Source organism: Oceanobacter antarcticus (assembly GCF_044962685.1).
GTDB classification, from domain to species: Bacteria; Pseudomonadota; Gammaproteobacteria; order Pseudomonadales; family Oceanobacteraceae; genus Oceanobacter; species Oceanobacter antarcticus.
Window position 1 is genome coordinate 57,672 of the sequence record NZ_JBBKTX010000012.1, and the last position, 83,226, is coordinate 140,897.

At 54.4% G+C, this 83,226-nt stretch carries 74 protein-coding genes (1 of these 74 cut by a window edge); 46 read left to right on the forward strand and 28 right to left on the reverse strand.

Annotated elements, in window-relative coordinates; translation table 11 throughout:
- The 10 genes from WG929_RS10985 to WG929_RS11030 all read left to right on the forward strand — a co-directional run.
- Positions 1 to 1,461: the 3' portion of an efflux RND transporter permease subunit gene (locus WG929_RS10985; protein WP_416206052.1), read on the forward strand. Its footprint begins 1,650 nt before the window's first position; 1,461 of the gene's 3,111 nt are visible here — the last part of the coding sequence; its start codon lies off the left edge, out of view; it ends in the stop codon at positions 1,459 to 1,461.
- Between the two features lie 160 nt (positions 1,462 to 1,621).
- Positions 1,622 to 2,128 carry a TIGR03546 family protein gene (locus tag WG929_RS10990; protein ID WP_369855526.1) on the forward strand — a complete coding sequence of 169 codons (507 nt, stop codon included), beginning with the start codon at positions 1,622 to 1,624 and terminating at the stop codon, positions 2,126 to 2,128.
- Between the two features lie 5 nt (positions 2,129 to 2,133).
- Positions 2,134 to 3,969 (forward strand): TIGR03545 family protein, encoded by a 1,836-nt coding sequence (locus WG929_RS10995; protein WP_416206053.1) that lies wholly within the window; start codon positions 2,134 to 2,136, stop codon positions 3,967 to 3,969.
- Positions 3,969 to 4,532: an AraC family transcriptional regulator gene (locus tag WG929_RS11000; protein WP_416206054.1), complete on the forward strand. Its 564-nt coding sequence runs from the start codon at positions 3,969 to 3,971 to the stop codon at positions 4,530 to 4,532. Before WG929_RS10995 ends, WG929_RS11000 begins: the two co-directional genes overlap by 1 nt.
- Positions 4,533 to 4,861: 329 nt before the next feature.
- On the forward strand, positions 4,862 to 5,791 hold the full coding sequence (locus WG929_RS11005; protein WP_416206055.1) for a LysR substrate-binding domain-containing protein: 930 nt from the start codon (positions 4,862 to 4,864) through the stop codon (positions 5,789 to 5,791).
- Positions 5,792 to 5,996: 205 nt separating this feature from the next.
- A complete protein-coding gene (locus WG929_RS11010) occupies positions 5,997 to 6,851 on the forward strand; it encodes a VOC family protein (protein WP_369855522.1) in 855 nt (284 codons plus the stop codon).
- Between the two features lie 38 nt (positions 6,852 to 6,889).
- Entirely contained in the window at positions 6,890 to 7,591 is a 702-nt protein-coding gene (locus WG929_RS11015) for a class II aldolase/adducin family protein (protein WP_416206056.1), read from the forward strand.
- Complete coding sequence (locus WG929_RS11020) at positions 7,588 to 8,304, forward strand: TRAP transporter small permease (RefSeq protein WP_416206057.1); 717 nt, start codon at positions 7,588 to 7,590, stop codon at positions 8,302 to 8,304. Before WG929_RS11015 ends, WG929_RS11020 begins: the two co-directional genes overlap by 4 nt.
- Entirely contained in the window at positions 8,298 to 9,557 is a 1,260-nt protein-coding gene (locus WG929_RS11025) for a TRAP transporter large permease (protein WP_416206058.1), read from the forward strand. The genes WG929_RS11020 and WG929_RS11025 overlap by 7 nt, the downstream gene beginning before the upstream one ends.
- Before the next feature lie 109 nt (positions 9,558 to 9,666).
- Positions 9,667 to 10,635 (forward strand): TRAP transporter substrate-binding protein, encoded by a 969-nt coding sequence (locus tag WG929_RS11030; RefSeq protein WP_416206059.1) that lies wholly within the window; start codon positions 9,667 to 9,669, stop codon positions 10,633 to 10,635.
- 52 nt (positions 10,636 to 10,687) lie between these two features.
- Here the strand turns inward: WG929_RS11030 and WG929_RS11035 are convergent, their stop codons facing one another.
- From WG929_RS11035 to rsxA, 7 genes are all read right to left on the reverse strand, one after another.
- A complete protein-coding gene (locus WG929_RS11035) occupies positions 10,688 to 10,948 on the reverse strand; it encodes an RnfH family protein (protein ID WP_416206060.1) in 261 nt (86 codons plus the stop codon).
- A 55-nt stretch (positions 10,949 to 11,003) separates the two neighbouring features.
- Positions 11,004 to 11,681, reverse strand: a complete 678-nt coding sequence (locus WG929_RS11040; RefSeq protein WP_369855516.1) for an electron transport complex subunit E — start codon at positions 11,679 to 11,681, stop codon at positions 11,004 to 11,006.
- Positions 11,682 to 11,705: 24 nt separating this feature from the next.
- Complete coding sequence (rsxG, locus tag WG929_RS11045) at positions 11,706 to 12,350, reverse strand: electron transport complex subunit RsxG (protein ID WP_416206061.1); 645 nt, start codon at positions 12,348 to 12,350, stop codon at positions 11,706 to 11,708.
- A 1-nt stretch (position 12,351) separates the two neighbouring features.
- Complete coding sequence (locus tag WG929_RS11050) at positions 12,352 to 13,458, reverse strand: RnfABCDGE type electron transport complex subunit D (RefSeq protein ID WP_416206062.1); 1,107 nt, start codon at positions 13,456 to 13,458, stop codon at positions 12,352 to 12,354.
- A 2-nt stretch (positions 13,459 to 13,460) separates the two neighbouring features.
- The gene (gene rsxC, locus WG929_RS11055) at positions 13,461 to 14,981 is read right to left on the reverse strand and encodes an electron transport complex subunit RsxC (protein ID WP_416206063.1); all 1,521 of its coding nucleotides are present in this window, start codon (positions 14,979 to 14,981) and stop codon (positions 13,461 to 13,463) included.
- Between the two features lies 1 nt (position 14,982).
- Positions 14,983 to 15,510, reverse strand: a complete 528-nt coding sequence (locus tag WG929_RS11060; RefSeq protein ID WP_369855512.1) for an RnfABCDGE type electron transport complex subunit B — start codon at positions 15,508 to 15,510, stop codon at positions 14,983 to 14,985.
- A gap of 82 nt (positions 15,511 to 15,592) precedes the next feature.
- Positions 15,593 to 16,165 carry an electron transport complex subunit RsxA gene (rsxA, locus tag WG929_RS11065; protein WP_369855511.1) on the reverse strand — a complete coding sequence of 191 codons (573 nt, stop codon included), beginning with the start codon at positions 16,163 to 16,165 and terminating at the stop codon, positions 15,593 to 15,595.
- Positions 16,166 to 16,515: 350 nt separating this feature from the next.
- Here rsxA and nifL point away from each other — a divergent pair, with 350 nt between their 5' ends.
- The 11 genes from nifL to WG929_RS11120 all read left to right on the forward strand — a co-directional run bounded on the left by nifL (position 16,516) and on the right by WG929_RS11120 (position 26,578).
- Positions 16,516 to 18,114: a nitrogen fixation negative regulator NifL gene (nifL, locus tag WG929_RS11070; protein WP_416206064.1), complete on the forward strand. Its 1,599-nt coding sequence runs from the start codon at positions 16,516 to 16,518 to the stop codon at positions 18,112 to 18,114.
- A 12-nt stretch (positions 18,115 to 18,126) separates the two neighbouring features.
- Complete coding sequence (nifA, locus tag WG929_RS11075; RefSeq protein WP_416206106.1) at positions 18,127 to 19,734, forward strand: nif-specific transcriptional activator NifA; 1,608 nt, start codon at positions 18,127 to 18,129, stop codon at positions 19,732 to 19,734.
- Between the two features lie 319 nt (positions 19,735 to 20,053).
- Positions 20,054 to 21,586: a nitrogenase cofactor biosynthesis protein NifB gene (gene nifB / locus WG929_RS11080; RefSeq protein WP_416206065.1), complete on the forward strand. Its 1,533-nt coding sequence runs from the start codon at positions 20,054 to 20,056 to the stop codon at positions 21,584 to 21,586.
- A 55-nt stretch (positions 21,587 to 21,641) separates the two neighbouring features.
- The gene (locus WG929_RS11085; protein ID WP_369855507.1) at positions 21,642 to 21,920 is read left to right on the forward strand and encodes a 4Fe-4S binding protein; all 279 of its coding nucleotides are present in this window, start codon (positions 21,642 to 21,644) and stop codon (positions 21,918 to 21,920) included.
- A 36-nt stretch (positions 21,921 to 21,956) separates the two neighbouring features.
- Entirely contained in the window at positions 21,957 to 22,433 is a 477-nt protein-coding gene (locus tag WG929_RS11090; RefSeq protein WP_416206066.1) for an ArsC/Spx/MgsR family protein, read from the forward strand.
- The gene (locus WG929_RS11095; protein ID WP_369855505.1) at positions 22,430 to 23,071 is read left to right on the forward strand and encodes a nitrogen fixation protein NifQ; all 642 of its coding nucleotides are present in this window, start codon (positions 22,430 to 22,432) and stop codon (positions 23,069 to 23,071) included. Before WG929_RS11090 ends, WG929_RS11095 begins: the two co-directional genes overlap by 4 nt.
- 55 nt (positions 23,072 to 23,126) lie before the next feature.
- Positions 23,127 to 23,918: an ankyrin repeat domain-containing protein gene (locus tag WG929_RS11100; protein ID WP_369855504.1), complete on the forward strand. Its 792-nt coding sequence runs from the start codon at positions 23,127 to 23,129 to the stop codon at positions 23,916 to 23,918.
- An 11-nt stretch (positions 23,919 to 23,929) separates the two neighbouring features.
- Positions 23,930 to 24,268, forward strand: coding sequence for a Grx4 family monothiol glutaredoxin (gene grxD / locus WG929_RS11105; protein WP_369855503.1), 339 nt, complete (start codon positions 23,930 to 23,932; stop codon positions 24,266 to 24,268).
- Positions 24,269 to 24,280: 12 nt separating this feature from the next.
- On the forward strand, positions 24,281 to 24,550 hold the full coding sequence (locus tag WG929_RS11110) for a BolA family protein (protein ID WP_416206067.1): 270 nt from the start codon (positions 24,281 to 24,283) through the stop codon (positions 24,548 to 24,550).
- Positions 24,551 to 24,724: 174 nt separating this feature from the next.
- Complete coding sequence (locus tag WG929_RS11115; protein ID WP_416206068.1) at positions 24,725 to 25,438, forward strand: dinitrogenase iron-molybdenum cofactor biosynthesis protein; 714 nt, start codon at positions 24,725 to 24,727, stop codon at positions 25,436 to 25,438.
- A 576-nt stretch (positions 25,439 to 26,014) separates the two neighbouring features.
- The gene (locus WG929_RS11120; RefSeq protein ID WP_416206069.1) at positions 26,015 to 26,578 is read left to right on the forward strand and encodes a hypothetical protein; all 564 of its coding nucleotides are present in this window, start codon (positions 26,015 to 26,017) and stop codon (positions 26,576 to 26,578) included.
- A gap of 196 nt (positions 26,579 to 26,774) precedes the next feature.
- Here the strand turns inward: WG929_RS11120 and WG929_RS11125 are convergent, their stop codons facing one another.
- The 7 genes from WG929_RS11125 to WG929_RS11155 all read right to left on the reverse strand — a co-directional run bounded on the left by WG929_RS11125 (position 26,775) and on the right by WG929_RS11155 (position 39,026).
- Entirely contained in the window at positions 26,775 to 29,297 is a 2,523-nt protein-coding gene (locus WG929_RS11125) for a glycogen/starch/alpha-glucan phosphorylase (protein WP_416206070.1), read from the reverse strand.
- Positions 29,298 to 29,317: 20 nt separating this feature from the next.
- Positions 29,318 to 30,784: a glycogen synthase GlgA gene (gene glgA, locus WG929_RS11130; protein WP_416206071.1), complete on the reverse strand. Its 1,467-nt coding sequence runs from the start codon at positions 30,782 to 30,784 to the stop codon at positions 29,318 to 29,320.
- 17 nt (positions 30,785 to 30,801) lie between these two features.
- Complete coding sequence (gene glgB, locus WG929_RS11135) at positions 30,802 to 32,979, reverse strand: 1,4-alpha-glucan branching protein GlgB (RefSeq protein WP_416206072.1); 2,178 nt, start codon at positions 32,977 to 32,979, stop codon at positions 30,802 to 30,804.
- A 14-nt stretch (positions 32,980 to 32,993) separates the two neighbouring features.
- Positions 32,994 to 34,385 (reverse strand): 4-alpha-glucanotransferase, encoded by a 1,392-nt coding sequence (malQ, locus tag WG929_RS11140; RefSeq protein ID WP_416206073.1) that lies wholly within the window; start codon positions 34,383 to 34,385, stop codon positions 32,994 to 32,996.
- Between the two features lie 12 nt (positions 34,386 to 34,397).
- Entirely contained in the window at positions 34,398 to 36,125 is a 1,728-nt protein-coding gene (locus WG929_RS11145) for a glycoside hydrolase family 57 protein (protein ID WP_416206074.1), read from the reverse strand.
- Between the two features lie 199 nt (positions 36,126 to 36,324).
- Positions 36,325 to 37,599 carry a glucose-1-phosphate adenylyltransferase gene (glgC, locus tag WG929_RS11150; protein ID WP_416206075.1) on the reverse strand — a complete coding sequence of 425 codons (1,275 nt, stop codon included), beginning with the start codon at positions 37,597 to 37,599 and terminating at the stop codon, positions 36,325 to 36,327.
- 575 nt (positions 37,600 to 38,174) lie between these two features.
- Positions 38,175 to 39,026 (reverse strand): SIR2 family protein, encoded by an 852-nt coding sequence (locus tag WG929_RS11155; protein WP_369855493.1) that lies wholly within the window; start codon positions 39,024 to 39,026, stop codon positions 38,175 to 38,177.
- A gap of 588 nt (positions 39,027 to 39,614) precedes the next feature.
- Here WG929_RS11155 and nifH point away from each other — a divergent pair.
- The 13 genes from nifH to WG929_RS11220 all read left to right on the forward strand — a co-directional run bounded on the left by nifH (position 39,615) and on the right by WG929_RS11220 (position 48,330).
- A complete protein-coding gene (gene nifH / locus WG929_RS11160; RefSeq protein ID WP_416206076.1) occupies positions 39,615 to 40,499 on the forward strand; it encodes a nitrogenase iron protein in 885 nt (294 codons plus the stop codon).
- A 146-nt stretch (positions 40,500 to 40,645) separates the two neighbouring features.
- Positions 40,646 to 42,124 carry a nitrogenase molybdenum-iron protein alpha chain gene (gene nifD, locus WG929_RS11165; RefSeq protein WP_369855491.1) on the forward strand — a complete coding sequence of 493 codons (1,479 nt, stop codon included), beginning with the start codon at positions 40,646 to 40,648 and terminating at the stop codon, positions 42,122 to 42,124.
- Positions 42,125 to 42,224: 100 nt separating this feature from the next.
- Positions 42,225 to 43,796: a nitrogenase molybdenum-iron protein subunit beta gene (gene nifK, locus WG929_RS11170; RefSeq protein ID WP_416206077.1), complete on the forward strand. Its 1,572-nt coding sequence runs from the start codon at positions 42,225 to 42,227 to the stop codon at positions 43,794 to 43,796.
- Between the two features lie 205 nt (positions 43,797 to 44,001).
- Complete coding sequence (nifT, locus tag WG929_RS11175; protein ID WP_416206078.1) at positions 44,002 to 44,223, forward strand: putative nitrogen fixation protein NifT; 222 nt, start codon at positions 44,002 to 44,004, stop codon at positions 44,221 to 44,223.
- A gap of 1 nt (position 44,224) precedes the next feature.
- The gene (locus WG929_RS11180) at positions 44,225 to 44,947 is read left to right on the forward strand and encodes a NifB/NifX family molybdenum-iron cluster-binding protein (RefSeq protein WP_416206079.1); all 723 of its coding nucleotides are present in this window, start codon (positions 44,225 to 44,227) and stop codon (positions 44,945 to 44,947) included.
- The gene (locus tag WG929_RS11185; protein ID WP_369855487.1) at positions 44,944 to 45,210 is read left to right on the forward strand and encodes a DUF6129 family protein; all 267 of its coding nucleotides are present in this window, start codon (positions 44,944 to 44,946) and stop codon (positions 45,208 to 45,210) included. Before WG929_RS11180 ends, WG929_RS11185 begins: the two co-directional genes overlap by 4 nt.
- 10 nt (positions 45,211 to 45,220) lie before the next feature.
- Positions 45,221 to 45,961, forward strand: coding sequence for a 4Fe4S-binding leucine-rich repeat protein (locus WG929_RS11190; RefSeq protein WP_369855486.1), 741 nt, complete (start codon positions 45,221 to 45,223; stop codon positions 45,959 to 45,961).
- Positions 45,954 to 46,364 carry a NifB/NifX family molybdenum-iron cluster-binding protein gene (locus WG929_RS11195; protein ID WP_416206080.1) on the forward strand — a complete coding sequence of 137 codons (411 nt, stop codon included), beginning with the start codon at positions 45,954 to 45,956 and terminating at the stop codon, positions 46,362 to 46,364. The genes WG929_RS11190 and WG929_RS11195 overlap by 8 nt, the downstream gene beginning before the upstream one ends.
- Complete coding sequence (locus WG929_RS11200; protein ID WP_416206081.1) at positions 46,348 to 46,830, forward strand: hypothetical protein; 483 nt, start codon at positions 46,348 to 46,350, stop codon at positions 46,828 to 46,830. Before WG929_RS11195 ends, WG929_RS11200 begins: the two co-directional genes overlap by 17 nt.
- A 12-nt stretch (positions 46,831 to 46,842) precedes the next feature.
- On the forward strand, positions 46,843 to 47,367 hold the full coding sequence (locus WG929_RS11205) for a hypothetical protein (protein ID WP_416206082.1): 525 nt from the start codon (positions 46,843 to 46,845) through the stop codon (positions 47,365 to 47,367).
- Positions 47,367 to 47,759 carry a hemerythrin domain-containing protein gene (locus tag WG929_RS11210; protein ID WP_416206083.1) on the forward strand — a complete coding sequence of 131 codons (393 nt, stop codon included), beginning with the start codon at positions 47,367 to 47,369 and terminating at the stop codon, positions 47,757 to 47,759. Before WG929_RS11205 ends, WG929_RS11210 begins: the two co-directional genes overlap by 1 nt.
- Positions 47,756 to 48,046: a hypothetical protein gene (locus tag WG929_RS11215; RefSeq protein WP_369855481.1), complete on the forward strand. Its 291-nt coding sequence runs from the start codon at positions 47,756 to 47,758 to the stop codon at positions 48,044 to 48,046. Before WG929_RS11210 ends, WG929_RS11215 begins: the two co-directional genes overlap by 4 nt.
- A 137-nt stretch (positions 48,047 to 48,183) precedes the next feature.
- Entirely contained in the window at positions 48,184 to 48,330 is a 147-nt protein-coding gene (locus tag WG929_RS11220) for a hypothetical protein (RefSeq protein WP_416206084.1), read from the forward strand.
- Positions 48,331 to 48,388: 58 nt separating this feature from the next.
- Here the strand turns inward: WG929_RS11220 and modC are convergent, their stop codons facing one another.
- Genes modC through WG929_RS11235 form a run of 3 tightly spaced genes read right to left on the reverse strand, consistent with a single transcriptional unit; the run spans position 48,389 to position 50,818 of the window.
- Positions 48,389 to 49,582, reverse strand: coding sequence for a molybdenum ABC transporter ATP-binding protein (gene modC, locus WG929_RS11225; RefSeq protein ID WP_416206085.1), 1,194 nt, complete (start codon positions 49,580 to 49,582; stop codon positions 48,389 to 48,391).
- Positions 49,579 to 50,265, reverse strand: a complete 687-nt coding sequence (gene modB, locus WG929_RS11230; RefSeq protein WP_416206086.1) for a molybdate ABC transporter permease subunit — start codon at positions 50,263 to 50,265, stop codon at positions 49,579 to 49,581. The genes modC and modB overlap by 4 nt, the downstream gene beginning before the upstream one ends.
- Positions 50,266 to 50,320: 55 nt before the next feature.
- A complete protein-coding gene (locus tag WG929_RS11235) occupies positions 50,321 to 50,818 on the reverse strand; it encodes an ankyrin repeat domain-containing protein (protein ID WP_416206087.1) in 498 nt (165 codons plus the stop codon).
- A 252-nt stretch (positions 50,819 to 51,070) separates the two neighbouring features.
- Here WG929_RS11235 and WG929_RS11240 point away from each other — a divergent pair, with 252 nt between their 5' ends.
- Together WG929_RS11240 and WG929_RS11245 are read left to right on the forward strand one after the other, a co-directional pair.
- The gene (locus tag WG929_RS11240) at positions 51,071 to 51,328 is read left to right on the forward strand and encodes a nitrogen fixation protein NifZ (protein ID WP_369855477.1); all 258 of its coding nucleotides are present in this window, start codon (positions 51,071 to 51,073) and stop codon (positions 51,326 to 51,328) included.
- Positions 51,329 to 51,338: 10 nt separating this feature from the next.
- Positions 51,339 to 53,021: a SagB/ThcOx family dehydrogenase gene (locus WG929_RS11245; protein WP_416206088.1), complete on the forward strand. Its 1,683-nt coding sequence runs from the start codon at positions 51,339 to 51,341 to the stop codon at positions 53,019 to 53,021.
- A 31-nt stretch (positions 53,022 to 53,052) separates the two neighbouring features.
- Here WG929_RS11245 and WG929_RS11250 read toward each other — a convergent pair whose 3' ends face one another.
- The 7 genes from WG929_RS11250 to WG929_RS11280 form a co-directional block, all read right to left on the reverse strand.
- Complete coding sequence (locus WG929_RS11250) at positions 53,053 to 54,051, reverse strand: hypothetical protein (protein WP_416206089.1); 999 nt, start codon at positions 54,049 to 54,051, stop codon at positions 53,053 to 53,055.
- Between the two features lie 129 nt (positions 54,052 to 54,180).
- The gene (locus tag WG929_RS11255) at positions 54,181 to 59,991 is read right to left on the reverse strand and encodes an OmpA family protein (RefSeq protein ID WP_416206090.1); all 5,811 of its coding nucleotides are present in this window, start codon (positions 59,989 to 59,991) and stop codon (positions 54,181 to 54,183) included.
- 66 nt (positions 59,992 to 60,057) lie between these two features.
- The gene (locus WG929_RS11260) at positions 60,058 to 61,275 is read right to left on the reverse strand and encodes a hypothetical protein (RefSeq protein ID WP_416206091.1); all 1,218 of its coding nucleotides are present in this window, start codon (positions 61,273 to 61,275) and stop codon (positions 60,058 to 60,060) included.
- Between the two features lie 18 nt (positions 61,276 to 61,293).
- Complete coding sequence (locus WG929_RS11265) at positions 61,294 to 61,761, reverse strand: hypothetical protein (RefSeq protein ID WP_369855472.1); 468 nt, start codon at positions 61,759 to 61,761, stop codon at positions 61,294 to 61,296.
- A 15-nt stretch (positions 61,762 to 61,776) separates the two neighbouring features.
- The gene (locus tag WG929_RS11270; protein WP_416206092.1) at positions 61,777 to 62,826 is read right to left on the reverse strand and encodes a hypothetical protein; all 1,050 of its coding nucleotides are present in this window, start codon (positions 62,824 to 62,826) and stop codon (positions 61,777 to 61,779) included.
- Between the two features lie 16 nt (positions 62,827 to 62,842).
- The gene (locus WG929_RS11275; protein ID WP_416206093.1) at positions 62,843 to 65,830 is read right to left on the reverse strand and encodes a hypothetical protein; all 2,988 of its coding nucleotides are present in this window, start codon (positions 65,828 to 65,830) and stop codon (positions 62,843 to 62,845) included.
- A 745-nt stretch (positions 65,831 to 66,575) separates the two neighbouring features.
- Complete coding sequence (locus WG929_RS11280; protein WP_369855469.1) at positions 66,576 to 67,694, reverse strand: DcaP family trimeric outer membrane transporter; 1,119 nt, start codon at positions 67,692 to 67,694, stop codon at positions 66,576 to 66,578.
- Between the two features lie 554 nt (positions 67,695 to 68,248).
- Here WG929_RS11280 and acs point away from each other — a divergent pair.
- Together acs and WG929_RS11290 are read left to right on the forward strand one after the other, a co-directional pair.
- Positions 68,249 to 70,198, forward strand: coding sequence for an acetate--CoA ligase (gene acs, locus WG929_RS11285; RefSeq protein WP_416206094.1), 1,950 nt, complete (start codon positions 68,249 to 68,251; stop codon positions 70,196 to 70,198).
- Between the two features lie 173 nt (positions 70,199 to 70,371).
- The gene (locus WG929_RS11290) at positions 70,372 to 71,055 is read left to right on the forward strand and encodes a response regulator (RefSeq protein WP_416206095.1); all 684 of its coding nucleotides are present in this window, start codon (positions 70,372 to 70,374) and stop codon (positions 71,053 to 71,055) included.
- A 77-nt stretch (positions 71,056 to 71,132) separates the two neighbouring features.
- Here WG929_RS11290 and WG929_RS11295 read toward each other — a convergent pair whose 3' ends face one another.
- Complete coding sequence (locus tag WG929_RS11295; RefSeq protein ID WP_416206096.1) at positions 71,133 to 74,564, reverse strand: PAS domain-containing hybrid sensor histidine kinase/response regulator; 3,432 nt, start codon at positions 74,562 to 74,564, stop codon at positions 71,133 to 71,135.
- 266 nt (positions 74,565 to 74,830) lie between these two features.
- Here WG929_RS11295 and WG929_RS11300 point away from each other — a divergent pair, with 266 nt between their 5' ends.
- Together WG929_RS11300 and WG929_RS11305 are read left to right on the forward strand one after the other, a co-directional pair.
- Positions 74,831 to 76,630, forward strand: coding sequence for a DUF294 nucleotidyltransferase-like domain-containing protein (locus WG929_RS11300; protein ID WP_416206097.1), 1,800 nt, complete (start codon positions 74,831 to 74,833; stop codon positions 76,628 to 76,630).
- Positions 76,630 to 77,250 (forward strand): 3'-5' exonuclease, encoded by a 621-nt coding sequence (locus tag WG929_RS11305; protein ID WP_416206098.1) that lies wholly within the window; start codon positions 76,630 to 76,632, stop codon positions 77,248 to 77,250. The genes WG929_RS11300 and WG929_RS11305 overlap by 1 nt, the downstream gene beginning before the upstream one ends.
- Here the strand turns inward: WG929_RS11305 and WG929_RS11310 are convergent.
- A complete protein-coding gene (locus WG929_RS11310; RefSeq protein ID WP_416206099.1) occupies positions 77,225 to 78,157 on the reverse strand; it encodes an NAD(P)-dependent oxidoreductase in 933 nt (310 codons plus the stop codon). The two genes, WG929_RS11305 and WG929_RS11310, sit on opposite strands and share 26 nt — an antisense overlap.
- A 60-nt stretch (positions 78,158 to 78,217) precedes the next feature.
- Positions 78,218 to 78,949: a TrmH family RNA methyltransferase gene (locus WG929_RS11315; RefSeq protein ID WP_416206100.1), complete on the reverse strand. Its 732-nt coding sequence runs from the start codon at positions 78,947 to 78,949 to the stop codon at positions 78,218 to 78,220.
- Between the two features lie 203 nt (positions 78,950 to 79,152).
- Here WG929_RS11315 and gtfA point away from each other — a divergent pair, with 203 nt between their 5' ends.
- From gtfA to WG929_RS11345, 6 genes are all read left to right on the forward strand, one after another.
- Positions 79,153 to 80,595: a sucrose phosphorylase gene (gene gtfA / locus WG929_RS11320; protein WP_416206101.1), complete on the forward strand. Its 1,443-nt coding sequence runs from the start codon at positions 79,153 to 79,155 to the stop codon at positions 80,593 to 80,595.
- 212 nt (positions 80,596 to 80,807) lie between these two features.
- Positions 80,808 to 81,110 (forward strand): integrase core domain-containing protein, encoded by a 303-nt coding sequence (locus WG929_RS11325; RefSeq protein ID WP_416206102.1) that lies wholly within the window; start codon positions 80,808 to 80,810, stop codon positions 81,108 to 81,110.
- Between the two features lie 27 nt (positions 81,111 to 81,137).
- Positions 81,138 to 81,434, forward strand: a complete 297-nt coding sequence (locus tag WG929_RS11330) for a group II intron maturase-specific domain-containing protein (protein ID WP_416206107.1) — start codon at positions 81,138 to 81,140, stop codon at positions 81,432 to 81,434.
- A 30-nt stretch (positions 81,435 to 81,464) separates the two neighbouring features.
- On the forward strand, positions 81,465 to 81,857 hold the full coding sequence (locus tag WG929_RS11335; protein ID WP_416206103.1) for a transposase: 393 nt from the start codon (positions 81,465 to 81,467) through the stop codon (positions 81,855 to 81,857).
- Positions 81,854 to 82,291 (forward strand): hypothetical protein, encoded by a 438-nt coding sequence (locus WG929_RS11340; RefSeq protein ID WP_416206104.1) that lies wholly within the window; start codon positions 81,854 to 81,856, stop codon positions 82,289 to 82,291. Before WG929_RS11335 ends, WG929_RS11340 begins: the two co-directional genes overlap by 4 nt.
- 262 nt (positions 82,292 to 82,553) lie before the next feature.
- Positions 82,554 to 82,712: a transposase gene (locus WG929_RS11345; protein ID WP_416206108.1), complete on the forward strand. Its 159-nt coding sequence runs from the start codon at positions 82,554 to 82,556 to the stop codon at positions 82,710 to 82,712.
- Positions 82,713 to 82,770: 58 nt separating this feature from the next.
- Here the strand turns inward: WG929_RS11345 and WG929_RS11350 are convergent, their stop codons facing one another.
- Positions 82,771 to 82,917, reverse strand: a complete 147-nt coding sequence (locus WG929_RS11350; RefSeq protein WP_416206105.1) for a hypothetical protein — start codon at positions 82,915 to 82,917, stop codon at positions 82,771 to 82,773.
- Positions 82,918 to 83,226 lie beyond the last annotated feature (309 nt).

The window sequence follows — 83,226 nt, forward strand, 5'->3', positions numbered from 1 at the left end:
GTACTGTATGTGCGTTTGCCAGCGTCGTTCCTGCCGGAAGAAGATCAGGGCGTGTTGCTGAACCTGGCGATGCTACCGGCTGGTGCCACGATGGAACGCAACTATGAAGTGATGGATAAGCTTACCGAGCACTACATGAACGAACCCTCGGTTGCTTCCGTGTTTACCGTCTCCGGCTTCAGCTTCACCGGCCAGGGCCAGAACCAGGGCTTGGCGTTTGTTAGCCTGAAACCATGGGGTGAGCGTCAATCACCTGATCAGTCGGTTGGTGCCATTATTGGTCGCGCCTGGGGTGCCTTGAGTCAGGTGAAAGATGCGGTGATTTATCCCATTAACCTGCCGCCGATCATCGAATTGGGTACGGCAACCGGTTTCAACGTCATGCTGCAGGATCGTGGCAATATTGGCCATGACAAGCTGGTTCAAGCCCGCAATATGTTGCTGGGGATGGCGGCGCAAGATCCGCGTTTGGTACGTGTACGGCCGAATGGCATGGAAGATGTGCCGGTGTTCCGTATTGATATCGACTATGAAAAAGTTAAAACCCTGGGGCTGAGCGTCAGTGATGTGAACAGTACGCTCAGCACCGCTTGGGGGTCGGCGTATGTTAACGACTTCCTGGATCGGGGCCGGGTGAAAAAGGTTTACATCCAGGCGGATGCTCCGGCACGTATGTTACCGGGCGACCTGAACAAGTGGTACGTCCGTAATAACGCAGGTGAAATGGTACCCTTCAGCTCATTCGCAACCACTCACTGGGAGTACGGCTCGCCGCGTCTGGAACGTTACAACGGCGTGCCTGCCGTCAATATTCAGGGTGAGTCGGCACCGGGTATGAGTACCGGTGATGCGATGATAGCGATTGAAGAGATTGTCGCCAAGTTGCCTCCGGGTGTGGGTATTGAGTGGACCGGCATGTCCTATCAGGAGCGTATGGCAGGGTCGCAGGCTCCGATGCTGTATGCGCTGTCACTGCTGGTGGTGTTCCTCTGCCTGGCGGCTCTGTACGAAAGCTGGTCTGTTCCCTTTGCGGTCATTCTGGTCGTCCCTCTGGGGGTGTTGGGTGCATTGCTGGCAACGTACAGCCGGGATCTGGCCAATGACGTGTACTTCCAGGTCGGCTTGCTGACGACCATTGGCCTGTCGGCCAAGAATGCCATTCTGATTGTGGAGTTTGCCAAGGCGCTGCATGAAGAAGGAAAACCGCTGGTTGCCGCAGCGATAGAAGCAGCACGCTTGCGTTTACGTCCGATTATTATGACCTCAATGGCATTCATACTGGGGGTATTGCCACTGGCAATCAGTACGGGTGCCGGAGCGGCGAGCCGTCAGGCAATTGGTACCGGCGTGATTGGTGGCATGCTCAGTGCCACCTTCCTGGCGATCTTCTTTGTACCGGTCTTTTACGTACTGGTGATCAAGTTGACCGAATGGCTGGGTGGTAACAAGAAAACCACCTGATCCTGTGCTGTAACATGTCTTATAGCCTGTAACTACCTGTCAACAGGCAACCCCGGAACCGGGCGGTGGATTTATCCTCCGCCCGGTTTTATATTGGCGCAGCAATACGCGCACCTCTCTTTCCTGTATCTGTACCCGCACATGCTGCAAGGAACTGCTTATGTTGAGTATGTTGGCCAATCTGCTGAAAGCTCTGAATTCAGAAACCGCCCCCTGGCAAATTTCTCTGGCGCTTTGTCTGTCATTACCTGTAGCGCTGACCCCCTTCTGGGGACTGCATAATTTGCTGATTTTATTACTGGTGTTACTGATTCGTACCAATATCGCCAGTTTCCTGTTTGGCCTGGCGCTGTTCTCTTTATTGGCCATGCTGATCGATCCGCTGTCGGTGCGGCTGGGTGAGAGTTTGCTGGCCAATCCGGCGCTGATTGACACCTGGACGTCACTCTACCAGAGCGACTTCTGGCGTCTGATGGGCTTTAACCATACCCTCACCCTGGGCGGATTTGTTATTGCACTGGTGAGCATGGCCCCGCTGTTTGCGGTGATGCAGGTATTGATCAAACAGTACCGCAGCAAGGTGATGGCCTGGGTTAACAAACTCAAAATCGTGCAGGCGCTGAAAGCGTCGAAGTTTTATTCCATCTACCAGTCAGTGGCGGGGTAACGGACATGTTGAAATGGATTCGCTGGTCTGGACTGATAGGCTTTGCTGCTGTCGTGGCGCTGTTGGCCGCATTTTTTTTACTGGCAGCCGGGCCGCTGGTCAAAATGGCCATCGAAAGCGTCGGCAGCAAGGCGGCCGGTGCCAAGGTAAGTGTTGACCATGTATCTCTGACCTTGTCGCCGCTGGGCTTCGAGCTGCAGCATCTGATGGTTGCCAACGCCGACAAGCCGATGGAAAACCTGCTGGAATTTGACTCCGCTGTTGCAACCGTCGACCTCGGTCCGTTATTGATGGGAAAAGGGATTATTGATGATCTGAGCGTCAACACCCTGCGTTTTAATACCGCCCGGACGACATCCGGGGCATTGGAAAAAAAGGCCGATTCCGGCACCAGTGGCAGCGGCCAGGATCAGGATAAAGAACCCGGTATTACTGAAGCGCTGGTGAGCCAGCTGCCATCGGCAGAAGAAATACTGGCACGGGAATCACTCAAGACCGAAGCCGCAGGCAAGGCGTTTACAGAAACCTTCGATCGTCGTCAGCAACAGCTGGATACTGTTCTGGCAGACGTACCGGACGAAGCTGCCCTGAAGCAATATGAAGTGGAGGTCAAAGCCATCACCACGGAAAAAATCACCTCACTGGATGATTTTAACCAGCGTAAAAAACGCCTGGAAGCGCTGCGCGACCAGTTCAAGGCCGATAAAAAAGCCGCCAATAGCGCCAAGGATCTGATTGGTGAAACACGGGTTGAAATCACCCAGCGACTCAAAGACCTGAAAGCCGCACCGGGTGAAGATCTTGCCAGCATTCGGGATAAATATCAGCTCAACGCCCAGGGTGCCGCCAATCTTAGTGGTTTGCTGTTTGGTAATCAGGCGGGTGAGTGGGCGACCGAGGCGCTGTATTGGTACGAAAAAATCAAACCCTATCTCGCCTCCGGTGACGACGAAGACTCGGAGCCGGAATATCAGCGCCCTGACGGCCGTTATATCCATTTTCCGACCAATAACCCGTGGCCAGAATTTCTGGTTCGCCACAGTGGCATCAGTGCCGAGACCAGTGCCGGTAACCTGGCCATTACCGGCACCGACCTGACCCACCAGCAAGCGGTACTGGGACGCCCGGCGCGGATCGATATTGACGGTGCCGGCCTCAACAAGGTCAAGGGCCTCAAACTTAATATGATTCTGGATCATCGTCAGGCCATCGGCCGCGATACGCTGACTCTGGATGTGACTGACTGGCAGCTGGACAGCGTCAACCTGGGGTTGGGTGATACCCAGCTGGAATCAGCCATGGGTCAATTGCAGGGGATGGCGCAGATCACCAGCGGCAAGGGCAAGGATGAATTATCTTCCCGACTGCAAGGTCAGTTTGGGCAAGCGGCGTTCAGTGGTGCCGGACATACCGTGTTTGCCCAAGAGCTGACACGGGCACTGGCCAGCATCAAGCAATTTACCATCGATGCTCGCGCCAGCGGAGCGCTGACCAGTCCGAAACTTGAGTTTGGTTCGGATATCGACAAACAGCTGAATAGCGCCTTTAACCAGCGTCTGCGCGAACAACAAGACAAGCTGGAAGCCAAGCTGCAAAGTAAATTAAACGACAAAATCAGCGAATACGCTGGCCCCTATGCCGACGACCTGCAGGCTCTGAACACCGCAGATGGCAGCCTGACCGACAAGCTGGCCCAGCTGGAAGACATGGCCCGTGCCGAACTGGACGACTACGTTGCCGAGCAGAAGCAGGAAGCCAAAGACAAGGCACAAGCCAAAGCAGATGACGAAGCCGACAAGCTGAAATCAAAAGCCAAAGACAAGCTCAAGAGCCTGTTTTAATGACGCTGGCGACTGCACTACCTGTTGTCATCAGCCAGTCCTCGGACTGGCTTGACCCCAATTATATCCGCCCCGACAGGCTGGTGGATCTGCTGGTACTGCCATCACTCAGCCTGCTGGTGGTGGATTACCGTGGCCCATTGGAATTAATGCCGGGCACGATCCGCCAATTGATTGGACAGCGTCGGCTCTTGCATCTGCACCCGGACATCAGTCGCACATTTAACCTGATGTATTACCCTGCGCCAGGTGTTGAAGGTGACTGGCATATTGGTATTGCCGCCAGCATTCCGGAGTCGCATAAGGCTGAGTTGTACGCCACGACCTTGCCGGATGGATTCCGATTACATTTGCTGGGTTCAGGTGAGTACGCTCGTGTGCGGATTCAGGGTGGGGAAGCCGGATTGGGGGTGGCGTTGAACTGGCTGATCAACGACTGGCTACCGGCGTCCGGTTATGAACCGGGCGAAGGGATTTGTCTGTTTGAGCGGGTCCAGTTCCCGCCGTTTGTGGAGCCGGAAAACGCGCTGGTGGACATTCTTGTACCGGTTGAGCCGCGTTGAAATAACGCGGTTGTATTCATCTCGCTAGCTCCTGGGCTGGCTGTGGCCAGCTGCTTACTGGCCATAATAGCTCTGATTTCCCTCGTTTTATCTCCTTGTTTACCTTCGCCTGGTTATTGCCTGGTTATTTTATTGCTGCATGCCCGTTGAAGATGGTTCTTCTGGTCACGCTATGGAATATGGGATCGAAACCCAGAACCGCACCCCAGAACCGCAACCCAGAACCGCAACATGGAAACGAACCGTTATCCTGAATTGTCTTGCTTGGGTTGCCTTGTTTGGGCACTTTGTTGAGGACAGATTACAGCCGGGAGAGATGGGGAAATATCATGCAGAATTTCAGTTGGATACGTCGGGTCAAACTGCAGCAGCTGCGCGCCGTGCTGGCACTGGCGGAAAGTCCCAGTCTGGTGCGAGCGTCGGAAAGCCTGAATCTTAGTCAGCCAGCCGTCAGCAAAATACTGCGCGAGCTGGAAACCGACCTGGGTGTGGAGCTGTTTACCCGCACCAGCCGTGGCAGTCACACGACCCCGATGGGCGATATGCTGGTCGAACGTGTACGGGTTATTTTTTCCCAGCTGGAGCGTGTGGCTCAGGAAATTCATGATCTTAATGCGGGACTGAGTGGCCATGTGGTGGTGGGGGTGCTGCCAGCGGGCGGCGCGGATTTTTTACCTCGGGCGCTGGCGAGCCTCTACCGCGCCTATCCCGGCATCCGGGTGACAGTAATTGAAGGCACCTACGACCACCTGATTCCCCAACTTCAGCAAGGTGCTATCGAAATGATCGTCGGGCGTATTCCTGCCTACCGCTTTCGTGACGGTCTCGAAGTGGAGCCCTTGTACGAGGAGAATATTACCTTTGCCGTCTGTCCGCAGCACCCGCTGTTGTCCCGACCTGCCGTGGCTCTGAGTGATTTGTTGGAATGGCCCTGGATCATGCCGCTGGCTGATACCACCTTGCGACAAATGGTCGAAAGTGCTTTCCACGATGCCGGACTGGATTTGCCTGCCGCGCCGTGTGAGTCCATCTCGGTGATTACCAACCGGCGTCTGATTATGGAAACCGATTACATTGCTGCGTTTCCGACCCAGGTGATCCAAACCGATCTGGATACTGGCCTGTTGGCTGCTATTCCGATTAGTCCGGCGAGATCCTTTGGGGCGGTGGGTATCAGCCAGGTAAAAGAGCGACCACTGTCGCATGCGGCCTTGCGTCTGGTCGATCAGCTGCGGGCAACGGCCCGGCGTTATGAATAACACCGCAGGATGGAGATGACGATAAGCAGGCAGGCGTTACTGGTTGAATTCAGGGAGATAGTTACTCTGGTTATGGCGGGGAGCCTATTATTCATTACCAGCAATAGGGAGGGTGTAATACATTAAATCCATAACGTGAACACAGGTTCTGCCCAGCGCTGAAACCCGTGCACGACACACAATAAAAATAAGCAGGAGTTTGACGATGTCTGATATTACCGACGTTCGTTACGTCCGTTTTGGTACCCGTAATTTGCCCGCTGCAATCGATTTTGCCACCCGTATTGTCGGTCTCGAACTGGTGCGTCAGGAACATGGCAGTGCTTACTTTCGCTCCGATGATCGTGATCATACGCTGTGTTATTTCGAAGGCGACCCCGGCGATCATACGCTCGGTTTTGAAGTCAGCGACGTCAGCCAACTGGATTGTGCCGCTGCGGAACTGGAGCAGGATGGCTTGCTGGTGCGGTTTGGAACGCAAGACGAGTGTGAGCAGCGTTATGTCCATTCCTTTCTGACCTTTCATGATCATACCGGCAATAAAATCGAGCTGGTTTGGCGTCCTCATGCCAGTGGCCGCCGTTATTTCCCTTCACGGGATGCCGGGATTACCGGCTTTAGTCATGTCGGTTTGTGTTCGAAAGATCCGGCCCGTGATGAACAGTTCTGGACCAAGGTTTTTAATGCTCGAGTGAGTGACTGGATCGGGCCATCGGCACTGTTACGGCTGGATGCCATTCACCATCGGTTGGCCTTGTTTCCGACCAATCGATCCGGTGTTCAGCATATTAACCATCAGGTTGATAGTATCGATGACATCATGCGCTCCTGGTACTTCTTGCAAGAGCAGGGTGTAAAAGTAGTGTTTGGGCCAGGCCGTCACCCGACATCGGGTGCCCGCTTCCTCTACTTTGAGGGGCCGGAAGGCATGGTCTATGAGTATTCCTGCGGGGTATCCGAGGTTGATGAAGCGACCCATCGGCCTCGTCAGTTCCCACTGGAACCATCCGGGTTCTGCATGTGGGGTTCAAAGCCGGATATTCCTGAGTTCAAGAGTTAAGCCGGGCACACACAGCCCCCGATCACGAGATCTGATTTATGACGACACATCCTCACCCTCTGGAGGAGAGCATTCTTGTGCCTGCTGCCAGCCAAATCCTGGTTCGCCGTGCGGCGCGTGCACTGGATCGCCATGGTCTGGTGCACGCCTATGGCCATTGCAGTACTCGCCTCAGTACCACACATTTTCTGGTGTGCGCACCCAAGCCGCTGGGCACTATCGGGCCACAGGATACTGGCACTGTGGTGTCTATCGACGGTGATTTGCCTGAGCATGTGTTAGGTGAAGTCCGTATCCACCGTGAAATTTATCGCCGCCGCCCGGAAGTGAATGGCGTGGTTCGCAGTATGCCGCCATCAGCGATGTCGCTGTCGGCATTGGGGCGAACGCCTCGAGCCTTGCACGGTATGGGCAGTTACTTTGCCCCTTGTCCGGAACTCTGGGATGACCCACAACTGATTCGGTCTGACGAGGCGGCCACTGCCCTGGCAGATCAGCTTGGTGACGGCAGTGCCATTGTGATGCGTGGCAACGGCGTGGTCACGGCCGCCATCTCGCTCGAAGAGGCTGTTTCATTAACCTGGTATCTCAATGATGCCGCCCGGGTAGAGCTGGATTGTTTGTCGATGGCGCAGGCGGTGCGGGAGTTGAGCCTGGCGGAAGCACACCAGCGAGCGACCCGAAGCGGGCGTATTTTTGAACGTATGTGGGATTACCTGACCTGGGGAGACCCGGAATGAATCCGCTGGCATCGAGCCTGGCTGCCACTGCTGTTGTCGAAACCGCCACAGCGACACGTGGCGTTAGCCCTGACCCAACAGGAGTACTGATCATGTTGTCAAAATGGAGTGCCCGGCTGGCTCAGCTAGAGCTGGCGGCAGCCGGTGTGATGCTCACTCTGGTGCTGGGTTTGTTATTGCTCAATATTGTTACGCGGGCGCTTGGTCAGGCGTTGTTCTGGGTGGATGAAGCTGCAGTACTGGCGATGGTATGGATGGCTTTTCTGGCCAGTGCCGCCAGTTTGCATAATGGCACCAATATCGCCATGACCTTGCTGGTTGAGCGTTTGCCAGCACCCCTGGCACGGCTGATGGACGTCCTGGTGACTTGCATCCTGCTGGTGTTTATCGGCCTGTTGCTGCTGATGCTATGGCGCTGGTTCGACCCTCTGACCCTGTGGCAAATGGATGGCGATTTGGCTGCCTATTCTGCGACGACGTTCAATTTTATCTATGAAGAACCGACGATGACGCTGGGGCTTCGCAAGGTCTGGTTCTGGCTGGTTCTGCCTCTGTTTGCGATGGGTTCCGCATTGCACCTTGGGGTTCGACTGGTCACCAGTCTGCAGGCTTTGAGGTCGACCGGCAATACGCAAGGTACGACCGCTGCTGCGTTCACAGGTACTCCTGATACAACCGGTGATACGACAGTAAAAGGAGAAAAATCATGGTGATTTCCGGCTTTTTTATATTGTTGGTTATTGGTGTACCGATTGCCTTTCTGTTGGCGATGACAGCACTGATCTATATCTATAGCAGCGGTAACCTGGTACTGCTCAGCTCCTATCCCCAGCAGTTTTTTGGCGGCCTGGAAAACTACGGCTTGCTGGCGTTGCCGCTGTTTATTCTGGTCGGTGAGTGTATGAACGAAGGCGGGATCGCCCGGCGTTTGATGGCGATGGCGATGGCACTGATTGGTTCGGTACGTGGCGGCCTCGCTTATGTGAACCTGCTGTCCAATATGATGATGGCATCCATTCTGGGGTCAACCGTGGCGCAGATCACCATTATGACTCGTGTTGCGGTGCCGGAAATGGAAAGGGCTGGCTATCCCAAAGACATGGCGGTGGCTTTAACCGCAGCGGGTGGGCTGTTGGCGCCGATTATTCCGCCATCCATGCTGTTCGTGATTTTCGGGGTCATTGCCCAGATTTCCATCGGCGACCTGTTTATCGCCGGCATCATACCGGGACTGTTGCTGGGGCTGGCATTTTTTGCCCTGCTTGGATGGATGGCTCGTCGCCACGATTTTCCCGCCAATCAGCGTATGAGCTGGCGTCAGCGTCTGGCATCGTTCCGTAACGGACTTGCCGCCGGGCTGGTGCCACTGGCGATTATTGGCGGTATTTTATCCGGCCTGGCGACACCGACAGAATCCGCTGCGCTGGCGGTTGTAGTCGCGGTGCTGGTGGGTCGTTATGTGTACGGCGAGTTTGAACTGGCCAACCTTTGGCCAGCACTGCTACGCACTGCCCAAAGTTCCGCCATTGTGTTGCTGTTGATTGCTGCCGCACAGGTGTTCAGTTGGGTGATTACCTTTGAAAATTTGCCCGGTCTTACAGCAGCATGGTTGCAGGATGTGTCTTCGTCACCACTGGTCTTTTTGTTGCTGGTGACCGGTTTGCTGTTGCTCATCGGTATGATACTTGACCCGATTCCAGCGCTGATTCTGGTTGTGCCGGTATTGCTGCCGGTTGCGACCTCAGTGTATGGCATTAGCCCGTTTCATTTTGGTGTCGTGGTTTGCCTGACGCTGGTGCTGGGTTTACTGACACCACCGGTTGGATCAGCGCTGTTTACCGCTTCTGCCTTGTCCGGTGTCAAAGCCGAGCGTATTGCCTGGCTATTGGGGCCTTATCTGGGTGCCATGTTGCTGGTTGTACTGCTGCTGGTGTTTTTCCCTTTCCTCGTTACGGCGCTGATCTAAGCCAAATAATGTATGAGTAGCGGGTCATCCCTGTTGCTCACCGCTGGCCATGGTTTGGTCAAACCTCTCAAATAATAACAATGGCAGCTTGTCTGCCCAGGAGATACAGATGAAAACAATCACGGGTTATCTATCCATGTTGCTGGTGGTGCTACTGCTACCGACAATGGCTTGTGCCGACACTTTGCGGCTGGGGTTGATTACTCCGCCCAGCCATCAGTGGACGCTGGCGGCCAAGGCGTTTGCTGACGATCTGGAAAAGAGCAGTGACGGCAAGCTCAAGGTACTGATTTTCCCATCAGGTCAACTTGGCAACGAAGCCCAAATGCTGCAGCAATTACAGACCGGTGCTCTGGATATGGCCTTTTTGACCGCCGGTGAAATGGCGAATCGTCGACCAGACTTCGCGGCCTTGTTTGCGCCGTACCTGGTGAATACACCGGAAGATGCCATGTTCCTGCTGCATGGGGAAACGGCAACCGGGATGCTGACCGAGCTGAAAACCCTGGGGCTGGTCGGGCTTGGTTATGGTATGGCCGGATTCCGCCAGATTGTGATGCGTAATGAAGTCCACAGCGTGGATGATCTGAAAGGTAAAAAAGTCCGTACGATTCCAATTGAGCCTGAACGTGATTTCTGGACAAAAATTGGTGCGGCACCCACACCTATTCCACTGCCAGGACTGTACGATGCTTTTGCCAATGGCCAGGTTGATGGCATGCAAATCGATTTTGAAGGCACCTGGAATGCCCGTTACCTGGATTATGCCGGTAGCGTCATTTACTCCTCGCACATGTTATTACCTATGGTTGGGGTGGCATCAGGCAAACGCTGGAACGGTTTGTCCGGCGCCGATCGGCAGCTGATCAAGTCTCTTGTTGGCAAGCATCTGGACAAGGTGTTTTCGATCTACTCCGATCTTGACCAAAGCTATCTGGACAAGATCAAAACGTCGAAGGTCCCGGTCACCAAGGTAGGACGTGAGTTTTTTGGTGACGCGGTGGATCGCTGGTATCAGGAGTGGCGTGTCAAAGCTCCCGCGCTGAAGGCACTCGAAGCAGAAGCGGCAGCACTGTAGGGTGCTGCTGGATGCAAGGACGCTGTATTAACACAAACGCCCGCCTGGGCGTTTAGTCATCATCCTCATCGTCGTCATCCAGATTACGGGTAATCGGACGATACACTTCAACGCGATCACCGTGTTTTAACGGAGTATCGGGTTTGGCAAGCTTGCCAAAAATGCCGACGCGCTGCTGGTCGAGATCGATGTCGGGGTAGTGGTTCAGCAAGCCGGATTGGGCGACCGCTTCGGCCAGCAGGCAGGGCTCTTCGACGTCGAGTTCAATCCAGGGCTGGTCGTTGCCAATGGCGTAAATAACGCTGATGTGCATGGCGTGTTCCTTCAATATTTAATCCGGCTTTTGGCGTTACGTTGGTTTGGGTAACTCAGCAGTGGCTCTGGATCGTGACCAGTCCATTGTTTGTGGAGGCTGGCAGGCGACGGTCTATCATGCGTTTGATCACGATCAGAAACCCCAGCGCCATAAAGGCACCCGGTGGCAATATCGCCAGCAGGATACCGGAGTAGTGGGGAATAACTTCTGTCTCCAGCCAGGCAAAATGGCTGCCGAGCAACAGTGAGGCATTGGCGAACAGGGTGCCGGTGCCGAGTATTTCGCGCATGGCACCAACCGCAACCAGTACCCAGGTAAAGCCCAGTCCCATGGAGAGGGCATCGGCCGCTGCCAGAGCCACCGGCTGTTTGCTGGCGAAACTTTCGGCGCGACCGAAGATGGCGCAGTTGGTCACAATCAGGGCGATAAATAACCCGAGCACCTTGTACAGATCGTGGAGAAAGGCGTTGATGGCCATATCCACCATGGTCACAACGGTGGCGATCAATACAATTAATACCGGTATCCGTACTTGCGGGCTGATCACGCCGCGTACCGCTGAAATCATGATGTTAGTCAGCAGCAGCACGGCGAGGGAAGCGATCCCCATACCGAGGCCGTTGGTAGCGCTGGTAGTGACGGCCAGTAGCGGGCAGAGGGCAAGCATCTGCCCCATGGCAACGTTGTTGTCCCACATGCCTTCACGAAAAATCTGCCGGTAATGGTTCATATCATGCTCTCCTGTTCATTGCCGTCATGACGCTGGCTGTTGTTGACGCCACTGGTTGAGTAGCAGCAAGCCCTGATGCACGCCTTTAACCACGGCTCTGGGGGTAATGGTGGCACCGGTAAACTGGTCGAAGTGGCCACCGTCCTTTTGTACGGCCCATTGCTGTTCCGAGGTATTGGCGAGAGATTTGCCGTCAAAGCCGGTGATCCAGTCGCTTTTGGGGCGTTCGATCTTGTCGGCCAGCCCCGGAGTTTCCTTATGGCTGATGATACGGACGCCCAACAGCTCGCCCTCCGGTGTGGTGGCCAGAATCATGTCGATGATACCGCCCCAGCCAGCAATGCTGAGCTGCAGTGCCAGAGCCGTGATTTCGCCGTTCCGCCGCGCCAGCATCAGTGTGGCCGGGCCGCCCAGCGCCGGGCTGGAAAGCTGCGCGGTATCACTGAGCGGGTCATTGTCGTAATAACTCTGTGGCAGCACCTGCGCCAGCATGGCGAGTTTGTCCGCTATCTGGTGGTCTGCGATCGACTGCTGGGTGCCCAGGTTACCGACCACCAGCAGCAGGCTGACGATGGCGCAGGCTCCACCCAGTAACAGTGCCTGATACAGTGGCTGGTCGCGCCAGGACGGCTGCGGTTGTTTTATCGGCTGCTCGAGTGGTTGTTCCATGTCATACCACCTTGCGCTGTGCCGGTACGTGTTTGATGGCGTCGCCAGAGCGGCGGCGGCCATAAGCTCGGGGTTTGGTCACGCGGTCGATCAGTGGCGCTAACGCGTTCATCAGCAGAATGGAAAAGGCAACGGCTTCCGGGAAGCCACCCCAACTGCGAATAGCAAACAGCAGGACGCCGCAACCGGCTCCGAAGATCAGCTTGCCGACGGGTGTTGAAGGTGAGGTAACGTAGTCCGTAGCGTAGAAAAAAGCCCCGATCATGACGCCGCCAGAAGTGAGGTGGAACAGCGCTCCGGCGTAGGCTTGCGGGTTACTGAGCTGTCCGAGCCAGGCCAAAAAAGCCAGCGAACCCAGCATGGATACCGGAATATGCCAGCTGATGGTTCGGGTAATCAACAACCACAGGCCGCCCAATAGCACCAGCAGTTCAGAGGTTTCCCCCAGGCTGCCACGGGTAAAGCCAAAAAAGGCATCATAGAGGGAAAAGTTTTGGCTGAGCATGGCTTCCAGGTCGGCACCTCCGGCAGCAGCAGCCTTGCTGGCCCCCAGCCAGGTGGCACCTGTGATACCGTCTGCAGCATCACTCATCCAGGGTTGACCAGCAAAGATAATACCAAACGCATCGGCCAGCCCCGGCGCATTAGCACTGTCGATAGGCATCACGTTCACCCAAGTGGTGAGCTGTACCGGGAAGGAAATCAGCAAGGCGATACGTGCCAGCAGGGCCGGGTTAAAGACGTTCTGGCCAATACCACCATAAATCTGTTTGCCGATGGTAATGGCAAAAAAAGCACCACCGACACCAATCCACCAGGGTGCCCAGGGTGGCAGAGTCAGCGCCAGCAACCAGCCAGTGAGCAGGGCCGAGCCATCCCCGAGTCGACTTAACGGCTGTTGTTGCAAATACAGACAGGCCAGCTCGGTCAGGATGGCAGCCAGACAAGTGGTGACAAATAGCACCAACGCTGGCCAGCCAAAGCAGTAAAATCCCCATAAGCTAACGGGCGTCAGTGCCAGGCACACGCGCAGCATGATGCGATCAATACTGGAGCGGTCATGGGCATGAGGTGAAGCAGTGGGGTTGTACTGGACGTCGGCTGTCATGGTTATGCTCCCGCGTTGTCGGTAGTGGAAGCCGGTTCGGCTGTGTCAGCAGCGGGTTCGGCTGTTTTGCGCGGTTTTTTGACTTTGTTTTTGGCTTTTTTAGCCTGCTTCGCTGCTTCCTTGGCGGCGGCTTCTGCTTCCAGTCGCTCCTTGCGGGCGGCCATCAAATCCTGGGTATAGGTCAGCTTTTGCTGGCCGGCACGGCTTTCGGCCAGTTCGCCCTTGGCGTATTCAAAGTACTGCACCAGTGGAATATGAGAAGGGCAAACATAGGCGCAGGAACCACACAGAATGCAGTCACGCAGTCCGGCATCCTGGGCACTGTCGAAGTCGTCCTGCTTTGAGCTGCGTGCCATCTCCAGCGGCAACAATCCCATTGGGCAGGCATCAACGCAGCGGCCACAACGAATACACGGCGATGGCATGTGTTCATTGACTTCGGCCCGGGTCAGAGCCAATACCCCGGAGCTGCCCTTGATCAGGGGGACGTCGGTGGTTGGCAGTACCTGGCCCATCATCGGGCCACCCATCAGTAGCCGTGCCGGGGTGGCGATCAGTCCGCCACAATGCTCAAACAGATGCCTGATGGGGGTACCCAACAGAGCTTCAACGTTACGGGGTTCGCCGACACAACCGCCAGCAACCGTGGTGATTCGGGAAATCAGCGGTTTGCCATAAATCAATGCTTGCTGAATGGCATATACCGTGGCGACGTTGTGCACCAATACACCGATGTCGTTGCTGCGTTTGCCTGCTGGGACTTCCAGTCCGGTCACTGCCTGAATCAGCTGTTTGGCAGATCCCATGGGATAGCGGGCAGGCACTACCACGATCTCAATCGCACCGACATTGGCGGCGGCTTCTTGCAAGGCCGCAATCGCTTGGGGTTTGTTGTCTTCAATCGCGATGATTGTGCGATAGGCTTCAATGATATAGCGCACCAGGCGGGCACCCTCGACAATCTCGACGGCGCGTTCACGCATCAGCCGGTCGTCGGTGGTCAGGTAAGGTTCGCATTCACTGCCATTCACAATCAGGGTCTTGATTTCGAAACGGCGGCCCTGACGCAGTTTGATCGCAGCGGGGAAAATCGCGCCGCCCATGCCGACAATACCAGCCTGTTCCACCAGTGTGGCCAGCTCTTCCTGAGGCATGGCAAACGGATCCGGTGGCGGTGTCAGCGCTATCCATTCTTCCTGGCCATCCGGTTGCAGGATAATAGCTTTGGCCGGTAAACCTGACGGGTGGGGCATGGTGATCGTGTCGATAGCCGTAACCGTACCGGACGTCGGGGCGTGAATATTGGCAGAAAAACGCCCTGCTGCTGCGGCAATCCGCTGGCCCTTGAGTACTCGCTCACCGACTTGCACCAGCGCTTTTGCATCTTCACCAGAATGCTGGCACAGCGGCAGCCAAAGCGTGTCGGGCAAGGGCAAATGGCTGTTGATTTCAAAGCGGGCACTGTCAGCCTTGTGGCCGTCAGGGTGCACGCCGCCGCGAATGCGGCCGAGTCCGAATAACATATCAGGCGGCCTCTGGTTTCGACCAGTGCCAACGCTCCAGCGTCACAGGTTGTGTGGTCAGGCTGATGCAGTCTTCAGGGCAGGCTTCCATGCATTGGCTGCAACCGGTGCAGGCCTTGGAGACGACGACGTGGATCTGTTTGCTGGCCCCGACAATGGCATCGGTAGGGCAGGCTTTGTAACAGCGGGTGCAGCCGGTACACAGGGTTTCATTAATGGTGGCCAGTTGTGGCTCCGGAGAATCCCCTAGAGTGGAAAGGTCGATATCCAACAAGCGGGCGAGGTTTTCAGCCAGTGCCCGGCCACCAGGAGGACAGCAAGTGACATCGGCATTGCCGCTGGCGATGGCCTCTGCTGCGGGTGTACAGCCAGGAAATCCGCATTGGCCGCACTGGCTGCCAGGCAACATTTGTTCGATTTCTTTCATCATCGGATCGTCTTCGCCAGTGGCAAAGTATTTGGCTGCCAGACCAAGCAGGCCTCCGAGAACCAGGCCTAATAGGGTGAGTACCAGAGTTGCGATCAACATAATGCCTCCGAAGATCCTGTTTGCCGGTCTGTCCCGGCGTTTGGGTGGTAGGTGAAAAACAGCTGCCGTTCGTGAAGCAGGCTCAGATCATTCCGCTAAAGCCCATAAATACCAGCGATAACGAGCCAGCCGTAACCAGACTGATCGGTGTACCGCTGAACAGCTCGGGCACATTGGCCAGTGCCAGTCGTTCCCGTAGTCCGGCAAACATCACCATGACAATCACAAACCCGAGTGCCGAACCGAGACCAAACATCAGGCTTTCGACCAGATTGTGTTGTTCGGTGATATTCAGCAAAGCAACGCCCAGCACTGCGCAGTTGGTGGTAATCAACGGCAGGTAAATGCCCAATGCCTTGTGCAGCAGCGGGCTGGCCCGGCGAATCAGTACTTCGGTGAACTGCACCACGGCAGCAATAATCAGGATGAAGGACAGAATGCGCAGGAATTCAATGCCCAGTGGTTGCAACAGCCAGTGTTCAATCATCCAGCTGCACAGCGCCGACAGCGTCAGTACAAAGGTCGTCGCCAGACTCATGCCCCAGGCGGCTGATACATTGCTGGATACCCCCATCAGTGGGCACAGACCAAGGAACTTCACCAGTACGATGTTGTTGACCAGCGACGTGCTGACCAGAATCAACAGATATTCCATAAGGCCTCCTGAATCTCGGGCGGGTCTGTCGTATCAGCTCAAAATTGCATTTCCTGTGCCACGGGATTGGCCGTAGCTGCTGTTGTATCGAAGCGACAAAGGAATGACTGCAAATGGTGCGCAAAGGCTTGAAAACAGGGCATTTGATTGAAAAACGACAAAGATATTGTTTGTCGTACTTGCGACAAACAGTAAAAAACCGGGAAAAGCCATTGTTGCATTACTGACAAATGTTCGCGGCATTGTCGGGCAATTGACAGAGAACATGGGCGTTACGGTTAATTATTGTAGCGGCATGCTCCTTGCTCCTACCTGAGGGTGTACCAACACGTCACCGACCAGGAGCTGTTATGAGTAACGTCAGACTCTCGCCAGAACAGGCCGCCGCCGCCAGACTCGAAAAAAAGGGGTTGGCAGAAAAAGGCATCAGCGACATTCACCCGGAAGGTGTGCTGTTGCCCGAGGAGGTATTTTTTCAGGCGGTCGAACATTCGCCTGTGGCCATTTCCATTACTGATCTGAAGGCCAATATTCTTTACGTTAATCGTGCGTTTACTCAAGTGACGGGGTACGGCGAAGACGAAGTGTTGGGGCATAACGAATCCATCCTCTCCAACCACACCACGCCTCGTATTGTCTATCAGGCGTTATGGGGCCGGTTGGCGCAGCAAAAATCCTGGACCGGCATGATGCTGAACCGGCGCAAGGACAAGCGCCTGTACCTGGCCGAGCTGACGGTCGCGCCGGTTATCAATGAAAACAACGACACCATCTATTACCTCGGCATGCATCGTGACGGTTCCGACATGCACGAGCTGGAACAGCGGGTGATGAACCAGAAGTTGATGATGGAAGCGGTGCTCAACTCGGTGCCTGCCTCGGTGCTGGTGCTGGATGAACACCATCGTATTGTATCGGCCAACCCCAGTTTCCGCGCACTGGCGGCGGATTTACTGCGCGATGAGCCACTGGAAACCGTCGTCAATGTGATCGGCACCAAACTGGGCAGTGCCTATCATCAACTGCTGGAAGATCGCCGCAGTTTTGACGACAAGGAATTCTCGCTGGATTACGGCCGTAGCCGGGGACGCTGGTACTCCTGTTTTGGCACCACCATTGACGTGAAGTGTGAGGAAGCCGACGGCTTCTTTGAACAAACCGTGCGTCACTATGTGTTGTTAATGATCAACGACATTACCGATATACGGCGTCGCCAGGAGGAAGTGCATCTGAATGCGCTCAAGGCGCTGATGGCGGAAGAGGATCTGGTGCAAGGCATGCGGGAAACCGTCAATGGCGCGATTCACCAGATGCAGGGTCCCGTTAATCTGCTCGGCACCGCCGTCAGTATGTTGCAGCGGCGCACAGGTGCTAACCGGGATGACGCCTTGCTGGGGGCGCTGGAAGAAGCGCTGGCCGCCGGGAACGGTGCTATGGACAGTATGCGGGATGCCATGCCTGCTGCGCTGGAAGAGAGCAAGAAACCGGTCAATATTAACGAGCTGCTGCGGGAGTCGCTGGCATTGTCTACTGAACGACTATTAGCACAAGGAATTACCGTTGACTGGCAACCGGCGTTGCAATTGCCCGCAGTGATCGGGCGGGAACGGCGCTTGCGCAGCATGTTCAAGCAACTGCTCGACAACGCCGTGGACGCCATGAGTGAACGCACGGTGCGCCATCGCGAGCTGACCATTATTACCCGTGGCGAAACCAATGGTGTGTGCTGTGAAATTATCGATACCGGGCCAGGTATCGCCCCGGCCTTGCAACTGAAGGTCTTTGAACCCTTCTTCAGTACCAAAACCTCCGGCAACGGCTGCCGTGGTATGGGACTGCCCATGGTGCACGATATCGTCACTGATCATTCAGGTACGGTGCACATCGATCTGTCCCACCGAACAGGATGTCGCGTTGTTGTGCGACTCCCGTTTATCTCGTCGCATTAGGAGGCCAACGTGATGACAACCTCCCGATTAGCGGCTGGTGGCAAGCGTGTTAACAGTAAGGCTGAGTTGATGGAGCGGCAATTCCGCTGCCTGGCGGAAGTCGCCGGAGTGCTGTCGGAAGCTCGCACCATTGAGGAAACGCTTACCGGAATTCTGGGCATCCTGCATAATCATTGTGGCTTGCAGCATGGTGTGGTCAACCTGTATGACCCCGAGAACAGCACACTGCAGGTCGGTGCCGTGTACCGTGAAAATGACGGTGGCGGCAAGACACCATCGGTCAAGTATCAGCCTGGCGAAGGGATTGTGGGGCGGGTGCTGTCGAGCAATCAGTCGATCGTACTGGGGCGTATCTCCAGTGAACCGAGATTTTTAGATCGACTGGAACTCTACGATCTGGAACTGCCATTTATTGGTGTGCCGATCCGGGATGGCAAAGGCAAGGCGATCGGCGTACTGGCCGCCCAGCCTGATGTTCCCGCCGATGACTACTTGGCTGAACGCACCGAGTTTATGACGGCGGCAGCCAATTTGCTGTCGCAAACCGTGCGCTTGCTGGTGAACCAGGAAGAAGGCCAGACCATTGCTCGTGAGCGCGACGAGCTGCGTCGGGAAGTACGGGTGAAATACGGCTTTGACAACATGGTTGTCGGCCACTCTGATGGTATGCGGCGGGTGTTTGATCAGGTGCGTCGGGTGGCCAAATGGGACAGCACCGTGCTGATTCTGGGGGAATCCGGTACTGGCAAGGAGCTGATCGCCAACGCCATCCACTACAACTCGCCGCGGTCACACAATCATTTTGTCTGCCTGAACTGCGCCTCCTTGCCAGAAAATTTGCTCGAATCGGAATTATTTGGCCATGAAAAAGGCGCGTTTACCAATGCCATCAAGCAGCGCAAGGGCCGTTTTGAACAAGCCGATGGGGGCACCTTGTTCCTGGATGAAATTGGTGAAATCTCCGCCCTGTTTCAGGCCAAACTGTTACGGGTGTTGCAAGAAGGCGAACTGGAGCGGGTCGGGGGTGGCCAGACCATCAAGGTCAACGTGCGTATCGTTGCCGCGACCAACCGTAATCTCGAAGAAGAAGTTGAAAAAGGCCGCTTCCGCGAAGATCTCTATTACCGTCTTAATGTAATGGCGATCCAGCTGCCACCACTGCGAGAACGGCTGGTGGATGTGCCGGAATTGGCCACCTTCCTGCTCGACAAGGTATCCCGCCAGCAAGGTCGCCCCTTGCGCTTGACTGACAACGCCATTCGCATATTGATGAGCCATGACTGGCCCGGCAATGTGCGACAGTTGGAAAACTGCCTCGAACGGGCAGCAGTGATGAGTGAAGAAGGGGTGATCGACAGCGACGTGATTGCGCTGCCAGATCATCAGCGCCAGGGTAGTGTCAGTACCGGCAATGGCAGTACGGGCTACAGCAGTCCTGCACCGGCAACAGCCTCCAGCGTTGATCTCGACAATCCTGAAATGGATGAACGCGAACGCCTGATCGCAGCTCTTGAACAAACCGGCTGGGTGCAAGCCAAGGCTGCTCGTTTGCTCAATATGACCCCGCGTCAGATTGCCTACCGGATCCAAACCATGAAAATCAATGTGCGCAAACTGTAGGGCCAAGGTTCCGTGCTCTGCCGTTGCGTCGAATGCGCGGCTGATGTGTCGGATTCTCATCGGTATGGCGGGAAAGGATGCTGATGAGGAAGAACTCCTACGTCATTGAGCATTCTTGCCTTTGTTCCCTACACCACAAAAATTCCCCCTGATGTGTTGTATGTGACACGACAAATTGCCAGTTGAAAACGTAAAAAATCAATGAAAACAATGGCTTGTATTTAGGCATTGGCATTGCATCGATCTGTTAGCAACCGGCCCACCCGGATTATCAGAGATTCACCTGCCGCAGGCAGGTCACAATGAAGGAGCTGAGACCATGCAACTGACAGTGCTTGGACAAGACGAAAGCAACGAGGCGGCAGCAGCAGAAAGCAGCAGCTGCGCCTCTGGCTCGTGCGGCAGCGATAACGACCAAATGTCGCAGCTGCCTGATGCAATTCGTGACAAGGTAAAAAATCATCCATGTTACTCCGAAGAGGCACACCACTACTTTGCTCGTATGCACGTAGCGGTCGCCCCCGCCTGTAACATCCAGTGTCATTACTGTAATCGCAAGTATGACTGCTCCAATGAATCTCGTCCCGGAGTGGTATCTGAGGTATTGACCCCAGAAGAAGCCGTGATGAAAACCAAGGCCGTGGCGGCCAATATCCCGCAAATGACCGTACTCGGCATTGCTGGCCCTGGTGACCCGCTGGCCAATCCCGAACGCACGTTCGAAACATTTCGTATGCTGAGTGAGCAGGCTCCAGATATCAAACTGTGTGTCTCCACCAATGGTCTGTCGCTGCCAGATTCAGTTGAAGAACTGGCGAAGCACAATATCGATCACGTTACCATTACCATCAACTGTGTCGACCCGGCTGTTGGTGCCAAGATCTATCCCTGGATCTACTGGAACAACAAGCGTATCTACGGCGAAAAAGCCGCCAAAATCCTGATTGCCCAACAGCAAAAAGGTCTGGAGATGCTGGTTGAGCGCGGCATCCTGGTAAAGGTTAACTCAGTGATGATTCCTGGTGTGAACGACGAACACCTGAAAGAAGTTTCCCGCACGGTCAAATCCAAGGGTGCTTTCCTGCACAACGTCATGCCGCTGATTTCTGAATCTGAACACGGCACCTTCTTTGGCATCATGGGCCAGCGTGGGCCAGAGCCGGAAGAGCTGCAAGACCTGCAGGATGCCTGTTCCGGTGACATGAACATGATGCGTCACTGCCGTCAGTGTCGTGCTGATGCGGTTGGTCTGTTGGGTGAAGACCGGGGTGAAGAGTTCACACTCGACAAGATTGCCGCGATGGACATCGACTACAACGCGGCGATGAAAACCCGAGCCGTTGTACACGCCGGTATCCTTGAAGAACTGGACGAAAAAGAAGCCAAGCGTAGTCGTCTGGCAGCAGTTTCCATCCCCTCTGCAGAGAGTGCGATCTCCAGCAGTCTGCGTCCGGTATTGATGGCCGTAGCCACCAGTGGCGGTGGTTTGATCAACCAGCACTTTGGCCATGCGACCGAATTCCTGATCTATGAAGCCTCACCCAAAGGCGTGCGTTTTATCAGTCACCGCAAGGTTGATCAGTACTGTGTTGGTGATGACGCTTGTGGTGAAAAAGAAAGTGCCCTGGCCGGTTCCATTCGCGCCCTCAGCGGTTGTGAAGCGGTGCTTTGTTCCAAGATTGGCTACGAGCCATGGTCCTTGCTGGAAGACGCGGGAATCGTGCCTAACGGTGAACATGCCATGGAGCCTATCGAAGAAGCCGTGCTGGAGGTCTACAAGGAAATGGCCGCCAACGGTCAACTTGATGACGCGGCTGAATCGGCACCGGCAGCAGAACGGGTCTCTGCCTGAGTCATAACCCGGCCGGGGAATACCCCGGCCATCCACTGCACCCTCGGAGGTTAGCATGGCGTTATCTATTGTTGATTCCTGCGTGAACTGCTGGGCCTGTTACGACGTATGCCCCAGCGATGCCATTTACGAAAGCAAGCCGCATTTCAAAATCAATGCCCGCAAGTGTACCGAGTGTGAGGACGACTACGCCCAGCCTCAGTGCGCCAGCATTTGCCCGATTGAAGAAGCGATTCTTGATGCCAGCGGCATGGCGATTAACCCGCCAGGTTCGTTGACCGGTATTCCGCCAGAAAAAATGGCTGAAGCCCTGAAAGAAATCCAGGCCCGCTAACGGTCGTAAGAAATCGTCGCAACAGGAGATTGTATCGTGCTGCATTTTTATGAAAAACCAGGCTGCATCAATAATACCCGCCAGAAAAAGATTCTGCGCGAAGCCGGTGTTGACGTGATTGAGCATAACCTGCTCACCACTCCTTGGCAGGCACAGCAGTTGCGACGTTTTTTTGATTCCTTGCCGGTGAGCGAGTGGTTCAACCGCTCGGCACCCGCCGTTAAAAACGGTCAGATCGACCCTGAACACTGTACGGCAGAGCAAGCAATGGCAGCGATGATTGCCGAACCGCTATTGATCCGACGGCCGTTAATTCAGCTGGAAGGTTGGTATCACTGCGGTTTTGACTGGCCCCGTTTACAGCAGCAGCTGGGGCTGGGCGCTCGCAGCCGCGAAGAACTGGATGTCCCTGATGATATTGAAGGCTGTGCCAGTCACCACGCTTCGGGGAAGAGCTGCACGGTTCCCGGCAGCATAACAAACAGTCGTACCCAGACAGGAGAATACGCATGAACCTGGCGGTGACTTTACGTCCAACACTCTGGCGACAGATTGTCATCCAGCTGTTGCCAATGGCCAATAGTGAGCGGCAACCCCTGCGTGCCAATACCAGTCGCTGGTTAGGACAAATGCTGCGTGGTCAGCGTCAGGGACGTACCTGTCTGCCGTACTACCTGGGTCTGAAACCGGTCGATTTTCGCTGGTTTATGCATCGCTACCTGCATGGCCAAAACCGTTATCAAAGCCTGCCGTCGCCACGCCAGCAAGACCGTGACAATCTGCGTCATGATACCGACTTGCGCCAGCAACTGCTGGAAATGCGTGAGGACGAATGGCAGGAAATACGCCAGTTGCTGCTGCAATACCGGGCTGGCAAGGACGATAGCGAATTGCTGATGGCTGATATCGTCGCTGCGGGTTGTCTTGGTGGCGAACATCTCTGGCGTGACCTCGGCTTGCTCAATCGCAGCGAGTTGAGTGCCTTGTTGTCGCAGAATTTTCCGCAGCTGGTAGCCGCCAACGATCGCGACATGAAGTGGAAACGATTCTTTTACAAGCAGTTGTGTGAAGCCGGTGGCGGTTATGTTTGTCGCGCTCCCAGCTGTGATGAATGCACTGCGTATGCCGACTGTTTTGGCCCTGAAGACTGATTTCGAATGACCCATTAATCCATCAATGACCATTTTTCTGGAAGAGGAGATCACCATGACTCAATGGCAAACCCTGTCCGTTACCGAAGCTGAAGCGATGTTATATGACGGCCCTATGTTGCTGCTTGACATGCGTGATTTCCGTTCTTATCTGTCGGGTCATCATCCTGCTGCGCTGCATCTGAATGACAGTAATTTGCGCGCCTTGATCAAACATACCGCGCGCTCCGTGCCGGTGTTGATCTACTGCTATCACGGCCACGCCAGTCAGGATATGGCACAGCTGTTCAGTGACTTCGGCTTTACCAGCTGTTACAGCCTTGATGGTGGCTATGAAGCTTGGTATCCGAGCATCAGCCGTCCGCTTGATGCTATCAGCCACGAACTGTGTGGCTGGCTGGTCGACAACGAATTTGATCCGACCAATCTTGACCAGCGTGGTGACAACCAGAACACGGCGCTGATGCAGGCTTGTCGGGAAGGTAATTTTGCCATCGCCCACGAGCTGGTGATGGCCGGGGCGGGTATCGATCTGGTTAACAAGGATGGTAATAACGCCCTCTGGATGGCGTGCCACAGTAAAAACGCTCGTATCGTCAAACTATTGCTCGATAACGATATTGATATGGACCAGCAAAATGACCACGGTGCGACGGCGCTGATTTACGCCGTTTCTATTGGTCATAACCCACTGGTTGCACAACTGCTGGAGGCCGGTGCTGATACCTCACCGACCACGCTGGATGACTTCTCGGTACTCGACGTTGCCGCCAGTACCAGTACCTTACGCCTGCTGCAACACCACATTCTGCCGGATAACCACCCGGTTAATCGCTTTGTCGCCTGAGGGAAACCACCATGAGCACCACCGATATTATCCAAACCATCAATAAGCAAATCACCAGCAATCCGGTACTGATCTATATGAAAGGCACACCGGAAGCGCCGGAATGCGGTTTTTCTGCGGCGGCAGTCAAGTCACTGCAAGCAACCGGTGCCGACTTTGCCTATGTCAATATCCTGCAAGCACCATCGATTCGGGAGCGCCTGCCGAAGGTTTCCAACTGGCCAACCTTTCCCCAGTTGTTCGTTAATGGCGAACTGGTTGGCGGTAGTGACATTGTGTGCAGTATGGCAGCGGATGGCTCGCTGAAAACACTGCTGCAAGAAGCCAACGTCAGTGCCAGCGCTGAATAACAGGACGTCATTATGGAAACCAGTGAAGTTCGTCAGCGTATCCTGCAGGCTCTGGAAGACCCGGATGCAAGCATCGAGATAGACGGGGCGGACTGCAATTTCACCGCCCGTGTGGTCAGTCAGGTCTTTGATGGCCTGCGACCGGTGCAACGGCAGCAACGTATCCTGGCGGCTTTCAGTGAATCGCTGGCCACGGGCGAGTTACATGCCCTGACGGTGGAAGCGTTTACCACGACGGAGTGGCAAGCCCGCGCACCGGGTGGTCTGACCCGATTGATGTAATGGCGGCCCACGGTATGCCGTGGGCTTGCAGCCTGGCTACGATAAGCCAGGTAATGCACCTGCGTTGTAGCACCACGGCATGCCGTGGTAAGCGTGGTGAGGTGCCCGGTTATGATGAGATGACATGCCGTTTGGCCGACTCGTCGGCACCCAATAATGAGATGGAGACTAGCGATGAGTGAATTACCGCCTATCAGCCGCGAAGCGGCTCTTCGAATAGCCATGGCTGCCCGCATTCTGCCGGATATCAGCATTGGCCAGTTGCTGGATATTCTTACCCGCCGAATAGATGGCGATCTGTCGGAAGAATCTCTGGCGACGATCACGGTCACGGATTTGAAAACCGGCTTTGGCAGTGCCGATGGTGAGGAGGATGGCGAAGACATCAGTCTTGGCCTGCCGGCTATCAAGGAAGCCGTACGGATTCTTTGGGGTGAAAATGAAGAGGAAGATTTGCCACAACCCGTAGCGGGAGCCGGTGATATGCCCAATTCCATCCGGGTGGCTGTGGCTTCCAATAGTGGTGAGTTGCTCAACGGCCATTTTGGTTCCTGCCTGCGTTTTCTGGTGTATCAGTTGAGTGCCAGCGAATTTCAGCTGGTGGACGTACGTTCGGCGCTGGAAGCTGACTTGTCGGATGATCGCAATGCCTTTCGCGCTAGTCTGATCAATGACTGTCAAGTGGCGTATGTGCAATCGATTGGCGGCCCGGCTGCGGCCAAGGTGGTGCGTGCGGGCGTATATCCGATCAAGCAAAAAGACGTCTGCGAGGCCAGTGAGGTACTTCTGCGTTTGCAGGGTGTGATGGAAAACTCTCCTCCGCCCTGGCTGGCCAAAATTCTGGGCGTATCAGCCGAAGATCGGGTACGGTTCGCTAAAGAAGCCTGAAGGAGATATCTATTTAATCCTGCACAGCTTCTGAACGAGTGTTGCCGGTGATCAGGGCAGGGCGGCGAATGCCGCGAAATGACGAGTCTTTTCTCTTTTGGCAGCCCGCGCTCTACAGGAGCGGCCCAGATGATTCCGACTCGGTGTCGCCGGTTTTGACGTGACTCGTCAGGCCTGCAAACCGGCTTCGTGATACGACACCATCCGAAATCCCAGAGCGGGCACCGGATTAAATAGATGTTCTTTGAATACCAGTCCTCTCGATTCCAGCCAACCTGCTGTTCCGGCAGGTTGGTCGGGCCTTCTTTGTCAGTGCCTTTCCGTGGCGGTGTTTCTGATATTGGTGACCTGCCTGGCTCCGCTGTTGTCGCAAATCCGACAGCTCTGGGTTGTGTCCGCTTTGTCGGATAGCGTCGGCAGCGTTGTGTCGTAAATACGACATAATTACCATGTGCTTTTTTGTTGGATTATAAAGCTATGATTTTAAAGGGTTTTTAAAGAAGTCCTTGCGCCGCAAGGCGGCAGGATTCTTGAAAGCAAAGAGCAGGTAATCATCACTTTCAACAGGAAACTACCATGCTGCTTACTACCTATAAAGAAACCGGGCGTCTGTTCTACTCCAACTTTCTGGAGGCAACCAGTGAATCCGGCCTGCTGGCTTATCGCGGCGATCTGGTGATCGTTGCCGGTGAAATAGGGGACGACAAAGGCCATACTCTGCCACCCAAGGAAATTATGCGGGAAGCCGTGATCCTGGCAGATGACAAGATTCATATGTTTGTTGGTGCACTCGACAAAATGGCGTCCATTCCTGGACTGGTCGACTTCTACGAGGGGGATTTTGCACCGGATATGAAGGCTGTGCTGTTTGTTGTCAACCTGAAAAGCCCGGTGCAAGTCGACATCAATGGCATCAACTTTGTGCTGATTCCTATGGTTCAGGGTGTCCCCTGGAACGAATTGATGGAAGAGCTGGCACTGGAAAAAAGCGATTTTAAGGGCCAGAAGCCAGCCGCCAAGCTGGAAACCATGTACGCCGAACTGAAAGGCTACAAGCCGCAGAAGTACCCGCTGACATCACTGGAAGAAGCAATGACCATGACCAACTCTGCCGTTCGTGAGATTCACGGCGCCTTGTAATTGTCCGGTTGTTTTATTCCTTGAATTGACCACTGCATGGATGATTCATGCAGCGGTCAATATAGTGGACAGGGCTCAGCCGCTGTCCGTTTACTGGTTGCTTTCTGCTTTCTGCTTTCTGCTTTCTGCTTTCTGCTTTCTGCTTTCTGCTTTCTGCTTTCTGCTTTCTGCTTTCTGCTTTCCGGTTATTGCCGCTTCAGTCTCCGTCACCTACCGGTGTCAATTTCCAGATCTCCTCATTGTACTGACTGATGGTGCGGTCGGTGGAGAACACACCACTACGGGCAGAGTTGATAATGCTCATGCTGGTCCAGCGTTCGACGTTGCGGAAAGCCGTGGCGGCTTGCTGCTGGGCATCAACAAAACTGCGGAAATCGGCCAGTGTCACCCAAGGGTCGCCAGGTGATTTCATGCCATTGATCAGGTCGTCAAACAGGCCGGGTTCAAAGTGGTTGAAGTGACCGGATTCCAACAGGTTGAAGACGCTTTGCAGGTCATGATCACTGTCGATATAGCTTTGAGGATGATACTGGTGCCGTAGCTCAGCCACTTCGTCGGTTTTCAGGCCAAACAGGAAGAAGTTGTCTTCGCCCGCAGCTTCGAGGATTTCCACGTTGGCGCCATCAAGGGTGCCAATGGTCACGGCACCGTTCATCATGAACTTCATATTACCAGTGCCGGAGGCTTCTTTACCGGCGGTGGATATCTGCTCCGACAGATCGGTGCCAGGGGCGATGATTTCCATGACCGATACCCGGTAGTTGGGAATAAACGCCAGTTTCAGCTTGTCGCCGACTTCCGGGTCGTTGTTGATGATGTCGGCCACGTTGTTAACCAGCTTGATGATGGTTTTGGCCATAAAGTAACCCGGTGCGGCCTTGCCACCAATCAGCACACAACGGTTGGTCCAGTTGGCGGTGTCACCCCGTTTGATACGGGTGTACAGGTGGATCACGTGTAATACGTTCAGTAATTGGCGCTTGTACTCGTGAATGCGTTTGACCTGGACGTCGAACATGGAATCCGGGTTAAAAACAACGCCGGTATCTTGTTGTACCAGTTGTGCGAGACGTTTTTTGTTGTTGCGTTTGACTTCAATCCAGGCTTGACGGAATGAGTGGTTGTCGATCTGTTGTTCGATGGCGGTCAGTTCGTCCAGATGGGTAATCCAGCCTTCACCGATGGTGTCGGCCAGCAGTTTGCGTAATCCGGGGTTGGAGCTGGCAATCCAGCGGCGCTGGGTCACACCGTTGGTCTTGTTGTTGAATTTCCATGGCCACAGTTGGTAAAAATCGTTGAACAGACCATCTTTCAGCAGTTGTGAGTGCAGCGCCGCGACGCCATTCACCGAGAAGCTGCCAACAATGGCGAGGTAGGCCATACGCACGTTCTGGTGTTCGTCGATCACCGACATCTGCCGCAGACGATCATTGTCGCCAGGCCATTTCATCGCTACCTGCTTGAGGAAACGGGTATTGATTTCATAAATAATGTCGAGCAAGCGTGGCAGCAGTTTCTGGAACAACGAGACTTGCCAGCGTTCCAGTGCTTCCGGCAGCAGGGTGTGGTTGGTATAGGCCATGCAGTTGCTGGTGATTTTCCAGGCCTTGTCCCACTCCAGCCCCAGGTCGTCAATCAGGATTCGCATCAGCTCGACGACCGCCAGACTCGGGTGGGTATCATTGAGCTGGAAGACGTTGTGGGTATCGAAGTCGTCGACGTTGTGACCGTGTTGTTCAATCCATTGGGCCACCACATCTTGCAGCGAGGCTGAGACCAGGAAGTACTGCTGTTTCAGGCGCAGTTCCTTGCCGTTTTCACTGGCGTCGTTGGGGTACAACACCATGGTGATATTTTCGGCTTCGGCCTTGGAAGATACTGCTTCGAAGTAGGAGCCCCGGTTAAATTCGGAGAAGTTGAATATTTCGGTGGCCTGGGCTGACCATAACCGCAGGGTATTGACGGTGTTGTTTTTGTAGCCAGGAATCGGTACGTCGTACGGCACCGCCAGTACTTCTTCGGTGTCTTCCCAGCGTACGGTCAGACGGCCGGTCTGATGATCGCGGTAGGGACGGGATACGCCCCCAAAGCGGATCACGCGGGTGTATTCGCGGCGCTGGAATTCCCACGGGTAGCTATCGTAGCCAAGCCAATGATCTGGAGCTTCAATCTGGTGGCCGTTCTGGATCAGCTGTTTGAACATGCCGTATTCATAACGCAGGCCGTAGCCCATCACTGGCAGTCGCAGGGTGGCACAGGAGTCCATAAAGCAGGCCGCCAGTCGACCAAGACCACCATTGCCGAGGCCGGCATCGGCTTCGGCATCTTCGATGTGTTCCAGCGCCAGGCCCAATTTATAAATGGCCAGGTCGACCTTGTCTTCGATACCGAGGTTGAGCATGTTGTTGCTCAGCGAGCGGCCGATAAGAAACTCCATCGACAGGTAATAAGCTTTTTTGCTTTTTTCCTGATGGTAACCGGCCCAGGTTTGCTTCCACAGCTTCATCACCCGGTCGCGTACGGCATAGGCCAGTGCCTTGTAGTGGTAGTCGGGTTCTGAGGCCAGATTGCGACCCAGCATGTTGTAGAGGTAGTTAACAAAATCCTCTTCGATGTCGGTGACGTTCATACCGACTTTTTTCAACAGCTCTTCAATTAACTCGCGTTGTGCTTGTGGAGACAGGGTTTCCGGGGTTGCCGCATGTGTAGGTTCCGACATTGTGCTGTTCTCCTGCTGAATTACTGAATCAGGTTCAGATATTGTTGGGCGCTGTCTTGCCAGCCAAAGTGCTGTTGCATGCCTTGTTTCTGCAATTTTTGCCAGCTCCGTTTTTTACCAAACAGGTACAGGGCGTGTTGCAGTGTTGATTTCAGGGCGTGCAGGCTGGGGTCGTAGAACACGAAGCCCGTCGCCGTACCATTGTCGAGGTTCTCGACCGTAGCATTGACGACGGTGTCTGCGAGGCCGCCGGTGCTGTGCACAATCGGTGGGGTGCCATACATCAGGCTATAAATCTGGTTAAGGCCACAGGGTTCAAAGCGGGATGGCATCAGGAATATGTCGGAGCCCGCTTCCACCAGGTGGGCCAGTGCCTCGGAATAGCCGAGATATACCAGCACCCTGCGGGGATAATAAATGGCCAGTCGCTGTAATGCGTCATGGTGCTCACGGTCACCGCTTCCCAGTACGACAAATATGGCATTTTCCTGCTCAAGGATGTGCGGAATCAGGTCGAGTACCAGATCCACGCCTTTTTGCCAGACCAGACGCCCGACCATGCCGATCACCGGTATGTTTGGGTCTATTTCGGATTCGTGCCAGCCAAAATGATTGAGCAGGGCTCTTTTGTTTTCGGCTTTGGCGGCTACCCGGCCTTTTTCGGCGCTGTAGGTGCGGGCAATCAAACGGTCGGTTGCCGGGTTCCAGACGTCCTGGTCGATGCCGTTGATAATACCCACCAGGCGGCCTTCGCCCAGTTTGCGGGCCATCACGCCTTCCAGTCCGTAGGCGAATTCTGGCCAGGTAATCTCTTTGGCGTAGGTCGGGCTGACGGTGGTGACCCAATCGGCTTTTTCGATGCCTGCTTTTAACATCGACATCTGGCCATGGAATTCCAGCCCGCCTTCGGCGCTCCACCAGTGCCATGGCAGGTTCAGGTAGTTGAACAGGCTGTTGGGGAAATTGCCCTGATAGGCCATGTTGTGAATGGTAAAGATAGTGGTTGGTGGTTGTGACTCTTCCGCCAAAAATGCCGGTACCAGCCCGGTTTGCCAGTCATTGGCTTGCACCAGGTCAGCACGCCAGCCGATGCCATGTTTGTCCATCGCCAGTTCGGCAACAATGCGGGAGAACACGCCGAAACGTTCACCGTTGTCCCACCAGTCACTACCGTCGGCGGCCAGATACGGGTTGCCAGGGCGATCAAACAGCTCCGGGATATCGACAATCCACAGCGGCACATCGATACCGCTGCTGCGGGCTGCCTTGATCACTACCGGGTGGTCGTAAAAAGTTGTACCCGTGTGGAATTCGGCAATCTTGTGGACGTCGGTGAGTTTTTCCCACACGGCCAGGTAACCGGGCAGCACGACCCGTACCTGATGGTCGAGCCGGGAGTAGGCATTGGGCAGGCCGCCCGATACATCCGCCAGACCGCCGGTCTTGATGACCGGATGAATTTCGGAAGTGGCAAACAATATATTCATGGAGGATTCGGACCCTTTTAACCCTGATATTTCAGCACCACTGCGCCCAACGGTGGAATAGTCACCGTCGCTGAACAGGGTTTACCCATTAGAGGTTGCTCTTGTGTGAAAACGATGCCCTGATTACCGACATTGCTGCCGCCGTACAGGCTGGCATCGGTATTGAGGATTTCTTGCCAGGTGCCAGGGTGTGGCATGCCGACCTGGTAGTGCTGGCGTGGTAGCGGTAAAAAATTGAACAGGCAGACCATGTATTCCTGGCCGCCCTTGCGAATAAAGCTCAGCAAGGAATGCTGCTGGTCGTTGCATTCGATCCACTCGAATCCCTGTTGCTCAAATTCATACTGATGCAGGGCCGGGGCTTGCCGGTACAGCCGGTTGAGGTCGCACACCAGTTGCTGGATACCTTTGTGATCGGGGTAGTTGAGCAGGTTCCAATCGAGGGAAACGGTTTCGTTCCATTCTGTCCATTGCCCCATTTCGCCCCCCATAAACAGCAGCTTTTTGCCGGGGTTGAGCCATTGCCAGGCTAATAACAGACGTAGGTTGGCCATTTTCTGCCAGTTGTCGCCGGGCATTTTACCTGCCAGTGAGCCTTTCAGATGTACCACCTCGTCGTGGGACAGCGGTAAAACGAAGTTTTCACTGTAGGCGTACATTTGACTGAAGGTCAGTTGGTTGTGGTGGTGACTGCGGTAAATCGGATCTTGCTTGAAATAACGCAGAGTGTCGTTCATCCAGCCCATATTCCACTTCATCGAGAAACCGAGGCCACCCATCCAGGTTGGACGGGATACCAGCGGCCAGGAGGTGGATTCCTCCGCCATCATCAGCGCACCAGGGCACTGGGCGTGGACTTCGTGGTTCAGGGTCTTGATAAATTCGACGGCTTCCAGATTCTCATTGCCGCCATAGCGGTTGGGCAGCCACTGGCCGTCTTCGCGGGCATAGTCGAGACACAACATGGAGGCCACGGCATCAACTCGCAGACCATCGATGTGGAATTCCTGTAGCCAGTAGAGGGCATTGGCAATGAGGAAATTACGTACCTCGTTACGGCCGTAGTTAAAAATGTAGGTGCCCCATTCCAGGTGTTCTCCCTGGCGTGGGTCTTGGTGTTCGTACAGTGCGGTGCCGTCGAAGCGGGCGAGGGCAAAATCATCACGGGGGAAGTGGGCCGGTACCCAGTCGAGGAAGACGCCAATACCATGCTGGTGCAGCAGGTCAATCAGGTAACGCAGGTCATCGGGAGTGCCAAACCGGCTGGTTGGGGCGTAATAGCCGGAGGTCTGGTAACCCCAGGACTGATCGAGAGGGTGCTCGGCGACCGGTAGCAACTCCACATGGGTAAAGCCGGTGTGCTGCAAATAGCCGAGCAGGCGCTGGGCCAGTGCGCGGTAATTGAGAAAATTGCCTTGCTCATCGCGTGCCCAGGAACCCAGATGCAGTTCATAAATACTGATCGGCTGGTGTTGCCAGTCGGCTTCGGCACGTTGTTGCATCCACTGCTGGTCTTGCCAGAGATGTTGGCTGCGGCAAACCACCGAAGCGGTTTCCGGGCGCATTTCCATCTGGCTGGCGTAGGGGTCGGTTTTGATGCGCAGGGCATTGTTGTGGCCACAGAGGATTTCGAACTTGTAGAGGTCACCGCACTGCAGTCCGGGAATAAACAGCTCCCACACGCCGGAGCTGCCACAGACGCGCATGGGGTGGCGCAGACCATGCCAGTTGTTGAAGTTGCCAATCACCGACACCCGTTTGGCGGCCGGTGCCCAGACGGCAAAATACACGCCGTCGACGCCATCAATGCAGCTGGGGTGCGCGCCGAGCAGATTATAAATGTGCCAGTGGCGACCTTCGGCAAACAGATGCAGGTCGAGGTCGCCTGCCTGTTGGGCAAACGACCAGGGTGATACCATGTCATGGCGAACCCCGTCGTCTTCTTCCCAGGCGATACGATAGTGCTGCGGTAGCCGGTTTTTCTGATCTTCACTGAGGTGAGCGACAAAACAGGCGGAGCCTGCCAGTGGTTGCAGTGGCTGGCCTTCGAGCCAGCCCTTGTTGGCTCCGGGTAACCAAACCCGGACTAGCCAGCCGTTGTTATCGCGGTGTAAACCCAGAAAGCTGAAAGGGTCACCATGTACTCCGTTTTCCATCCATTGCAGGTGTTGTGACACGTCTGCTGTTTCAGTCATGTTGGTTCTCTTGGTCAGCAGGGGGAGCGTTTGGCGGCATCCGCCAACGCAGCAATCCGTTGTGCCAGGGTACTGGTCAGTTGTTGTGGATCATAACGCCATTGCCAGTTGTCGACGATGGTTCCGGGGGTATTCATTCGGGCCTGATTATCCAGGCCCAGGAAATCCTGCAACGGCACAATGGCCATGTGGGCAGGCGAGTGGAAGGCGGCGTTGATCAGCGGCCAGGGCATATCGCCAGTTGTCAGGTCAAGTTGCGACAGTATCCAGCTTTTCTGACCCTCGTCCTGTAATGCCTGCCACCAGCCCAAGGTGGTTTCGTTGTCGTGGGTGCCGGTATAAACCACCGAGTTTTCTACCTGCTCGGCCAACGCATGGGGGTTGTCGGGCAAGCCGTTAAAACCGAATTGCAGTACTGACATACCGGGCAGACCAAAGGATTCCTTCAGCGCCACCACTTCCGGGGTAATGATACCGAGGTCTTCGGCGATCACGGGCAGTGGATTATGGCTGGCTTGTAACGCCGCCAGCAGTTTATGCCCCGGTGCCTTGACCCAGGTTCCCTGCATGGCTGTTGGTTCACTGGCGACGATTTCCCAACTGGCTTCGAGGCCACGGAAATGGTCGATACGCACCAGATCAAACAGTTCCAGGCTCCAGGCCATGCGCTGTTGCCACCAGTGAAAGCCGTTGGCCTCCATAGTGGGCCAGTTGTAGTGGGGGTTGCCCCAGCGCTGGCCGGTTTCAGAAAAATAATCCGGTGGCACGCCGGTCACGACGGTGGGGTCGAGGTTATCGTCGAGCCTGAATTCGTCGGGATTGCTCCAGACATCAACACTGTCGTAGGCAACAAAAATCGGAATATCCCCAAACAGCCGGATACCACGGGTATTGGCGTCGGCTTTCAGTTGTTGCCAGCACTGGATCAGGGCAAATTGTTGCGTACAGATGGCCTGCAGCTCGGCAACATGGCTTTGGTCGAGTTGCGCCAGAGCCTGAGGATTACGGAACTTGTAGATATCGGGCCACTGATTCCAGGCGCTGCCCCCGAACAGGCTTTTTAATAATGTAAAACGAGCGTAAGGCAACAGCCAGTGGGGCGGATTGGCCATAAAAGTCGCCAGCGCTTGTGGGTCAACCTCTGCTTGCCAGTTGTCAGGCAACAAGGCTGGATTAAACGCAAAAGCCGAGATTCCCTGATAGGGCGACAGGCCATCCAGCGGTTCGGTTAACGGCAGCATCTGCCACACTGTCAGGTGAGCGGCTGTCATCCAGTCGAGAAACGTCCCTGCTGTGGCATCCAGTTTGCCGGAGGGCAGCGAGGTGGGATGGAGCAGAATCCCGGCGCAGCGGGCATCGGTTGTTGCGGTAGTCACTGTCGTAGCCGCTGTAGCTGTAGTCGCCATTATCATCCCTGCTCAGTTGCGAATCATGGTGCCCGAATGGTTGGAATGGCTGCCGCCACTGGACTGCAGCCGGGTGATATTGTCCGGTGGTGCCAGTTTTAACAGCTGATAGAGTTTTTCCAGATGACGCTGATACAGCAGGGTAAAGTCGCGTACCGAGTCGGCCGGGTTGTAGTCACCAAACCACCAGAACCAGTCGGAACCTTCACATACGGCCAGCTGGTGAGTGGCTACTTCGAGTTCGCTATCACTCAGTTGCTGGCTGGCGACAACGCTGTCGAACGCCTGTTTGGCTTCCACCAACAGATCCCAGCCGATGTTTTTGTCCTTGTCTCCAATCCAGGTCGAGAAGCTGCCATAGACCCAGCTACCAGCCTTGAGCACCGGCAAGTCGCGCACCTTGGCGTTCTGATCCAGGGCATCGGAAAAGGTAGTCATTTCCACACGGGGATGTTCGGTCAGGGTTTGGTAAAGGGTTTCAAGGAAGGTGTAACCGTTATCCGGGTAATATTCCCAGGGGTTCTCGCCGTCGAGAATCACCGCCACCACATGCTCTTCGACCTGATCGCCAAGATGGTTGGCGATGTTGTCGAGGTTGTGGGCGAAGTTGTTGGCAGCGTCTTGCGGGTTCCAGGTTTTGTATTCAAAACCGATCAGGTCAGACATGCCGTCATCGCGGAAAAACAGCGCACAGTGCTGGTCTTTATGGCGCATCGGCTGGTACAGCGCCCGTTTTGAGGAGATGGCGTGGACATCCAGCCGTGAGGCTTCGCAGGAATGTCGCCATACCCCTTCACCGGAGGCGGTCCAGCGAATATCAAACTCGTCGAGCAAGCCGACCGCAGCGCTGGAAACTGCACCTTCCGATAACCAGATCCCGGACGGTGCCTTGCCAAAGAAGTGCCGGAACTGCTCAATGCCATGCTGCATATGCCAACGCGCCCGTGCGTAACCGTCGGGATAGCCGGGATGCTCCGGCAAGGCGGCATCCGGCATGGCATCGCGGGTGGTATTGAAGTCGATCAACAGCGGCACAATCGGATGGCCATAAGGGGTCATGGAGATTTCAATCTGGCCACTATCCTGCAGTTGGCGATAACGCGGCACGATGTCTTCAAGAATATCCGCCATGATCAACACCAGGGTTTGCTGGTCGTCACGGTTGAAATGTTCTTCTGCCAGGCCCTTGTTAATCAGCTGTTCAACCCGTTCGTCACGCAGGCGCAGGGAATGACCCATCCAGGCGAGGTGATACCAGACCAGCAGGTCGGTAAAAAACGCGGTGTTGAAATACGACAGGCTGGTTGCATCTTTGATGCCTTGTATTTGATCGGCTCTGGCCATATCCAGCAATTTGCGGAATGGCGGAAAGACATCAATCATGGTCGGGGCAAACGCCTTGTTGCACGATTGCAGGATCTCAAACCGGGTATCGAGGTCGTCTTCCACCGCCATGGCACCGGCCACCAGATTCAGCAAGCGGTCACCCATCGGCTGACCGTTGGCCAGCCATTGACGCATCTGGAGGGCGTAGTCATCAAGTTGTTCCAGTAACACCGGAGCAAAGTTCACCACCACCCGTGCCGCCGGATTGTTTTCCAGGTGCGCGGCCATGTCGGAATAATCCTTGATGGCGTGCAGGTAAACCCACGGCAGGCGGTACTGGCCGTCGAGTCCATCACGATAGTGCGGCTGGTGCATATGCCAGCAAATAACCAGTTTGATCTTGTTTGGCTGCATCTCGAACTGTCCGTTATGGGGGCGGGTTCAGTGGTTCTTGTCTAACAGGTTGTTGATTTTCTATCTGCGTGGCCACTGCGTTGTTAAAAACAGGCTCAAATCGGTCATTTATCTCGTATAAACTCCCTCTTTTCGCCGGTTTTTGCCTTGCATTGACTGTCTCGAAAACAAAAATCAACAGCCTGCTAAGGGGTCGTGTTTAACGGGTCATATGGATATTCTGACCAAGCATCTCCGGGGTGACCAGTACGATACCGGATTCGTCAACATGGAAACGCTTGCGATCGGCTTCGATATCTTCACCGATAATGGTGCCAGCCGGAATTTCACAGTCCTTGTCGATTACCGCGTTCTGGATGCGACAGTGACGGTGCACATTCACTTGCGGCAGCATCACGGTGTCCTTGATATGACAATAACTGTGAATCCGGCAGTCACTGGAAATCACTGAGCGCTTGATTCTGGCACCGGAGATAATGCAGCCTCCGGCGACCAGGGAATCGATGGCTTCACCACGACGGCCTTCGTCGTCAAACGTGAATTTGGCCGGTGGCAGCTGTGGCTGATAAGTCCACACCGGCCAATCACGGTCGTAAAGGTTGAGATCCGGCGTGATGCTGCAAAGGTCGATATTGGCTTTCCAGAAGGCTTGCAGGGTACCCACATCGCGCCAGTAGGCGGGTTTGCCTTTGACCTCGTCAGTGAACGGGAAGGCCTGAACATTGTGCCTGGATATCACACCAGGAATGATGTCCTTGCCGAAATCGCGGGAAGAATCCGGGTTATCGTTATCGTCAATCAGGGTGCGATAGAGAAAGTCGCTGGAGAACACGTAGATACCCATGGACGCCAGCGCTGATCCCGGTTTGCCAGGAATGCACTCTGGCTTGGCCGGTTTCTCGCTAAAGCGGGTAATCTTCATGTCCTCGTCGATCGACATCACCCCGAAGTCTGAAGCTTCCTCAAGGGGCACTTCAATACAGCCGACCGTGACATCAGCACCAGATTGCTGGTGGGCAGCCAGCATGTGGGTGTAATCCATGGCGTAAATGTGATCGCCTCCCAGTATCAGCACATAATTGGGGGTGTGATGACGAAGGATATCGAGGTTCTGGTAAATGGCGTCGGCAGTACCCTTGTACCAGCCCTTGTCGATACGTTGCTGGGCTGGCATCAGTTCGACAAATTCGCCCACCTCGTAACGCATAAAGGACCAGGCCCGCTGCACATGACGGATCAGGGAGTGAGATTTGTACTGGGTCACCACGCTGATTTTTCGAATACCGGAGTTAACACAATTCGACAAGACAAAATCGATAATGCGGTATTTACCACCAAAGGGCACTGCCGGTTTGGCGCGCCAGCGAGTGAGCTGTTTCAGGCGGCTGCCTTCGCCCCCGGCCAGCACCAGGGCAAGGGTCTTGCGGGAAATATCGGTCGGCAGTCGTACATCATCATCATAGCTCTTGAGCATATTGTTATCCTTTTTGCCTTGGTCCTGGCACCGGGCCGGTCATTTGTCCGGGCCTGACTTCCTTTATTCCGGAGAGCCACCTGAGCAGAACGGGCGGGTTCCCAGGATTGTCGGATTATTCACAATGATCGAGCGAAGGTGGTTGTCTGCTGTGATTCAGACACTCTCAGCCAGCGTCTGCTTTTTAGCATCTGCCTTCCTGATGACAGCTTCAAGTGTTTGCTTATGCAGTTATACCTGTGTTCGAAAGCCGGGTTGCAGGTTTTTGAGCGGGATTATCAGCTATGTCAAGGTATTGGACGTTATACGACAAAAGGGTGTGAATAGGCATGACAGCGAAGCCTTGCTCGTGCGCTCGTGATGCCTTAATTGAATTTGGCCTCCTGGCCGGGGAGACGAAAGACGTGTAGCGATGGTCACCAGCGAGGGGAAAGGAAGAAGCTACGGATGATTAGCCCTGCTGTTGACACAGCAATGACGGGCGTAACGTGTGATGCTCATTGGAAGGTGCGCGGGTGAAAGCACCTGCCAATGAGTGAGTTGGCCGTCGTTGTCGGGTGAACGACGGCGCTGACTCAGGCAGACAAGGCTTGTGCTTCGGCCATCAGGTCGCTGAAATCGGCTTCAACAATCACCAGATTCTTTTTGTCGCAAAAGCGACGTTCCTTGTCATTAGGCTCCGGCATCAGTACCCAACCAGCAGGTTCACCCGCGTTGTAGATCATATCGCTCAGTACCATACGCTCGGTATCCCGTTGCATCCGTATACCGGCGAACAGGTACTGTTTGCCCTGGCGATATTCTTTGAGGAAACCAGGAATGGCGAAGCCACCCATCAGTTCGGTGATGTAATCAACGTAGTCGGCGTCGGAGGCAATGTAACAAGGATCGGGAACCGGTGTACCCATTGGTTTGAACAGTACGGGTAACTGAGTGTCGACGCTGGCCTGGTCTATTTCGCTGTATTCATTGCCATCGGACTGGAAAATTCGGAAACGATAGTCTGTTCCGGCAATCCGCGAGATACCTACAATCAGCGTATGGGCGCGGCCCTGGTAAGCATTTTGTAGCTGGGTATCGCGATTGATATCAACGATGTAGGGCAATTCCATCGTGGCCAGCCACTGGTGGAAGGAAGACTGGCTCCATTGGCGTTCGCCGTACTGGGTGGTCAGAAAACGCTCAATAAACTTGCGGCCTTTCTTGTTTTCCAGATTCATTGCTGCACGGGGAAATTCGTACATCAATCGCGGGGCCATGGGTTTGCCGTCATTCATTGCCAATATCAGGCTGTCACTGTCGGCTGGAATCGCTTCGCCAGTGGTGGTTTCTACGACACCGTTTAATGTTCCTGCGCCCAGGTAAGGGATAATCTGCCCTGTGCGCAGACCGTTGGTCAGTGTTTGCAGAAGCTCCGAGCTTGCCATGTGGGATTCCTCTCTGTCGTCATTTTGGGTAAATCGTCTAAGCGTTACTGCGGCTGCTTCAATATTCACGCCAGAACGGCAGCTGCCGGTGACGGTTCTGCCCGTGCCCGCCCTTGCGTGCTTTCAGGCAGCCACAGGTGCCTTGCTGCAGGCTCTTGTCGCTATGTAGCAAATCAACCTTGACGCTATTTTTGGCGTAAAGACGACATTCGGATATTGCTACTTATATGGGCTTTTTATAGCCAGATATAAACGCTTCTATAAGACGTTAATAAAGCGTCAGCCAAAGATACAAAACCCGACAAATTGTTTGTTGGGTGTAGTACATCGCATGTGTTGTTGTCGTGATACATACCGGAAATCAACATTCTTTATTTATTAAAATCATTTAAAAACAATGAGTTATGTATTTTTAGCAGAATGGCACGAGGTCTGCAGTATTGGAACTGTGAACAGGCAGCACAGGCTTTCGGTAAACGCCGGAAGTTACTGGTTTTTATCAGTAGTGCCAATGAAGCACGGTTGCCTGCCGCCCCGAACCCTTAAGGGTAAAGGTCCTCGCCCGGAAATTTACAGGAGATACAGACTATGGCTATGCGTCAATGCGCCATTTATGGCAAAGGCGGTATCGGTAAGTCCACTACCACTCAGAACCTGGTGGCTGCTCTGGCAGAAGCTGGCAAAAAAGTAATGATTGTTGGCTGCGATCCAAAAGCAGACTCCACTCGTTTGATCCTTCACTCCAAAGCTCAGAACACCATCATGGAGATGGCTGCTGAAGCGGGCACTGTGGAAGATCTGGAACTGGAAGACGTACTGAAAAGTGGTTACGGAGACATCCGTTGCGTTGAGTCCGGTGGTCCAGAGCCCGGTGTTGGTTGTGCCGGTCGCGGTGTTATCACAGCGATCAACTTCCTCGAAGAAGAAGGTGCTTACGAAGACGATCTGGATTTCGTGTTCTACGACGTACTGGGTGATGTTGTGTGTGGTGGTTTCGCCATGCCGATTCGTGAGAACAAAGCTCAGGAAATCTACATCGTTGTATCCGGTGAGATGATGGCTATGTATGCCGCCAACAACATCTGTAAGGGTATCGTGAAATACGCTAACTCTGGCAGCGTGCGTCTGGCTGGCCTGATTTGTAACAGCCGTAACACCGATAAAGAAGATGAGCTGATTGAAGGTCTGGCTGCTGCTATCGGCACTCAGATGATTCACTTCATCCCACGTGACAACGTGGTACAGCGCGCTGAAATCCGTCGTATGACTGTGATTGAGTACGATCCAACTGCCAAGCAGGCAGATGAGTACCGTGCTCTGGCTAACAAGATTATCGAGAACAAAAACCTCGTTATTCCTGAGCCAGTCACCATGGATCAGCTGGAAGAATTGCTGATGCAATTCGGCATCATGGAAGAAGAAGACACCAGTGTTGTCGGCAAGACTGCTGCTGAGCTCGCAGCCGAAGCTTAAGCAGCTGGGCTGATCTGCCTCTCCGGAGTCAGTTGCCCATGCTCGGGATAGGACAGATTAGTCCTATCGGAACCCGTGTTGCGCAGGCATCCCCTCGCTTGCGCAACACGGTCTGTTACCCGTTATTAACTTGAAGGAGGCTCACCATGGCCATGTCACGCGATGAAGTGGAATCGTTGATTCAAGAAGTGCTTGAGGTTTATCCAGAGAAAGCCAAAAAAGACCGCGCCAAGCACCTGACTCCAAACGATCCGACCCTCGAACAGTCCAAGAAGTGTATTACTTCCAACAAAAAATCCCTGCCAGGTGTAATGACCATTCGTGGTTGTGCCTACGCTGGCTCCAAGGGTGTGGTATGGGGTCCTATCAAGGACATGATCCATATTTCCCATGGCCCTGTTGGTTGTGGTCAATACAGCCGTGCTGGACGTCGTAACTACTACATCGGCACCACAGGGGTGAACACCTTTGTGACCATGAACTTTACTTCGGATTTCCAGGAAAAAGACATCGTATTCGGTGGCGACAAGAAGCTGTCCAAGCTGATTGACGAAATCGAAACCCTGTTCCCACTGAACAAGGGTATTACTATTCAGTCCGAGTGCCCAATCGGCCTGATCGGTGACGACATTGAAGCCGTTGCCAAGAAGAAAACTGCTGAACACGGCAAGACCGTTGTGCCGGTTCGTTGTGAAGGTTTCCGTGGCGTATCCCAGTCTCTGGGTCACCACATTGCCAACGATGCCGTACGTGACTGGGCATTAGGTGCCCGTGATGAAGACGACAGCTTTGACACTACACCATACGACGTTGCCATTATCGGTGACTACAACATCGGTGGTGACGCCTGGTCTTCCCGTATCCTGTTGGAAGAAATGGGCCTGCGCGTAGTCGCTCAATGGTCTGGTGATGGCACCATCTCTGAAATCGAGTTGACGCCAAAAGTGAAGCTGAATCTGGTTCACTGCTACCGCTCCATGAACTACATCTCTCGTCACATGGAAGAGAAGTACAAGATTCCGTGGATGGAATACAACTTCTTTGGCCCAACCAAGACTTGTGAGTCACTGCGCAAGATTGCGGCCCAGTTTGACGAAAGCATTCAGGCCAAGTGCGAAGAAGTGATCGCCAGATACCAGCCAGAATGGGAAGCCGTGATTGCCAAATTCCGTCCTCGTCTGGAAGGCAAGCGCGTCATGCTTTACATCGGTGGTTTACGTCCACGTCACGTGATTGGCGCTTACGAAGATCTGGGTATGGAAGTAGTTGGTACCGGTTATGAATTTGGTCACAACGATGACTACGACCGTACCTTGAAAGAAATGGGTGACTCTACCCTGCTGTACGATGATGTGACCGGCTATGAGTTCGAAGAATTCGTCAAGCGGGTACAGCCAGACCTGATCGGTTCCGGCATCAAGGAAAAATACATCTTCCAGAAAATGGGCGTGCCTTTCCGTCAAATGCACTCCTGGGATTATTCAGGCCCTTACCACGGCTTTGATGGCTTCGCTATCTTCGCCCGTGACATGGACATGACCCTGAACAACCCATGCTGGAAAATGCTGGCAGTGCCATGGAAGAAAACCGAAGCGGAAGACTCCGCTGTGGCAGCAACCGCCTGATATTCCCGATGCACGAACGGGTGAGGGCGTGGTTGCCCTCATCTGAATCATCCCATTTACCCGCCAGACCACAGATTCGTGGCGCGGGAGGAGGACTCTTATGAGCCAGTCAGTAGACAACATCAAACCAAGCTATCCGCTGTTCCGTGACGATGATTACAAAGAGTCACTGCGTAACAAGAAAGCCAGCTTCGAAGAAGCACACAGCCAGGAAAAGATCGACGAAACCTTCATGTGGACGACCACTCAGGAGTATCAGGATCTGAACTTCCAGCGTGAAGCCCTGACGGTTAACCCAGCCAAGGCTTGTCAGCCACTGGGTGCAGTATTGTGTGCACTGGGTTTTGAAAAAACCATGCCTTACGTTCACGGTTCCCAGGGTTGCGTAGCGTACTTCCGTACCTACTTCAACCGTCACTTCAAAGAGCCGATTGCTTGTGTATCTGACTCCATGACAGAAGACGCAGCCGTATTTGGTGGTCAGCAAAACATGAAAGATGGTCTGGAAAACTGTAAGGCAACTTACAAGCCAGACATGATTGCGGTATCCACTACTTGTATGGCAGAAGTGATCGGCGACGACCTTAACGCCTTTATCAACAACTCCAAGAAGGAAGGTCATGTTCCTCAGGAGTACCCAACCCCTTACGCGCATACCCCATCATTTGTGGGTTCGCACGTGACTGGCTGGGACAACATGTTTGAAGGTATTGCTCGCTACTTCACCCTGAACTTCATGGAAGACAAGGTGGTTGGCAGCAACGGTAAGCTGAACCTGGTACCAGGCTTTGAAACCTATCTGGGTAACTACCGCGTCATCAAGCGCATGATGAAAGAGATGGATGTCGATTTCACCATGCTGTCTGATCCTGACGAAGTCCTGGATACGCCGGCCGATGGCCAGTTCCGCATGTACGCCGGTGGCACAACACAGGATGAAGTGAAAGATGCGCCAAACGCACTGAACACCATCATGCTGCAGCCTAACCAGCTGGTAAAAACCACCAAGTTCATCAAGGGTACCTGGAAGCATGACGTCCCGGCGCTGAAGATCCCGATGGGTCTGGGTTGGACCGACGAATTCCTGATGAAAGTCAGCGAAATCACCGGCAAGCCAATTGCGGCTGAACTGGAAAAAGAGCGTGGTCGCCTGGTCGACATGATGACCGACTCCCACACCTGGTTGCACGGCAAGAAGTTCGCACTTTGGGGTGATCCAGACTACGTCGAAGGCATGACCAAGTTCCTGTTGGAACTGGGTTGTGAACCGACTCATATTCTGGCTAACAACGGTAACAAGCGTTGGAAGAAAATGATGGATGCCATGCTGGCTACATACCCACAAGGTTCCGACTGTGAAGTTCACATCGGTAAAGATCTGTGGCACATGCGCTCACTGGTATTCACCAACCAGCCAGACTTCATGATTGGTAACAGCTACGGCAAGTTCATCCAGCGTGACACCCTGTACAAGGGCAAAGAGTTCGAAGTTCCACTGATCCGCCTGGGCTTCCCGATCTTTGACCGTCACCACCTGCATCGCCAGACTACCCTGGGTTACGAAGGTGCCATGCAGATGCTGACCACCATCGTCAACGCAGTGCTGGAACGTCTGGATGATGATACTCGTGGCATGCAGACCACTGACTATAACTACGATTTGATTCGCTAAGAATCACACTGGGTGTGGCTGGGCATCGTCAGAGCAACGTTGTAATTGACTGTGATGGCCGCCTCGCCACCCCTAACGTTGTAACCGACGTAGTAATGTCGCTCCCCGGTTCAGGCCGGGGTCTGAAAAGCCGCGAGAAATCTGATTTTTCGTGGCTTTTCTGCATACCCATTTAGTCAGATCCAACTCGATAGAGGGTAGTCTCATGCCAAACGTAATGCTGCGCGAAAATGACAAGGGTGAGCTGACCCTGTATGTACCCAAAAAAGACCAGGAAGACATTGTCGCTTCCATTGAATTTGATACTACCGATACCTGGGGTGGTGAGCTGACCTTGGGTGATGGCTCCAGCTATATCATCGACACCTTGCCCGGTAAGCCGGATTTGCCCCTGACCATTCGGGCAAAACGCGGCGCGGAGGCTTGAGGTGGCCGCGGCGTCTGGGTTGAACGACCACGTTGCGCTGCGGATTGGTATGGCGTCGAGGTTGTTGCCCGATATTGCTCTGGCAGAGTGGATGGAGATTCTGATCCGGGCGGTGGGGTTGCCTTTAACGCCGCAACGGCTCGGGCGTTTACGTCTGAATCGTCTGCGTCAGTCGGGTCGGGGAGCACTGAAATCCGTCAGCGATGAGACCCTGCGCCAGGTCATTGCCCTGCTGCGCGGGCAGGGAGTGGATATGCGCCAGTCGGTGCCAACGCCACAAGCCTACGACGAAGGCGATATGCCAGGTTCTGTGCGTATTGCCTGCGCTTCCAATCGGGGTGATCGGGTGGATGGCCCGTTTGGCACCTGTGAGCGGTTTCTGGTTTATCAGGTATCGGCACAGGAAATCCGCCTGATTGATGTGCGTGAAGTGCCAGATACAAGAACACTGGCTGACCAGTTCGATGGCGACAAACACAGCGCCAGAGCGGATCTGATTCGCGACTGTCACGTTCTCTGCGCACTGACCATTGGCGGTATCGCCAGTGCCAAAGTGGTGAATGCCGGTTTGCACCCGGTCAAGTCAGGGTCGCCACGTGCAGCCACTGCCATGATGGCTGAGTTCCAACGGGTGCTGGATCAAACCCCGCCCCCCTGGTTGTTAAAAATTATGGAAGCGTCCGCACGGGCGACCTGGGCCAGACAGCAGGAGTGTTTATCATGAGTAATCGCCATCAACTGCAAGTTATTTTTGACTATGTCGAACAACAGGGGCTGAGTGAACAAACCCTGCTTGAACTGCGGGAACAGTACAAGGGCATGCACTTTACCTGGTGCTTTGACGATGACATCAACTTCCCGTATCCCTACCTTGAAAGACCGGGGTTTAACGTGTTTCTGGTGGATTCCCGTGATCATTGCTCGACCCTGACCCGCGATGTTGAAGTTGCTTCCGGGGTTGTATTTGCCGAAATCATTGACGACTAGCGGAGACCGCATGAATTCTGATACCGAGAATCTCACTCCGATTGGCGACTGCCGTCGCTGCCGTTACCGTGCCAATCTGTTACTGGCGGGTCGCTGCATCCCCGGTGATGCCTGTATCGCGGTCGACAGCGGGCGGCAAATGGATCGCTTTTTGCGTTTTAACCCGGAACTGGCACGTCATTACCTGGCCGATGCCTTTTGGGAACGCCGCGCCATTGCGGTTCGTTATTCCCCGCTGGAAGATCTCGGCAGACTGGTCACCGATTCTGACGAAGCTGTCCGTCGTGCTGTTGCCTACCGCTTGCCACGAGAGCAGCTACACGCGCTGATGAATGATGAAGATCGCGAAGTACGGATCACTGTGGCGGATCGTCTGCCCCTGGAACAGCTGGAAAAAATGGCCGTCGACCGTGACTATCTGGTGCGGGCCTACGTGGTGCAGCGGCTGCCGGAAGGACGTCTGTTCCGCTTTATGCGGGATGAAGATCGCCAGGTACGCAAAATGGTGGCCAAACGCCTGCCAGAAGAAAGTCTGGTAATGATGGCCCACGACCCGGAACCAGAAGTGCGTCGTATTGTGGCTTCCCGCTTACATGGGCCGGATGTGGTGGTGCTGCTTGATGACCCGGACTGGACGGTACGGCTGGAAGCGGTAGCCAACGCCCCACTGGATACCTTGCACCCGGTACTGCAAGACGAAGACAACGAAGTGCGAGAGGCAGCCGCAGCACGGCTGAAAGCCAGTGTCTGAGTCTGGGCTGCAGTTGTTGCATACCTCGCATAAGGGCTGGCGGGTGGCAGTCGCCAGCAAGGATGGCGTGTCGATCAACCAGCATTTTGGCCATGCACAAACCTTTGTGGTGTATCAGTTGACGGCAGACAATATTGAGTCACTCGAGCAACGCGAGGTGAGTCTGTATTGCCATGGCCACAGCGCAGATCACGCTGCCATGGCCGACATCCTGACCACTATTCAGGACTGTGACGCGGTCCTGGTCGCTCGGGTTGGTGATGGTCCTGCCGACAAACTCCGTGCTATCGGCGTCGAACCTGTTGATGACTACGCTTACCTTGGTATTGAAGAATCGCTGCAAGCCTATCGGGATCTTTGCCTGCAGCAGAATCAGGAGGGTCATCATGGGCATGCTCGCTGATTCAGGCTCGTCTGCCGCCATTGCTGCGGAAGCACTGGTACGAGTCTGGGTGATTAACCACCCGCTGACACCGGAACAGGTGGATTGTGCCACTACTGTGATGCTGAAAGTACTCGATGGCAAATGCAAAATGCCGCGTCACGAAAAAGTCCGCATGACCTGGCTTTATGATGCTGTCAAACATCAGCCAGGGGAGTTACTGGGCAGCGATACTCACCAGCTGATTGTTCGCGCTCGTCATTGTCTGTATCTGGCAAACATGCAGGCGCAGGCATCCGAACTGCCTCGGGAAACCCTCGCCGAGCTGGATCCGGCGCTGACTCTTGAAGTCTACGAGCGGCGCTTGCTGGCAGAAACCCGGCTGTCGCGCCCGGTAATGAAAGAATTCAAAGGCTGGATTCGGCAACAGGGGCTACTGCCTGAAAAACACGCCAGCCAGTCCAATGCATCAGCCGATGCCGCCTGACCCGGAGTCTGATTGACCATGCTGGTACGAGAATTATTTAACGACGCCCCCCTGAGTCCTGATGGTCTGGTCTCACTTGACGTCCAGCGGCTATTACGTGAACCGATCGATATTGCCCGCGACTGGCACCGTGCTGAACGGCTGTTACAACAAGTGGCAGAACATCTGCCAGAACAGTTGGAAGTACAGATCGCGCTCTACAAAATGTACGCCTACGCCAACTGTTTTGAGGCCTCGCGACAACTGATTGAACAGGTGTTGCAACGGGCTGCTCAACAAGCCGGTTTTCAGCCAGACTGGCGTTTGCTGACCCCGGCATCCACTCCGTTTGATACCCTGCTGACCAACGGTATTCATGGCCCGGTACGGTTGTATTTGTACAGCATGAAAGCCCTTGGTTTTGTCTCGCTGAGAGCCGGGAATATTGCCCTGGCAGAACAGGTGTTAGCCAAGCTGTTGGCACTTGATCCCAGTGATGAAGTGGGTGGCAGTGTGGTGTACCAGATGGCCCTCAGTCTGACGGATGATGACAGTTAATGACAAGCCGCCCAATCCCTGTCCCACTGACCCTGGGACATACCGATATTGATGGTGATCACCAAGAGTTTACCGAATGGCTAGTCCGGCTGGAGGCCGCTTCAGGCGCCGAATTTATCCAGCAATTTGGCCAACTGACCGATCACCTGAGCCATCACTTTGAACGTGAAAACACCCTGATGGTGCAATCGAGCTACCCTGCCTGCACTGAACACCGGGGTGAACATAACCGGGTATTGGGCGAAATGATCAATTTCCGTGCCCGTGTCGAAAGTGGCCGTGTCAGCTTTGGTCGCGCCTACGTTCTGGAACAACTACCCGGCTGGTTCGATCTCCACGTAACCACTATGGATGCCGCACTGGTGGAGCACCTGAAACGGAGTCAGGTATGACAAAAAACATTACCCTTGCCGGGTCAAACCCGGAGATAACCAGCAGCCACTATTTACTCCAGCTCGAAGGCAAGCTGCGCGCCATCATCGAGCTGAAACCCACCTCGGAGTCAGACAATTGGTTGTTGTTTGTGCACATGTCGTACGATGGTGATACCGCTGGTACAACCAGTTTTAACCTCTACGGCTACAGTCGTGACGAAGCGGAAACACTGGCCGCCAACCTGAAAGACAATGCTTTTCTGATGAAAGAAATAGACGATTATCTGTGGGGCGAAAGCGACTGATCGGTTCCCCATTCGCCACGTTTTGCTGTTCACACGTGTGACTGTTCAATGGGCGGTGCTGTTTTACAACAGGGGACATCTATTTAATCCTGCACGGCTCTGCGCGAGTGTTGCCGTTGTTCAGGGCAAGGCGACGAATGCAGCGAAATGACGCGTCCTTTTCAAATTCGTCAACACTGCACTGGACGGCGGCAACCCGCGCCCTTCGGGGGCTGCCGGATGATCTCGACTCGGTGTCGCCGACTTTTGACTTGACCCGTCAGGCCTGCAAGTCGGCTTCGTGATTCGAAACCATCCGGTGGCCCAGAGTGAGCACCGGATTAAATAGATGTCCCCAACAGTTTACAACAGTGCTGCCGACTTCACTTGTGCCCAGAGTATCTGGCCAGGTGTCAGCCCCAGGTGCACCACCGAACGGCGAGTCATGCGTGACAGCAGCCGGGTCTCGCCGACTTTGACCCGTACCAGCGCCAGTGCATCGTGGTCGCCATTACTGAGGGCTTCGACAGTACAGGACAAGGCATTCACAATGCTGGTGTCGTCGTGGCGGTTGAGTGACAGACTGACGTCGCGAGCCAGAATACGCACCCGTACGGGCTGGTCGATGGCATTGCCAGTGCGGTTGCTCAGGCTGTCGGGAGCATCTTTCCGGCAGGCCGGATCGCTGATCCAGATTGAACCATCGTCTTCGTCCTGTGGCTGATTGGCAAAGCCGATACGTACCAGTTGCCAGTGGCTGTCGCGTTCGCGAATGTGACCTTGCAACACCACGCTGGCGTCTTCTCCCTGTTGTAGTGGGAAATCGAGCCGGGTGAGGGTGTCGTTCAGGGTGCCGCTGGCGACGACCAGACCATCCTTGAGAGCAACCAGATAATCGGCCAGTCGGGCGACTTCCGCAGGGGAGTGGGTAACGTACACAATCGGCACATCAAGATGGGTTTTCAACCGTTCCAGCCAGGGTAAAATTTCCTGTTTGCGCTGCTCATCCAGCGATGCCAGTGGTTCGTCCATCAATAACAAGCGCGGTTTGCTGAGCAAGGCGCGGGCGATGGCAACCCGCTGGCGCTCGCCACCGGAAAGCTGATGCGGGTAGCGCTTCAGCGTGTGCTGAATACCGAGCAGCTCTGTCACCTGTTCGAGGTCATCCGCTTCAACCGGGCCTCGGGCCCGCTGGATGGCAAACTGAAGGTTACCTGCTGCGGTTAGGTGATCAAACAGGCTGGATTCCTGGAATACATAGGCCAGCGCCCGTTGCCAGGTTGGCACAGAACGGTGCTTGTCTTGCCAGCACTGACCCTGAAACACCAGTTCGCCGCTGGCGCGTTCAAGCCCGGCAATGTAGCGCAGCAGTGTAGTTTTGCCAGAACCTGAGTGTCCAAATAAAACACTGACGCCACGACCGGGCAGAGCGAGATCGACGTCAAGGGTAAAGCCTGGTCGTTGCAGGTAACAGCGTACCAACAGCTCAGGGTGCTCGCCCTGGGGCTGACGACTGGCCGTTGCTAACGTTGTTTTTTTAAGTGGGTTCATGTTCATAGCAGCGGTTTGGCTCCCTGGTTACGTCGAAAACCATACAACAGCAGCAACACTACAAAAGAAAAGACCACCATACCGGCGGCCAGGGTGTGAGCGCGGCCGTAGTCGAGTGCTTCAACATGGTTGTAGATCTGCACCGAAATGACCTGGGTGACGCCGGGGATATTACCGCCAATCATCAGTACCACGCCAAATTCACCAATGGTATGGGCAAACCCCAATACCGCTGCGGTGTAAAAACCGGGGCGAGCCAGCGGCAGTATAACGTGGAAAAAAGTATCCCATGGCCCAGCGCCCAGCGTCGCAGCGGCTTCCCGGGGACGATCACCGAGCGCTTCGAGAGCGTTCTGGATCGGTTGTACCACAAAGGGCAAGGAGTAAAACACCGAGGCCACCACCAGTCCGGCAAAGGTGAACGGCAAGGTTCCGAGCCCAAGGCTCTGGGTCAGCTGGCCAATCAGTCCATGTGGCCCCATGGTGAGCAGCAGATAAAACCCCAATACACTGGGAGGCAACACCAGCGGCAGAGCGACCAGCGCACTCACGGGTCCTCGTAACGGGTGACGGGTATGCGCCAGCCACCAGGCAATCGGGGTGGCCAGCAGCAACAGAATCAGGGTCACCAGCGTTGCCAGTTTGATGGTGAGCCAAACAGCGGTGAGGTCTGCACTGGAAATATCCATTCGAACCGTGCTCTCCGGGCGGGTAACTATGCGAGTAACTGGGAGCCTGTCGGACTCAGGCGCCAGTCTCGCCTGTTTTGGCACGTTTGAGCAAACGCAAACAGTCAATATTGCTGGCCAGGTCGAGGGCGGTGAAGCCATCGAGGGTTTCGGCACGGGTATCGGCTCCCTTGTCGAGCAGCCAGGCGACCCAGGGGGTTTTGCCACTGGAGGCAGCATACATCAGCACGCTGGCGCCATTGTCATTAAGATTATCGAGATCGATCCCCAGGGTCAGCAGCAGCTCGGCAATGGCATAGTCATCGGCAACAACCGCAGCCCAGAGGGCATTGGTACCATCCATATTGCGATGGTTGAGGGCGTTTGTGGCGATGGCGTCCGGCATGGTGGCAAGGTCGGACACCACATCAAATCGGCCCTGACGACTGGCGCGAATCAGTGGCGTGTCGTCGTAACGGCCTGGCTTGTCGAGGCGTTGCGGGTCGAAGCCATGCTCGACCATCCAGCTGATGGTGACGGGCTGCAGCGTAACGGGTTCGAGAGTGACGGGCATGGGGCAACTCCTGTAGGTCCTGGCGGTGCCAGACAACGGTATGGCAAAACTCTTGCTCTGCACAGGGTATTCCAGTGAAAACGCTCAGCGCTCAAACGGTGGGTTCTGGCGCTTGTTATAGCAGGCAAGCCGCTGTTTTCAAGGGAAAACCACATCCGGTGCGGCTAATGGACAAGGTCTGTTATCCGACTGATTCTTCGGTAATTGTCGTCAATACGACACGACAAAGCCGACAACGACAGGAGCTGCGACATGACTCAATTGCAAAAAGGCGACGCCGTCTTTGCCACCGTTACCATCACCAACGATGGCTCTGTCCCCAGTGCCCCGGAAAGCCATGTCTTTGCCGAACCGGGCACCATGGGAATGCTGGTTAATACCGGTCATCTGGAAGAAGATCCTGAGCAGGAAATGTTGCTGGTGTGTTTTCCGGACGATGCGGGGAATCCGATTCATCTGGTGACCTGCTTCCCGGATGAAATCAGCGCCGAGCCACCCACTAGTCATTGAGCGATCCCGTATGCTAATCAGGGAATACCACCAACGCACCCGTCATCTGCCGGATGCTTATGCTGCCGGGCCGGAAAGTATCGACTGGGATGCTCAGCCCGATCCGTTCCGGCGTTACGACGGCGCCCGGCTGACCAGTTTGCCATTGGCGGCCTCGGAGTTGATTCTTGACCCCAGTAGCCGGCGCTGGGAACAGCTGTGGCAACCGCAACCGCAACCAGCGGCTAGCCCGCCCGTGGTCATCCCTGATCTGGCGCAACTGGGCTTGTTACTTGAATTGTCGCTGGCCTTGTCGGCCTGGAAGCAGTTCGGCAGTGCCAAATGGTCGCTGCGGGTAAACCCGTCCAGCGGCAACCTGCACCCGACAGAATGTTATTTGGTGGCTTGTTCGATTGCGGGGTTGGAAGACGGTGTTTATCACTATCGCCCGGATCAGCATGCACTGGAATTGCGTTGCCCGCTGGATGCGGTCACCGGGTCTGCAACGCCGCTGCTGTATCTGGGATTAAGTTCGGTGCACTGGCGCGAAGCCTGGAAATACGGCGAACGTGGCTATCGCTACTGTCAGCTTGATGTCGGTCATGCGCTGGCGGCGGTCAGCTTTGCGGCTTCGACACTGGGCTGGGCGAGTTGCCAGATTCGCCCAGTGGCGCTGCCAGACAGCTCTCTGGCGAGCTTGCTGGGGTTGGATCGCCCGCAGGATCTGCAACAAGCGGATGGCTCGGTGGCAGAAGCGGAACATCCTGATTGTTTGCTGAATTTGCTCGCCAGCGATCAGACTGATACTGCTTCAATGGCTGCGTCACACCGGTGGTTGGAGAAAATACAGGAGCATGTACAACAAGGGGCGTGGTCTGGCCACGCCAATGTGCTCGACAAACGCCATTTTTATCAATGGCCGGTGATCGACGCCGTCGCCAGGGCTGCCAGTACCACTGCCGCCAGCCAGATGCTCGAGCTGCCAATGCCGCCAGCATCCGCAAGCTGGCCGGTGCCGATCTGTGCCAGTGGCCAACGTGCGGCCGAACCGGCGGCGCGGCTGATTCGGCAGCGTCGTTCGGCACAGGCATTTGATCCCGCCGGGGGCATGGCGCTGGCCGATTTTTACACCTTGCTGGATCACTGTCTGCCACGGTCTGACTACAGTCCATGGAACACCTTGCCATTAGTCGCAGGCGTACAGCTGATGCTGTTTGTGCACAAGGTGGAAGGATTACCTTCCGGCCTGTATTGCCTGCAGCGCGACAGTAACGTTCCACTGCCGGATATGCGGGGACAATTACGGGCAGAATTTCAGTGGCAAGAAGTCGATTCGGCACCGTCGCATCTGTCGTTCCATTGCCTGTTAGCTGCCGGGACACGCCGTACGGCAATGCGCCTCAGTTGCCAACAAGCCATCGCTGGAGAAAGCGCTTTCAGCCTCGCCATGATGGCAGACTGCAAAAAACTGGAAATCGAACCCTGGAGCTACCGCCATCTTTACTGGCAAGCCGGTGCTATCGGACAGGTATTATATCTGGAAGCTGAAGCGGCTGGATTACGCGGCACCGGGATTGGTTGTTACTACGATGACATGGTGCATAACCTGTTTGGCCTGCAAAACGACCAGTGGCAAGTGCTGTATCACTTTACCGTGGGATTGCCGGTGATTGATCATCGTATTACCAGCTGGGCAGCGTACAGCAAAACGTAGGGATGGGGCTCTGTTCCCATCCCTGGGCTGGCTACTCGAAGTTCCAGCCAACAGAGATATACGCGGCTGCAGCGTATAGGGTGTTTTCCGGCAGGGTGACAGAATCCAGTGCGTTGGACCATTCCTGAATCTTGTCACGATGACTGTACAGGCCAGTAATCAGCAACATGGTGCTCAGTTGCTGGCTGAACTGATAGCCAACCCCCAGTTTGCCAGTGACATCCAGACCGCCACCGAAGGTGCGTTCAAGTGAGCCATTGTGGCTGCTGTTGAGGATTTTCTCGTAGACCGGTGTGCCAACTTCCAGAGAAAACTGGTAACGCATGCCACTGGATTGTTTCATAAAATAACTGTCGTAGGCGATGCCGATCATGGCGCCAAAATTACTGGCATCCTCAAATACAACGGTTTGGTTGGTTTCCGGGTCGTTGCGGATAAGATCAAAATAATCGGCTTCGTTGGAGATATCATCGAATTGATCGATGTATTGCTGCACCACGTCCATCATCGCCGGGTTGTTGGTAATGTAATCCTTGATCGTGGCGTTGTAGGCGTCGTTGGCGTTGCCGGTGGTCCAGTCAAAACGGGAGAACGCGGTTTTCTGGTAGTGCATCCCGGCTGAGGCGTACCAGCCGTTCTGTAAGTGGTAGGACATCATCATGTCCAGAGTCTGGAAACTCAGTGACGTGGTGTTTTGCTGCACGTAACCGTCTTCGCCTTTCAGTTCCCAGTCTTCTCGATCTTCAAAGCTCAGTAGTGTCGAAGATGAGATGATGGAAAAACCGAGAGTGTCGTTCACTGCCGTATAACCACCGGAGCGCTGCACAAAGTTGACCGTCTCGAAAGTCGACTTCATGTTGACACCGTAGTAGTTATTCAACTTTTCGCTGTAGTTAATGTATTGCATGCCAGCAGCACCAAATACACTGAAGGAACGGTTTTCATATTCTGCCAGGGCCGACATGGAAGCAGTAGCAACCGCAACGGCCATCAGGGTTTGGGAAAGAGACTTCGAACGCTGTGAACTCATGTGTAGCTTCCTGCAGACGGATGTGACCGAACTATACAAAAACCGTCTGGTCGAAAGAAGCATTTGTCTGAAAATTAGTCACCTGGGCTGGGCGTGCGGCATTGGATCAATCGGGTCAAGCAAACGGAATCAGTCAAACGACGAGCGCATCGCTGCCAGCGACTGCTGGTCCGCCTTGAAGCGGACTTTCAGAAAGACACCCTGGGCAGTGTAGTTCGCTGCCGAAAAATCACTGTCGATAAAGCCGGAAAAGTTATAGCCCACACTCAGCCAGACGTTGGTTTTGGGAATCCAGCCTAGCGAGAAACCGGTGCCATGTTCCGACTGGCCAGCTTCATAGCTGTGCAGGCGGCGGCCATGGGCACCAACGTCCCAGCGGTCGGTCAGGTGATGACGCCATTCTCCAGCCATATAGTCGATCGAAGCCGCGTAGTCGTCGCCATCGTATTGACTCAGCACCCGTTTTAATCCGTACTGCCCGGCAAGCTGATTGCGGCTGGTGAACATCCAGTTAGCATGAATGTTGTTAATCAGCTTGCGAGTGCGATCGGGTGTGTGGTTACCGCCATCCGCAGTCTGCAGCCAGCGCGTTTGCCACAAGGCGGCATAGCGAGCCTGTTGCGGGCGCAGTGCCAAGTCAAACATGACATCCAGTTGTTGACTGTAAATGCTGCCTGCCATGGAGCGGAAGAAGTCCAGACTGGCACCGGTAGACAAGGTGTCACTGATCGGGTGGTAAAGCGCGGAGGAAACGACCCATTTGTCGGTTTCTCGGCCGTCTCGGTATTCCAGCCGGTTGTTCCACTGCCAGGGTTGGGTGTTGTAGCTCACCCCGGTACGCAGCGCGTAATAGTCTTCGGTCTGGTCGGCGCTTTCGGCGGGCTGGTTGGCTTCAATGTTACGGGCTTGATCGAATCCCAGACTGGCGGTCCAGCGTTCGTCAATAATAAATTCTTGACTCAGTCCCGACAGCGCCATGAGCTGATAGGCGTCATCCTGTCGAACTTGCTCAACACTCTGCTCAGCAATGGCACCTCTCCATGGGCTGGTACGCACACCCAGGCCAAGGCGTTGCGAGGCTTCACGGGCAAAGCCCGTTTCCATTGTACTGAACACGGAGGTTTTATTGGTCAACTTGTAGTCTGCCGAGAAGATCAGCTGATCCTGAGCTTCACTGCGACGGGTATAGTTGGCCAGTACGGTGGCGTTGGTGGTCAGCCGTTCTTCAAAGAAGGTGCTGGAGATACCCGCCGATAGCTGATCGGCAAACACGGTGTCTGTTTCACTCTCTGCCTGGGCGTTAATGACCCCGAAAGTGAGGCGGTTACTGTCATCAATCGCGCGGGTCCAGTCGCCCTGGCCCTGATAGGTATCGAGGCCGGTAGACAGTTCATGGTGGTGGAAGGCCGTCAGCGACAGCTGATCCCTGTCACCAATAAACCAGGTGCCTTCAATGCCTTCCTTGCGTGAGTCATTTTCGCTGTCTTCGTTGTCATCAATACCATAACGTTCGCCCTGGCGGCGGATATAGGCGCGGGTCTGCAGGTTTTCGCTGCGATGGGTGACATCGAGCAGATAGGCGTTGCCACTGAATTCACCTGCAATGGTTTTTTTGCTGCTTTGGCCAACTTCACCGGTGATTTCGGTGTTACCTAGCTTGAGTGTGGTATCGACAGCGGTCAGTTGGCCTTCATGGTCGGGCTGGTTGACGTTCACTGCGGATACGCCAGCCTTGAGTTGGCGATCAAAAAATTTGACCCCGGCTCGACCACCGGCCACGTAACCCAGTTGTTGATCATCGACTTCGTATTCGGCCACGATATAGCGAGGGTTAAATGCATCATCGGTGGCCCGAATTGCCTGTTTGAAATAAATGGTGCCGTCTTCGTAATCGATGACGTAGTCATAGTCACGCAGCAGAGGTTCGGTACTGATCACCAACTCGCTACGGTAGCGGTCATGGACTTCCAGGGTCAGCGATTCGCTGCTTTTTACCAGGTTTTTGCGGCTCAACCGGTATAGACCTGAGGTGCCATCACCTTGGATTTCGTCACGGATAAAACCGTTGTCGGTTTGTGATACAAACGCTGTCGTTTCGACATTTTCACCTTGGTAGGCGGTTTGCAAGCCGGTCATGCGGCGGCTGTATTGGCCCAGTTCAGTCTGGTCGAGGTCGGTGTCGATATCACCAAACATGGTATAGAAGCGGTTACGTTCCAGGCGTACATAAAGTTTGCGGCCGGAGCTGGCATCGAGCTGTTGGTTGCTGGCGTCGCCGTAGAGGGTGTAGTACTCGTCGGCGTTAATCAGCTGCGAGAAGGCTTCTGCCTGGGGTTTACCACTGTCATAGGCAGCCGTCAGCAGCCATTCGCCCGAGACCCGGCCCTGGCTGTAAAAGGCGACGCGGCCATCGTGGTAAATGTGGTTATCAACACCAGCGGCGTTGAGCCCTGCGGCGTCGCCGGAGGCTGAATTAAAACCAACGGTCATGTCGCCCAGCCCGACCAGAATCCACTCGCGCGGCTCCGGTTTCAGCCAGGCGCGGATTTCTTCGCTCTGGCCGTCGGCGTGGTTAAACACCAGTACGGCTTCACCGGAGCGGTTGGTGGGGGCCAGAGTGATACGAACCACGCCATCCTGACCCACTTGATAGAAGTTCTGTGAGCTTTCATTCAGCGGGCTGGATTCGGTTTCATTCTGTTCGGAATAGAGGGTGTAGGGTGACTCGACGGCGGTGCTGATTTGCAGGTTGGTGTGCAGCGGATAGCCATCGCGGTCGGTCAGGCGTACCGCAATCACCGGTGTGGTAATCCCGTCGGCCACCAGGGTGCTGAGCTCTGGCTCCAGTCTGGCGTTGGCGGACTGTTCTGATAGTTGAACACGGGCATCGATGGTTTCCAGCCGCTCTCCATTTTTGTTCAGGACATCGACCGAGAAACGGTTGGCACCGGTATTAATGCTGATGCCTTTCCAGGTGGTGACCATCAGGTTGCGTGCGCGACTGCGGACAACCCCTTCAAGGTTGAGCATGGAGACTGGCTCGCCATTCAGTTTCAGCTTGATGAGCTGATCTCTGGTATGACGAATGGCGATGTTGACGGCAGAAATAGAGGCGCTGCGATCCAGTTGTGGCCAGACCCATCCGGCTGTTTCCGGTTGGCCGGCAAACCAGTTTTCATCGAATGCCGGCATCTTTTCCTGCGCGGAAAATTCATTTTGGTCTAGCTCAACTGTCTTGCGGTGACGCTTGATTCTCAGTGAGTCGAGACTGGCTTGTATTTTCTCGGATTCAATGTGAGCACCGACGGATTCCAGTTGGACGTTTGCTTCTGCGGCCAGCAGGTTGACTTCAACTCGCCGGTTTTTGGCCCGGCCCTCGGTGGTGGTATTTGTCGCAATCGGGTCGGCTTGGCCACGGCCTTCCGCCTTGATCTGGTCATCGGTCAGCTTCAGCTTGTCTTTAATATAGTCTGCCACGGCATCGGCACGGGCTTCTGACAGGGCCTGGTTATCAGAAAAAATATGACGGCTGCGGGGGGCGATGCGGGTGCGGTCGGTGTGGCCGACCACTTCCAGCTGGATGTTTTTCAGATCCAGCAGACGGTTGACCACGCCATCCAGGGTCATCTGGTCGTTGTCAGACAGCTCGGCAAAGAAGACTTCAAACTTGGGTTGCTCTGGTTGTTCCAGCACTCCCTGCGGTGGTGGAATACGCAGTTTAGCCAGTGTCGTGACTGGGGTGATTTTCAGGTTTTTTTGCTCACCGACTTCAAACAGGGTAACGGCTTTGGTGGTCAGGTCACCGGCTACTGCCTGGTCGGTCACAACGCCGTTAAAGGTGATGAGCTGTTGCCACTGTTCTGGCTTGTCGCCCAGATCGAATACCAGCGTGCCCGTGTAATTTTTTGGGTCTGCACTGGGGTATGAATCGACTTGGCTGCTGCCCGGCACATAGGCAACGCCTGCTGGCAAGGAGATCATGCTGCGAACATTCTGTATCGCCAAGCCCTCACCGTTCAGGGTAAAGGCGTAGGACAGCAACTCGCTGACTGGCGAGTGATACTCTGCCAATGTCGTGCGTTCTGATGCGCTCATTGGCACCAGGGTTTGTAGCAGTTTCTGGCTGACTTCACCTGATGGCGGTATTTTCGGTTTGAGGGTGTAATCAACCCGCCATAGGGAACCTGGCTGTAAATCGACAAATTGGCTGAAATCCCGGCCAGCATGAAAACCGAGGTTGTCACAGGCCTGTAATTCCAGGTCACCAGGCAGGGTGATGGCATCCAGCTGGACGACGTGGCTGCCTGGGCGAACATGTTCAATGTGCCATTCACCGTTTTCGTCGGTGACAACGTAGGTGCCGTCTTCCATAAACAGGCGCACGTCAGCGACGCCAATCTGTTCGGTGGTGTTGTCACAGTCGCCGATATAAACCCGGCCAAACAGGCGCGCATAGTCACGATAAAAATCGTCGTTCACTGTGACGCGAGCCGTTGCCTCATTGGTACTTAAAACGTCGTCGATAAGGTTGACGGTATTCACCAGCGAGCCTTTGGCGTTGGCCGCTACCTGAGTCACGTAGCTGAGGCTGGCGGATGAGTTGGCGGCAACGTCCGGGATGCTGAATCGCAGGGTACGGCCGTTATGGCTGATGTCTGGATCGGCAAGTTTCTCTCCGGCGAAATAGGCCGAGCCTGGCTGGTATTTCAGCCCCACGGGTAATTGATCGGACAGTTGGCCATCGCTCAGGGCAACATCTGCCAGTGTTAAGGTGACGCTGTATTTGATGAAGTCACCAATGGCGGCTGACGTGACATTGGCCGATTTTTTCAACAGTACGCCGGTGTCGAGGCGATCGGCGGGAACGTCGGTAACAAAGAGATGACTGCTCACGGTAAACGCGCCACCACGGGAAATGGCGTTGATAAGAAAGCTACCATCCAGCGCCGCAATGGCAGCATTGCTGGTGGCGGACGGAATCTGGTAATTGGTGGGAGTTTTAAATTCCAGTCGATATTCACCGTTTGGCAAATACGGGAAGCGGAAACTGCCATCCGGAAAGCTGACGTTGGTCGCCATGGTGCCTGCCGCACTAATGCTGGCGGTTGGGCCAGTGGTCAGTGTGGCAGTGTACGGGGTGATGCCATCGTCATCGTACACAGTGGCGGGTAGACCGGTGCTGTTGTCGATGAGAGTAACCTGAATACCGTTCAGTAGTTCGCCGGTGCTGGCGTCGAATACCCGGCTGTAGGGATCAAAGATACCGGTATCCTTGACGGTATCGGTTGCGTCGGCCGAGTCGATATACGACGCGGTAATACCCGAGTTGGTGGATACCGAGAGTTCACAGTTGTAGCTGATGGCCCGGTCGTCTGCGCTCACGGTATTGATCACACCGTAGAAAATGCCGCTGTTGATATCGGATTCACTCAAACGCAGGGTTTCGTAATCGCTACCCTCGTTGTTGGAAAGGGTAACCGTAATCTGGTCAATCCGTACCGGGTTAAGGTTTTTGTCCTGATCTTCCACTCGCACCAGTAAGGGTTCGCCGACCTTGAAACCATATTCCAGCGCACTGATACCGTAATCGCCAGGTAGATTCTGGGTGCTACCTGAGAGATCGGTGAAGTGGTTGTTGGCGGTAAAGTTACCTGTACTATCGGCACATTCTGAAGCGGAAATCGTAACCTGTTCAGAGCCGCTTGCCCCACTGAAGTGAAGTAAATCCAGAGTTGCGCTGGTGGCTGCAGGGGCAAAACTGATACTGCCAGTGGTAAAGGTCGCTGATGCTGATTGGCGCATGGCAGCTTGGCCAACCTGGTAATTGGCACTGGCATGGTTGGTAATTTCAGTATTGGCGGGTGTTACTGCATGGCTCCACCCACTAATACCAATCACCAATAACGCTATTCCCGGGCGCAGGTATAGACGCGTCAGCACCCGGGGCATAACCCCGTGTGCTGAGCGGCCATAACGCATGTTCAACCCAGGAAAGTGAGGCATGCGTTACTGGATGGTGACTTCAAACTTAACCACCGCGATGTCGTCGGCTTCCATCTGCAAACCGGTACCCAGATCAACCGTGACGGTATCAATCGGGCTTGCACCTGAGCTGTCGGTCGCGACTTCACCTTCGTCCGTATCCACTGCTGGCGTCAGAGTGGTCGGCGTGGTTGTTCCGGCGCTGTTATCGGTGAAGTCGAGAGTGAACAGATCGGTGCCGTTAATCGCATCACCAAAGCGCAGGCTCGATACCAGCGTATCCGCAATCACAGCGTTGGTCGCAGTACCTCGGCCGGTATTGGTCAGTGTCAGGGTATAGGTGACGACCGCCCCCGGGATGAACTTCGGATTGGTGGTACCGTTGATTGGGTCTTCAGAAATGGCCTGGGTTTTCACCAGTTCCAGTATCGGGAAGGTCAGTTCGAGGGCATCGGTAGTGGTTTCTTCGTTCTTGGCACTATCGGCGATATCTGCATGAACGATATCGACAGCACCAACGCTGTCTGCGGCCGTTGTTTCGGTGGTGATATCGGTTTGAACGCTGCTGATCAGGGCATTACGACCCGAGACGGTCGTCTCCAGACCAAGGATGTCGGCGTCAGTACCTTCAAAGCCGATATCGGTCGCGGTGACATAGATATAGGTAATATCGTCTGTTGCGTTTGTTGCGCCATCGGCCAATGTGGTGGTGGTCAGCTGGGAAGTGACCAGAGTACCGGTAATCTCGGTATCTGCTCCGGTATCCAGAATCGCATCATCCGACTCATAGTATTTAACTGCGGTCAGGGCGTTGTCTATGGTATCAACTACCGGGTTAGTGGCCGGATCACCACCTGTAACCGCCACCGTGCCAGCGGTTGCCATCTGATCAATAGCAGCCAAAGAGAAGTCCAGTGGTGCGTTACTCAAGTTGGTAATCTTGTACGCCATTACGGTGGTCTCGAGGCCATCGTTGGTGACGGTGTAGGTGGTGGTGGCCAGACGGTCAACTGAGAAGTTGACCTTGACGTCAACAACAAAGCTGGTGGGGTCGCCAGGTGTACCGCCAATAGTGGGGGTGGACTCAACCTGCGGCTGATCGGTAGCACCGACTTTAAAGTCCAGCGTTGCGGTGTTGTTAATCGTGGTACCTGCCGTGGTGCCGACGGCGTAGGCATTGGTTGCCATACCGCTCAGTGCGCCAATAACAGCAGGAACCCAAAGGGCGTTGTGCAGTTTCATGGTAGTTCTCTCCCGGGGTTAGTTAACACGTACTTTGAATTCAACCGTACCCTTTGAAGCCGGGGCTATTGCATCCAGGTTCCAGCGGATATGGGTGATCTCTTCAGGGCGTGCCAGTTGTTGCTTGCCGTCTTTTACAACGAACAATTCGGCAGCGCGGGCAAAGGCTTGCCCGTTGTCTGCGGAATAGGTCACCTTGCTGTTCAGGCCTGTGGCGCTGTTGGCAATGTAGGTGGTTTTTTCAGGAATCGGATTATTGATGGCGACGGAGGTGGCGGCCTCGGTTCCCGTGTTGGCGTATTCAATGCGATAGCCAACGATGTCACCGGGGACAATCTTGTCCAGCGATTGCCATTCTTCGGTTACTGAGCCGTCTTGCTGTTGCTTCAGTACAATTTTGAAGGCTTGGTTAACCAGAGTGACATCGGCCATGGCGGCCAGAGGCGTCAGTATCAAACCGATAACAAATGCGCGAATTATCTTCATAGGAATGCCCTTTGATTACTTGATTTCAGCTTGCAGTTGGACGCGGAAACTGGCACCGGCTGCCTGGGTGCCCAACGTGACAAAAACCGTGCCGTTACTGCCTGTAGCCGAGTCAAACGATCCGGCGTCAGCGTCTGTTGCAGTGTCGGTCAGTGGAGTGCTGGTGCTGGTCAGGGTGTCGATTTGCACAATCGAGTTGGCTTGATAAGTCAGCTCTCCTGGCAGCTCATCGCTGATAACCAGGTTGTCTACGGAGCCGTTGGCAACAGTGGCATCGATCTGATAAGTGATGATTGAGCCAGGCACCATGCTGCTGCCACCGAAAGGATCAACCACACGGAAGACGGTCTTGGTCATATTGACGGTGGCGCTACCGGCGCCGGTGCCGATTTCGAGGGCGCCGGTGGCGGCATCGATGTAGGCGTTGCCAATGACGGCATCGTTGGCACCACCGCTACCAACACCGGCCATCAGGTCGCCAGGGGCTGGACTGGCACCGCCATGGGAGACCACGGTTTCCGAAATGGCGGACAGCTTCAGCTGGCTGATATCCCCTGCCGCTTCGGAACCGGTGTTAGGAATATCAATGAGTATAAAAATGGTTTGATCGTCATCGGCAGTCAGGCCAATGGAGCTGGAGCCGGACGTCAGCAGAGTGTCGGTGCCCGGGGTATAGGTACCGTTGCCATCAGTGTCTTTGTAGAGGCGGACATTGAGGGCGTCAAAATCGTCGGAAGTCAGTTGATCCAAACTGATTTCAAAATCTTCAGCGCCGTTACCTGTGTTGGTTACAACGTACGTCAGAACCTGATCTGTTGCGCCGGCAATTGTCGATACGTTGCCGCTATTCTGGGAAGTGACGTTGACGTTAATCAGTTCCAGAACGTTCAGTTTGACTTCGGCACTCTTGGTCAGGCCAGTGGTACCGCCTGGCAGATCAAAGGTGGCGCTGGCGGTGTTGGTGATTTCGGTACCCGCAGGGGTACCAATCGCCAATGCCGCAGAACTGGCCATGGCGGCCAGTGTGCCGGTGAGCAGTTTGAATGCCCGGTTAAGCGTTGTCATGAGTAAAAAACCTCCGTTACTCTACAAGTACTTGGTATTGAAAGGAAAATGCTGGATTGCTGCTGCCATTGGATTCACTCATCACGCCTTTTGGCGTCAGGCGAATATGCGTGACAGCCGCGTCATATCCTCCTGCATCGGGTTGTGGCACATAGCCAAACGTCGCGCCGTTATCATCAGAAAAATCGACATCGTCGGTGCTGGAGTCGAGCTGCTCGAAGGTAAAGGTCAAGTTGCTAGGGGGGCTGCCATCGACAAAAACAACCGGGCTGCCATTCTGCAAATCACTGACAAACAGCGGCATCAGATCGGTCACCGGGTCGACAATAACGAGGGTGTTTTCATCCACGGTGCCGTCTCCGGCATTGGTGGTGGTCAGGCTGTACAGAATTTCTGCACCGGGGATACGCTTGGGATTGGTGCTGCCGTTGACCGGGTCATAAATCACCAGCGTCGTTTTGGTGATTGACATCTCCGGGCGGCCATAGACCTGAATTACCTTGCTACGGCTGCTGTATACATCACCTTCATACCCTTCGTCGGCCGTCAGGGTGACGACCCAGTTGCCAATACTGCTGGCACCATCCGGTATCTCGATCGCCTGCTCGTAGGTGTTATAGGCACCGCTGGATGAAACAGCCGTTAGTACTCGGTCGGTGACAGGATTCCCGCCACTGTCATTGACCGGGTTACCGGCAGGATCTGTGATGGTCATGCGGGCGCTGGTGATATCGCTATAGCCAAACGGGTCGCTGACGACAGCCCGCAAATACACGATCGAGTTTTCAATCACTCTGGTCATCACAGCACCAGCGGCATAGGCAGAGCTGTAGGGTTCCAGGCTGTTGACATTAATAACGGTATTCGAAGTCAGATTGATCTGGCTGTTATTGCCGGAACTGAACGGATAGACGTACAGATCACGGCAGTTGGTACCGTTACGGCCACCACAGGCTTGCTGGGTGATTTCAACGCTCAGAGTGTCGCCGGAGGACAGCGCCAGAGGGTTGGTCACGGTTAAATCCAGCGAGTATTGGGTCGGGGTGTTTCTGTTGATGCCCAAATTGTTGTCGTAACGGGCGATCTCGGTGCCGTCAGCCAACAAGCGTATGGTCAGGTTATGGTTGCGAGTACCGCCGCCGCCACCACCTGCTTCAGACTGGAGAATAAGTTGAACCGGAATCGTGCCGCTGCTGTAGTCGAGGCTGACATCGGTTTGCAGCGCTGGTGTTAATGTCCAGGAGGCCGATGTGCCGCCGACGGCACCGGCAAGGGTAATGGCTGTGGTGCTGGTGGAGGCAACCCGCGTCAAAGTCAGATCATTCTGCAAATACAGTGGCTTGTTGCTGCCACTGGTAAAAGTGGTCGACACGGTCAGGGTGGCAGATTGCACCTGCAGGTTGTTGCCCTGTGCATCCGTAATGGTGGCTGTGTTGTCGATAGTTTCGCCATCAACCGCCGCCGCACTGATCACGGCTTCAATAACAATGGTCTCTGTTTCTCCGGCGGCAATGGTGATGTTATCGATCACCACGGTACCGGCACCGTAATCACCTGTGGGTGCAGGGACGCTGTTGTTGGTGCTGCCGGCTGGTGCACTGACAAGGGTGTAACTATTGATTTGTGAAGGTAGGTGATCGGTGACAGTTACGCCGGTTGCGCTAATCGTGCCGGTGTTGACGACGCTAATACTGAACCTCAAGGTGTCTCCTGGTGCCAGGTTGCCTGAGTTCACGTCTTCGCCTGTTTTGGCCGAGGTGCTCAAGTCCGGGGCACCTATGGTCATTTCAAGGGGGGTGTCGTTGTTCCAGTAACGGTTATCAAATATTTGCCCGCTCACCGTGGCGGTCAGGCTGATGCTGTCGAGCGTTGTGGCGCTGGTATCAAAAGACAGACTCAGTGGCTGACTGCTGTCATCATCGTTGAGTGCGGCAGCATAGCTGCAAGTCACCAGACTGGTGGTTGCGCTGCAACTCCAGCCCGATCCCGCGCTGCCAGACAGGAGCAGGCCATCACTGAGCGGAATGGTGACAGCGGAACCAGAGGGTGCCAGGCTGGGGCCGTTATTAGTGATGGCCAGGGTGTAGTTGGCATCCGAACCCCGGTAAACGCTGGCCGCCGAGCTGGATGTGATGGTCATGTCGGCGACAGCCTGGTTTGGCACACTGATGATTTCGGCACTGAGCAGCACATAGTCACCACCGGATGAATAGGTAGTGGTGACTGAGGTGTCCCCAGCGCTGATATAGCTGCCAATCTCATAGCTATCGATGTCAACGCCACTGGTGTTGCCAATGACATTGGAATAGGAGTTAAACTGATTGTTGGAAGGGTTACCGCTGTCAATCAGGGTATTGCCATTAAATAGCAGTGTCTCTGAGTAGGTCAGGGTTTGCGAGTTGCCCGAGTCACCCTCCCAGGTTATGTGAGCATGGCGTCCGCCCTTGGCGGCCGGGTTGTCGGCGATCACAAAGTTGGTGGGCGTCAGACTAATGAAGGTATCGCGGAACCCCTGGTAGCCATCAAACAGATTGACCACTCGTAATGGTTCAGACGGATTTTCATAAATAACAACCAGTGCCCAGCCGCCGAACACCAGGCCGGAATTGCAATAGTTTGTCTGGGTATCAATGGTTACACCGCTGACGCTGTAGGAACTGGAGCTATTGCTGACCAGATCGGTGACATTGGCCCGGGCACCGTAGGAGTAGTTGTTGCGGTTATTGAAATAGAAGGTCTCGGTAAACATCTCGTCGGCAGTGACCGTGGTGCCGTTGAAGACCACCAGGTTGTCATTCGATTGGCCGCTGGCAGCCCAGTACAAAAACGCGGCTTCGATGCTTGATCCGGCGGGAAGGGAAATATTGTCCGATGAGGTGTTGAAGGTCTGACATTCGTTGTTCGCATCGCGGAAAGTACCACCACCGAGCTCAAACGACAGATTCCCTGCGTAGCTTTCACGCAACGTCACTTGCTCACTGGCGACTGCCGATACGGTAAACAATAATAAGAATATTCTTAGCAGAAGGTTCTTGATCAGGGAGCTGGTAGCCTGCAATAAACCGTTGCAGAAATACTTAATGATAACCGTTGTGTTGCCAACGATAACCAAAAGAGCCCCTTGCGCCGATTCAGGTCGCCTGTGAAGTTGAGTAAAAAATAGGCGGCGATGGTATGAATGTTAATAATGGGAGTCAATCTATTGACTATATCGAATGGCTTGCGCTCATGGCTTTTAAGTTATTGATATTACAAGTATTCCTACAATCTGGCAGTTTATTGGATTCTAATAATGCATAATTCTAATTTTTTCCTTCACATTGTTGCTGTATTTTTTTAAATTGGCTGACTTTGCTGGTTTTGTGATATATCTCTCAATAATTAACTTTAATTCAGCCGTTATCATGAGGTTTTTATTTTTTTTGTAATTTTTTGTAAAATTTTGTGTTTTTGTTATTGATAAAATGAATATAAAGCATTTTTATTAGTTGATTCTGTTGTTATCCTGCAGTCAGGATTTTTTGATCTGCAAAACAAAAAAAATGTCAATAACTTGACTTATTGATGAATTTTTTTCACAAGCAGGTGCCAGTGTATAGACGGGAAGCCGAGTTGGGCCACTTCTTAAGGCGGTGCTCTGAATAAGAGCAAACGGTTTATACGAGAAAGGCGGTTGGGATATTTATCCGCTGGAGAGTCGAAATAAAAAAACCCGACATGACGTCGGGTTTGTTGTTTGAACGGATCAATCAGAAGGCGTATTTGGCAGTAAACTGCGCCCGCGTCATATCACCATCAACGCCGCTTTCTTTTTCCAATGTTGCCTTGCTTAGCTCAACACCATAAGTCATCTTCTCTGCCGGACTCCACATAACGTTGGCGCGCATGCTTTTGGAGGATTTATTAACGGCGGTGCCAGCATCAGCGTGGTTGTCAGCATTGATCATACTGTAGCCAATGGTGCTGCGAACACTGTCGTTCCAGTGGTGGCGGAAGCCGATAAAGGCCGCAGTGACGTTATTGCCTACCAGATCACCCTTGTTGGTCAGCGTCGCATCGCTGGACATGGCTAGACCAACGTAGCGGGCGACATGACCCTTGGTGATGCTGAATTTCAGGTCATCTTTACCCACCATCAGCTTACCGGAAACGTTCATACCGAAGCGCATGATGGATTCATCAATGTTGTTTGCTTCGTCTTTATAAGCCAGGTTACGGGCAATACCGGCAACGGACAGGTCGGCATTGCCGGCCTTGAAGTTGTAGCGTGCGATCATGTCTGGCAGCGCAGAATCATCGGTATTGCCAACACCGTTGACCGTGGTTGCCGGGTTTTCCAGTGCCAGTTGCAAGCCACCATTGGTGTAGCGGATTTGCGCCTGACGGTTGAACACGGTGCCGTCACTGACGCCGAGGAAATCGACGGTTTCCAACAGTGCACCGGTATTCATAAAGGTTGACCAGGTCTGGCCGAAAGTGTAATTCCCATGCTTGAAGAAGGCATGGCGCAGACGTGGAGAATTGGAGTTGGATACCACTTCGTTGCCAGACCCGGTCAGGAAGTCCATCTCAACAAAGGTAGTCACTTTTTCGCCAGAATTGAGGGTGGTGACGGTCTTGAAGTTGATTCGTGATGTTTGAGCGCCCATATCGAAGGCGCTGCTGTCGTTGCCCGTGTTACCGGTTGGCGTGGCTGAAGGAACGTAAAAGTCACGGCCACTGCTGGTCGAGGCAATTTCACCTTCAGAGTAGTTGGATATCATAGCGTCCATTTTGATGTAGCCGCCGTAACTGAATTCTGTGTTTGCAGCCTGTACAGCCATCGGCAGGGTTGCCGAGGCTAACAGGATCAGTGAGGTTTTGCGCATGTGCTCGCTCTCCTTTTGTAATTATCATTGTTCTGCGCGGCCACTATGGGTTAGTCCTCTACGGGTATAAAATTAGCCAAAAGTCGTACCGGTAAAGAGGCACTAGTATAACTACCTATAGCTGAGTAAATCGGCTAAATGGCTGATGTAACTTACGTTTTTAGCAGTGTTATGCTCATGACCATGCTATTTCAACGGTTATTGGCTACCTGTTCTTTTAACGGTCGACTGGTACAAATCCGCACCCAGCAGGGGTTTGGGTGTGATTGGAAGCGACGGACGATAGAGGCGGGTTTATTCTCTGCAGTAGCACTGACTGGCAGGCAGTGAGACACTGAAACAGGCGGGTTGTCTGGCAATAACGGGGAAATACGGGCCGTTACAGTGGCACGGAATGTCCAATCCTGGCGTGGTAAAAATTCAAATCGCCATAAATAGACCATTGTCTAATTTTTTGCCCACCCGCCAATGACCAATATGGGGTCAGCAGTTTGTATCGCTGCCCCGGACACACGGAATGCGCGATAACATAAAATAAAAGAGGGGAGTACACCATGAGCGACCAGAAGGTTTATCCGGTAAAACCGGAGTTTGCTGATTCAGCCTGGATTGATAACGACAAGTACCTGCAGATGTACCAGCAGTCCGTCATTAACCCTGAAGGGTTCTGGCGTGAGCAAGCAATGGAACGTATCGACTGGATGCGTCCATTTACCAAGGTTCGCAATGTATCCTTCGACGATCACAACGTCGATATTCGCTGGTTTGAAGACGGTGCCACCAATATGGCCTACAACTGTCTTGACCGTCATCTGGAAACTCGTGGTGACCAGACTGCCATCATCTGGGAAGGGGATAACCCGGATGAGAGCAAAAACATTACCTACAAAGAGCTGCACGAAGAAGTCTCGCGCTTTGCCAATGCACTGCGTGGCCAGGGCATTCGTCGTGGCGATGTGGTGTGTATTTACATGCCGATGATTCCTGAAGCTGCCGTTGCCATGCTGGCGTGTACCCGTATTGGTGCCATTCACTCAGTGGTATTTGGTGGTTTCTCGCCGGAAGCCCTGGCCGGACGTATTGAAGATTCCAATACCAAGCTGGTCATTACTTCTGACGAAGGGGTTCGTGCCGGTCGCACCGTTGCACTGAAGGCCAATGTGGATGAAGCGCTGACCAACCCGGCGATCAAGTCACTGGAAAAAGTCATTGTCGTCAAACGTACCGGTGCCGATGTGGCGTGGCACCCTCATCGTGACGTCTGGTACCACGATCTGGTTGCGTTGGCGTCGCCCAACTGTCCTGCAGAAGCGATGGACTCTGAAGATCCGCTGTTTATCCTGTATACCTCCGGTTCCACCGGCAAGCCCAAGGGTGTGGTGCATACTACCGGCGGTTATATGGTGTGGGCTTCCATTACCCACCAATATGTGTTCGATTACCACGATGGTGATGTGTACTGGTGCACGGCGGATGTCGGCTGGATTACTGGCCATACCTACCTGATTTACGGCCCGCTGCTGAATGGCGGTATCACGCTGATTTCCGAAGGTGTGCCTAACTATCCGTCCATCAACCGCTGGTGCCAGATTGTCGACAAGCATCAGGTGAATATCCTCTACACCGCGCCAACAGCGATTCGTTCACTGATGGCTGAAGGTACGGCAGCGGTGGAAGGGACTTCTCGCAGCTCGTTGCGGTTGCTGGGTTCTGTGGGTGAACCCATCAACCCGGAAGCCTGGGACTGGTACAACAAGACCATCGGTGAAGACAACTGCCCGATCGTTGATACCTGGTGGCAGACCGAGACTGGCGGCATCATGATTACGCCACTGCCAGGCGCAACAGCCCTGAAACCGGGTTCGGCGACGCGGCCGTTCTTTGGTGTTCAGCCAGCGATTGTTGATAACTCCGGTATGATTCTGGACGGTGCAACAGAAGGCAATCTGGTCATGGTGGACAGCTGGCCGGGCCAGTCCCGTTCCGTTTTTGGTGACCACGACCGTTTTGTCCAAACCTACTTCTCTACCTTCCGTGGCATGTACTTCACCGGTGACGGTGCCCGTCGTGACGAAGATGGTTACTACTGGATCACTGGCCGTGTTGATGACGTCATCAACGTTTCCGGTCACCGCATGGGGACCGCAGAAGTTGAAAGTGCCCTGGTTGCTCACCCGAAAGTGGCAGAAGCCGCTGTGGTGGGTTATCCACACGACATCAAGGGTCAGGGTATCTACGTTTATGTCACTTTGAACACGGGTGAAGAAGCCAGTGACGATCTGGTGCAGGAGCTGCGCAAGTGGGTTCGTACCGAGATTGGTCCGGTGGCAACGCCGGATCTGATCCAGATTACCCCTGGACTGCCGAAAACCCGCTCTGGCAAGATCATGCGTCGTATTTTGCGCAAGATTGCTGCCAACGAGCACGATGCATTGGGTGATGTCTCGACGCTGGCGGATCCTTCTGTGGTCGACAGCCTGATTGAGAATCGTAAAAATCGCTGATTAACAGACGTTGATTCACAGGCGCTGATCGATCAGACTCAAACACGCCGGTTGCAGTTGGTTCTGCAGTCGGCGTTGTTTTTTGTCGGCTTTACAGCCCGTTTAAGATGATCCGGCCTGACCGACCGGAGGCATCACCGAACAGCAAGCGCTGTTCGCTCAGGAGGACCCCCATGCAGCTTGCCCAAAAAATAATTATTGCAGACGATCACCCTTTATTTCGTACCGCTATGCATCAGGCCGTGAAACAGTTAGTACCCGATGCCGATATCCCCCAAGCGGACTCGCTGCCGGAATTACAACGTGTCGTTGAGCAGCATTCCGATGCCGATCTGATCTTGCTCGATCTGCAAATGCCCGGTGCCCACGGTTATTCGGGGTTGGTATTCTTACGTTCTCACTACCCGGAAATTCCCGTGATTGTGGTGTCGGCCTGTGAAGACCCGGCCATTATGTGTCAGGCGCTGGATCACCAGGCCTCGGGATACATTGCCAAATCCTCGCCGCTAGAAGATATTGCCATTGCTATTCGCAAGGTACTGGAAGGCGAGTTGTATTTACCCGATGTCGCACGTCGTCATCAGCATCACCCTAATCAGAATGCGTTGGATATCGCCGAGCGCCTCGCCAGCCTGACGCCGCAGCAATTTCGTGTGCTGACCATGATGGCGGAAGGGATGTTGAACAAGCAGATAGCCTACGATCTTGAAGTCAGTGAAGCCACCATCAAGGCCCACGTCACCGCTATTTTTCGCAAGCTGGGTGTGCGTACCCGAACCCAGGCGGTGATTGCGGTGCAAAGTCTGGATATTGAAAAACCGGATACCCAGATGGCGAATGCACAAGCAGGGAGCTGATCGCTGGCTTGTTTGGCACCCTGGTACGTGGTGATAGAAGCCGACGTTGTGGTTCCTCAGAGCAGGGCGGAGGTGGGTTAAACCAGTCGGCGGATCAAGGCCCTCAAGGCGGCCGGGCGTATCGGCTTACGCAAAAAGTAATACCCCAGCGCCTTGGCTTCTTCGGCGACTGACTGGCGCGGGTCGGCTGAAATCAGAATGCCGGGAATCGCCTGGTCGCCAAACCGCTCGCGCAGGTACGACATGGCCTGCAGGCCGGTTTCATCGTTGTCCAGCTGATAGTCCGCCAGCATAACGGCGGGCTTGAAGGGAACCTGTCGGGTCATTTCCAGATCCTTGCAGGCGTACACATCACAGTGCCAACTGCCTAGCAGCGCCTGCATGCCGGCAAGCACTTCATCATCGTTGTCGATACAAAAGGTGGGAATGCCCTCAAAACTGGCGCTAGCGATAACGGTCTGGTCGTGATTGTCCAGCCGAGTAACGTCGGCCGGGGCGAGGGGGAGAGTCAGGCTGAAGCAGGTGCCCTTGCCAGGGATGGATCGTACGCTGACCTGGTGATCCATACGTTTGGTCATCCGGTCGACAATCGCCAGACCGAGTCCGAGGCCTTTGATATCCTGTTTACCCTCGTTCAGCCGTTTGAATTCACCAAAAATTTCCTGCAGCTTGTTGGCCGGTATACCCTGACCGGTATCCCATACCTGTACCACAATGCGGTTGTGGCGGCGCCGATAGCCCAATAATACGCTGCCATGGTGGGTATAGCGCACCGCGTTACTGAGCAGGTTCTGTAAAATGCGGCGCAGCCAGTGAGCGTCACTGGTGACCCAGATGTCCTCACAGGGGCGTACCCTCAGTTGCAGGCCCTTGTCGGCTGCCAGCGCGGTAAATTCGTCACGCAGGGGTTTCAGCACGGTACTCAGTTGCACCGGGTGCAACACCGGTTCCATGGCACCGGCAATTTCGACCAGTACCGATAACACATCTTCTGACGATTGTAAGGCACCTTCGAGGTGGTTCAGCAGGCCCTGTTGTTCTTCATTGAGGTGCTTCTGGCTAAGTGTTGAGGCAAACAGCTTGGCGGCGTTGAGTGGCTGCATCAAGTCGTGACTGGTGGCCGCCAGAAAGCGGGTTTTGGAGTTATTTGCTTCAATTAACTGGGAGGTTAAATCGTCCAGTTTCTGAGAACTTTTTTCTACCCGGCGCTCCAGTGAGACATTCGCTTCCTTTAACGCCTGTTCGGCCCGGCGGTGCACGGTAATATCGGTGAAGCTGGTCACAAATCCGCCGTCAGGCATTGGATGCCCCTGCATATAAATCACCACACCATTCGGTAACAGCCGTTCAAACTGGTGGGCTGATCCGGAACTGAGGAAAACCATACGGCGGTTTACCTGCTCGGCGATGTCTCCGGTGCCGCAGAAACCACGCCCGGCATTAAACGCAATGACTTCCTGAATAGGTTTGCCGGTATGGATAAAACTGGACGGGTAATTGAATATTTCCAGGTAACGCCGGTTCCAGGCCACCAGTTTCAGATCACGGTCCACCACGCTGACGCCTTGTTGCAGGTTTTCCAGTGCCGCCTGCAGTTGTTCCCTGCTCATTGAAAAGGCCTGGCTGGCTTCGCTGGCAAGGAAGGTCAGATCGCGAATCTGGATGCGCTCGCCACCCAGCAGGGTTGAGAAAATCACCCGTGCTGATGAAGAACCAACGACCGAAGCCAGCAGTTTTTCGGCTTCCTGAATCAGGGTGCTGGTAGCGATGGCATTGTCGTACTGGATGCCGTGGCGAGATTGATAGTCGTTGAAAAAATCATCGGTTTTGCGGAAGCCGAGAATACGTTCCAGTACCACCCGCACGTCATCCACCTTGCAGTCAAAGGCGGGGGTCAGCCGATCATTCTGATTCATGGCATGGGCGCTGGTGAAATCACCGGCAAGCATTCGTTCACGTACCGAGGCATTGGTGACGACCGAGAACAGCACATAGAAAAACAGGTTGGCCAGCAAGCTGAGCATAACCCCGGTACTGAAGTCATCGAGGTTCAGGTTGCTGACCATATGCACCAGATTATTACCTCGCATGCCGGGCAGATTCTGGGTGATAAATGGCCACATCAGGCCATAAAACCAGGCACTGGTCCCGGCGATCAAACCGGCAATTGCGCCCTGTCGATTGCCTCCCTGCCACAGCAGACCGCCGATCAGCGGCGGTGCAAACTGCGCTGCGGCGGCAAACGACAGCATCCCGATCGCCGCCAGTGAGTCGAACTCGCCGACCAGCCGATAAAACAGATAAGAGCCCAGAATCATCACCAGAATCACCAGTCGCCGCACGGTCAGCACCAGTGTCCTTACCTTGCTGGAGTGTTGCAGGTCCTCGTTGTCTTGTTGGCGGAAAAAGGCCGGCAGGATCAGTTCGTTGGAGACCATGGTACTGACGGCAATAGTCGCGACAATGATCATGCCAGTGGCGGCACTGCCACCGCCAATAAAGGCCATAACGGCCAGGCTTTCCTGGCCGAGGGCAACGGGCAGGCTGAGGACATAGGTATCCGGGGCAAAACCGATGTCTTGCATAAACAGGTGCCCTGTCAGGGCGATCGGCACCACAAACAGCATCATCAGAAACAGATAAAGCGGGAACAGAATACGCGCCGTACGAATATGCTGGGACGATTCGTTTTCAATAACCGATACCTGAAACTGCCGTGGCAAGCCCAGTACGGCAAACCCTGCCAGTAAGGTTTGCAGCAGAAACGACAGACTGATGATGTTGTTATTCAGCAATGGATGATCGGGTAACACCTGGGTGGTCAGCTCCAGCAGTTCCGACGGGTAGTCATAAAGAAAGGTCATGACCCAGATGCCGACGGCAACAAAGGCGACCAGCTTGATCACCGACTCAAAGGCGATAGCCAGGATCATGCCGGGGTGCTGTTCACTGGCATCGATATCACGGGTACCAAAGATAATCACAAACGAGGCCATCGCCAGGCTGATGTAAAACGCCGTATCTTCCCAGAAATGGTGCACCCCCATGACATTACGCCCGAGTGGCAGCGTTAACAGCTCAAAGGTGGTCGAAATGGCTTTGAGTTGCAACGCGATATAAGGCACGACGCAGAGAATGGCGACCAGGGTAACCAGTACCGCCAGGGTATGGTCGCGGCCATAGCGGGTGGCAATAAAATCGGCAATAGAAGTGATGCGCTTTTCTTTGGCAATACGGGTGATTTTGGCCAGCAAACGCCAATAAAAGAGCAAAAACAGCATGGGGCCGATGTAGATCGACAAAAAGCTCCAGCCACTGGATGCGGCCTGACCTACCGCACCATAAAACGTCCATGAGGTGCAGTACACTGCCAGAGACAAACTGTAGACCAGTCCGGTGTTATGAATCGGACGGCCTTCATGGGAGCGCCGGTCACCATACCAGGCAATCCAGAATAGCGTGGCTATATACAGAACAGAAATAGTCACCAGTTGCCATACCGGGATCATAAGCACCCTTATTGTTAGAAGTGGTTGGCGTGAGTAGCAGCGCCGCATGGCGAACGGGTGAGCATACCATGTGAGCCGCACTGGTCGGTTAGCCCGCCCGTGATGGTAATACTAAGGTAGCACAGTGTCGGCATGCAGGAATCCGTCAGCCGTGGCCGGGGTGTCTGCTTTAGTCACATGGTTTGATCACGGACAATCCGCCACTATGCCAATAGCAGTAAACAGAACAACAATAACGAGCGGCTCAACCGCCGTTGGAGGCCTGTATGACCATTCAGATCAACCTCAACCAGCCGCCATTTTCTTTTCTTGATGCTGATCAACTCGATTGGCTGACCAGCCGTCTTGATCTGGTGTTTTTTAATGCGGGTGCACCGATTCTGCAACAGGGTGATCAAGCTCCCGGTATCTACATTATTTACAAAGGAGTGGTGGAAGAGCGTGACCCTGAAAATGGTCAGGTATTCTCCCAATACGGCAAGGAAGACTTGTTTGACGTCCGGGCGGTACTGGAAAAGAGTTGCAAACATACCTTCGCGGCGGTGGAAGAGACGCTGTGCTACTTGTTGCGGGCCGACGATTTTATCCAGTTGCTGGAGCAGTCGGGCGATTTTTCCGTCTATTTCAATACCGACCTCGGCACCCAGCAGTCGATGGTGGAGCGCCAGGACTCCAGCGTGTCGGAATTTATTCTGTCGCGGGTGGATGACGATGTGATTCGTCCGCCGGTGTATGTCTCGGCCCAAACCAGTCTGGCACGCGTTGCGGCGTTGATGTTCGAGAAAAAACACGATGCCCTGCTGGTTCGTAACGGCCAGGACATCGGCATTCTGACCGGCACTGATCTGATCAAGGCGACCCTGATTGGTGACAAGACCAAACAGACTCGCGCTGCCGACATCGCCCAGTTCAACCTGATCGGCGTTGAGTATGGCGAGTTTTTGTTCAGCGCCCTGCTCAAAATGACCCAGCATAAAATCGAACGGGTGGTGGTGCGCAAGGAAGGCCAGATCGTCGGCTTGCTGGAGCTGATGGATATGCTCAGTACCTTTTCTACCCACTCGCACATCATCGCCATGCGAATCGATCAGGCCAAGTCGCTGAAAGAACTGGTCGTAGCGGCGAAGCGGGTGGAAACCCTGATCGAAACCCTGAATGGCCAAGGTGTGAAAATCACCGCACTGATGGAGCTGGTGACCACGCTCAACCGGCGGCTGATATTCAAGGCGTTCGAACTGATCTTTCCGCAACGTTTGCGCCAGTCGGTCTGTATTCTGGTGCTGGGCAGTGAGGGGCGTGGCGAGCAGATCCTCAAGACCGACCAGGACAACGCTATTATTTTGGATAACGAGCACGACCGTGAAGCGGTCTTGCCGCTGCTGCAACAATTACATCAGGCGTTGCTGGATTTTGGTTATCCGCCCTGTCCGGGTGGGGTGATGTTTATTAACGACAGCTGGATTCATACCGTTGAAGGCTGGCAAGAGCGAGTGGATCGCTGGCTGCATTCCGGCAAGCCGGATGCAATGATGAATATGGCTATTTTTATGGATGGTGAACCGGTGTGTGGCAATCCGGAATTGTTCTGGCCGATCAAGGCCAGCTGGCAACTGGAGACCCTGCGTTCCAGTATCGTGTCGGCGCGCTTTGCCAAATCGGCGTTGCAGTTTGAAACCCCGCTGACCTTTTTGGGTAACATTCGTGAGGATCACGGCAAGATCGACATCAAGAAAGGGGCGATTTTCCCATTGGTTCACGGCGTACGGGCGTTGGCATTCGAACATGCGATAGACGAATGCAACAGCCTCGAACGGCTGGCTATATTGACGGAAAAAGGCGTGCTGGATAGCGAGACCGCGCAGGGCTTGCGTGATGCGCTGGTGTTCTTTTTGCGGGTGCGGTTACGGCAGCAGCTGGAGAGTGAAACCCCCAATCGTGGCCTTAGCCAGCAATTGGATATCAACCAGCTACGCAGTGTCGATCGCAACATGCTGCGCCATGCCTTGCATCGGGTGAAAAAATTCAAGCAGCAACTGGTGCAGCACTTTCATCTGGAGAACTTCTGATGCTACGTCGCTGGATAGAAGAGCGTCTGCCACGGCGGATGCTGCCGGAAGGCCGCTGGTCTCATCTTGCCGATCCATATGATGGCGATGAGGTGGTGGTGCTGGATTGCGAAACCAGTGTGTTCGACAAAAAAAGAGGCGAATTACTGAGTGTCGCGGCGGTACGGGTGCGTGGTAACCAGATCCGTTTGACCGAAGCGCTGGATCTGACCATTCGCTCGGACGCCGTGACCGACCCGAAAGCGGTGCGGGTGCACTACTTGCGTCGTGAAGACCGCATGGAAGGGGTTGCGCTGGCGGAAGCGATTGAAAAGTTGCTGGATTTTATCGGCAATCGGCCAATCTGCGGGTTTTATATCGAATACGACCGCGCCATTCTGAATCGCTATATTCGTGAACTGTACAACTTCAAGCTGCCCAATCGTTTTATTGAAGTGTCGGAAATCTACGTTAAGAGCAAGCGCCGCCACCATATTCACGAAGTGCACCTGGATCTGACGTTCGAAGGGTTGGCCAGAGACCTGCAAGTGCCCATCGTCGAGCGTCATACCGCCCTGGGAGATGTGATCTCCACGGCGCTGATGTACATCAAACTCACCGGCTTTGGTCCGCCGCGCTGAGCTGGCGGATATTGGCGGCGGTCAGCTGAACGATATTCTGGCGGGCTGGCGGACTGATCCAGGCGTTATGAGGCGTTACCATCAGATTCAGCCCGGTATTGAGCGCTTGCAGCAGCGGATGACCCGCGACGGGTGGCTCGGTTGGCAAAACATCCACCGCCAGTCCGCCCAGTTGCCCTTGTTGCAAGGCGTTCAGGGCAGCCTCTTCATCAATGATGCTGCCCCTGGCACAGTTCACCACCAAACAGCCGGGTTTGATCTGTGCCAGGTTGTCGGCATTCAGCAGGTGTCGGGTGTGCTCGGTGAGAGGGCAGTGAAAACTCAGCAGATCTGCCGTTGGCAGCAGGCTGTTAAGGGTCGGGCGGGGATCCTTTGCCTGGCCTGGACGTGCCGCAAATTCTACCTGCAGACCGAAGGCTTCAGCCAGACGTGCCACCGCACGGCCAAGTGTGCCTTCTCCGACCAGAATCAGGCGTTTGTTGGTTAACTCCAGCGTTGGATGGTTCAACAAACAAAAGAACGGACTCTGTTGCCAGGCACCAGCGGACAAATCCTGTTGATACAAGGGGAGCCGGGCGGCTAATGCCAGCAGCAGCATCAAGGTGTGTTGGGCGACCGAAGCGGTGCCGTAATTCTGGACATTCAGCACTGGCAGCTGCAGCTGCCGGGCGGCTTCGAGGTCGACGTTATTGAGCCCGGTGGCAACAATCAGAATGCCTTTTTTACCCGCCATCACCTCCGCCGGAATTCTGACCTTGTTGGTGATAATCAGCTCGGCATCCCCGATATGCTGGTGGAGTTCAGCTGGCGAAGTGGTGCCGTAAACGGTCAACTCACTCACACAATCCCGAATCGGCGTCAGATCGACATCGTTCAGCGTGTCGGCATCCAGAAATACGGCTTTCATCTTTATTTCTCGTCTGAGTGGGTGTCACTCTGGCTGTTGGCCAAAGAGGGAGAGTGGTTATCAACCACGGTGTAACTCGTACAGGCTCATGTTCACGGCAGCGGCCAGATTCAGCGACTCAATCTGGCCGCTGCCGTGAATAGTAAACGCCGTCACTCCCAGTGGCTCAAGCAAGGCGTGCGGTACGCCACGTGCTTCATTGCCAAACAGGTAGGCATCAAATTCAGCGAAGCGGTGAGACGACAGCGGCTCGCCGTCCATATCCAGAGTGGCGATTCTGGGGTAACGGGCCTGTAATTGATCGGGTGTTATATCCAGCTCCACCGGCACATGAAAGGTTGCTCCCATGCTGCTGCGCACTACCTTGGGATTAAACGGATCAACACTGTCGGGGCTGAGCAGTAAACGCCAGCCGCCAAACCAGGCCAGCGTTCGCAAGATGGTGCCGAGGTTACCGGGATCTTGTACCTGGTAAAGGTATAACACCCGTTCGATACGAGCTGTCACCTGACTGACTTGTTGTACCCGCGCCAGGGTTTCCTGCATTGGCACGACCGCGACCAGCCCCTGCGGGGAGTGGGTATCCGACAGTTGCGTCATCTGACGCTCACCAATCAGCGTTTTGCGGAACCGGGTTGGCCAGTGCTCATGGGCTGCAGTGACAAACAGCTCGGCTTGCTGAATGGCAGATTTTTCCAGCTCCAGCAGCAGGTGCTCGCCTTCCACCAGATAATAGCCGGTCTCGGTACGGTATTTTTTCTGATGCAGCTTTTTGGCGAGATCAACTTTCATCTGGATATTCCGACGGTTATTAAGCCGGACATTGTACGGTCTGGGCTGCTGTCAGGGAATTTTCCCGGTCTGCTGTTGCCAACTCAGGTGAATTTTCCTGTCTCGTGAATTGGCCAGATTGGGGAGTTGAGACTGGTTTTGGCTTGCATGTGCTCAACTCAACCGTCAGCCTTTGATCGGACAGCAACCGCCAAGAGGTCCTTATGGCTCTTCGAAATGCCGTCCAGATGATCTGTTACCCCGACCGACTCGGGAACAGCCTGAAAGATTTGCATACCGTTCTTAATACTCACTTCACCGACGCCATTGGTGGCGTTCATATTTTGCCGTTTTACCCGTCCAATGCCGACGCCGGTTTTTCGCCCCTGACCCACAAGGAAGTTGACCCTGTTTATGGCGACTGGGGCGACATCGAAGCAATTGCGGCGGAATACGATGTATGTGCCGATGTCACGGTGAATCATATCTCTGATGAATCGGTAGAATTTATTGATTACCTCGCCAACGGCAAGGCATCGCCATACGCTTCGTTGTTTGTGGATGTCGATGAAATGGGGGAAATCAGTCACGACGACCTGATGAAAATCCACATTCGTAAAGAGAAAGAGCCGTTTCGGGACGTGGTATTTGCTGACGGCAGCACGGGGCGGGTGTGGTGTACCTTTACCGAACACCAGATCGACCTGAATTACGACTCTGAGCAGACCTTTGATTATATTGCCAACACCTTCCGCTTTCTGACCGACAAGGGCGTCAAACTGTTTCGTCTGGATGCCTTTGGTTACACCACCAAGCGTATTGGTACCAGCTGCTTCCTGGTGGAGCCGGATGTGTACCAGACTCTTGACTGGTGTAATGAAGTGGCGCAGAGCCTGGGAGCAGAAATCCTGCCCGAAGTGCATGACCACTCCAGCTACCAGTACGCCATTGGCCGACGTAATATGCACCCGTATGGCTTTGCCTTGCCGCCGTTGCTGCTCTACTCGCTGTTAGATGGCAACAGTGAATACCTCAAACACTGGTTACGCATGTGTCCGCGTAATATGGTCACCGTGCTGGATACTCACGATGGTATCTGTATTCCAGATGTCGAAGGGGTCTTGCCGGATGAAAAAATCCGCATCCTGATCGACAATATCAACGACCGCTCGGCCGATCCGATTTTGCGCCGGTCGGCAGCCAATATTCACAGTGTCGGGGCGATTTACCAGCTCACCTGTACTTTTTACGATGCCCTGATGCAGAACGACGATGCCTACATTGCCGCTCGCGCCGTGCAGTTTTTCACCCCAGGTATTCCGCAGGTGTATTACGTTGGCTTGCTGGCTGGTGAAAACGATCACGAATTGATGGAGCAGACGGGCGAGTTACGTGACATCAATCGGCATTACTACAGCATGGATGAAGTGGGTGAGGCAGTGCAAAAACCAGTGGTGCAACGGTTGCTGAAACTGATGCGCTTCCGCAATTCACATCCGGCCTTTGATGGTCACTTCGAGCTGAATTTCTCCAACAGCGCCAGCGTCGATATGGCCTGGCGTCATGGTGAGCACTACTGTCGGGCGTTTGTGGATTTGCAGTTCAATACTGCGCGTTTGAGTTACACCGATGAAGCCAGTGGTGAAATGCAGGAATTTCAGGCCTGATCCAGAACTGACCTTCTCCCGGCTTCCCCTTATCAAGGGGAGGGCCGGGGTGGGGTTGCAGGGCCTGTTCTGAAAAATGCGAATCACCATCCAGCTCAATCACCAGTTTCCACTCAGAGCGCTAAAAATAGACAATGTAATGGCCAATGCCATGCAGCTGCCGAAACCTGGAACCCGGGACGTTCACGCGGCATCATGATCGTGGCACTCCCATGACCGCCCATTGCCACCTGGATTTGCAGGGTGAGTTGACGATGACCGTCAGTCTTAGCCGCCCCCGAGTGAGCAACGACAACACGACGAGTGAATCACAGTTCAAGACCCTGAGATACCAGCAAGACTACCCGGGCCGCTTCGACAGCGACGACCATGCGGTACATGGCAATGAGGGCTATGTCCGTTGGTACAACCGTGGTCACCACCACAGCAGCCTGGCCGGTTTTACGCTCCATCAGGTGTTTAGCGGAGAATACATTGGAATCGCTCAAGTCCGGCAAGCAGCACTGGACAACTAGGGTGACAGAGCGGGTTTACGTGGCTGGATAAACTACTTTGGTATCGCCAATTGCTATCAAGTCTGCGTTGATTTAGATCATTGGATCAGGCGTAGAGTACGAATGGCTTATTGGCGACCGTGGCGAAAGCCGCGCACTAAAGTAAGAAGTTTAATGAGATTAGGTGTGCATGTTCAGGCCGCAGTTGCGTGTGGTATCACCAGTAAAGGGCCGTGGCGCAGTGCTAAAACTCCGGGGATCAATCAGGCTTTATCGCTTGCTTACTTAAAATCCGAAGGGCCCCTGTATGTCAACCTAAGCCTGAGCCAGTGGATTTTGAGATAACATCCAAATCAGGTCAGGGCGCTCAGGAGAATGACCATACCAAAACCTGCTACCACTGCTAATCCCAGTCCCGCACTGGAAAAGCGGGTGCGCAGAGCCTTCAGTACCGAATACAAGTTATCCATCATCCAGCAAGCCGAGGCCTGCCAGCATGGTGAGTTAGGGGAACTGCTGCGCCGTGAAAAATTGTATTCCAATCAATTGTCTCAATGGCGTCGGGAACGGGATGAGCAAGGGCTGGATGGTTTGACAAAATCCGCCCCGGGTCCCGCGCCGAAGAAGACCCTTGAGCAGAAGCGTATCGAACAGCTCGAAAAAGAGAACGACCGGCTACGCAAGCAGATCGAGATTCAGAATGGCTGCCTGACGCTCCAAAAAAAAGCCTTGGATCTACTGGACATGCTCGACGAGGACGCGTCATGAATCAGTTGCTGCAGGCACCATTACCCTCCGGTATTTCTGAACGCCTTGCTTGTCACGTGCTGGATATTGGTCGTAATACCTTTCGTGCCATACACGCCCGTTATCATTTTTGCGGGCCGGTGAGCCCACACCGACGAAAGCGCAAGGATATCCAACAGCCACGCGCCTTGAGTGTCGAAGAGAGCGCTCAAGTAAAGGCCGTGTTGAGTAGCACTGAGTATCAGGACCAACCACCGGCGTCGGTGTATTACCGGTTTCGCTCCCGAGATGAACGCTTTGACGAACAAAAAGAGAAGTATGGCCACCGCCATGAAGAACACCACAAAAGCGAGTGTCACAAGCAAATCCCGACCAGTGAATTTGACTACGATTCCGTGAAGCAAGCGTGTATTTGCCCACAGGGACATGAACTGACGTTTAATGGCCTCAGATAAGATGATCAGGGGAAACCAGACGGCTTATTTTACTGGACGACTGTTAGCTTGTCGGGTGTGCCCGATTAAATGGTCAATCCATCCTTTGCGGATCATCGTAAAGGCTCGGGGAGGCAAGTCTCATTCCGAGTGTACAGCAAGGTACCGACGTACACGGGTTGGATGACCAATCTGCCAGGAGCCGATCGGTGCGTCAGCCCGAAGGGCAAGTATCAGGACGATACGAGCAACCAGGCGTATCGACAGTGATGAAGGTAAACGAATTGACAGCCACAGGATGTCGACGGTGGAGCCAGTGTTTGCCAATATTGAATATAATAAAGGCTTGAAGCGATTCAGCCTGAGGGGTAAAAGAAAGTGCAAGCGCAGTGGCAATTATTCAGTGTGGTGCACAATATTGAGAAGCGGTCACCGAGAATGAGCTATTGGGGACATCTATTTAATCCGGTGCTCACTCTGGGCTACCGGAGGGTGTCGAATCACGAAGCCGACTTGCAGGCCTGACGGGTCAAGTCAAACGTCGGCGACACCGAGTCGAGATCAGCCGGCAGCCCCCGAAGGGCGCGGGTTGCCGCCGTCCAGTGCGGTGTTGATGAATGTGAAAAGGACTCGTCATTTCGCTGCATTCGCCGCCTTGCCCTGAACAACGGCAACACTCGCGCAGAGCCGTGCAGGATTAAATAGATGATGAGATGGACGCTCCCCATAGGATCCAGCGTCAAATGCGCTAAGGTTTTGTTACGAGCAAAATGTCAATATGAGGAGCGTCCACATGAACAATATTAGTACCATCGCCATCGATCTTGCAAAGTCCGTTTTTCAGATCTGCATCGTCTCCGGGCACAACAAGGTATCAAAACAATTACGCCTCAGCCGGGAGAAATTCAGGCAATTCATGCTGGAGCAAACACCCTCCAGAGTCGTCATGGAGGCCT

Coding starts and splice junctions, on each gene's coding strand:
- nifH (WP_416206076.1), top strand. CDS start 39,615: ATGGCTATGCGTCAATGCGCCATTTATGGCAAAGGCGGTATCGGTAAG.
- WG929_RS11190 (WP_369855486.1), top strand. CDS start 45,221: ATGAATTCTGATACCGAGAATCTCACTCCGATTGGCGACTGCCGTCGC.
- WG929_RS11185 (WP_369855487.1), top strand. CDS start 44,944: ATGAGTAATCGCCATCAACTGCAAGTTATTTTTGACTATGTCGAACAA.
- WG929_RS11210 (WP_416206083.1), top strand. CDS start 47,367: ATGACAAGCCGCCCAATCCCTGTCCCACTGACCCTGGGACATACCGAT.
- WG929_RS11110 (WP_416206067.1), top strand. CDS start 24,281: ATGGAAACCAGTGAAGTTCGTCAGCGTATCCTGCAGGCTCTGGAAGAC.
- nifB (WP_416206065.1), top strand. CDS start 20,054: ATGCAACTGACAGTGCTTGGACAAGACGAAAGCAACGAGGCGGCAGCA.
- WG929_RS11290 (WP_416206095.1), top strand. CDS start 70,372: ATGCAGCTTGCCCAAAAAATAATTATTGCAGACGATCACCCTTTATTT.
- glgC (WP_416206075.1), bottom strand. CDS start 37,599: ATGCTCAAGAGCTATGATGATGATGTACGACTGCCGACCGATATTTCC.
- WG929_RS11060 (WP_369855512.1), bottom strand. CDS start 15,510: ATGTTGATCGCAACTCTGGTACTCACCCTATTAGGCCTGGTTCTCGGA.
- WG929_RS11025 (WP_416206058.1), top strand. CDS start 8,298: ATGGTGATTTCCGGCTTTTTTATATTGTTGGTTATTGGTGTACCGATT.
- WG929_RS11040 (WP_369855516.1), bottom strand. CDS start 11,681: ATGAACCATTACCGGCAGATTTTTCGTGAAGGCATGTGGGACAACAAC.
- modB (WP_416206086.1), bottom strand. CDS start 50,265: ATGGATATTTCCAGTGCAGACCTCACCGCTGTTTGGCTCACCATCAAA.
- WG929_RS11280 (WP_369855469.1), bottom strand. CDS start 67,694: ATGCGCAAAACCTCACTGATCCTGTTAGCCTCGGCAACCCTGCCGATG.
- WG929_RS11035 (WP_416206060.1), bottom strand. CDS start 10,948: ATGCACATCAGCGTTATTTACGCCATTGGCAACGACCAGCCCTGGATT.
- WG929_RS11340 (WP_416206104.1), top strand. CDS start 81,854: ATGAATCAGTTGCTGCAGGCACCATTACCCTCCGGTATTTCTGAACGC.
- nifD (WP_369855491.1), top strand. CDS start 40,646: ATGGCCATGTCACGCGATGAAGTGGAATCGTTGATTCAAGAAGTGCTT.
- WG929_RS11240 (WP_369855477.1), top strand. CDS start 51,071: ATGACTCAATTGCAAAAAGGCGACGCCGTCTTTGCCACCGTTACCATC.
- WG929_RS11200 (WP_416206081.1), top strand. CDS start 46,348: ATGGGCATGCTCGCTGATTCAGGCTCGTCTGCCGCCATTGCTGCGGAA.
- WG929_RS11235 (WP_416206087.1), bottom strand. CDS start 50,818: ATGCCCGTCACTCTCGAACCCGTTACGCTGCAGCCCGTCACCATCAGC.
- nifT (WP_416206078.1), top strand. CDS start 44,002: ATGCCAAACGTAATGCTGCGCGAAAATGACAAGGGTGAGCTGACCCTG.
- WG929_RS11050 (WP_416206062.1), bottom strand. CDS start 13,458: ATGACAGCCGACGTCCAGTACAACCCCACTGCTTCACCTCATGCCCAT.
- WG929_RS11245 (WP_416206088.1), top strand. CDS start 51,339: ATGCTAATCAGGGAATACCACCAACGCACCCGTCATCTGCCGGATGCT.
- WG929_RS10990 (WP_369855526.1), top strand. CDS start 1,622: ATGTTGAGTATGTTGGCCAATCTGCTGAAAGCTCTGAATTCAGAAACC.
- WG929_RS11215 (WP_369855481.1), top strand. CDS start 47,756: ATGACAAAAAACATTACCCTTGCCGGGTCAAACCCGGAGATAACCAGC.
- WG929_RS11305 (WP_416206098.1), top strand. CDS start 76,630: ATGCTACGTCGCTGGATAGAAGAGCGTCTGCCACGGCGGATGCTGCCG.
- nifA (WP_416206106.1), top strand. CDS start 18,127: ATGACAACCTCCCGATTAGCGGCTGGTGGCAAGCGTGTTAACAGTAAG.
- rsxA (WP_369855511.1), bottom strand. CDS start 16,165: ATGGAATATCTGTTGATTCTGGTCAGCACGTCGCTGGTCAACAACATC.
- grxD (WP_369855503.1), top strand. CDS start 23,930: ATGAGCACCACCGATATTATCCAAACCATCAATAAGCAAATCACCAGC.
- WG929_RS11000 (WP_416206054.1), top strand. CDS start 3,969: ATGACGCTGGCGACTGCACTACCTGTTGTCATCAGCCAGTCCTCGGAC.
- WG929_RS10995 (WP_416206053.1), top strand. CDS start 2,134: ATGTTGAAATGGATTCGCTGGTCTGGACTGATAGGCTTTGCTGCTGTC.
- WG929_RS11295 (WP_416206096.1), bottom strand. CDS start 74,564: ATGATCCCGGTATGGCAACTGGTGACTATTTCTGTTCTGTATATAGCC.
- rsxC (WP_416206063.1), bottom strand. CDS start 14,981: ATGTTATTCGGACTCGGCCGCATTCGCGGCGGCGTGCACCCTGACGGC.
- WG929_RS11085 (WP_369855507.1), top strand. CDS start 21,642: ATGGCGTTATCTATTGTTGATTCCTGCGTGAACTGCTGGGCCTGTTAC.
- malQ (WP_416206073.1), bottom strand. CDS start 34,385: ATGGCGACTACAGCTACAGCGGCTACGACAGTGACTACCGCAACAACC.
- WG929_RS11100 (WP_369855504.1), top strand. CDS start 23,127: ATGACTCAATGGCAAACCCTGTCCGTTACCGAAGCTGAAGCGATGTTA.
- WG929_RS11335 (WP_416206103.1), top strand. CDS start 81,465: ATGACCATACCAAAACCTGCTACCACTGCTAATCCCAGTCCCGCACTG.
- WG929_RS11015 (WP_416206056.1), top strand. CDS start 6,890: ATGACGACACATCCTCACCCTCTGGAGGAGAGCATTCTTGTGCCTGCT.
- WG929_RS11095 (WP_369855505.1), top strand. CDS start 22,430: ATGAACCTGGCGGTGACTTTACGTCCAACACTCTGGCGACAGATTGTC.
- glgA (WP_416206071.1), bottom strand. CDS start 30,784: ATGAATATATTGTTTGCCACTTCCGAAATTCATCCGGTCATCAAGACC.
- WG929_RS11125 (WP_416206070.1), bottom strand. CDS start 29,297: ATGTCGGAACCTACACATGCGGCAACCCCGGAAACCCTGTCTCCACAA.
- WG929_RS11120 (WP_416206069.1), top strand. CDS start 26,015: ATGCTGCTTACTACCTATAAAGAAACCGGGCGTCTGTTCTACTCCAAC.
- WG929_RS11005 (WP_416206055.1), top strand. CDS start 4,862: ATGCAGAATTTCAGTTGGATACGTCGGGTCAAACTGCAGCAGCTGCGC.
- WG929_RS11250 (WP_416206089.1), bottom strand. CDS start 54,051: ATGAGTTCACAGCGTTCGAAGTCTCTTTCCCAAACCCTGATGGCCGTT.
- WG929_RS11220 (WP_416206084.1), top strand. CDS start 48,184: ATGCAGCGAAATGACGCGTCCTTTTCAAATTCGTCAACACTGCACTGG.
- WG929_RS11030 (WP_416206059.1), top strand. CDS start 9,667: ATGAAAACAATCACGGGTTATCTATCCATGTTGCTGGTGGTGCTACTG.
- glgB (WP_416206072.1), bottom strand. CDS start 32,979: ATGACTGAAACAGCAGACGTGTCACAACACCTGCAATGGATGGAAAAC.
- WG929_RS11010 (WP_369855522.1), top strand. CDS start 5,997: ATGTCTGATATTACCGACGTTCGTTACGTCCGTTTTGGTACCCGTAAT.
- WG929_RS11115 (WP_416206068.1), top strand. CDS start 24,725: ATGAGTGAATTACCGCCTATCAGCCGCGAAGCGGCTCTTCGAATAGCC.
- rsxG (WP_416206061.1), bottom strand. CDS start 12,350: ATGGAACAACCACTCGAGCAGCCGATAAAACAACCGCAGCCGTCCTGG.
- WG929_RS11325 (WP_416206102.1), top strand. CDS start 80,808: ATGACCGCCCATTGCCACCTGGATTTGCAGGGTGAGTTGACGATGACC.
- WG929_RS11260 (WP_416206091.1), bottom strand. CDS start 61,275: ATGAAACTGCACAACGCCCTTTGGGTTCCTGCTGTTATTGGCGCACTG.
- WG929_RS11310 (WP_416206099.1), bottom strand. CDS start 78,157: ATGAAAGCCGTATTTCTGGATGCCGACACGCTGAACGATGTCGATCTG.
- gtfA (WP_416206101.1), top strand. CDS start 79,153: ATGGCTCTTCGAAATGCCGTCCAGATGATCTGTTACCCCGACCGACTC.
- nifL (WP_416206064.1), top strand. CDS start 16,516: ATGAGTAACGTCAGACTCTCGCCAGAACAGGCCGCCGCCGCCAGACTC.
- modC (WP_416206085.1), bottom strand. CDS start 49,582: ATGAACATGAACCCACTTAAAAAAACAACGTTAGCAACGGCCAGTCGT.
- acs (WP_416206094.1), top strand. CDS start 68,249: ATGAGCGACCAGAAGGTTTATCCGGTAAAACCGGAGTTTGCTGATTCA.
- WG929_RS11155 (WP_369855493.1), bottom strand. CDS start 39,026: ATGGCAAGCTCGGAGCTTCTGCAAACACTGACCAACGGTCTGCGCACA.
- nifK (WP_416206077.1), top strand. CDS start 42,225: ATGAGCCAGTCAGTAGACAACATCAAACCAAGCTATCCGCTGTTCCGT.
- WG929_RS11350 (WP_416206105.1), bottom strand. CDS start 82,917: ATGCAGCGAAATGACGAGTCCTTTTCACATTCATCAACACCGCACTGG.
- WG929_RS11020 (WP_416206057.1), top strand. CDS start 7,588: ATGAATCCGCTGGCATCGAGCCTGGCTGCCACTGCTGTTGTCGAAACC.
- WG929_RS11265 (WP_369855472.1), bottom strand. CDS start 61,761: ATGAAGATAATTCGCGCATTTGTTATCGGTTTGATACTGACGCCTCTG.
- WG929_RS11270 (WP_416206092.1), bottom strand. CDS start 62,826: ATGACAACGCTTAACCGGGCATTCAAACTGCTCACCGGCACACTGGCC.
- WG929_RS11145 (WP_416206074.1), bottom strand. CDS start 36,125: ATGCAGCCAAACAAGATCAAACTGGTTATTTGCTGGCATATGCACCAG.
- WG929_RS11300 (WP_416206097.1), top strand. CDS start 74,831: ATGACCATTCAGATCAACCTCAACCAGCCGCCATTTTCTTTTCTTGAT.
- WG929_RS11315 (WP_416206100.1), bottom strand. CDS start 78,949: ATGAAAGTTGATCTCGCCAAAAAGCTGCATCAGAAAAAATACCGTACC.